This window comes from Thermus tengchongensis, from assembly GCF_021462405.1.
Classification (GTDB): Bacteria; Deinococcota; Deinococci; order Deinococcales; family Thermaceae; genus Thermus; species Thermus tengchongensis.
Genome location: NZ_JAKEDU010000002.1, coordinates 217,088 through 325,940, shown reverse-complemented (window position 1 = coordinate 325,940; position 108,853 = coordinate 217,088). Strand labels below are relative to the sequence as shown.

Sequence of the window (108,853 nt, the reverse complement as noted above, 5' to 3'; positions counted from 1 at the left end):
GTGGTGGAGCTTTGGGCAGTACGGCGCACGGGGCTCACCATCTCAGGGCAGTTTTTGGTCTGGGCGCGCAAGCATCCTTGGTGGGCAGGGCTCATGGCCGCCCTTTTAGGGGGAGCCGTGGGTTATTTGATTTACCACCTAACAACTGGCTATTAGGTGTCGTGTAGGTGTCAAAAGGCATTCCCCGGGGCTTTGGCAACCCCGGGGATTTGCCTTTCTCATCGTGGTGGAGCGGAGGGGATTCGAACCCCTGACCTCCCGCTTGCAAGGCGGGTGCTCTCCCTCTGAGCTACCGCCCCAAGCCTAGGGGAGTATAGCCCAAAAGGGGGGGTTACGCAAAGGCCCTCCTCCATCTATAATCGGAGAGGTGTGCCGGGCCAGCCCGTAGGCAGGGGAAGGTCCTGCGGGAAAGAGGACGGCGCACAGGAAACGCCAAGCCCAACCTTCCCCGAATGGGAGGAATATGCCTGTAAACATCAGCATCAAGGAACTTCTGGAGGCAGGGGTTCACTTCGGCCACGAGCGCAAGCGTTGGAACCCCAAGTTCAGCCGCTATATCTATGCGGAGCGCAACGGCATCCACATCATCGACCTGCAAAAGACCATGGTGGAGCTGGAGCGCACCTTCCGCTTCCTCGAGGACCTGGCCATGCGGGGAGGCACCATTCTCTTCGTGGGCACCAAGAAGCAGGCCCAGGACATCATCCGCATGGAAGCGGAGCGGGCGGGGATGCCCTACGTGAACCAGCGCTGGCTGGGTGGCATGCTCACCAACTTCAAGACCATTTCCCAGCGGGTGAACCGCCTGGAGGAGCTGGAGAACCTCTTCGCCTCCCCGGAGATCCAGGACCGGCCCAAGAAGGAGCAGGTGCGCTTAAAGCACGAGCTGGACCGCCTGCAGAAGTACCTTTCGGGCTTTCGCCGTCTGAAGCGCCTTCCCGACGCCGTCTTCGTGGTGGACCCCACCAAGGAGGCCATCGCCGTGCGGGAGGCCCGTAAGCTCTTCATCCCTGTGGTGGCCCTGGCAGACACCGACTCCGACCCCGAGCTGGTGGACTACATCATCCCCGGCAACGACGACGCCATCCGCTCCATCCAGCTCATCGTCTCCCGGGCCGTGGACCTCATCATCCAGGCCCGGGGCGGGGTGGTGGAGCCTTCCCCTTCCTACGCCCTGGTGGAGGAGGCCGAGAAGGCGGAAGCCCAGGTCCGGGAGGCATCCGACCTTGGCGAGGACGAGGTGGAAGCATGAGCCAAATGGAACTCATCAAGAAGCTGCGCGAGGCCACGGGGGCCGGAATGATGGACGTGAAGAAGGCCCTCGAGGACGCCGGCTGGAACGAGGAAAAGGCCGTTCAGCTCCTCAGGGAGCGGGGGGCCATAAAGGCAGCCAAGAAAGCAGAGCGAGAGGCTCGGGAAGGGGTTATCGGCCACTACATCCACCACAACCAGCGGGTGGGGGTTCTGGTGGAGCTCAACTGTGAGACCGACTTCGTGGCCCGGAACGAGATCTTCCAGAACCTGGCCCGGGACCTGGCCATGCACATCGCCATGATGAACCCCCGCTACGTCTCCGCCGAGGAGATTCCCGCGGAGGAGCTGGAGAAGGAGCGGCAGATCTACATCCAGGCCGCCCTCAACGAGGGCAAACCCGCCCAGATTGCGGAGAAGATCGCCGAGGGGCGCCTGAAGAAGTACCTGGAGGAGGTGGCCCTCCTGGAGCAGCCCTTCGTCAAGGACGACAAGGTTAAGGTGAAGGAGCTCATCCAGCAGGCCATCGCCAAAACCGGGGAAAACATCGTGGTGCGGCGGTTCTGCCGCTTCGAGCTGGGGGCGTAGGCCATGCTGTACACCCGGGGCCCTTACCCAAAGGGGCCCCGGTTTTGTTCAATCGGGTTGTGGGGCCAGATAAGCCATGAAGTACAGAAGGGTCCTCCTTAAACTCTCCGGCGAGTTTCTGACCGCAAATGGCTTCGGCATCGAACCCGAGGCCACCAAGGCCCTCGCCAAGGAGATCAAGGCCGCCTACGACACGGGAGTCCAGCTGGCCATCGTGATCGGGGCGGGGAACCTCTGGCGGGGAGCAAGGCAGGGGGTGGGTATGGACCGGGCCACCGCCGACTACATCGGCATGCTGGCCACCATCATGAACGCCCTAGCCCTGCAAGACGCCCTGGAGTCCCTGGGCATTCCCACCCGGGTCCAGACCGCCCTCACCATCACCCAGGTGGCCGAGCCCTATATCCGCAGGCGGGCCCTGCGCCACCTGGAGAAGGAACGCATCGTCATCTTCGGCGGAGGCACCGGGAACCCCTTCTTCTCCACGGACACCGCCGCCGCCCTAAGGGCCTTAGAGGTGGGGGCCGAGGTGGTCCTCATGGCCAAGAACAAGGTGGACGGGGTTTATTCCGATGACCCTCGGAAGAACCCCAACGCGGTGCGCTTTGAGGAGCTCACCTACCTCGAAGTCTTGAACCGGGGTTTACAGGTCATGGACACCACCGCCATCACCCTGTGCATGGAGGCAGGGCTTCCCATCGTGGTCTTTGACATCTTCAAACCCGGCGCTCTGGTGGGTATTATCCAGGGGGAAAAGGTGGGTACCCTGATCCACACCTGAAGGAGGTGCCATGAGCCTGAAAGAGCTTTATGCGGAAACAAGGGCACACATGCAAAAGAGCCTCGAGGCCCTGGAGCACAACCTGGCGGGCCTTCGTACCGGGCGGGCCAACCCCGCCCTTCTCCTCCACCTCAAGGTGGAGTACTACGGCACCCACGTGCCCCTCTCCCAAATCGCCACCGTAACCGCCCCCGACGCCAAAACCCTGGTGGTGCAGTCCTGGGACCAAAACGCCCTAAAGGCCATAGAGAAGGCCATCCGCGACTCGGACCTGGGCCTGAACCCCGCCAACAAGGGGGACGCCCTGTACATCAACATTCCCCCCCTCACCGAGGAACGGCGCAAGGAGCTGGTGAAAACCGCCCGCCACTACGCCGAGGAGGGGCGGATCGCCATCCGCAACATCCGGCGCGAGGCCCTGGAAAAACTCAAGAAGATCTCCAAGGAGCTCCACCTCTCGGAGGACGATACCAAGCGGGCGGAGGCCGAAATCCAGAAGATCACCGACGAGTTCATCGCCAAGGCCGACGAGCTTCTGGAGAAGAAGGAGCAGGAGATCCTAGGCTAGGAAGCCCCTTAGGACCCACCTTTCGTCTGCTGTGGACGGCTTGCCCAAATCGTATGGGCCCCTTGCCCGGGGGCCCACGGGGAGGGAGGGGTGATGGAGGGCAGGGACGACCTGCCCACCCGGGTCCTCTCCGCCCTGGTAGGGGTTCTTTTGCTCCTATGGGTGCTGTGGGGGGGACTCGTCCTAATCCTGCCCACCCTGGTCTTCGTCCTGTGGCTGGGGAGCCTGGAGCTGAGGGACATGCTGGCCAAAAGGGGCATCCGGCTGAACCTGCCCTTCCTGGTGGGCGGGGGGGTACTCCTCTTCCTTTTCTCCTTGCCCCAGCTCTACTGGCACTTCCCCCAGGTGCCCTGGCGGGAGGTGGCCCTGGGGCTTTTCCTGCTGGGAAGCTTCAGCCATGAGCTTCTGCGGGGAGCCGACCTCACCCGCTTCGCCTTCACCCTCATGGCCTTTTTGTACCTACCCTGGAGCCTGGGGTATGTCCTCCTCCTAAGGGAGATCCCGGACAGCACCCTGGGCCTTTGGACCCTTTCCCTGCCCCTGGTGGCCAGCTTCGCCACCGACATCGGCGCCTACTTCGTGGGCCGGACCCTGGGCCGGCAAAAGCTGGCCCCGGAAATCTCCCCCGGCAAGACGGTGGAGGGCTCTTTGGGAGGGATTGCGGTAAGCTTCCTGGCCCTGGCCCTCTACACCGGGCTGGTGCGGGAGGTCTTCCCCTTCGGCCTACTGGAACTTTGGCTTTTCAGCCTCCTCCTTTCCCTGGCCGCCCAGCTTGGGGACCTGGTGGAGTCCATGCTGAAGCGGTACTGTGGGGTGAAGGACTCGGGGCACTTCCTTCCCGGCCACGGCGGCCTTCTGGATAGGATCGACAGCCTTCTCTTCACCTTCCCCCTCACCTACTTTTTGGTGGTGCTCTTCACATGAAACGAGTGGTGATCCTGGGCTCCACGGGTTCCATAGGGCGGCAGGCCCTCGAGGTGTGCCGCTGGCGGGGCTACCGGGTGGTGGGGCTTGCCGCAGGGCAAAACCTGGAGGAGCTCTCCCGTCAGATCCAGGAGTGGAGGCCCCTCCTGGTGGCCGCTCACGAAAGCCTCCACGGGGAGCTAAAGGCTCGCTTCCCCGGGCTAAGGCTGGGCACCCCGGAAGAGGTGGCCTCCTTGGAGGCGGAGGTGGCCGTGGCCGCCATTCCGGGCCTGGCGGGGCTTGCTCCCACCCGGGCCGCGGTCCGGACAGGAAAGCGCATCGCCCTGGCCAACAAGGAGGCCATGGTGGCGGCGGGACCCCTCCTCTGGCAGGAGGTGGATGCCCAGGGAGCCGAGATCCTCCCCGTGGACTCTGAGCACTCGGCGCTTTTCCAGGTCCTCTTGGGGGAAAGGCGGGAGGATGTGGCCGAGCTCATCCTGACAGCAAGCGGAGGACCCTTCCTTCGGGAGCCCCAGGACCTCTCCCAGGTCACCCCGGAGATGGCCCTGAACCATCCCCGCTGGCGCATGGGCCCCAAGGTCACGATAGACTCCGCCACCCTCTTCAACAAGGGCCTCGAGGTCCTCGAGGCTAAGGAGCTTTTCCGCTTTCCCCTGGAGAAGATCAAGGTCTTGGTTCACCCCCAGGCCTATGTCCACAGCCTGGTCCGCTTCGTGGACGGTAGCCTTAAGGCCCAACTGGGCCCCACGGACATGCGCCTTCCCATCCAGTACGCCCTCACCTACCCCGAAAGGGCGGAAACCCCCCTTAAAAACCTCCCCCTCCCCGGGACCCTGGAGTTTTTGGAACCAGACCTCAACCGCTTCCCCGCCCTGGCGGTGGCCTACGAGGCGGGAAGGCGGGGCGGGGTGGCCCAGGTGGCGGTTTCCGCCGCCGACGAGGTGGCGGTGGAAGCCTTCCTTTCCGGAAAGATCCCCTTTACCGAAATCCCAAAGATCCTGGCTCGGGTCCTGGAAAACACCCCTTCCCTTCCCCTAACATGGGAGAACCTCTTCGCCGTGGACGCCTGGGCCCGGGAAGAGGCCAAGAGGTGGGCATGAGCCTGTTTTGGTTTTTGATCATCATCGGCGTGAGCATCTTCGTGCACGAGCTGGGGCACTACCTGGCGGCACGGGCCCAAGGGGTGCGGGTCAAGGCCTTCAGCCTGGGTTTCGGCCCCATCCTGTGGAAACGGCAGGCCTGGGGCACCGAGTGGCGGCTTTCCGCCATTCCCCTGGGAGGGTACGCGGACATCGAGGGCCTCCTCCCCGAGGAGCGGGGGCGGGGGTATGATGCCCTTCCCTTCTTGGGGAAGCTTTGGGTCCTTTTAGCGGGAGTGGTCATGAACGTCCTCCTGGCCTGGGGACTCCTGGCCTACCTCTTCAGCACTCAAGGGGTGCCGGAGGCCACGGGAAGGGCGGTGATCCTGGAAGTCCTCCCGGGAAGCGTGGCGGAAAGGGCGGGGCTAAGGGCGGGCGACATCCTGGTGGCCGTGGACGGCACCCCCCTCGCCCAGGCCCAGGAGATTGAACGGGTGAAGACCCCAGGGGGGCATACCCTCACCGTGCGCCGCCAGGAACAGGAGCTCACCCTCACCCTCACCTGGCAGGAGGGCATGGAGCGGCTTGGGGTGGTGTACCAGCCCGAGGTGGCCTTCCACAGGGTGAGCTTCCTGGAGGGGTTTGGCCTGGCGGTGAGCCGCTCCTTAGCCTTCGGCCCCCAGATGGCCAAGGCCTTGGTGAGCGGGCTTTTGGGCGTGCTGGCCGGGAACCCAGACAGCGGGGTGGTGGGCCCCTTGGGCATCGTGGCGGAAACAGGCCGGGCAGCCCAGGAGGGCCTTTTCCGGTTGCTGGAGCTTACCGTGGCCATCAACCTCTCCCTGGCCCTCTTCAACCTTCTGCCCATTCCTGCCCTGGACGGCGGGCGTATTCTTCTCCTCTTCCTCTCCCGTTTCCTCCGCATCCGCCCCGAGCAGGAGGCCATGGTGCACTACCTGGGCTTCGTCTTCCTCATCCTCCTGGTCATCCTGGTCACCTTCCAGGACCTAAGGAGGCTTCTCGGGGGCTAGATGGAGGCCACGGTCCTCATCCCTGCCTACAACGAGGAGGCCACCATCGCAGGGGTGGTGCGGGTGGCCAAGGAGGCAGGGTTCCCCGTGGTGGTGGCGGACGACGGCTCGGAGGATCGCACCGCCCAGGAGGCGGCCAAGGCCGGGGCCCAGGTGGTGCGCCTTCCCCAGAACCGGGGTAAGGGCGGGGCCATCGCCGAAGGGCTCAAACGGGTGAACACCCCCTTGGTCCTCCTCCTTGATGCGGATCTTCTGGGTCTTGCCCCGCACCATTTGGAGTCCCTGCTGGACCCTGTGGCAGAGGGAAAGGCGGAGATGACGGTGGGCATCTTCCAAGGGGGAAGGCTCTCCACGGATCTCGCCATGCGCCTCACCCCCTTTCTCTCCGGACAGCGGGCCCTGAAGACGGAGGATTTGCGAGGGGTGCAGGGCCTCGAGGGTGCCCGATACGACTTGGAGCTCCTCCTCACCCGCCACGCCAAAAAGGCGGGCTGGCGGGTCCTCTACCTGCCCCTTCCTGGGGTGAGCCAGGTGATGAAGGAGGAAAAGCGGGGACTTCTACCGGGATTTCTCCACCGCCTGCGCATGTACCGGGAAATCCTGCACTACTACCTCAAGGCCAAGGCTTAGGGCCCCTGCCTGGGCGTAAGGGCATGCGGGAGCCTTAAAAGCTCCACCCAGGCCTCCCCGGTGCGGTAGGCCACCACCCCGAGGCCGGGAACCAGGAAGATCTCCTTGAGATCCGTACCTCCTTTCTCCGTGGTGTAGGCCACCCGCACCCGATAAGCGTTGAAGGCCCCGGCCTTCACCCTTACCCCTTCGATTCCCTCCACCCGAGCGGAAAGGGCCACCCGCTGCCCGCGAAACTGGGCGCTTCCCCCCCAGGAAAGCCCCAGGTCCAGCCTCGAGGGGTAGAGCAGAAGAGGGGGCGAAAAGGGAAAGTACCCCTCGGGCAAGCCCACCCCTAGGAGAAAAAGCCCCTCGGCACCTCCTTTGAGCCGGTCCTCCCGGAACACGCGCCCCTCCTTCCAGTAGCGGAGGCGGTAGCCCTCGGGGGTGGGGAGAAGCTCCTGCTGGGTGCCATCGGAGTACAGGTACCGTCCCCCTCCCTGGGGAAAGACCTGGCCCAGGGCCAGGCAAAGGAAAACCGGCACCGCCCAGAGGAACCGCCAAAGCCCCCCGCCCTTAGGGCCTCCCATACCCTTACTCCGCCTCTCCCAGCTCGTGCCCCCGCCGGGTGGCCGCCTCCACCGCCTCGTAGAAGGCGGCCCTTAAGGAGCGGGCCTCGAGGGCATGGAGGCCGTGGATGGTGGTGCCCCCGGGGCTTGCCACCTCGTCCTTAAGCTGGGCGGGATGGCGGCCCTTCAGGAGTTCCCCCGTGGCCGCCAAGGCCTCCGCCGCCAGGCGCAGGGCCAGGGCCCGGGGCATACCCATCTTCACCCCCGCGTCGGCCAAGGCCTCCGCCACCACCGCCAGATAGGCGGGGGCGGAAGCGGACATGGCGGTAAAAGGATCGAAAAGGTGCTCGGGGATCTCGTACACGTCCCCCACGGTGGCGAAAAGGGCCCGGGCGAAGTCCAGGTCCCCTGCCTCCCGGGCCTCCTTTAAGGCGGTGAGGGCGGTGGAGCTTTCCCCGATTACTGCCGCCAGGTTGGGCATGGCCCGCACCACCCTCCGGGTGTCCAGCCTGCGGGAAAGCACCGCCGTGGATACCCCGGCCATGATGGAGATGTAGCCCACCCCGGGATGGGCCATCTCCGGGGCCAGATGGGGAAAATCCCGGGGCTGGACCGCGAGAAGCACCCGTTCCGCCTGGACGAGTTCCTTCAGGGACAGGGGGCGGAGGCCAAAGGCCTCGGCCAGCTCCCGGGTGCGCTCCGGGGTGCGGCCCACCACCCCCACCTCCCCGGGCCTGAGGAAACCCCGCTCCAAGGCACCCTTCAGGATGCTTTTCCCCATCTTGCCCAGGCCCACGAACACCAGCTTCATGTTCTAGAGTTTACCTTCCGCAGGCGCAAGTAATAAAACCCATCCAGGCCTCCCTCTGGGGCCACATAGACGCCCAGGCCCGACCGAAGCACGGGAAAGGGGCAGGCTATAGGCTCCGGCTCAAACTCCGAATGCCGGGCGAGAAAGGCCCGGGCCACCCCCTCCCCCTCCTCCTCCGTCAGGGTGCAGACGCTATAGACCAGCACCCCTCCCTCCTCCGTGGCCCGGGCGGCGGTTTCCAGGAGCTTGAGCTGCAACTGTGCCATGCGCCCGGGGTCTTGGGGCGCCAAACGGTAGCGGAGCTCAGGATGGCTGCGAAAGGTGCCGGTTCCGGTGCAAGGAGCATCCAGGAGGACCTTTTTGGCCTTCTCGGGAAGGGGTTCCGTCAGGTCCTGGGTGCGGTAGGTCACCCTCAGGCCCAGCTTCCTCGCTGTCTTCTCCCCCGCCTGCTGCCGTCTGGGGTTCAGGTCGTAGGAGATCACCTCCGCCCCCTTGGCCGCCAAATAGAAGGCCTTGAGCCCGGCCCCCCCGCAGAGGTCCAGCACCCTTTCCCCCGGACTGGACTCCAAAAGCATTGCGGCGAAGAGGGAGGCGGGGTTTTGCGGCTGCAACCCCAAGGCGGAAAAATCGGTCTTCGGGCCCTCCCAGATGTAGCTGTCCGGAAGGGGCCCCGGCCTCAGCCCCTCCACGGAGCGGTAGGCGGTGAGGAAGAGGGGGGCAGGCTCGTTGAAGCCCTCGGCGAAGGCCACCTGGCCGAAGAAGGCCCGCCAGGCTTCGCAGAGCCATTCGGGAAGGGAAAGGCGCACGCACTCCGGGGCCTCCCGGGGCTCGAGGCGCCGGAGTACCGCATTCACCAAACCCGCCAGGCGTGGGTGGGCGCGCTTGGCCTCCTCCACCCAGGGGCTTACCCGGGCGTGGTCCGCCTTGCCAGAAAGCCACTCCCAGGCTCCCAGGCGCAGGACCCAACGCACCTCCTTAGGGAGCTTCTCCGGACGCTCTAGAAGAGGTTCCAAAAGGAAGTCCAAAAGCCTCAGGCGGCGCAGGGTGCCGTAGACCAGGTGGGTGGCGTAGGCCCTGTCCCGCTCGGGCCAGGACAGACGGTCCAAAGCCCGGTCCAAAAGCAGTTGGGCCCTGCCGCCCCGCTCCACCTCGAGGAGGATGCGGACGGCCAAGGCCCTGGGGCTTGCGGGCCTCAAGACTCCAGGGGGTGGGCCTTGATGCTGAACTTAAGGGCGGTCCGCTCCTCGTTCTCCAGTTCCAGCTTGACGAAGGCCGGCTTGACCACCAGATCCAGGTTGTCGGGGGCGATGTACCCCCGGGCGATGGCGATGGCCTTCACCGCCTGGTTCACCGCCTGGGGCCCGATGGCCTGCACCTCCACCTCCCCCTTGGTGCGCAAGAGCGCCGCGATGGCGCCGGCCACGGAGTTGGGACGGGACTTGGAAGACACGCGCAACGTTTCCACTTTGACCTCCTGAAAGCTCTTGGGCCACCCCGCTTTGGAAGGGCATGGGCGGCTTCAGGCCCATGGTAGAGCAAAAGGGCCCCATGCGCAACTAGGAAGCCAAAACCCGCTCCTCCAAGCCCTTAAGAAGGCTCTCCACATTCTCCTGCATGAGCTTTTGCACCAGCTTCTGCAAAAGCCCCCCGAAGATGGGGATGGTAAGCTCATAGGTCAGGCTCAGGACCACCCGGGTCCCCTCCCCCTCCGGTAGGAAGACCCAGGTGCCCTCGTAGCGGTCAAAATCCCCCTCCGGGGAGTAGAAGCGGTTCCGAAGGTTTTGGTCGTCCCACTCCTCCTCCTCCAGCCAGCGCACCTTCTTGCCCATGGCCACCGCCACCCATTCGCTTCGGGTGCGCTGGCCCTCCTGGGCGAGCACCCGGAGGCTTTCCACCTCCTTGAGGTAGGGCTTCAAGCCCTCCAGGTCCTTGGCCAAGGTGTACACCTTTTCCGGTGAGGCCTTGATGAAGCGTTCCGCGCGCACCTCGGGCATGGGCTCTTTTTACCCGCTTTCCTCCTCCTTGACAAGCCGGTACGCCTCCAAGGCCACGGAAAGGGGAAACCCCCGGCCCTGAAGGAAGCGCACCGCCTTGGCCTTGTCCTGGCGGCGGGGGTAGCGGCGGAGGACGTTAAGCGCGGCCTCCAGGCTGTCCTCCTCTCCATAAGCGGCAAGGACCTCCTCCACCACCTCCTCCGGAACCCCCCGGGCTTTCAGGAGAAACCGGAGCTTATGGGGGCCATACTTCCGCCTGGTGGCCACGAAGGCCTCCGCAAAGGCCCGGTCGTCTAGATAGCCCAGCTCCTCGAGGCGGGCCAAGGCTCCTTCCACCTCTCCCTCGGGAAAGCGGCCGAGAAGCTTCTCCCGCAGGCGGGCCCGGCTCATGGCCCTTTGGGAAAGGAGCCTTAAGGCGTAGGCCAGGGCCTCAGCCTTCTCCATACCCATAGGGTACGCTAAAGCCCATGCGGGTCTTCGCCATCGCCGACCCCCACCTCTCCCGCCTGCACCCCAAGCCCATGACCATCTTCGGCCCCAACTGGCAGGGCCACCCGGAGGCCTTCTTCCGGGGCTGGCGGGAGGTGGTGGCGGAGGGGGACCTGGTGATTGTGCCCGGGGACATCTCCTGGGCCATGCGCCTGGGCGAGGCCCTGCCGGACCTCCTGGACCTGGCCGCCCTGCCCGGCAAAAAGGTGCTCCTGAAGGGGAACCACGACTACTGGTGGCCCTCCATAAGCCGGCTGAGGAGCGTGCTCCCCCCAGGGATGTATGCCCTGCAAAACGACGCCTTGGTCCTGGACGGGGTGGCGGTGGCGGGAAGTAGGGGCTGGCAGTACCCGCCCGCCACCCCAGAGGACAAACGGATCTTCGCCCGGGAGGTGGAGCGGTTCAAGCTCTCCTTGCAGGACCTTAAGGGAAAGGCTTACCGCCATCTGGTGGTGGCCTTCCATTTTCCCCCCTTCGGCCCCAGCGGGGAGGCCACCCCCCTCCTGGAGTTGGCCGCGGAAGCCAAGCCCCAGGCCATCGTCTACGGCCACCTGCACGGGGCCGACCCGGAAAAGCTGCCCAAGGAGTACCGGGGCATCCCCCTTCACCTGGTGGCCGCCGATGCCCTGGCCTTCCGGCCCAAGCTGATCCTGGAGGTAGGATAAAGGGGTGGTCACCGCCTTCGTACTCATCCGTGCCCGTGGGGACCGGATCGCCGCCCTGGGCGAGGCCATCGCCGAACTCCCCCAGGTGGCCGAGGTCTACTCGGTTACGGGCCCCTTTGACCTGCTGGCCCTTCTGCGCCTGAAGGACCTCGAGGAACTGGACGATGCCGTCACCCAGGGGATCCTGGCCCTGGAAGGGGTGGAGCGCACGGAAACCCTCCTCGCCTTCCGCGCTTACCCCAAGAAGCTCCTGGACCAGGGCTTCGCCCTGGGCGGGGAGTAGGCCTTAGGGCCTTGGTCCCCCCGCCCCTGGGCTTGCTCCTGGCCCTCCAAGGAGGGCTACTCCTCCTTGGGGCCTCGGGCATGCTCCTCTTGGGCCTTCCCTTCGGCCAGGCGAGCCCCAGGGAACTCCTTTATGCCCTGGGTCTCATCCTGGCCTTGGCCGCTTTGGAGGAAGCCTTCCGGCATCTCTTCCCCGCTTCCTTTCGGGAGGCGGAAAGCCTCCATCGGGTCTTGGGAGAAGCCCTGCGCCGGGCTGGGGTAGGACCCGCAACCCTCCTTCTCCTCGCCCTCCTTTCGGGGGTGGCGGAGGAGGTCTTCTTCCGCGGGCTTCTGCAAAGCCTCCTCACGGCCTGGCTGGGGCCCTCGGGGCTCTTCCTCCAGGCCCTGGTCTTCGCCCTCCTTCACCCCGCCCCCAGGCGGGCCTTCGCCTATCCCCTTTACACCGGGCTTGCCGGGCTCCTTTTCGGGCTCACCTACCTCCTCACGGGAAGCCTCCTCCCTGGCATCCTGGCCCACTTTCTCCACAACGCCCGGGGGTTCTATGAGATCTCAAGAAGCTAGGGAAGCTTAGCGCAAAACCCCTTCCCCAGCTAGAACCGGGGCCACATTCTCCGCCCAGAACCTGCTACAATAAAGGCAAAGCTATCAAAACCCGTCCCTAGCCGGTATGAAGGAGGGCGTCCATGAACGAACTGGAGCGCATCCGTCGCCGTCAAGACCTCGAGGCTTACCGGGCCTTAAGCTGGGAAGGCTCCTTCGCCGACTATCTAGGCCTTCTCAAGAAGGACCCCAGGCCCTTGAGGACCAGCTTCCAGAGGGTCCACGACATGATTCTCTCCTACGGGGTGGAGGAGTATACCCTCTTCAGGGAGAAGCTCCTTCACTACCGGTTCTTCGACGACCCTTTTGAGGAGGGGAAGGACGCCATCTTCGGCCTGGACAAGCCCCTCATGCGCCTGGTGGCCACCTTAAAAGCTGCCGCCCACCGCCTAGGACCCGAACGGCGGATCCTCCTCCTCCACGGCCCCGTGGGCTCGGCCAAGAGCACCATCGCCCGGCTCCTCAAGAAGGGCCTCGAGGCCTACAGCCGCACGGAGGAAGGGAAGCTTTTCACCTTCTACTGGAAAACCCCAGAGGGCCCCCTCCCCTGCCCCATGCACGAGGAACCCCTCCTCCTCCTGCCCAAGGAGATCCGAAACGAGTTCCTCGAGGAGCTTAGGCACCTCCATCCCGAGTACCCCTACCCCCTCGAGGTGGAAGGGGACCTCTGCCCGGTGTGCCGCTTCCAGATGCGGGAGGCCCTGGCCCGCCACGGGGGGGACCTGGCGGCCGTCTTGGAGGACGAGGTGGTGGTGAAGCGCCTGGTCCTCTCGGAAAAGGACCGGATCGGCATCGGCACCTTCCAGCCCAAGGACGAAAAGAACCAGGACTCCACCGAGCTCACCGGGGACATCAACTACCGCAAGGTGGCCATCTACGGCTCCGATTCCGACCCCCGGGCCTTCAACTTCGACGGGGAGCTCAACATCGCCAACCGCGGCCTGGTGGAGTTCATCGAGATCCTCAAGCTGGACGTGGCCTTCCTCTACGACCTCCTCACCGCCAGCCAGGAGCACAAGATCAAGTCCAAGAAGTTCGCCCAGACGGACATCGACGAGATCATCCTTGGGCACACCAACGAGCCGGAATACCGCAAGCTCCAGGCCAACGAGTACATGGAGGCCCTTCGCGACCGCACCATCAAGATCGACGTCCCCTACATCCTGCGGGTCTCCGACGAGGTGAAGATCTATAAGCGGGACTTCAGCAAGGTGCGGGCCAAGCACATCGCCCCCCACACCCTGGAGATGGCCGCCACCTGGGCCGTCCTCACCCGGCTGGAGCCTCCCAAGCGGGCGGGGCTCACCCTCATGCAGAAGCTCAAGCTCTACGACGGCAAGCTCCTTCCCGGCTGGACGGAGGAGGCGGTGCGGGAGCTCATGGCCGAGGCCAAGCGGGAGGGCTTGGAGGGGATCAGCCCCCGCTACATCCAGGACAAGATCTCCAACGTCCTGGTCACCTCGGAGGAGCCCTGCATCAACCCCTTCATGGTGATGAACGAGCTGGAGGAGGGCCTGAAGCACCACTCCCTCATCTCCGACGAGAAGACCCGGGAGCGCTACCGGGCCCTTCTGCAGGAGGTGAAGGCCGAGTACGCGGAGATCGTGAAGAACGAGGTGCAAAGGGCCATCGCCGCGGACGAGGAGGCCCTCAACCGCCTCTTCCACAACTACATCGACCACGTGAAGGCCTACGTCCTGGGGGAGAAGGTGAAAAACCCCTACACCGGTGCCCCCGAGCCTCCCAACGAGCGCCTCATGCGCTCCATCGAGGAGCGCATCGAGATCCCCGAGTCCCGCAAGGACGACTTCCGCCGGGAGATCATGAACTACATCGGCGCCTTAGCCTTGGAGGGAAGGCCGTTCACCTACAAGGACAACGAAAGGCTCCGCCGGGCCCTGGAGTTGAAGCTTTTTGACGACCAGAAGGACACCATCCGTCTCTCCGCCTTGGTCTCGGGAGTAGTGGACCCGGAGACCCAGGCCAAGATCGACGTGGTCAAGGCCCGCCTCATCCGCGACCACGGCTACTGCGAGCACTGCGCCAGCGGGGTTTTGGAGTTCGCCGCCTCCATCTTCGCCCGGGGTGAGCGATGAGGCCCATCGAGCGGGACCTTCTGCGCTTCAAGGAGATCGTGCGCGGGGAGGTGAAGAAAAAGGCCCGGGAGTTTTTAACCCGGGAGGAACTCTTCGGCCAGGTGGAAGGCCGCCTGGTCTCCATCCCCTTGCCCCAGCTGGAGCTCCCCAAGATCGTCTACGGGGAGCCCCGGGGGGAAGGCCTGGGCCTTGGGGGCCCGGGGACGGAAGGCCTGGGCCCCGCGGGCCACGTGCCCGTGGCCGAGCTGGAGCTGGAGGAGTTCTTGGACCTCATGGGGGAGGCCCTAAGGCTTCCCCGGCTCCGGCCCAAGGGAGAAGGGGAGGTGACGGAGGAGGCCTTCCGCTACACCACCATCGCCCGGAAAGGCCCCAGGGGCCTGCGCCACGTGCGCCGCACCCTCAAGGAAAGCCTGAAGCGGGCCCTCATCACCGGGGAGTACCGTCCAGAAGAGCCCCTTTTGGTCCCTGAGCGGGAGGACCTCCGCTACAAGGCCCCGAGGAGCAAGCCCCGTCCCCACGCCCAAGCGGTGGTCCTCTTCGCCCTGGACGTCTCCGGGAGCATGCGGGAGGAGGAGCTTAGGCTAGTGAAGACCCTCTCTTTTTGGATCACCCTCTGGATTAAGCGCCACTTCCCCCGGCTGGAAAGGCGCTACCTCCTCCACGACGCCGAGGCCTGGGAGGTGAGCGAGGAGGAGTTCTTCCGGGCCCGGGAAGGCGGGGGCACGAGGCTTTCCAGCGCCCTCCTCCTGGCGGAGGAGATCCTCAAGGCCTACCCCGAGGCCTTCTACAACCGCTACCTCTACCACTTCTCCGACGGGGAGAACTGGCAGGGGGACACCCCCTTGGCCCTCGAGGCCCTAAGGCGCCTCCTCCCCACCCTGGCCCTCTACGGGTACGCCCAGGTGCAGGGGCCTTACGGCCAGGGGCGGTTTCTGGAGGACTTGAAGGAGGCCTTGGGAAAAGAGGAGGGGCTGGCCGCCACGGAGGTGCGGGGCAGGGAGGACCTGCCCTTGGCCCTGAGGCGGCTTCTGGGAGGGTAAGGGATGCGCAAGGAGCTGAGGCAGTGGGCCGAGATCCTGCGGGAAAGGGCCTTGGCGGCAGGGCTTTCCTTCCCCCCCGTGCTCTTTGAGGAGGTGGGCCCCGAGGAGATGGCCATGCTGGCCGCCTACGGGGGCTTTCCCCGCCGCTACCCCCATTGGCGCTGGGGGAGCGAGTACCTGCGCCACCGGGAAACCTACCGCTATGGTCTCGGGCGCATCTACGAGCTGGTGGTGAACACCCACCCCGTCCGGGCCTACCTCCTCAAGAGCAACACCCTCCTCGCCCAGAAGCTGGTCATGGCCCACGTCTTTGCCCACGCCGACTTCTTCCAGAACAACCTGGCCTTTAAGCCCATCCCCAAGGACATGCACGAGGAAATGGCGCACCATGCGGCCTTTGTGGAAAAGGCCATGGAGCGGCACGGGGCGAGGAGCGTGGAGGAGTTTTTGGATTTGGCCCTCTCCCTAGAAAACCTCATCGATCCCCACGCCCCTTACATCCGGCGGCCGGAGAAGGAGGGACCGGAGGAGGCCGAACCCCCCAAGCGCCTGCGGGTGCGCCCCTACCTGGACCCCTACGTGAACCCCCCGCCCGAGCCCCCCAAGGAGGCCGAGGAGGGGGGGCGCCCCGAACCCCTCCCCCCTAGGCCCACCCGGGACATCCTGGGCTTCCTGGCCCGGTATGCCCCTTTGGCCCCCTGGCAGAAGGGCATCCTGGAGATCATCCGAGAGGAAAGCCTGTACTATGTGCCGCAAGCGGCCACCAAGATCCTCAACGAGGGCTGGGCCACCTACTGGCACACCCGCCTCCTCCTCCCCCTTCTCTCCCCGGAGGAAGCCCTGGAGTTTGCCGAACTCCAGGCCGGACTCCTTGCCCCACACGGCTTCAACCCTTACCGCCTGGGCTACCTGCTCCTCAAGGAGGTGGAGGAGCGCTGGGATAAGGGGCGGTTCGGCCCGGAGTACGAGGCCCTGCCCCTAGGGGAGCGGCTCACCTACGAGAGGCCCACCGGCCTGGGGCTCAAGCAGCTTTTCCAGGTGCGCACCGTCCACACGGACCTGAGCTTCCTGGATACCTTCCTGACCCCCGAGTTCGCCCTCCGGCAAAGGCTCCTCAACCCCGAGGACCTGCCCCGCTTCGCCGAGGCCAAGAAGGCCCTCCTCTTCCGTCTCACCAACGGGGGCTACCCCATCGTGGAACTGGTGGACGCCAACCACGGGAACCGGGGAGAACTCCTCCTGGAACACGCCTACGAGGGCGTGGAGCTGGACCTGAAAAAGACCCAGGCGGTGTTGGAGAACCTCTACCGCCTGTGGGGCCGGCCGGTGCACCTGAAGACGGTGGTAGGGGAGAAGGAAACCCTGCTTTCCGCGGGAAGCTAGCGCAAAACCCTCAGGTAACCAAGAAGAAGGGCTTCGGAAAGCTCCCCCAGGTGGCGGGCCACCAGGCGCCCCTCCCGGTCAAAGAAGAAGGTGGTGGGAAGGCCCTGGGTCTTCAGGGCCTGGGAAAGCCGGGTTTCCGGGTCCAGGAGAACCCACTCGGGGGCGAGCCTCTGCTCCTCTAGAAAATTCCGCACCACCACCGGACCCTCCCCTTGGCTGGCGAAGGCAAAGCGCACCTCCGGGTTTTCCTGGCTCAGGCGCACCATCATGGGTAGCTCCCGCCGGCAAGGAGGGCACCAGGTGGCCCAGAGGTTCAGGACCAAAGGCTTCCCCCGGAAGTCCTGCAGGTTCACCGGGGTACCCCCTAGGGTGGTGAGGGTGAGGGAGGGCAGGCGCACCTCCTCCCCTCCCCGTCTTTGCACCAGGAAGACCCCAAAGACCAAGCCCGCCGCCAAAGCGGCGAACAGGGCATACCGCCAGAGGTTCTTGGGCAATGCCATCAGCGTGTACCCTCCCGCAGCCAGGATACCCCAAAGGGGGTCAAACCCCCCTTGCCACACGTAAAGGATGGAAAGGGGATCCCGGGCGTAAACGTACGCGTTCCCCAGAACGAAGCCGATTCTGGCCCCAAGAAAACCCGCAAGGATGGCGTTGTAGGCCCACAGAGCAAGCCTTCGGTCCACCCTTCGGGCCAGGACCTCGGCCACCGCCACCATGGCCAAAAGGGCCAGGAACACCTGGAACCTGGCCCAGGGGATGGCCAATGGCCCTACCTGTACCGCATCCATCAGCGAACCAGGGGGAAGCCCTCCCTTTGGATGGCCAAGATCCCGCCCTCGAGGTTGTAGAGGTTGGTGTAGCCCTTTTTCTTCAGGTACTCCGCCGCCTGGCGGCTGCGGTTGCCGCTACGGCAGTAGAGGTAGACCGGCTTGTCCTTGGGAAGGGTATCCGCCCACTGAGCGACGTTCTCCACCGGCAGGTTAATGGCCCCGGGCACGTGCCCCTCGGCAAACTCCTGGGGGGTGCGCACGTCCACCACCACCGCCCCGGACTCCAGGGCCCGGTAGAGCTCCTCTGGGCCCACGTTCTGGTAGCTGCCCTTGGGCCCGCAGGCGGCGAGGAAGACGAGGGGCAGGAGGGCGAGAAGGGCGCGCCGGGTCATGGCTAGGCCTGGACGCCCACGGCCTTGCGGATGGCCTGGAGGAACTGGGAGAGGGGCTGAGCCCCCAAGATTCGCTCCTTGCCGTGGTTCACAATGGTGTCGGGCACCCCGTGGATGTGGTAGCGGTTGGAAAGCTCGGGGAACTCGTTGGCCTCGATCATCTCGCCCCAGATCTTGGGGGAGGCGTAGGCCATGCGGTGGGCGGTGCGCACCGCCTGGGGGCAGTAGGGGCAGGTGGGGGTGACAAAGACCTGGAGCACCACCTCCTCGGGAAGGTTGTTGAGCTCCTGGACCACGTTCTCCGGCAAACCGTGCCCGTCGCGGCCCAGCATCTCGATGTCCTCGAGGAGGCTTGCGAACTCGTAGCCCGCCGGGATACCCCGGTACCGCAGGTTAATCGCCTGCGAACCCTTTTCCCGCAGAATGAGGGTGGGTGCGGCCTCCACCTTGTACTCCTTGGCCTTCTCCTTGCCCTCGGGGGTGGCCAGGTCGTAAACCACCAGGTGAAGCTTATCGGAAAGGGCAGAAACCTCCTCCAGAAGCTGCTTGGTTTCCTTGCAGTACAGGCAGGGCTCCTTACCCGGAGCCACCAGCGTCGAGGTGTCGGTGAAAAGCACCAGCTCCACGTCCCGCACCAGGTTGGAAAGCCGCTCGCGTACGATCTCCTGCTCCTTCGGTCCCAGTAGCGCCATCGTTTCCTCCCGGATACCCCCGTAGGGGTACATCCTTTATTGAATATAGCAGATGTTTCCCGTAAAAGATAGAGCTCCGTGAACGTTGTCCCCGTTGACACCTATTACCCCCATAGGGTATTTTGGCGGTGTGGGGACAATGGTCCCATACAGGAGGTGAAGCCATGGTTTTCAGGCAGATCTACGAGGAAGGCTTGGCCCAAATGAGCTACCTCCTGGGGTGCGCCGCCACCGGGGAGGCCCTGGTGGTGGATCCCAAGCGGGACGTGGACACCTACCTGGAGCTGGCCGAGAGCTTGGGCCTGCGCATCACCGCCATCGCGGAAACCCATATCCACGCCGACTACCTCTCGGGGGCCCGGGAGCTGGCCAAGGCCACCGGGGCCACCCTGTACCTCTCGGACGAAGGGGACGAGAACTGGAAGTACAAGGGCCTGGAAGGGTTCTCCCATATCCTCCTTAAGGACGGGGACGAGTTTAGGGTGGGAAATATCCGGGTGAAGGCCGTGCACACCCCAGGTCATACCCCGGAGCACCTTTCCTTCCTGGTGGCGGATGGGGCGGTGACGGACGAACCCCTCCTCTTCCTCACGGGCGACTTCGTCTTCGTGGGGGATATCGGCCGCCCCGACCTCCTGGAGGAAGCCGCCGGCATCAAGGGCACGGCGGTGCCGGGGGCCCGGCGCATGTTCCAAAGCCTAAAGGAGAAGTTCCTCACCCTTCCCGACCACGTGCAGGTCTGGCCCGGCCACGGGGCGGGAAGCGCCTGCGGTAAGGCTCTGGGGGCCCTTCCCGCCACCACCGTGGGCTACGAGCGCCGGCACGCTTGGTGGGCGGAGTACCTGGAAAGGGACGACGAAGAAGGGTTCGTGCGGGCCCTCCTCCAGGGCCAGCCCGAGGCCCCCACCTACTTCAAGGAGATGAAGCGGCTGAACCGGGACGGGATGCCCATCCTGGGAGGCATCCCCCACCCGGGCCGCCTCACCAAGGCCCAGTTTGACCGGTACCTGCGGAAGGGGGCCATCCTGGTGGACACCCGGGACAAGTTCGCCTTCGCCGGGGGGCACATCCGGGGAGCCATCAACATCCCCGCGGGCAAGAACTTCTCCACCTGGGCCGGGTGGCTTCTGCCCTATGACCGCCCCCTCATCCTCCTGGCCCACCCCTCCGAGGTGGAGGCCCTGACCCGGGCCCTGATCCGCATCGGCCTGGATGAGGTGGTGGGGTACATCCCAGGCCTGCAGGGATATGCCGACGGGGAGCTGGAAACCGTACCCCAGATCACGGCCCGGGAGGCGTACGCCCTTTGGCAGAGGGGCGAGGCGGTGATCCTGGACGTGCGGGGCCGGGACGAGTACTTGGCCGGGCACATCCCCGGGGCCCTGAACATCCATGCCGGCCGCGTCCTCGCCCACCTGGATAAGCTCCCCAAGGAGAGGCCCCTCATCGTCCACTGCGTGGGCGGGGACCGCTCCAGCACCGCCATCAGCGCCCTCTTGGCCCACGGCTTCAGAAACGCCCTGAACCTCACCGGGGGAATTAGGACCTGGCAGGAGGCCGGCTTCCCGGTGGAGAAGGGCGAGGAGCTGGTAAACGCCTGAGCGTAGTGCGGGGGGAACTGGGGCAAAACCCCAGTTCCCCAAACACCCCAAGGAGGGAAACATGTACGAAGCCGAGGTCAAGGACCTGAGCCCAGAGGAAGCCAAGAAGCTCTACGACCAGGGCGTGGCGTTCATCGATGTGCGCGAGGTGGAGGAGTACGCCCAGGCCCGGATCCCCGGGGCAGGCCTAGTGCCCCTTTCCGAGTTCGTGGCCCGCTACGGGGAAATCCCCAAGGACCGCCCGGTGGTCCTCTACTGCCGCACGGGGAACCGCTCCTGGCAGGCGGCCGCCTGGCTCACCGCCCAGGGCTACGCCAACGTGTACAACCTCGAGGGGGGCATCGTCCGCTGGTACCGCTCCGGGCTCCCCGTGGACACCAGCCCAGTGGAAGTGGGCTACACCGCCACCCCGTACCAGGAGGTGGGCCCCCACGAGGCGGAAAAGCTTCTGCAGGAAGCCTTGGTGGTGGACGTGCGTGAGCCCTGGGAGTATGCGGAAGGGCACGTACCCGGAGCGGTGAACATCCCCCTCTCCTCCCTGCCCCATAGGCTCTCCGAACTACCCAAGGACCGACCCCTTCTTTTGGTCTGCAACTCCGGCAACCGCTCGGGAGTGGCCGCGGACTTCCTGGTGAACCAGGGCTTCCCCGGGGAGAAGGTGTACAACCTGGAGGGGGGCACTTACGCCTGGATGGCGGCGGGGTTCCCGGTGGAGCGATGAGTCTGGCCCTGCTCGGAGCCCTACTCATCGGGCTTTCCCTGGGGCTTTTGGGCTCGGGGGGGTCCATCCTCACCGTGCCCGTGCTGGTGTACCTGCTGGGGGAAGCCCCCAAGCAGGCCATCGCGGAAAGCCTTCTCATCGTGGGGGGCATCGCCCTCTTTGGGGCCCTCCCTTACGCCCTACGAGGCCTGGTGGACTGGCGGAACGTCCTCTTCTTCGGCCTGCCGGGCATGGCGGGCACCTACCTGGGGGCCTGGCTTTCCCGCTTCGTCTCCGGGGAGGTGCAGCTTTTGGCCTTTGCCTCGGTGATGCTCCTAGCGGCCTACTTCATGGCCCGGCCCGCCCCCCTCCGCCCTGAAGGCCAGGGGAAGCGCAAGGCCTGGAAGATCGTGCTGGACGGGGTTGCCGTGGGTGCCCTCACGGGCTTCGTGGGGGTGGGTGGGGGGTTTTTGATCGTACCCGCCCTGGTCCTCCTCGGGGGGCTTCCCATGCACCTGGCCATCGGGACCAGCCTCCTCATCATCGCCCTCAAGTCCTTCGCCGGCTTCTACAAGTACCTGCACCTCCTGCCAGAGCTGGGCTTGGCCGTGAACTACACGGTGGCCCTCCTCTTCGTGGGGGTGGGGACCCTGGGGAGCTTCCTGGGGGGGAGGCTTGCGGTACGCCTGCCCCAGGAGGGGTTGAAGCGGAGCTTCGCCCTTTTCCTGGTGGCCATGGGGGTCTTCATCGTGGCCCAGAACCTCGCCCAGGGGCATTAGACTGGAAAGGTGCCCTTCCGCACCTTCTTGGCCGTCCAGGCGGAGGTAAGGCCAGAGTTTTACCGCACGGAGGAGGCTTTCCGGGAGCGGGTCTTCGCCCTCCTCAGGCCCCTCGAGGGCACCCCCTCCCCCCGCCTCGCCGCCTTCCCCGAGCTCTTCGGGCTTCCCCTCCTCCTCCACCTGGAGGGGGACTTCCACCCCCGAGAGCTTCTGCGAAGCCCCCTCGCCCCCTGGCGGCGGGCCCGGCGGGCCTACGGGGTCTTCCGGGAGGTCATGGCGGAAGCCGCCAGGGCCTTCGGCACCTACCTCCTGGCGGGCACCCTCCTCTCCCCCCCTTACGAGGAGGAGCTGGCCCGGGGGCGGTTCGCCCGCACCCCCTTTTTCCAGAACCTGGCCCTCTTCTTCAACCCCCAAGGCCGCCTCCTGGCCCAGGTGCCCAAGATGGAGCTCACCCCGCCCGAAAGCTGGCTGCGGCGGGGTAGCTTCGGCCCCCACCTGGTGGCGACCCAGGCGGGGAAAGTGGGCATCCTCATCTGCCTGGACGGGTTCTTTGAGCGCCACCTGGCCCGGCTGGACGCCTTGGGGGCTGAGGTCCTCCTGCAGCCCTCCGCCAACCCCGCCGCCTGGGACCGCCCCTGGCCCTGGGACCGGAGGCGCAAGGAGGGGGAGGTCTGGCTGGCCTCCGCCCAAGAAAGGCTCAAAGGGCGGGAACACCTCCGGCTACTCCTCAACCCCATGCTGAACGGGCGCATCCTGGGCCTCGCCTTCGAGGGGCAAAGCGGGATCTACGGGCCCGGGGAGGCCCTCCTCCTGGCCCGGGCCCCCGTGGGGGACGAGGCCCTGCTCCTCACCCTACCCTAAAAGGACCCCCGCCTAAGGGTTGCCCCAGCTATGGAAGCCGAGGCGGCTTGCGCCACGATGGGGCTAAAGGCGCTCGGGGAAGAGGCGGATGGGGTAGGGCCGGATGAGGGCCTTGAAAAGCTTCTCCCAGGCCAGGTCCTTCACCTGGCCCTCGAGGCCCTCCCGCACCTCCTCCAGGGGGTAGCGGCCCGCGGGCTTCACCCCCTCCAGCAGGATGAGGTGGAAGCCGAACTCCGTGCCCACGGGGGGCGACACCTGCCCCGGCTTCAGGGAGAGGAGGGCCTTTTCAAAGGCGGGGATGTAGGTGCCCTGGGGCTCGCACCCCAGGTCGCCCCCCGCCTCCCTGGAGCCCGGGTCCTGGGAAAGGGCCTTGGCCACCTCGGCGAAGGCCTCCCCCTTCTCCAGGCGGGCCAGGGCCTCCTTGGCCGCCTCCAGGGTGGGCAGAAGGATGTGCCGGGCGCAGTAGAGGGTGGGGTGGCGGTACTCGGGGGAAAGAAGCCAAAGGGCCTTCAGGGCCGCGGGGGAGACGCTGAGCCTGGCCCGGTAGTGGGCCTCGAGGGCCTCCAGGGCCATGGCCTCAACCAGCAGGATGCGGTAGGTGGCCAGGTCCTCCACCCCCGCCTCCTTCAAGGCGGCCAGCAGGGCCTCCTCCGAGGGGAAGGCTTCCTTGAGCTGCCACACCTTGGCCTCCACCGCCTCCTCCTTGGGCCAGAAGCCTTGGGCCCGGGCCACCCGGAGGAGGGCCTTTTCCTCCGCCAGGGCCTGGAGGTAGGGGGCGCGGTACTGGGCCAAAAGCGCCCGGGTCTCCTCGGAGTCGGGCAAGCCCAGCTGGCGCAGGGCGCTCCTGGCGAAAAGGCCGAAGCGGAGGTCGAACTGGCTCTTGGTGAGGGCCTCGGGGCCCACCTGGGCCACCACCGGGTCCTCCTGGGCCAGGGCCAGGCTCAAGGCCAAGGCTAGGGCGAAAAAGATGGCGCGCATGCCCCATGCTAGCATGGAGGGCGTGAACGACCTCATCCTCCGGGCGGCCCGGGGCGAACCCACCCCCCGCCCTCCCGTCTGGTTCATGCGCCAGGCGGGCCGCTACCAGAAGGAGTACCAGGAGATAAGGAAGCGCTACACCCTCCCCGAGATCGTGCAGAACCCCGAGGTCTGCGCCCAGGTGACCCTCCTCCCCGTGCGCCAGCTGGGGGTGGACGCGGCCATCCTCTTCGCCGACATCACCACCCCCCTGTACGGCATGGGGGTGGACCTCTCCCTGGTGGAGGGCAAGGGCCCCGTCATCCACCACCCCATCCGGGACGCCAAGGGGGTGGAGGCCCTCAGGCCCCTGGTGCCGGAGGAGGCGGTGCCCTTCGTGCTGGAGGCCATCCGCCTCCTGAAGCGGGAGCTTGCGGTACCCCTCATCGGCTTCGCTGGGGCCCCCTTCACCCTGGCCAGCTACCTCATCGAAGGAGGGCCAAGCCGCCACTTCCTGGAGGTGAAGGCCTTCATGTACCGGGAGGAGGCCCTCTGGCACCAGCTTTTGGAGAAGCTCACCCTGGCCATGGCCCGCTACCTGCGGGCCCAGGCGGAGGCGGGGGCCGACCTCCTCCAGGTCTTCGACTCCTGGGTGGGGGCCCTAAGCCCAGCCGACTACCGCCGCTACGTAAAGCCCCACATGGCGAGGCTCTTCCAGGAGCTAAAGCCCTTAGGGGTGCCCGTCATCCACTTCGGCGTGGGCACCATGGGCCTCCTCAAGGACATGGCGGAGGCCGGGGGGGATGTGATCGGCCTGGACCACCACACCCCCCTCCCCTGGGCCCGGGAGGCGCTGGGGGCTACCCCGGTCCAGGGCAACCTGGACCCCGCCCTCCTCTTCGCCCCCAAGGAGGTGATCCGGCGGGAGGTGCGGCGGATCCTGGAGGAAAACGCTGGTAAGCCGGGGCACATCTTCAACCTAGGCCACGGCATCCTGCCCAAGACCCCGGTGGAGAACGTGCGGTACGTGGTAGAACTGCTGAAGGAGGAAGCGGCATGAACGTGCTTCTCATGGCCTACGGCACCCCCTACACCCCGGAGGAGATCGAGCCCTACTACACGGACATCCGCCGGGGGAAAAGGCCCCCGGAAGAGCTCCTCCGCGAGCTCACCGAGCGCTACGCCGCCATCGGCAAAAGCCCCTTGAACGAGATCACCCTGGCCCAGGCCATAAGGCTCCAGGCGCTTTTGAACCTCGAGGCCCCCGCCTACCCCAAGCGCCTCCTGGGCCCCTTCGGCCCCCGCACCCCCCAGGGCCCAGCCAGGGTCTACGTGGGCACCAAGCACTGGCACCCCTCCATTGGGGAGGCCATTGCGGCCATGCACGAGGATGGGGTGAGGCGGGCGGTGGCCATCGTGGCCGCTCCCCATTACTCCTTAAGGAGCGTGGCCGAGTACCAGGAGAAGGTGGAAGCCGCCCTAAAGGCCCTACCCGAGCCCATCGAGATGGTCTGGGTGGAAAGCTACGAGGCCCATCCCGGCCTCATCGCCGCCTACGCCCGCAGGCTGGAGGAGGCCATCTGGCGGTTGCGGGACCCCAAGCGGGCGGCCTACGTCTTCACCGCCCACTCCATCCCTGTCTCGGCGGTGGAACGAGGCGACCCCTACCCACGCCAAGTGGAGAGGACGGCGGAGCTCATCGCTAAGAAGCTCTCCCTCCCCCGCTTTAGCGTGGCCTACCAGTCGGCGGGAAGGACCCCTGAGCCCTGGCTGGGCCCCGACATCAACGAGCACCTCCGGGCCTTGAAGGAGGAAGGCCACGAGGAGGTAGTGGTCCAGGCGGTGGGCTTCCCCGCCGACCACCTGGAGGTGTTTTTCGACCTGGACCTCGAGGCCCAGGCCACCGCCCAGGAGGTGGGACTAAGGCTCATCCGAGCCCGGAGCCTCAACGCCGACTTGGACTACATCCACGTCCTGAAGGACCTGGTGGAGGCGGCGTGGCTCAGGTAGTTGTGGTGGGCGGGGGCTGGGCGGGGCTTGCCGCCGCCCTTGCCCTGAAGGACGCCGGGGTGGACTTCCTCCTCTTGGAGGGGAGCTCCAGGCTCGGGGGGAAGGTGCGCACCCACCGCCAGGAGGGCTTTTTGGTGGAGGGAGGCCCCGACGCCAGCGTGCGCTACAAGAAGGAGGTGCTGGAGCTAGGGGAGCGCTTCGGCCTCGAGCCCATCGGCACCCTTCCCGCCAAGCCCGCCGCCTACATCCTGCGCAAGGGCAAGGCCCACCCCCTTCCGGAAGGGCTTTTGCAGATCGTGCCCGGCGACCTTAAGGGCCTTGCCCGCACCCCTCTCCTCTCCCTTTCCGGCAAGCTCCGCGCCCTCTACGACCTCCTCCTGCCCCGCGGCGGCAAGGAGGACGAAAGCCTAAGGGAGTTCGTGGAAAGGCGGCTTGGCCTCGAGGTCTTCAACGCCCTGGTGGCCCCCTTGGCGGGGGGCATCTACGGGGGGGAGCCCGAGGAGCTTTCCATGCGGGCGGCCTTTCCCCAACTCCTGGAGCTGGAGCGGAAACACCGGAGCCTCCTCCTGGGGGCCATGCGGGCCCGAAGGGCCCGGGGGAGCCGCGAGGGGGGAAGCCTTTTCTTCTCCTTCCAAGAGGGCCTTTCCGCCCTCACCCGCAAGCTGGCCGAGGAGGTGCAGGAAAAGGCCCTTCTCGCCACCCCGGTCCTGGGCCTGGAGGCCCTGAAGGGCGGTTACCGCCTCCACACCCCAAGAGGCGTCCTGGAGGCCGAGGCGGTGGTTCTGGCCACCCCCGCCCCCCAGGCGGCGGCCCTCCTCAGGCCCTTCCTTCCCGAGGCCACGGCCCTCCTCAAGGGCATCCCCCACACCCCCGCGGCCACGGTGAGCCTGGCCTTCGCCGAGGAGCTCCCCGTGGCGGGGCACGGGCTCCTCATCGCCAAAGGGGAAGGGTACCGCGCCCGGGGCTTCACCTGGACCCACCAGAAGTGGCCAGGCAGGGCCCCAGAGGGCTGGTCCCTGGTGCGGGTGTACTTCTCCGGGGAGCCCGCCCGGCTTTCCGAGGCCGAGCTGGCCCGGGTGGCCCTGGAGGAGCTTCGCCGCTTCCTGGGGAAGGAAGTCCGGCCCGAGCGCACCTGGGTCTTCCGCTTCCCCGAGGGCATGCCCGCCTACCGGGTGGGGCATGTGGAGCGCATCGAGCGGCTGGAGATGGCCCTCCTCAAGGCCCCTGGGCTCTTCCTGGCGGGGAACTACCTCCAAGGGGTGGGCCTCCCCGAGGTGGTGCGCTCGGGGCAGAGGGCGGCGGAGAAGGCCCAGGGCTACCTGGCCCTCGCCCCCACCCCCTAGGCAAAGGGGTGGAGTACCCCTTAGGATGAACCAAACATGCCCCTGCCCTATCCCCTGATTGCCCTGGGTTCTATCCTTCTAGGCCTTTTGGCAGGGGGACTGGGTTACAGCGACCCCTACATCCTCCCCTGGTTCATGATCTTCACCGCCGCCACCGCCAGCATGTACGGGTTCCCTTGGGGGTTGTTGGCGGCTTTCCTTTCCACCGGGCTTCTCCTCCTCTTTCCCGGCTTTAGCCTCATGGCGTTAGCCCTCCTCCTCCTTTCCGCCTGGCTGGCCCACGGGATCGGGGAAAGCCTCCGGCGGGCTCACCGCCGGGCCAAGGCGCTGGCCCGAAGCCAAAGGCTCCTGGCCGAGGCCCTCGAGGCCCTTCCGCAAGCCCCAGACCGGGAAACCCTCCTCCGAACCCTTCCCGAACGCCTAGCGGCCTTAGGGGAAGGGGGGCACGTGGGGGTCTGGGTGCCCACCACCCAAGGCTTCCGCCTCCTGGAAAGCACCCCTCCCCTTTCCCTTAAGGAGGTGCCCGCCAGCGGGGTGATGGGCCGGGCCTTCCGGGAAGGGCGCCCCGTGTATGTGCCCGACGTGGGCCAGGAGCCCGGCTACATCCCGGCCCCGGGCCTGAAGACCCTGGCAGAGCTGGCCCTGCCCCTCGAGGAAAGGGGCGAGGTGGTGGCCGTGCTCAACCTGGAGCGGAACCGGCCCTTCCCCCCCGAGGAGGTGGAGGGGCTTTTCCGCTTCGCCCAGGCGGTGAGCCTGCAGCTCTCCCGCCTGGCCGACCTGGAGGAGCGCAGGCTCATCGCTGAACTCTCGGAACGCCTGCAAAGCGCTGCTACCCTGGAGGAGGCGGGGGCCAAGGCCTTGGCCCTTCTCCTCGGCTCCTTGGGGCTACCCTCGGGCACCCTTTGGGAGGCGCGGGGTGGGCGCATGGAAGCCTTGGCCTACCAGGGGGTGGAGGAGCCCTCCCTCCTCCAGGTGCTGAAGGAGGGCCTGCCCTACGGCGTGGGCCTGGCCTGGCAGGTGTACGAGACCCAAAGCCCGGTGTTCACCGCCCGCTATGCGGAGGAGAACCGGGTGGTGCCCGCCCTCAAGGCCCTGGGCTGGCGCACCTTCGCCGCTTTGCCCGTGCTCTCCCCAGGCGCGCCCCGGAGCCGAAGGGTGCTGGTCCTGGGGCAAAAAGAGGAGCGGCTTTGGCGCAAGGCGGAGGTGGAGCTTCTCCTCCTTTTTAGCCGCACCCTGGGCCTTGGCTTGGAGCGGCTTACGGAAAAGCACCGCCACCAGGCGGTGAACGGGCTCTTCCTTAACCTCCTGCAAAGGCCCCCTGAGGACCTCTACCAGCCCCTTTTGGAGGAGGCCATCCGTCAGGTGCCCGGGGCGGAAGCGGGAAGCCTCTTGGTGCTGGAGGAGGGCGCCTACCGCTTCAAGGCAGCGGTGGGCTATGATCTGGAAGGGCTACAAGCCATTCGCTTCACCCCCGAGGCCATGCTCCTTTGGTACGGTCACCCGCTGGAAAGGGCGCTCCTTGGAGAGCCCCGTACCATGAGCGTGGAAGAACGCCCTATCGTAGAGATCAGCCATCAGACAGCTCCGGAAGAGGTCATTGACCAAGCAGGCCGGGCCCGGGAGATCCAGGCCAACCTGTGCCTGCCCATCCCTTACAAAGGTGAGGTCCTGGCCTACCTCAACCTGGACAACCTGCACGACCCAAGGGCCTTCGGGGAAGACTCCCTGGAGGCCGCCCGCTTCTTCGCCGCCCCCCTCGCCACCTTGCTCCACGAGGCGCGCACCCGCCACCTCTTGGAGGAAGCCGCCCTCACCGACCCCCTCACGGGGCTGGCCAACCGCCGGGCCTTTGACCGCTTCTTCCAAGAGGAGCTAAAGCGGGCCGAGCGCTACGGCTACCCGCTTTCCCTGGCGGTCTTGGACCTAAAGGGCTTTAAGCAGGTGAACGACCGCCTGGGCCACGCGGTGGGCGACCTAGCCTTGATCCAGGTGGCCAAAGCCCTTGGAAGGGAACGGCGCAATGGGGACCGCCTCTTCCGCTGGGGCGGGGACGAGTTCGCCGCCCTTTTTCCCCACACCCCCAAAAACGGGGCCATTGCCGCCGCCTTCCGCTACGCCCAGGCCATCCAGGATCTCTGCTTTGAAGGGCTCTGCCTGGGGGTGAACATCGGGGTGGCCACCTACCCAGAAGATGGAACCAGCCCAGATGCCCTCCTCTCCGCCGCCGATACCCGCATGTACGAGGCCAAGGCGCGGGGACAGGTGGTGGCCGCTTGAACCCTTGCCAGAAAGGGGTATACTGGAGCGGGCCTAGCCATGAAGGGCAACTGGGGTCTAGCCCTCTCGCAAGCCCTTTTCCCCCTGCTCCGCCGGGGGCTCGAGGGGCTTGGGGATGCGCTGGAACAGGTGGCCCTGGCCCTTTCCACGCACCGCGCCTACCTCTTCCGCCTCGAGGAGCGCCACGGCGTCTGGTACGCCAGCCAGCTGGCCGAGTGGGCGGGCCCCGGCACCAGCCCCCAGATCCAGAACCCCGCCCTGCAGAACCTGCCCCTCCGGGAAGCGGGCTACGGGCGCTGGCTGGAGCGCTTCCTGAAGGACCAGGCGGTGGCGGGGCCCGTGGCCTCTTTCCCTGAGGAGGAAAAACCCCTCCTGGAGGCCCAGGAGATCCAGAGCCTTTTGGTGGTGCCCATCGGGGTGGAGGGCCAGCTTTGGGGCTTCCTGGGGGTGGACGACTGCCAGCGGGAAAGGCGCTTCAGCGGGGAGGAGGAAGCCTTTCTCCGGGCCGTGGCCGAGGCCTTAGCCCGCACCCTGGAGCTTTGGGAACGAAACCGATGGCTCCAGGGCCTGTTGGAAGCCTCCCCTCTTTATGTGGCCCGGCTGGACAAGGAAGGCCACCTCCGCTATGCCAACCCTGCCCTGCGGGCCGCTTTCCCCCAGGGGCTCAGCCTCCCCGTGGCCGAAGCCCTAGCCCAACCCGGCCGGCCCCGCCTCCACATCCTCCGGGAAAAGGAGGTGGTGGAGTGGCACCTCCTGGCCGTGCCCGGACCCGGACAGGGGGTGCTGGAGGTCCTGGCCCTGGGGCTGGACGTGACGGAAAGGGAGGAGGCCCAGGCGCGGGAAAACCGCTGGAGCGCCTTCCGCAAAAACCTCCTGAGGGTCTACGAAACCCTCATGGCCGAGGGGCTTTCCGACTCCATCTTTGGGCTCATCCTCGAGGCCGCCCTGGACACCATCCCCGCCGCCCAGGCGGGCAGCGTCACCGTGCTGATGGAAGACGGTTGCTACCACTTTGTGGCGGCCAAAGGGTACGACCTCGAGGCCCTGCGCCAGGTGCGCCTGCGCCCCGAAGAGCCCCTTTCTCTCACCGGGCACAGCGAAGCCCAGGTATTTACCCGGAAGGACCTGGAGCGCTTCAACGCCCGGCTGGACGAGAAGAGGCGGCGGGTCATGGAGGAAGCGGGGAGGGTGAAGGAGATCCAGGCCATCCTCTCGGTGCCCGTGTACCTGGCCGGGGAGCGGAAGGCCTTTTTATACTTGGACAACTTTGAGCGGGAGGACGCCTTTACCCCCTTGGACCTGGAGCTGGCCCAGGCCTTCGCCAGCCAACTGGGCCTACTCCTCCGCAGGCTGGAGCTGGAGGGGAGGCTCCAGCACCTGGCCTACCACGACCCCCTCACCGGCCTTCCCAACCGCCTCTTCTTCCTGGAAAAGCTTGCCCAAGCCCTCCGGGAAGAGGGGCGTAACCTGGCGGTCTTGTACCTGGACCTGGACGGGCTCAAGCTGGTGAACGACCTGGAAGGTCACGCCGCCGGGGACGAGGTGATCCGGGTCATGGCCGCTCGCTTCCGGGCCGCCCTCCGCCCCCGGGACCTGGTGGCCCGGCAGGGGGGAGACGAGTTCCTGGTGCTCCTCACCGGCCTCAGGGAGGCCAAGGAGGCCGTCGCCGTAGCCGAAAGGCTTTTGGAAGTGGCCCGCCTGCCTTGCCCCGTGGGAGAGCGGGTCTACCACCTCTCCACCTCGGTGGGCATCGCCTTAGGGGAGCCGGGGCTTTCCCCCGGCGAGCTCCTGCAACGGGCCGACCTGGCCCTGTACCGGGCCAAGGGGGAAGGCAAGGACCGCCTGGCCTTCTTTGAGCCCCACCTCCAGGAGGCCCTACGCCGGGAAATCCATCTCCTGGAAGCCTTGCGGGAGGACTTGGAAGGGGGCGAAGGCCTCTGGCTGGTCTACCAGCCCATCGTGGACCTGGCCACGGGCAGAAGCGTGGCCCTGGAGGCCCTGCTCCGCTGGCGCCTGGCTCCCCCTTCCGAGCTCGTCCCCCTGGCGGAAAGGCACCGGCTCATGGGCCAGCTGGGGCAGTGGGTCCTCCGCCACGCCGGCGAGGAGCAACGCCGCCACGGCCTCAGGGTGCATGTGAACGTCAGCCCCCAGGAGCTTCTGGACCCCACCTACGCCTTCCGGGTGGCGGAGGTCCTGGAGGAAACCGGCTGCCCCCCAGACCGCCTGGTCCTGGAGGTGACCGAAAGCTCCCTGATCCCCGACGAGCGGGGGCGCGACGCCACCCGGGCCCTCGAGGCCCTCCGGCACCTGGGGGTGGGGATCTACCTGGACGACTTCGGCTCGGGTTACTCCAGCCTGGAGCGGCTAGCCGAGCTTCCCGTGCAGGGGGTCAAGCTGGGCCAGGCCTTCACCCGTCGCCTCGGGGCCCCGCCCAACCCCCAGGGCCCCGCCGCCCGGCTGGTGGCCGCCGTCTTGGCCCTGGCCAAAGCCTTGGGGCTGGAGGCCATTGCGGAAGGGATAGAGGACCAGGCCACCCTGGCCTACCTGCGAAACCTGGGCTTCCCCTTGGGCCAAGGCTACCTCTGGGGCAAACCAGAACCCCTACGTCTCTGAAGCCGCATAGAGAAGCCGCATAGAATGGAAAGGAGCGTGGGCCCGAGCGCATCCTGGAAAATCGCCTTGGCTTACGCCGCCTTTTCCCTGGCCTGGATCCTGGCCAGCGATCGGCTCTTCCTCCTCCTCTTCCCCGTCGCCGAAGAGCTTACCCGCTGGCAGACGGGCAAGGGCTTGGTCTTCGTTCTCCTTTCCTCCACCCTGGTCTACCTCTTGGCACAGCGCTGGGAAGCCAGCCAAAGGCGGGCCTCCCAGGCTCTAGCCGCCTCGGAGCGGCGCTTCCGGGCCCTGGTGGAAAACAGCCGCGAGCTGATCTTCGTGCTGGACAATGCAGGACGCATCGTCTACGCCTCCCCCAACGTGGGCCAGGTGCTGGGGTACGACCCTTTGGGCTACACCCAAGCCCCCATCTTCGCCCTGGACTTCCTCCATCCTGAGGATCGCATCTACGCCGAGGCGGTGCTGGAGGATCTACGGCGCCATCCGGAAGCGGTGCGCGAGTACAGCTTCCGCCTGCTGGACGCATGGGGCCAGGTGCGACAGGTCCGGGTTTGGGGGCGGAACCTCCTCGGCGACCCGGCGGTGGAAGGCATCGTCTTGAACGTCAGGGACGAAAGCGAGCTGGAAGAGGAGCGGGCCCGGCTCCAAGGACTTTTAGAAGCCCTACCCGGTAGGGTCTTCCAAGCCCGGGTGCCCGAAGGCGCCGACCCCGCCTGGCTCCCCTTGCTTTACGCTTCCCCGCAAGGGGAGCGCCTCCTGGGGTACGCTCCCCAGGAGCTGGCTCAGGACCCAGAGGCCTTCTACGCCAAGGTGCACCCGGAGGACCGAGGAAAGGCCCAGGAGGTCTGCCGGGAAGCCGTGGCCCATCCCGGAAGGGTGTGCAGCGTCACCTACCGCTTCTGGCATGGGCAAAAAGAGTGCTGGGTCTGGCTGCGGGACACCCTGGTCTACGACCCCCACAGCCGCCTCCTCACCGGCTATGGGATGGACGTCACGGAAACCTTGGAGGCGGAAGAACGCTTCCGGCTTCTTTTCCAAGCCCATCCCCTGCCCATGTGGGTCTACGACCGGGAAACCTACCGCTTCCTGGAAGTCAACCAGGCGGCCATGGAGCAATACGGGTACACCCGGGAGGAGTTCCTCTCCATGACCCTCCTGGAGATCTGCCCGGAAAGGGAGCACTTGCGCCTCCTGGAGGACTTGGCGAGGGAAAGACCCCCCCTACAGCGCTCTGGACCCTGGACCCACCGCCTCAAGGACGGAAGGGAAATCCAGGTGGAGATCTTCTCCCACACCCTGGACTATGGGGGCCGGCCCGCCGTCTTGGCGGTGGCCCTGGACGTGACGGAGAAGCTAAAAGCCGAGGCCACCCGCAAGCTCTTGCAGGAAGCCCTCGAGGCCGCCCACGAAGCCGTGGTCCTCACCGACCGCATGGGCCGCATCGAGTGGGTGAACCCCGCCTTCACCCGGCTCACCGGCTACACGCCAGAGGAGGCCATCGGCAAGAACCCCCGCATCCTGAAGTCGGGAGTGCACGACCCAACCTTCTACAAAAGCCTCTGGGACACCATCCTCTCTGGCCAGGTCTGGGAGGGGGAGCTGGTCAACCGCCGCAAGGACGGCACCCTCTACACCGAGCGGATGACCATCACCCCGGTGCGGGAAAACGGCGAAATACGCCACTTCATCGCCATCAAGCGGGACGTGACCGAGGAAAAGGCCCGGGAAAGAGCCCTGCGCGAGTCCGAGGCCCTCTTCCGCACCCTGGCGGAAACCGCTCCCGCCCTCATCCTGATGTGGCAAGAGGAGCGCCTTACCTTCGCCAACCAAGAGGCCCTGCGCCTCACCGACTACACCCTGGAGGAGCTCCAAGCCCGTCCCATCTGGGAGTTCGTCCACCCCGCCGACCGGGAAATGGTACGGCAAAGGGGCCTGGCCCGCATGCGGGGAGAAAACCCCCCAAGCCGCTACCCCTTCCGCATCGTCACCAAGGGAGGGGAGGTGCGCTGGCTGGACTACGCCGCCGCCCGCGTGGAGGTGGGGGGCCAGCCCGCCATCCTGGGGGTGGGCCTGGACATCACCAAGGCCAAGGAGCGGGAGCTTTCCCTGGAAGCCTTCGCCCGGGTAAGCCTGGCCCTGCGCCAAAGCGAAAACGTCAAAGAGATGCTGGAACACGCCCTGGACGCCGCCCTAGCCGTCCTGGAGGCCCCAGTAGGAAGCATCCTCCTCTACGACACGGACACGGGCCGCTTGGAAGAGGCGGCCAGCCGGGGCTGGGCCAAAGACCTCCCGGTACCCCCCACCCTGGGCGAGCCCAGCCTGGTGAGCCTCGCTCTGCAGGGCCAGGTGGTGGTGAGCCAGGACCTGAAGCGCGACCCGCGGGTGCGCCCGGGTGTCAAGTCCCTCATTCCTGAAGGCTGGAGCGGGGCGGTGATCCCCCTGCTGGCGGGCAAAGAGCCCGTGGGCGCCCTCACCCTGGCCTGGCCCCACCCCCGCACCCCCACCCCCGGCGACGTGGACCGGGCGCTCCTGGTTGCTGAGGTCATCAGCAACGCGGTGCGCCGGGCAAGCCTCCGCCGGAAGCTCGCCAAGCGGGTGGAGCACTTGGAGGCCCTGCGCCTTCTGGACCAGGCCATCCTGGCCTCCTTGGACCTGGGGCCGAGCCTCGAGGTCCTCTTGGATCAGGTGATGCGCCTCCCCCTAGACGCCGCCGCCCTCTTCCTCTACGAACCCCCGGAAAGAGCGCTGGAGCTCAAGGCCCTTCGGGGCTTTCTCGCCCCCAAGAGGGCGGCTCCCCAGCGCTTCCTCCTGGGCCAGGGCCACATCGGGCAGGCGGCCCTCTCCGGCGAGCCCGTCTTCGTCCCCAACCTCGCCCAGGACCCCGGGTCCAACCCCGAGCTCACCCGGAAGGAAGGCTTCCTGGCGGAGAAGGCCTACCCCCTTTTCGCCAAGGGAAAGCTCCTTGGGGTGCTGGCCGTCTTCACCCGCAGGCCCTGGGACCTCTCCCCCGAGGACGAGGAGTTCCTGGAGGCCCTGGCGGCCCAGGGGGCCATCGCCTTGGACAACGCCCTGACCTTCCAAGAACTCCTCAAAAGCCAGCGGGAGCTGGAGGCCGCCTACGACCTCACCCTCTGGGGCTGGGCCAAGGCGGTGGAGCTCCGCGACCAGGAAACCGCCGGCCACACCGAGCGGGTCACGGAGCTCACCCTGCGCCTCGCCCGCGCCCTGGGGGTGCCCGAGGAGGACCTGGACGACATCCGGCGGGGGGCCATCCTCCACGACGTGGGCAAGCTGGCCATCCCCGACGCCATCCTCCTCAAGCCCGGCCCCCTCACCGAGGAGGAGTGGACCATCATGAAGAAGCACCCCGTCTACGCTTACGAGTGGCTTTCCGGCATCCCCTTCCTCAAAAAGGCCCTGGAGATCCCCTACGCCCACCACGAGCGCTGGGACGGCTTGGGCTACCCCAGGGGGCTAAAGGGGCAGGAGATCCCCCTTGCCGCCCGCATCTTCGCCGTGGTGGACGTGTACGACGCCCTGACCTCCGACCGCCCTTACCGGAAGGCTTGGTCCAGGGAAAAGGCCCTGGCCTACATAGAGGAGCAAGGAGGCCAGCAGTTTGACCCCGAGGTGGTGGCGGCCTTCCTGAGGTTGATGGCCGGGGAAGAGCATCGCCTGTCCTAAGGGCCGATGCGCGAAACTTACCCGGGAGAAGGCGAGGAGGCATGACCCCGGCTTTTTGGGGGCCCCGTCGTAGCCCAAGCCAAGACAGAGCACTTAGACCCAGCCCAGGAGCCGCCGGGCCTCCGGGGAGAGGCGGGCCGGAGTCCAGGGGGGGTCAAAGGTAAGCTCCACCGCCACCTCCTCTATGCCCGGGATGCGGCTTAAGGCCTGGCGCACCGCCTCCCCCATACTGTCGTGCAGGGGGCAGCCCGGGGTGGTGAGGGTCATGCGCACATAGGCCCTGGGGGGGTCCACCTTGAGCTCGTAGATGAGCCCCAGGTTAACCACGTCCAGGCCCAGCTCCGGGTCGTAGACCGTGCGCAAGAGGTTCCATGCCTGCTCCTCCAAAGGGTTCATCGCCGCATCACCTCCCAAAGGGCATACACATGGGGCAAAGCCCCTGCGAGGTAAACCCACCCCGCCCAGGGAAAGAAGGGAAGAAGAAGCGCCCCTGTGGCCAGCAAAGCCCCCGCCCCATACCCCGCTCCCTCCGGGAGCATCTCCTTGAGCAGGGGTACCTTTTCCTTCCCCGCCCTCGGGGCGTACCGGTGGGTCCAGACCAGAAAGGGCAGGATCTTGTAGAGCATCCCCGTCACCACCAGCCCCACAAAGCCCAAGGCGAACCAAAGGGCCGCCCAGACCGGGTTAAAGGGCAGGGCCACGAGGGAAAGGCCCAAGAAGAAGAGGCCAAGGAGGTAGTGCCGCACCCCGATATCCAGGGCTTTTTTCAGGCGGTTTTTGAGGATGCGCCTAGTGTCGTAGAGGGCGAGGGCGTAGGCCACAAGAAGGAGGACGTAGCCCAGCCTTTCCCCCATGGCCAAACCCAGAAGCCCCAGGTTGGCCGCCCAGAGGAAAAGCCCCAGGACCCGCTCGTCCACCCCGTGGGTGAGGGTGAACATGGAAAGGAGCTTGTACCCTACCCCCAGGATGGCAAGAAGGAAAACCCCGCCCAAGCCGGCCAGGAGGTGCCAGGCGAGCCTTTCCGGGTCGTAAAAGCCGTAGCGCTGGGAAAGAGCTTGCAAAAGGCCCAAGAGAGGGGTGAGAACCAGGTACAAGACCACCCAGGCCAAGGCGGTGGCCACCCGGTTCCAGCGCGGGGCTTGGCGAAAGGTGAGGTAGGTATGGTAGGCGAAGAAGAGGAGGGCGGCCAGGACCAAGCCCCCACCCCAGGGAACCAGGGGGGGCACCCAGGCAAAGCCCGAGGCCAGGAGGACTACCCCTAGGGCCCAGAGGGCCATCACCGGATACCCCCATTCCGGGCGAAAGAGGGGCGCCTCCAGGACCACCGGCAAAAGCTGGTGCATGGCCCCCAGCAGCACCCCCACCCCAAGGCCCAAAAGGAAAAGGTGGGCCACGGCCAAACCCCAAGGATGCCGGGGTACGGGGAGCGCCTCCGGGTGAAGGACAAGAAGAAGGCCGGCCACCAGGAAAAACCCCTCCCCCAGGAAGACGAAGCCAGCGGGGATGGCGAGGGGAATCACGCGGGTGTGGGCCGTCGCCAACATCGGCTTAATCCTGAGCCAGCCGCTCGGGATTGGCCATGACCCAAGTCAAGCCCTAGCGGCCCGGGGGCAAAAGGGTGAGAAGGTCCCCCGCGGCCAAAGGGGTGGCCAGGCCCTCCAAGTAGCGCACATCCCGGCCGTTGAGGAGGACGGCCCACCGGGGCCTAAGCCGCCAGAGGGTCTTAGGCTCCAGCCAAAGCCCCACCTCCTCCTCGGCGGGGAGGGCCTCGAGGGCCAGGTCCCTTAAAGCGGGGGTTGCGGTGAAAGTCTTGTGTAACGCCTCCCCTACGCTTCCCGCCCTTAAGGAAAGGGGTCTGGGCAAGGCGGGGTGGGCCAGGCCCAAAGCCTGGAAACGCACGGCCGCCTTCCCCTCTCTAAGGGCAAGGGCAGCGTCAAACCCTTTCCGCATCACCTCCTCCTGGGCGGAGAGGTAGACAAGCCAGGGGCGCACGTCCCGCACCATCTCCGCCACGTACCGCCCCACCTCGGCGAAGGAGAGGCCCACGTACTCGGGGGGAATGTAGGCTGCCTTGGGCCCCAAGCCCCCATGCCAAAGCCCCGCCCGGTACACCTCCCGGGCGAACTCCTTGGAGGTGTCCACGCCGATGGTGCGGGCCAACCAGGCGGAGAAGAAGGCCCGCCTTGTGTAAAGCTCCTCCTCGGGCACCCTTCCCTCCCAACCCAGGGCCCGGGCGGTGCCGGGATGGCGGCTCAGGTGGTCGTAGACCCGGGCCACGAAGGCCGCGGCCCCCTCCAGAAGCCTTTCTGCCTCCAGGCGCATGGCCCTTTTCTCCTCTTCCCCCAGCCCGCCAAAGGCAAGGAGGTCGGCAAAGACCTCCTCGGGCAAAGGCGGCAGGTCCAGCACCAAGGCCTCCTCGGACAGGCTCACCGCCTCCTTCATCCTCCCCTCCTTTCCCTTTCCTCGCGCATTTTCCTCAGCATATCCCCCGTGACCACCCGCCTCCGCATGGCCCAGGCAAAAACCAAGGCAGCCAGGAGCTGGAACCCGCCGGACACCGCAAGCCAAGGGCGCAGGCCCTCTTGGCCCAGGAAATAGAGGGGCTCGAGGACGAGCCTTAGGAGCAGGCCAGCGTTGAGAAGAACGAAGGTGAGCCCCTCGAGGCCATCCTGCCTCAAACCCCCGGGCCTGGGCATCAGCCAGTAGGCCACCCCCATGACCATCTGCAGGAAGAAGCCTACGAGCCCCGCATGCACGTGGGAGGAGCGAAAGGAACCTTGAAGGCCAGGCAGGAGGTAGAACAGAGTGCCCAGCAAAGCCGTGTAGACCAAGATACACCAAAGCCGCCCGGATGAAGAGAAAGTGCCAAAAGCCCATGGGTTCCCCCAGGAAAGCGCCCCTAGGGCCTAACCTCCTTTGCGGATCAGGATCTTCACCTGCCCTTGGCCGAGATCCTTCAGCAGGTAGGTGTGCCCCTCTGCCTGAAGGCGGGCCAAGAGGTGCACCGGCCTGCGCACGTGGTGGACCAGAAGCTTCTCCCCGGGCCTTAGGCTGGCCAAAGCCTCCAGGACCCGCATCATGGGCAGGGGGGGCTCGAGGTTCTCCTCAATGTAGACCTCCGCCTGGTAGCTTTCCCAATCCGCCTCACTTAAGGAGGCCGGGCCAGCCGCCACCTCCTGCCCCTCCCCCACCCCCTGGCGGTAAAAGTGAACGCGGTAGTGCCCCTCTCCAAGCCGCTCGCACCAGGCTAAAAAGCCCTGCTTCCCCAGGACCTTGTAAAGGGGGATGGGCTCAAAGAGCACCTCCAAAACCAGCCTCTCCCCAGGTCCCACCTCCCGGGCCGCTGCCATGATGGCCTGGAAGGGCTCCCCTCCCTGCTCCAGAATGGGCCGCACGTCCAAGTGGAAGCCAAGGGGGGCGGATAGCCAGGGAGGAGGTGGGGTGCCAAGAAGGCTTTCCGCTTCCCCCACCGGCACCTCCGGCCTGGCCTCCACCCTCAGGGCCCGGTTGAGGCGGGCCACCAGCTCCTCTGGCTCCAGCCCCCCCATCCTGGCCGCCTGGGCCACGGTGACCAGACTGGGCAGGGTCTTGCGCAACAGGGGGTTTTTTAACTTCTGGAAAGCGGGGCTGGCCTCCGCCAGGACCTGAAGGAGCTGGGGCCAGCGCCGCAAAACCTCGGCCACCTTCATCTCAGGCCGGACTACCTCTTGCCGATCCGCACCCGCCATACCTCCGGTCCCTCCTCGAGGTACGCCCAGTCCACCTGCCCCGGCCTTTCCGCCATGAACTGGTAGTAAAGGGGCTTAGGGTCGTGGTCATTGACCAGGACAAAGCTTTCCCCGGCCTTTAGGCTGTCAAACAAGGCAAAAATCCTGGGGTGCCGTTCCCGTGGGGGTAAGGTGCGCACATCCAGCTCCATGGCCCAAGCTTCCCCCGTCTTCCCCCTATCCGCCATGACCTGGGTCAAGGGAAGACCCGGGCAAGGATGCCTTGCCCGGGAGCTTTCCCTATCCCACCCTCGCTATCGCATGCCTTCCGACCTTCCAGCTTATGGAAAGCCCTCACCAGGGCTCCCACCCTAGCAGAGCCAGGGCGGGGTGACCTCAGCAGGGCTTCTCTGCCCCCTTGCGGGCGTAATAGTACCAGTTCAGGAAAAGGTTCAGGGCGTAGAAGACCATGAGGCCGTAGAAGAAGGCGGTGAAACCTCCGGTGGCCCGCTGGGTGTAGGCGGCCAGGGTGGAAAAGATAAAAGGCCCGTAGGCGGCGATGGCCGCGGTCCAGCCGATGACCCCTCCCGCCTGCCTGGGCGGGAAGATCATGGGCATTTGCTTGAAGGTGCTGGCATTCCCCACCCCGCTGAAGAAAAAGACCAGGAGCATGGCCAGGGCAAAGAAGGGGAACTGCTCCAAAGAGGTGGGCCGGGTGAAGAGGGTAACCAGAAGGGCGGAGAGGAAGATGCCGATGGCGGAAACCTGGGTGACGATGGCCCCGCCGTAGCGGTCCGAGATGGGCCCCGCCAGGATGCGGGCCAAAGAGCCCACCAGCGGCCCCAAGAAGGCGTACTTCAAGGGATCCGGGGCCCCTTCAAACTTCCCGTAGACCTCGCGGATGAGGAGGGGAAAGATGGCGGAGAACCCGGAGAAGGAGCCAAAGGTCATGATGTAAAGGCTAGTCATGATCCAGGTATGCTTGTCGCGGAAGATGTCAAACTGCTCGCGGAAGTTGGCCCGCACCGGGACGCTTCTCAGATACACCCAGGCCAGCAACGACCCCACCAGCACAAAGGGCACCCAGAGGAAGGTGGCGTTTTGCAGCCAGATGGGCTGGGACACCCCGGGCTTGGGGGTGAAGGCTTGGGGCCCCCCCAGGAGGGAGCCGAAGAGGGCAAAGCCGATGACCCAGGGGGTCACGAACTGCACCACCGAGACCCCGAAGTTGCCTATCCCCGCCTGCAAGCCCAAAGCTGTTCCCTGGAGGCGCTTGGGGAAGAAGTAGCTGGTGGAGGGCATGAAGCCGGAGAAGTTCCCCCCGCCGATCCCCGCCAAGAAGGCCAGGAGAAGAAGCACCCAATAAGGGGTTTCCGTACTCTGCACCGCAAAGCCCCAGCCCAAGAGGGGGATGAGAAGAAGCAGGGTGGAAAAGGTCACCAGGTGCCGGGTCCCCAGGATGGGGGGCAGGAAGGTCCAGATGATGCGCAAGGTACCCCCGGCCAGCCCCGGCATGGCGGTAAGCCAGAAAAGTTGCGTGGTGGAAAGCTCAAACCCCACCTTGGGCAGGCGCACCACCAGGGCGCTCACCACGAACCAGGTGATGAAGGCCAGGGTGAGGTTGAAGGTGGTGATCCAAAGGGTGCGCCAGGCCAGGCCAGGATCCCAGCGCTTGGGGTCTTCGGGGTTCCAGTCGGTGATCCAGGTGCCTTTGACTGCCCTTAGCATGGCCGGTCTCCTTTCAGCTCAAAATCGTTTCTCAGGTGCTTGGCCTCCTCCTGTAAAAGCTGCATAACGGTGAAGTGCATCCAGAGGAAGGCGATGGCCGTCAGTACAAAGAGGACGAAGAAGGTCATCTGGGGTAGACCCGTCCAGGCCTGGGCATAGGCGAAGAGGGGCGGCAGGAAAAAGCCCCCCAAGGCCCCCAGCATGCCCACCAACCCCCCCACCGCCCCCACGTCCTTAGGGAAGTAGGTGGGGATGTGTTTATAGACCGCCGCCTTACCCACACCCATCCCCACACCGATCAGGAACACCAAGGCGGTAAAGAGCCAAACGTTCATGGTGAACTGCATGACCTCCTTGGTCCCCTGTTTGGTGTAAAGGACGATGTGCCCCTCGGGCATCATGAGGATGCCGGAAGCCAGAAGGATAATGCCGAAGGTCCAGTACATGACCCTCCGGGCTCCTAGGCGGTCGGAGAAGTAGCCGCCCACGGGGCGCAAAAGGCTCGCAGGGAAGATGAAGAGCGCGGTGAGCAAAGCAGCCTCGTGCAGGGGAAGGCCGAAGACGTCCACGTAGTACTTGGGCAGCCAAGCGCTCAAGGCCACGTAGGCCCCGAAGACCACCACGTAGTAGAGGCTGAAGCGCCAAACCCTTATGTACTTAAGCGGTGTCAGCATCTCCAAGAAGGGCCTTCCCTGTCCCGGGCGCTTGTCCTTCCGGGGCGTGCCGAACCACATGAGGAATCCCATGAGCACGAGGAGCACCGCGTAAAGAAAGGGAATGAAACGCCAGCCTCCGGGGATTAAGCCCCCCAGGTATCCCGCTGCCGGAACACTGGCGATGAGGGCTGGGCCAATGAACTTGGTCACGCTGGCCCCCACGTTTCCCGCCCCAAAGACCCCCAGGGCAAAGCCCTGCTGCTCCTTGGGGAACCAAGCGGAGTTCCAGGCGATGCCTACGCTGAAGGCATTCCCCGCAAACCCCACCAGGAAGGCGTAGAGAAGAAGCTCCTGGTAGCTCCCCGCCCGGGAAACCAGGTAGGCGGGGATGGCGGTAAAGAGGAGCATGAGGGTGAAGACCAGCCGCCCCCCATAGCGGTCGGTGAGGATGCCGGCGAGAAGCCGCCAAAGGGAGCCATTCAGGATGGCCACCGCCGAGAGCCAGGAAAGCTGCACATCCGTAAGGCCAAACTCCTTGCGGACGGGTACCCCCAGCACCCCGAACATCAGCCACACGGCGAACATCAGGGTGAAGCCGAGGGTGGAGAGCCAAAGGACCCGAAGCCGTTCGGGACGCTCTTTCTCCAGTTGAAGGGGGTCGTGGACCATAGCTCACCTCGCCAACTTGCGCACCCAGATGACGATCTGCCAAGGCCTCACCACGTAGCCCAAGGGCACCGTGATGATGTGGACGAGCCGGGAGAAGGGGAATACCGCCAGGAAGACCCAGAAGTTAAAGACGTGAAGCTGGATCCAAAAAGGGAGGTCCGCGATGAGTTCCGGCCTAGGCTGCAGAGTGAGGATGGACCAGAGGTAGGGGGTCATGACCGCGGGGAACCAAAAGCTCCCGTAGCGGTAAAGGAGGGCGGTGAGGACCCCCGTGAGGGCCGAGAGGAAGACCACCACCAGCACCACATAGTCCATGGCGGTGGAAGCCGCCCGCACCCGGGCCACGGAGATCCGCCGGGCCAGGAGCACGTAGGTGCCCACCAGAGCCCAAACCCCAAAGCCGAGCCCGGTGATCTCCAGGAGGTAAAGCCTTAAAGGCACCGCATTCCAAAGGAGAAGCCCCTTGGGAAGGAGGAGGGCCAGGAGGTGGCCCAAAAGCACGATCACCAAGCCCCAGTGCATGGCCACGGAGCCGAAGAAAAGACGCTTTTGCTCCAGAAGCTGGCTGGACTGGGCGGAGACGGAAAAGGGCCGGTAGACCATGCGGTAGGCGGTGACCGCCACCGCCAGGGTGAGGGCGATGTAGGGGAAGACGCCGAAAAGAAGGGTGTTCCAATTCATCCTTCACCTCCTTGCCAGAACTCCCTGCAAGGCTTCCTGGACCCCCTCGAGGACCAGGAGATAGGGGTTCTTGGCGTCTAAGGTCTTCAAGGTCTTGTGCATCTCCTCCAGGGCCTTGGGCAGGATCTCCAGAAGCTCGGGAAGGGGGTTTTCCGAGCGGGCCAAGTAGCGGAGGACGTTGGCCAAGTGGTCGGGAAGCTCGCTCCCCGGGTCCAGGTCCATCTCCCGGAAGGCCCGCACCAAAGCGGCCAGGAGCTCTCCCCGCTGGTAGCTTTCCCCGTAGACGGCAAAGCCCACGTAGGGGGCGGTGGTAGGGGTGAGGTCCAGGGTGCGGGTGTAAAGCTCCTCCCACTCTCCCAGGGAAAGCTCCTCCACCTGGCGCAAAAAGCGCTCCAGCTTCTGCTTGGCGGGGCCCCTAGGGCACTCGATCCAGCGCCGCCAGAGCTCCTCCAAGCGCCCCGGCGTGGGGTAGTCCAGGGCCAGGGCCAGGGTTTCCAGAAGGGTGGCGTTGCCCATGGTCTCCTCCTACTCCCCCCTTAAGGGCGGCTGGATGTAGCCGAAGCCCGCCTCCCCCTTGTGGGCCAGGGGGTCCTTCCAGACCTCCGCCGCCATCTCCCGGTGGTAGGGAGGCAAGACGAAGCGCTCCTCCAGGGTGGGCAGGGTGGTGAGGCGGTAGATGGCCTCGGCCTCCTCCAGGGTGAGGCCGGCGTCCGCCAAAACCTTCAGGGCCTTCTCCGTGGGCCGGCCCTCGAGGCTCTCCTGCCGCTTCAGGATGCGCACCGCCAGCATCTTCTTGAGCACGGGGACGATGAGGGCCTCGTTGCCGGCAGCGAAGAGGTTCGCCAGGTACTTCACGGGCAGGCGGGCCTTCTCTAGGCTCTCGTAGAGCTCAAAGTCCAGGTCGGTCTCCGGCAAGTCCAGGCGCACCAGGCCCCCGTTCCCCTGGCTGGCCCTCAGGGCCTTCTCCACCGTGGAAACCACGGGGGAGAGGGGCGGGACGTAGAACATCATGGCCAGGGTGCGGTACTCGGGATGCAGGGGCAGGGCCAGGCGCCAGACCTTCACGAACTTGTAAATCGGAGAGTTCTGCGCAGCCTTGATCCAGCCATCGTCTATGCCCTCGGCCTTGGCCGCGGCGATCACCTCGGGGTCGAAGGGGTCCAGGATGACCCCCAGCTGGGACTCCACCAGCTCCTCGTCGGGCACCATGGCCGCTTCGGGGATGCGGTCGGCGTCGTAGAGGAGCACTCCCATGTAGCGGATCCGCCCCACGCAGGAGTGGGCGCAGGCGGGGGCCTGGCCCGTCTCCAAGCGGGGGAAGCAGAGGATGCACTTCTCGCTCTTGCCCGTGGCCCAGTTGTAGTAGACCTTCTTGTAGGGGCAAGCGGCCACGCACATGCGCCAGGCCTTGCACTTGTTCTCGTTGACCAGGACCACCCCGTCCTCCGCCCGCTTGTAGATAGCCCCCGAGGGGCAGGCGGCCACACAGGCCGGGTTCAGGCAGTGGTTGCAGATGCGGGGCAGGTACTGGAAGACCACCCCCTCGATCTCGGAAAGCTGGGCCTGTACCTCTGGATCCAGGGCCTGCAGGTTAGGGTCGTTTTGGGCGTAAAGGGGGCTTCCCCCAAGGTCGTCGTCCCAGTTGGGACCGGCCTCAGGGGTCATGGGCTCCCCCGTGATCATGGAGACGGGGATGGCGGTGGGCTGGTCCTCCCCTTCCGGGCTGGTGAAGAGGTCGTTGTAGCGGAAGGTATAGGGCTCGTAGTAGTCGTCCAGGGAGGGCAGGGCGGGGTTGAAGAAGAGGCGGAAAAGCCCCTGGGTGCGGGAGTGCAGGCGCAGGTCCAGATGGCCGTCCTTATACTCCCAGCCCCCCTTGAAGCGCTCCTGGTCCTCCCAGCCCGTGGGGTAGCCGGCACCGGGCCGGGTTTCCACGTTGTTCCACCACATGTACTCCGCACCCTTGCGGTCGGTCCAAAGGTTCTTGCAGGCCACGGAGCAGGTGTGGCAGCCGATGCATTTGTCCAGGTGGAAGAGCATGGACATGTGGGCTCTAACCTTCATGGCGTTCCTCCTTTACCACTCTGGGGGCCGCTCCAGCTTGCGCACGAAGACCCAGGTGTCCCGGTTCACCCCCACCGGCCCCCAGTAGTTGAAGGCGTAGGTGAACTGGGCATAGCCCCCGGACATCAAGACGGGCTTGAGGCGGGCCCGGGTGAGGGAGTTGTTCATGCCCGCCCGCTTGCCCCTAAGGGGGCTCTTGGGGATGCCCACCGTGCGCTCGGTGGCGTGGTACACGAAAACGGTTCCCCTGGGGATGCGGGCGGAAACGATGGCCCTCTGTACAAAGACCCCGTTGTCGTTGAAAAGCTCCACCCAGTCGTTGTCCTTGATGCCCAGCTCCGCCGCATCCTTGTCGTTGAGCCAGACCGGGTAGCCGCCCCGGGAGAGGGTCATCATGCGGTGGTTCTCCGAGTAGGTGGAGTGGATGGACCACTTCCCGTGGGGGGTGATGTAGTTCATGAGCTTGCCGCCTGCCTCCTGGGCGCTCTTCTCCGTTTCTTGAAGCATGTGGACCTCGGGCCTTGGCTTGTAGGTGGGGAGGTGTTCGCCCCAGGCCAGGTAGTTGGGGTGGTCCAGGTAGAAGTGTTGCCTCCCCGTGAGGGTGCGCCAGGGGATGAACCGCTCCACGTTCAGGGTGTAGGGGCTGTAGGCCCGGCCTTGGTTGATGATGGCGCTCCAAGTAGGGGTGGTGAGCTGGCGGCGGGGCTGGGCCACCAGGTCCTTGAAGGAGATGCGCACGTGGCGGCTCCCCTCGGCCAGGTCGGTGAGCTTGACGCCGGTCTTTTTCTCCTCGTCCAGAAAGGCCCGGTAGGCCAGCTCCCCGTTGGAAACGGGGTCCAGGAAAAGGATGGCCTCGGCCACCTGGCGGGCCTCCTCGAGGCTCGGCCGCTTCTCCCCCTGGAAAAGCCGGGGCTGGCGCTCGGCGAGCTCCCGGTAGAAGTCCTCCACCGGGATGGAAAGCCCGTGCATCCCCACCCCGTTCTTCTCCACAGCTGGCCCCAGGGTGACCATCTTCTCGTAGAGCTGGGTGTAGTCCCGCTCCACCACCCGGAACTTGGGCATGGTCTTGCCGGGGATGGGCTCCGCTTCCCCTCTCTTCCAGTCCCGGTCCTCAAGCTGGGCCAGTTCGTCCGGGGTGTCGTGCTGGAGGGGGATCATGACGATGTCCTTGACGGGCTTAGGTAAGTGGACCCTGGCCAGCTCCGACACCTTCTTGGCCACGGCCTTGAAGATCTCCCAGTCTGGCTTGGACTCCCAGGCCGGGGGCACGGCGGCCTGCAGGGGGTTGATGAAGGTGTGGAGGTCCGTGGTGTTGATGTCGTCCTTCTCGTACCAGGTGGCGGCGGGGAGGACGATGTCGGAGTAGAGGGCGCTGGTGTCCATGCGGAAGTTGAGGTCGACCACCAGGTCCAGCTTCCCCTCGGGGGCCGGCTTGCGGTAAACCACCTCCTGCACCTGCCCCTCTGCCCTTTCCTCCGCCACCAGGTTCGTGTGGGTGCCTAGGTAGTGCTTGAGGAAGAACTCGTGCCCCTTGGCGCTGGTGCCGATGGCGTTCCCCCGCCAGATGAACCAGACCCTGGGCCAGTTCTCGGGGGCGTCGGGGTCCTCCACGGCGAAGCGAAGCTCCCCCCGCTTCAAGGCCTCCACCACGTACCCCACGATCTCCGCCTCGGTCTTGGCCCCCTTGGCCTCCGCCTCCTTGACCACCTCGAGGGGGCTTTTGTTGAACTGGGGGAAGAAGGGGAGCCACCCCTTGCGCACCGCCCGCACCTGGTGGTCGATGGTGTGGTCGGAAAGCCCCTGGGCCGTCTTGTCGTAGGCGGAGAAGCCCCGCTCGTAGCGCCACTGGTCGGAGTGGACGTAGTGGAAGCTCGGGGTGTTCTGCTGCCTGGGGGGATAGCCCCAGTCGGTGGCGAAGGCAATGGGACCCCAGGAGGCCTGGTTGGCCAGCTTCTCCTGGCCCACGTAGTGGGCCAGGCCCCCGCCGTTCACCCCCACGCTTCCCGTGAGCATCAAAGCCACGATCCCCGCCCGGTACATGAGGTTGTTGTGGTACCAGTGGTTGATGCCCGCCCCGATGATGATGAGGTTTTTCCCCTTGGTCTTGAGGCCGTTTTCCGCCCAGGAGCGGGCGTACTTAAGGAGGGTATCCCGGTGGATCCCGGTCCACTTCTCTTGCCAAGCGGGGGTGTAAGGCCGTTCGTCCTCGTAATCCCTGGGGTAATCCCCCGGAAGACCCCGCCCCACCCCGAACTGGGCCATGAGGAGGTCAAAGACGGTGGCCACCGCCACCTTTTCCCCCTCCTTGGTCACCACGTACTTGACGGGCACGCCCCGCTTGAGCTTTTGGTCGGAGGCGAAGTCGTCAAACTCCAGGAGAAGGACCTCGTCCTCCACCCCCAAGAGGCTCAGGTGGGGGTTTAAGGGCTCGCCGGTTCTGGGGTCTTCTAGCTTCAGGTTCCACTTACCCTTCTCCTTCTGCCAGCGGAAGCCGAGGGTTCCCCCGGGCATCCTGGGGCCTTTCTCCTCATCCCAGAGGAGGAGCTTGAAGTCCCCGTTTTCCTCCTCGGCGTACTCCGAGAGGCGGTTAGCCCTGAGGTAGCGCCCGGGACGGCCATCCCGGATCTCTATCAAGAGGGGGGCGTCGGTGTACCGCTTCAGGTAGTCCAGGAAGTAGGGCACCTCCCGCTCGGCGTAGTATTCCTTGAGGAGGACGTGGTTCACCGCCATCCAGAAGGCCCCGTCCTGGCCAGGGTTAATGGGAATCCACCAGTCGGCGTACTTGGAAACCTGGGAGAAGTCGGGGCTGAAGACGGTGAGCTTGGCCCCAGCGTGGCGCACCTCGGCGATGAAGTGGGTGTCGGGGGTGCGGGTCATGTTGAGGTTGGAGCCCATGACGGCGATGAAGCGGGCGTTGTACCAGTCGGCGGACTCGTGAACGTCCGTCTGTTCTCCCCAGATCTCGGGAGAAGCGTTGGGCAGGTCGCAGTACCAGTCATAGAAGCTCAAGGGGACCCCGCCCAAAAGGGAGAGGAAGCGGCTTCCAGCGGCGTAGGAGATCTGGCTCATGGCCGGGATGGGGGAGAACCCGATCACCCGGTCCGGCCCGTAGCGCCTCACCGTGGAAACCACCGCGGCGGCGATGAGCTCCAGGACCTCGTCCCAACTCGCCCGCCGGAAGCCTCCCTTACCCCTTGCCTTCTGGTAGCGCTTGCGCTTATGGGGATCGCTCTGGATGGCCTCCCAGGCAGCCACGGGGTCGGGATGCTGCTTTTTGGCCTCCCGCCAGAGGTCCAGAAGGGCCCCCTTGGCGTAGGGGTACTTCACCCGGATGGGGCTATACAGGTACCAGCTGAAGCTGATGCCCCGCTGGCAGCCCCGGGGCTCGTAGGGGGGCAGGCCCGCCTCGAGGCTCGGGTAGTCGGTGGCCTGGAGCTCCCAGGTGACGATCCCATCCTTAACGAAAACCTCCCACGAGCAAGACCCCGTGCAGTTCACCCCGTGGGTGGTGCGCACCCGCTTGTCGTGTTGGAACCGGTTGCGGTAGAACTCCTCCCACTTCCTCTCCGCTGGGCTTTCTATTTCCTTAATCCAATCCTTCATGTTTACCTCCTAAGCTGGTCTTGGATACGCTCCGCCAGGCTCTTGGGCCTCAGCTGCCAGAGGATGGCCTGGTAAAGCAGCAGGAGCCCCAAAAGGACCAACCCCGCCACCAAGAACCGACCCAGGTACAGGGAAGCGGGCCTTGGCACCTCGTTGGCAACCTGCACCAAAAAAGCGGCCAGGGCTGACGCCTCCACCTCGGTCAGGGGCTTGCCCTTGTAGGCTTCCCGCATCACAGGGAAAGCGGGGTTTTGTAATAGGGCCGTAAGCCCTGCCTCGCCCCCTAGGCGCTTGGCGGCATCCGTGAGGTCTTTCCCCATAGACCCCCCGCCCAGGAAGCCCACCCCCGCCACCGTGTGGCAGGCTTGGCAGGGCGCCCCACCGTTTTGCAGGGCTTTTTGCCCCAGGTACAGGGCCCGGCCCAAAGCGGGATCCCCTCGGACCTGGGAAGCGGGCGCCTTGGCCTCGGCTTGCGCACCCGATAAACCCTTTAGGTACTGGGCGATGGCCCGAGCCTCGGCCTCGGACACCTGGGGCATGGGGGGCATGACCCCGCTATAGGTCACCCCGTTTACCTCCAGCAGGCCAGAAAGCCCCTCCCGCACCACCTTCACCACATGGGCCTCGTCCTGCACCTTGGGGTTCCCCGCTAAGGGAGGGATGGCCCCGGGGATGCCCTGCCCCTCTGCGCCGTGGCAGGCCGCGCAGTACTGGCCGTAAAGGGCCTGCCCGTCCTGGGCTAGCGCCAGGGAAAGGGCCAGGAGCAAGGCCAGGGGAAAGAAGCGTTTGCCCTTCATCCTCACCTCCGGTTTCCAGTGTGGGAAGGGGATCTGGCGCCCACTTTTCCTCCTCGGGACATTCGTCCTAAAAGAAGCCCCCTATCCTGGAAGGGGATGAGGCCCTTAGCCCGGCTACGGCTAGACCCCAAGGGGGTGGCCACGGTCCTCGAGGCCGACCCCTCCTTGGGTCTGGAAGGGGACAGCCTCCCTTGTGCCCTACTGGTCCAGGGGCAGGACCCCTTCGGCCGCCCCCTTTGCCCCCGGTGCCCTGTGCAACGGGAGCTCAGGCGGGGAGCCTACCGGGCCAGCACCCCCCTTCTCCTCAAAGGAAGGCGGCTGCGTTGCCAGGGCTACCGAGAAGGGGAAGGTTTTTTGGTGGAGCTTCACCCCGAACGGGCCGAGCCCCCGGATCTCCTCTTGGAGCTCTCCCGCCTTACCCAGCACCTCCTGCAAAGCCCGGAGAACTTCCCCAGGGCCCTGGAGGAGTTCCTCAAGGCCCTGCGGCTGGCCCTGGGCATGGAGGCCGCCGAGCTCTTCCTGATCGACCCCGAGGGGCACCACCTGATCTTGACGGCCTATGAGGGCCTTCATCGGGAGGCTTTCCTGGAAAGGCCCTGGTTCCAGTTGGGGGAAGGGTACCCCGGCCTCGTGGCCCTGAGGCGGGAACCCTTCTTCACCCACGCCCTCCCGGAAGACCCTCGGTATCTGCGGCAAAAGGTCAAGCAGCTGGGCTACCAGACCTACATCTGCTACCCCTTAGAGCTTCCCCAGGGGCTCATCGGGGTCCTGAACCTGGCCTCCCGCAATCCAAACCTGGACCACCAGGAGCCCCTGGAAACCCTCTCCCGCATCAGCCCCCTCTTCGCCAGCACCTTGTATACCCTTCTTACCCGGCTGGGAGAGGTGGGCTTACAGGCCCTCCACCAACATTTCTACCGGGGCGAAGTTTCCGAGGCCCGGTTGTCCTTCCTGCAGGGGATCCGGCGCCTCACCCAGGCTACCGGGGTCCGGGTGGTGGCACGGGAAGGAGAGCGGTGGGAGGTGGGCCTGGTTCCCGCTTGCGCCATGCGGGATTGCCCCGCCTGGAAGGGAAGGGTGATGGGCCACAAAAACGGGCTTCCCGAATGCCCCGAAGCTCAGGGGCGGCCCAGGACCTGCCTGCCCCTTTGGGCCCGGGGAGAAGTGGTGGCCATGGTCACCCTATTCCACGCCCGTCCCCCCAAGCCCGCCACCCGTCCCGCGGCCCCTGCCCTGTGGTTTTCCAGGCTGGCCGTTCCCTTTCTCTTCCCCTCCGCGAGCCAGGAAAAGGCCGATTCCCCGGAGCTGGAAATCTACGCCCTGGGGCAGTTCCGCCTACGGTACCGGGGAAGGGAACTCACCCCGAAGCACTTCGGCCGGAGCGGGGCCTTCCAGCTTTTCAAGTACCTTCTGGCCAACAAGGACCGGGCCCTCTACGCGGACGAGCTTTGTGAGGTCCTGTGCCCCCATCTGCCACCCGAAAAGGCCCGGCAGGAGCTCTACACCTTGGTTTACCACCTGCGCAAAACCCTCCCGGGCATCGTGGAACGGGAAGGGGAATACTACCGCTTGAAACTGCCCCAGGACCGCTTCTTGGACTTTGAGCGTTTTGAGGAGCTGATGCGCAAGGCCGACCTCGAGGAGGGGCTTTCCGCTTTCAAAACGCTTCGGCAGGCCCTGGACCTCTACAAAGGCCCCCTCTTCGGGGACGACCCCTATGGGGAGTGGGCGGAGGTGGAGCGGAACTACCTGCAGGACCGGGCCCTTGCCGGCCTCCTGCGTCTTGGGGAGTTGGCCGAAGCGTTGGGCTACGTGGAGGTGGCCAAGGAAGCCTACGCCCGGGCCCTAAAGCTGGAGCCCTACTTGGAGGACGCGCAAAGGCGCCTGGCCCTCCTCAAGGGGTAAGGGATGGACCTCAGGCAGGTTCCCCTCTTCCGAGACCTGGCCCTCGAGGACCTCAAGGCTTTGGAACACGAGGCCCGGGCCAGGCGGCTAAAGCGGGGGGAGGTGCTCTTCCTCGAGGGGGAGCCTGTGCGCTCCCTCTTCGTGGTGGAAAGGGGCCTCATCAAGGTGTACAAGCTGGACCCTGAGGGACGCAAGCAGGTGGTGCTCCACCTGGAAGGCCCAGGACGGGTCCTGGCCGAGGTGGCCCTCTTCCTGGAGCGGCCGACCTACCCCGCCAGCGCCGAGGCCCTGGAGGACAGCCAGGTCCTGGCCATTCCCAAGGAACGCTTCTTCCAGCTGGTGGAGGCCCGCCCTCCCTTGGCCCGGGCCCTCATCCGCTACCTGGCCCGTCGCCAGGGGCAGCTTCTCCACCTTCTGGACCGCCTGGTCTTCCATGAGGTGCGGGAGCGGCTTTGCGAGTTTCTCCTGGACAAGCTTGCCCAGGAGGGGCAGGGTTTTCACCTGCCCACCAACCCCGAGCTTGCCGCCCTTTTGGGCACCGTGCCCGAGGCGGTTTCCCGCAACCTGGGCCAGCTCTACCGCCAGGGCCTGATCCAGCTAAGGGGGCGGCGGGTGGAGATTCCCAACCCCCAAGCTTTGGTGGAGCTGATCAAGTGAGAGTAGTTATCGCTTTAACTTACAAAATCCGAGCGGAATACTTGACATTATCTCGGTTGCGGTTTAGCCTGGGCCCAGGAGGTTGGTTATGCTTTCCCTAGCCCAGCTTTCCCCTGGCCACCGGGCCCGCATCCTCCAGATCCCCCCGGAAAAGAAGCGGCTTCTCGCCCTGGGGTTAAGACCTGGGGCGGTGGTGGAGATCCTCCTCAAAGCTCCTTTGGGGGACCCCCTCGAGGTTCGGGCCGGGGAAGCCTACCTGCTTGTCCGCCGGGCTGAGGCCAAGGGGATATTGGTGGAAGCCCTGAGCGTTGCAGAACCCCATGAACTGCCCCCGGTGCGACCCACCCGATAACGCCGCCCTGGAGGCCCCCTCCACCCGCACGAAACGCTGGGCCCTGGTGGGTGGGCCCAACACCGGAAAATCCTCCCTCATCAACGCCCTGGCGGGAAGCCAGCTCTCGGTGGGCAACTGGCCGGGGACCACCTTGGAGCGCCTTTCCGCCCGCCTGGACCTGGGGCCGACCCAGGTGGAGCTGGTGGACCTCCCCGGCACCTATAGCCTTCTTGCCACCTCGCCCGAGGAGGCCCTGGTGGCCCGCGAGCTCCTGCAGCACCCCCCGGACCTGGTCCTCAACGTCCTGGACGCGGGCAACCTGGAAAGGAGCCTGGTCCTCACCCTGGAACTCATGGAGCTTGGGTTGCCCATGGTCCTGGTGGTCAACCTCCTGGACGAGGCGGAGGCCAAGGGCTTAAAGATTGACCTCGAGGCCCTGGAGGAAGCCCTGGGGTTGCCCGTGGCCGGCACCGTGGCCAGCCGAGGCCAGGTGGCGGCAGTCTTGCCCAAGGCGAAGGAGGCCCGCATCCCCAGCCCCAAGGTGCGCTATCCCGAGCCCCTGGAGAAGGCAGTAGACCACCTTGCTCCTTGGATTCCCAATCGGGGCCTGGCCCTTTTGGCCCTCATGGGGGAGGAAAACCTCCCCCTATCCCAAGAGGCGCTGGAGGCCGTTCAAAGGGCACGGGAAAGCTTGAAGCGCATGGGCCACGACCCCTACCTCCTGGCCCTGGAGGGGCGCTACCAGAAGGCCCGCGAGGTCTACGAGAGGGCAGTTCACCGTCAGGGGAGCCCTGCCCCCCTGACGGAACGGCTGGACCGCCTGGTCCTCCACCCCCTCTTGGGCCTGCCCCTCTTTCTCTTGGCCCTGTTCCTCACCTTCCGCTTCACCTTTGCCCTGTCCGCCCCCTGGGTGGATTTCATCGGCCGGACGCAGGAGGTTCTGGCGGGGTGGAGCGGGGCCCTTCCTCTTCCCCCTCTCCTGCGCTCCTTCCTGGCGGAAGGGCTGGTGGCCGGGGTGGGGACGGTCCTCGCCTTCACCCCTATCCTTTTCCTCCTCTACCTGGCCCTGGCCTTTTTAGAGCTTTCCGGGTTTCTAGCCCGCATGGCCTTTGTGGCCGACCGGGCCATGCAGTGGGCGGGACTGCCCGGCAAGGCCTTCATCCCTCTGGTCTTGGGGTTCGGCTGTAACGTGCCCGCCATCTACGCCACCCGGGCCCTCTCCCACCCCTTGGACCGCTTGCGGGTGGCCCTGGCCATCCCCTTCCTGGCCTGCGGGGCGAGGCTTCCCGTCTTCACCCTCTTCGCCTTCGTCTTCTTCCCCCAGCAGGCCCCCCTGGTGGTCTTCGGCCTCTACCTCCTGGGCCTCCTGGTGGGTCTTCTCACCGCCTTCCTCCTGGGGCGGGTGCTGCGGGCCGACCGGGGGGAAGGGGCCATGGAGCTCCCCCCCTACCGCTTCCCACCCCTGAGGCTCCTCCTCCGCCTCTCCTCGGCCCGCACGGGGAGCTTCGTGCAAGGGGCTGGGGGACCCATTCTGCTGGCAGTCCTTGCCATCTGGGGTCTTCTACACATCCCGCTCTTGGGGCAAAGCCCCTACGCCCTCCTCGCCCAGGGCCTCACCCCCCTCTTCCGTCCCTTGGGGGTGGAGGACTGGCGGCTGGTGGGGGCCCTCATCCCCGGGTTCGTGGCCAAGGAGGTGGTGGTGGGTACCCTGGGGGTGAGCTTCCTGGGAGGGGAAACCCTAGCCCCCATGGGCCTCTGGGAAGGGCTCCGCAACCTAGGAGAGGGCCTGGTCCAGGCAACCCAAGGCACCCTCCAAGGCCTGACCTCCCTCCTGACAGTGAACCTCTCCTTGACCCCAGAACCCACCCCCCTGCAGGCGGCCCTGAAGGAGGCCGCATCCCCCTCCGGGGCCCTGGCCTACCTGGTCTTCGTCCTCCTCTACACCCCCTGCGTGTCCACCCTAGCCGCCCTCCGGCAGGTGGTGGGCCCGCGCTGGAGTGCTTTGGCCGTGGGCTACCAGCTGAGCGTGGCCTACCTTCTGGCCCTCCTCGCCCACCGGGTGGTGCCGTGATGGAACGTGCCCTCGAGCTCCTCAAGACCCCCAAGACCCCAGCCGAGCTGGCCCGGGCCCTGGGCCTGACCCTGGCGGGAGCAGAACTCCTCCTGGCCCAGTTGGCCCAGCGGGGCTACGTTCGCCCCCTAGGCTGTGGAACCGGCTGCCGGGGTTGCACCTTCCGAGGCCTGTGCCAGGGACCAGGGGAAACCTACTGGGTCCTCCAGCCGGGCCAGACCCTCCCCCGGTCGGCCTCGGGCTAAGCTGGCTCCTCGAGGACGTGGACGTTGGCCAAGGTGTGGGCCCAAACCCGGTTCCTCTCCACGTACACCCGCCAGGGCTCGGGCACGTCCTCCTCAGGGTAGATGGCGTTCACCGGGCAGGCGGGCACACAGGCCCCACAGTCGATGCACTCGTCCGGGTGGATGTAAAGCTGTTCTCCGGCGTCGTAGATGCACTCCACGGGACAGACCTCCTGGCAGGAACGGTCCTTAACGCCGATGCAGGGCTCGCAGATCACGTGGGGCATAGCTACCTCCAAGGCCTAGCCTGCTTCCTTCCCTTTGGCCCGTCCATGACCGGGGTCAAGGGGCTTGGGGCCTTGGAACCCACGCCCCAAGCCTCCTAGGGAACAAACGCACACTTATGGGGGAGCGGGAAAGGCAAGAATAGGACATGGTAGCCTTGAGAAAACCTCTCCCCCCCTATACCCTCCACACCCCAGGAGGGCAAAGGGTGTATTTGCCGGACCTTAAGGGAAAGATTCTGGTTCTCCTACGGGACCCCGGGACGGCCCAGGTCTTGGCCCAGAGGAAAGCCGAGCTCGCTTCCCTCGAGGCTCGGGCCTTCCTCCTCGCCCAAGAAGCCCAGGAGAGCCCCTTGCCCCTCCTCGTGGACCGGGGAGGAAACCTGGTCCGCGCCATTCCGGAAAAGGGCGTGCTGGTGGCCGACCCTTTCCTGGAAGTCTACCACCTGGGGCCGGTGGAAGGCGTGGAGGAGATCCTGGACTGGGTGCGCTTCACGGGAGCCCAGTGCCCTGAGTGCGTCCTTCCGGAGGCCGAATGGCTCTAAAAGTAAAGCGGATCTACGATCCAGCCTCACCAGAGGATGGGGTGCGGGTGTTGGTGGACCGCCTCTGGCCTCGAGGGCTTAGCAAGGAAAAGGCCCAGGTGGACTGGTGGGCCAAGGAACTCGCCCCCTCCGACGAGCTCCGCCGCTTCTTCGCCCACGACCCCGAGAAATACCCGGAGTTCCTCCGCCGCTACCGGAAGGAGCTAAGTGCCCCGTCGTGGCTTGCGCCACGACGGGGGCCCCAAAGAGGCCATGAGCAAGCCGCTTTGGCTTTGGCCGGTGGGGCAACCTTTGCGTGCGGGTACTTAGAGGGCAACCCCGCCTTGGAACGCCTCAGGGCCTTAATCCAAGAGAAGACCGTGGCCCTTCTCTTCGCTGCCAGAGAAGAGCCTTACCACAACGCCAGGGCCCTGCCGGAGATCCTGGGGCAGGAGCAGGAGCCTTGAGCCTAGCCCTTCTGACCCCTTGACAGGGCCAGGGGCTGGGGTTAGTATTTAGGAGTACTAAGGAGGTAGGGTATGCGCCTGAAGCTACCGGCGTTCCTCGGCTTCACGGTCCTAAGCTTTTTGGTCTTAGCCCAGTACCAGTACGGGAGCGGCCAGGCTTCGCCACCCACCTTCCCCTATCCCGAGGGCTACCGGCTCTGGACCCACGTGAAGAGCATGGAGCTCAAACCCGGCCATCCCCTCTACGAGAGCTTCGGCGGCTTGCACCACATCTACGTGAACCAGACCGGGCTGAAGACCTACCTGGAAGGTAAGAAGGATCCCTTCCCCAAGGGCACGGTCATCGTCTTCGACCTCCTCGAGGCCAAGGAGGAAGGAAACGCCCTCCTGGAAGGCCCAAGAAAGCTTATCGGGGTAATGGTCAAGGATCCGGACCGGTATAGGGCCACGGGAGGCTGGGGGTACTACGCCTTTGGCCCCGACAAGAAACCCCTTAGCATCGACCCCACCTCTTGCCACGCCTGCCACCAGGGAGCCGCCAACACCGACTTCGTCTTCAGCGCCTTCCGGCCCTAAGATGGAGAGGTGGGCGCTTCGCAAGGCCAACGTAGAGAGGAAACGCTCCTCGCCCTTTTGGAGCGCCTGGCCCAGGTGGAGCGGGCCCTCCTCACCCGACAGGCCTACCACCTGGGCCTTACGACCCTACAAGCCCAACTTCTCATGCACCTTTCTGAGAGGCCTCAGGGAGTGGTGTCCCTGGCAGAACTCCTCTCCCTGACCCCAGCCACGGTGAGCGAGGCCCTAAGCAGCTTAGAGGGCAAAGGGCTTCTCTTCCGAACCAAGGACCCCAAGGATGGCCGGCGCTGGATTCTACAGCCCACGGAGGATGGGCTCCACCTAATCCAAGCCTTGAAAAGCTATTCTGACCCCCTGCTACAGGCCCTACAGGGCGTACCCAATCGGGAGGGCCTACTCTTAGGACTGATGGAGCTTCTGGCGGAGCTGGTGCGCCAAGGAACGGTGCCCGAGACCGGCCTTTGCCTTACCTGCCGCTATTTGCGGCGAGAAGAGGGTTTTTTCTGCTCCCTCCTCCGCCTGGCCCTAACGCCTTTGGACCTTCGCCTCGCCTGCCCGGACCACACCCCCGCCTAAGTACCCCGTCGTGGCTTGCGCCACGCCGGGGGCCCCAAAGAAGCCGTGAGCAAGCCGCTTTGGCTTTGGCCGGTGGGGCAACCTTTGTGTGCGGGTGCCTAGGCGCCCGCCCTTGGAACCTTGCCCACTTTCTCCAACCAAGCCGGGGGCACATACACGCATCGGGGCTCGCTGGCCAGATAATCCCCGGTTTCCGCCCAGGCCCTGGCCCGGCTCCCCCCACACACATAGCGGTACTCGCAGACCCTGCACTTCCCTTTGAGAAGGTCCTTGTTGCGGAGTTCCAGAAAGAGGGAGCTGTGTCGATAAATCTCCAGAAGAGGCTTCTCCCGGATGTTGCCGGCATAAACCGGCAAGAACCCCGAAGGGGCCACATCCCCGGTGGCGGACACGAAGACAAAGCCGTTCCCATCCGTAACCCCAAGCCGGGAGTGCTCCATGCCATCCTGGAAATACTCCTGGTAGAGGCTCTCTCCTGCCGCCAGGGCCCGGTCCTGGGCCCCCAGTTCCCTCCGCTTCTCTAACACCACCCGGCGAAAGTGGTGGGCTTCGGTGGTCTTTACATGGAAGGGGTAGGAAAGGGAGACCTCGTACAGCCAATGGAGCACCTCCTCGAACTCCCGGGCAGAAAGCTGCCTTAGGAGAGCCCCCCGCCCCACGGGCACCAGGAAGAAAAGGCTCCAAAGGACCACCCCCTTCCCGGCTAGCAGATCGGGCAAAGCCTGGATCTCCGGCCAGTTCTCCCGGGTCACAGTGGTGTTCACCTGGGTAGGAAGCCCCGCCTCCTTGGCCCAGTCCAGGGCCGCCAGGGTCCGGGCAAAGGTGCCCTCCTCTCCCCGAAAGGCGTCGTGGCTCTGGGGGCTAGCCCCGTCCAGGGAAAGGGCCAGCCGGGTCACCCCCGCCTCCTTGAGCTGGAAGACCTTCTCCCGGGTGAGGAGAGGGGTGGCCGCCGGGGTGAGGCCCACCTTAAGGCCCAGCTCCCGGGCCCTTTGGATGAGGAAAAGGAGGTCGGGACGGGCCAAGGGGTCCCCCCCGGTGAGGAGCAAAAGGGGCCTGGGACGGTAAGTGGCCACCTCCTCGATGAGCCTCAAGCCTTCCTCCGTGGAAAGCTCCCCGGGCAGGGGGTGGGGCATGGCGGAAGCCCGGCAGTGACGGCAGGCGAGGAGACAGGCGTTGGTCACCTCCCAGGCCACCAGATAAGGGTACTGGGCAAACTCGGGGCGCTCCATAGGGCCAAGCTAACCGGAAGACCCCCGGCTCGCCATGACCGGGATCAAGGCCAAGCGGGGAGCGCCTGAACGCTCCCCGCCCTCGACCCAGAGGGCTAGTAGATGTCGTAAGCGGTGTTGTACACGTTGAACTTTCCCGTAGGGGTGCGCACCCAGTCCCCAGTGATGCGGGCCTTCTCCTTCAGGGTGAGGGCGTCGTAGACCACGATAAAGGTGGGGGTGTCCTTGGCACCCCAAGCGGAGACCCAGATCTCGGTCCCGCCCTTGTTGAACTCGGGATGCACCATGCGGGCCTTGAGCTCCTGGGCTTTCGGCACCTCCCAGCACTTGGTAACCTCCAGCTTGCGCTTGTCTATGGCGCAGAGGCTAGCCGCCGCCTGGGGGCTTGGGCTCATGGGGAAGTCCACGATGACCCAGGGGCTGTTGGGGTGGGTCTTGATGAAGAGGGTGCCGGCGTAGGGGAGGGAGATCCGCTTGACCACCTTCCAGGCGTACTGGGGATGCCTCTCAGGATCCACCCCCACCACGGTCACCTCGGGGCTGCCGATGTTCCCCGTAGCCCAAACCGGCCCGTAAGTGGGATGCTCCCAGTTGGAACCCCGTCCCGGGTGGGGCCTGACCCCCGCCTCCACCTCAGCGGTGAACTCCCGGGTCTTGGTATCGATGACGATCAGCTTGTTCAAGGCGTTGGCCGCCACGATGAAGTAGCGCTTCAGAGCCCAGCCCCCATCGTGCAGGAAAAGGTCGGTGTCGATCATGGTGATGGGCAGGGGCCGGCCCTTCTTATGCAGATTGGAGTAGTCCACCAGCCAAGTCTGGCCCGACTCCTTGAGGTTTACGATCCACTCGGGGTTAAAGTGGCTGGCCACGATGGCCGCCACCCGGGCTTCCGTCACCAGTTCCCCGGCCCCCTTGGCGTAGGAGATGGTGGAGACCATCTTGAGGGGCTCGAGGGTCAGGCCATCCAGAACCACCATGGTGGGCGGCCAGTAGCACCCCACCACCGCGTACTTGTCCTCGTAGCCCCTAAACTTGCTGGACTCGATGGAACGGGCGTCCACGCAGGGCTTGGACTCGGCCACCACCTGGGGCGGGTTCATCCAAAGATCGATGAGGCTCGCTTTCCCATCCCGGCCGATGGCCATGAAGTAGCGGCCCGTGGCCGAGGAGCGCAGGATGTGGGTGGCGAAACCCGTGGGCACGATGGCGACCAGTTCCTTCTTGTCCCCGTCGATGATGGCCACCTGTCCGGTGTCCCGGAGCACCTGGCCGAAGAAGTTCTGCCAGTTGCGGTTATGGAGCGGTTTGGTGGGCCGCTTTTCCGGAGGAACCTGCACCTTCCAGGTCTTCTTGATCTCCTCAAAGGTGGGGACCGGAGGCGCCGGGGGCTGCTCCAAAAGGAAGCGGGCCACAAGCTCGATATCCTTTTCCTTAAGAATCCCCTGCCGTCCCCAATCGGGCATGCCCCCAGGCAGGCCGCCGAAGATCACCGCCTTCAGGTACTCCACTCCCTTTTCCGCCATCTTCTTGGGGTCAAGGGCGGGTCCCGTGGCCCCTTTGCGCAACACCCCATGGCAGCCAGCGCAGCGGTCAAAGTAGATTTTAGCTGCCTCCTCCTTTTCCACCGGATTTAGGGGTGCCGGAGCCTGGGCCAAGGCCAAAGCCCCTACCAACAGAAAGCCTAATAGGTCTAACCTCATCCTCATGGCTTTCACCTCCAGCAACTAGGATAGAGAACTCCGAGTAGTACAGATGTCCTATGGCCAAAGTCCCTACAAAACTCCGCACTGAAACAAGGAAACCGGACCCCAGATGGGGTCCGGCACGGGAAGGAAAGCCTAATGGGCGTGCTCCTTCTCGTGAAAGGTGGTCACCACCCACCACATCCCTTGGGGAATGAATAGGTAGACCATGGAGCTGAAGGCGATCAGGTACTTCCAGAAGGGGTCCAGGTAGGGTGGCAGGATCATGCCCAAAGCCCCCAGGGCCTGCAAGGCGGCGAAGAGGTAGGAGAAAGCAACAACGGCAGGCCTCCCCAGCATCCGCCCCAGGGCGTAGAACATGGCGTAGAACCCTGCGGCGGAAACCATGAGCATCCCATAGAGCATCAGGTCCCGCACCGCCTCGCTAGTCATGGGCCCCCACCTCCTTGGCCATCCTGGCCTCGCCTCTGCCGATGGTCAGCACATCCCAGAGAAGGACCAGGTAGCTGACCAGGAAGAAGACCCCAAAGACGAAGCGCCAGACCATGCCGTTTTGGAACCAGGGATGCTGCTGGGCGTCTATGTAAGCCTGCCAGGTGCTGCCTCCGATGGCCCGCTCCACCATGGTCTGGGTGAAGCCAGCCACGGTCATGGCCGCAGACATGCCAAAGATGCTCACCACCATCAGCACAAACGCCCACTTCCAGAGCTTAGAGTCAAAACGGGGAAGCTCAGGACGACGCACCTGGTGAAGGGCCATGTAGATCACCGTGAGGATGGCGGTAACGTACGCCCCAAAGAAGGCCAGGTGGCCGTGGGCCGGGGCCAACTGGGTGCCGTGGGAGTACAGGTTGATCTGGGGCAGGGTCTGCATGAACCCCCAGACCCCGGCGCCGATGAAGTTCCCGAAAGCTTGGGCGATGGCCCAGAAAAGGGCGGGCTGGTTCACGGTCTGCATGCGGTGGACTCCAGCGTCGTAGACGGCGTGGACCACCATGGCCACCAGGGGTATGGGCTCGAGGGCGCTGAAGAATCCGCCCAGACCCAACCAGTACTCCGGGGTGCCGATCCAGAAGTAGTGGTGCCCAAGGCCCAGGATCCCGGTGCCGAAGACCAAGGCCACCTCCAGGTAAAGCCAGGTCTCCACGATGCGCCGGGGCGTGCCCAAGAGGTGCATGAGGGCCATGGCCATGATGGAGCCCACCAACACCTCCCAGGTGGCCTCCACCCAAAGGTGCACCACCCACCACCAGAAGTACTGGTCCATGGAGATGTTGGGAGTGTAGTGCATGCCCGCGGTGTAGAGCCCAGCCAAGGCCACCAGGTCAAACATCAACACCGCCACCACCCCGGTGATGCGCTGGGCCTTGAGGGCCGTGGCCACCACGTTGTAGAGGAAGATGGCCATCACCGCCACGATGCCAATATCCGCCCAGCGGGGGGCTTCTATGTACTCCCGGCCCTCGGTGATGAACCACAAGGTAAAGGCGTTGCCCGGCCCGTACTGCACAAGGAGATAGACCAACACCACGATGCCCACCGCAGCGATGAGGGTAAAGAAGGCGAAGCGGGCAAGCCGGATGCCCACCACCTCCCGCCCGAGCTCCAGGGGCAGGAACCAGTACACCCCCCCCATGAAGCCCAAGAGGAGCCACACCACCATGGCGTTGATATGGAGCATCCGGTTGGTCATGAAGTTAAGCTTGCCGTGAAGAAAATTGGGATCCAGGTACTGCCAGGCCGCCAGCAAACCGAAAAGGATCTGGGCCCCAAAAAGGGCCAAGGCTACCCAGAAGTACCAGAGGGCCAGTTTCTGGGACTCGTAGAGCCTTCCTTGCGGTAAAGCCTGGGTCATGGGACACCTCCTACTGCACCCCAGCGAAGCGGTCGGGGAAGCCGTTGGTATCGATGGCCGACATCCACTTCAAAAAGGCCACCAAGGCCATGGCCTCCTCATCCGTCAGACCCAGGTTGGGCATACGGCGGACAAAGGTGGGATACCGGTCTGGGTGTTGAAGCCATTCCGCCATGGCCTCCTCCTTGGTGGCCTTACCGGTCATGCCCTTAACCATGGTTTCCCATTTGGGGTCCAACCAGGCGCGGGTGAGGTCGGGAGCGAAGTAGGCCCCGTTACCCAGAAGGGTGTGGCAGTCCATGCAGTTACGGCTTTGCAGGGTCATCTTGCCCTTGTTGACCAGGGCGTAGGCCTCGGCCTCGCTCCAGACCTTTCCGAAGAACCCCACTTCTTCCCCGACCACCGGGATGTCCCGCCGCTTCTCGTAGTCCCGCTTGAGCCCAATGGTCCTGTTGATCACGGTATAGGCTGGCACCCGGGCCGAGCCTTCCCGGATCTGGTTCAGGGAATCAATGGTCAAATAGACCAGGATCCCGGTCATGATGAGGGAACTAACCACGGCGGCGTTGCGCCAGAAGCGGGGCTCGAGCCACCCGGACCCTCGGGAAAGCCACAGGGTGAGGATTACGGTGGCGAAGAGGGCTCCTATGGTGGTTTCTATCCAGCCAATCTCCATACCTTAACCTCCTTTCACCTCCAGCTCATAAACTCGGACCTATAGGGCGCCTTTTCCATGACTCAGGTCAAGGGCAAAAGTCCCTGGGGACACCCGCCTGGCTCCGTGTCGACGCAGGGATTCCTGGGAAGCCGTCGAAGCGGGCTCGATTATTCTTGCGACACCTGTCCCAAATGGGGATAACCCTTGATGCCAGTCAAAGCCAATTCTTTAAGGGTATTTTGAGGCCTATGAAGGTGGCTTTTCTCGGCCTGGGCTTCCTCTTCGTCGGGCTGGGTTTTTTGGGGGCCTTCCTCCCCCTCCTCCCTGCCACCCCTTTCTTCCTGGTGGCGGCCTACCTCTTCTCCCGAAGCCACCCCCGCCTCGAGGCCTGGCTTCTCTCCTTACCCCAGGTGGGTCCCCTGGTGCGGAACTACCGGGCGGGCCGGGGCATCCCCCGAAAGGCTAAGCTCCTGGCCACAGGCATGGCTTTGGGGGCCGCAACCCTCAGCGCCTACGGCCTGCCCCACCCCGCGGGCCGGGCCCTGGTCCTCCTCCTCGTGGGCTACGGCCTCTACTTCCTCTGGCGGCGGGTGCGGACCTCGCATTAGGAGGAAATCCCCTGCCCGAAGGCTTACCATGGGGCCATGGCCCTGCGCAGTCTCCTAAAGCGGGAAGAGTCCTACGCCCTCCACGCCCTTTTGCTCCTGGCGGAGGAACCGGGGCTTGGCGCGGCGGAGATCGCCAGGAAGCTCAAAGCTCCCCCCGCCTTCATGGCCAAGGTCCTCTCCAAGCTGGCCAAGGCGGGCCTGGTGGAAAGCCGCATGGGCCGGGCCGGGGGGGTGTGGCTCCGGGTTCCCCCGGAGGAGATCACCCTCCTCAAGGTGATGGAAAGCCTCTCCGGCCCCGTGGCCATAGACCTTTGCGCCACCCTAAAGCGCTGCCCTACCGAGGAAAGGCGGGGATTCTGCTACCTCAAGCCCAGCCTAGTGCGCATGAACCAGGAAATCCGTAAAACCCTGGCGGGCTTTACCTTGAAGGATCTCCTGCCAGAGTCCACCAAGACCGCTTGACCCAGGTCATGGCGGTCCAGCCCCCCGGGCGCCAAGCTTAGGAGGGTATGGTGGAACTCACCTTAAAGGCCACGGTAAACGAGGTCCTACAGCGCCATCCGGAAGCAGTAAGCCTGTTAAACAAGATGGGCATCGATACCTGCTGCGGCGGGGCCGATTCCCTGGAAGAAGCCTCCCGCCAAGCAGGCAAGGATCCCGAAGAGGTATTGAAGGCCCTTTTGGCCTTACTGGGGAGGCAGGAATGAACCTGCTGGAGAAGGCCCGCTACGGTGAGGTTCGCGGGGTGGAGCTCCTCGCCGACCACCCGGAGGTGCGCCTGGTCCTCTTTAGCCTGCAACAAGGGCAGGAGGTACGGGGCCAAGGGGAGCCCAGGGTGCACCTCGTCTGCCTCGAGGGGGAGGGCATCTTGTGGGCCGGGGAACGGAGCCTCCCCGCCACCCCCGGTACCCTCATGGCCGCAGAGCCGGGGGAAGCCCATGGGGCCAAGGCCGGGGAGGGAACCTTTTTGGTGCTTGGCATCATCACCCCCAGGCCATGATCCCGGCGAGCCGGCTCGCCCTCACCGCGGCCCTCCTCTGGTTCTTGGCCGCTAGCCTGGTGGGCCTGCTCCTAGGCCTGGGCCTCCTGCCCTATATCTGGCGGCCCGCCCACGCCCACATGCAGCTTCTGGGCTTCGTAAGCCTTATGATCTACGGGGTAGCCTACCATGCCCTTCCCCGGTTCCGGGGGGTGGTCTTTCGCAGACCGGGACTGGCCCTCTTCCAAGTGCTCCTGGCCAACCTCGGACTTCTGGGAATGGTCTTGGCTTGGGGCCTGGGGCTTGGGATCCATGTATGGGGGTTCTTTGCTTTCCTCTCATAAGAACTCCTTTTGAAGCCCTCCCTCAACATCCTCCTGGCCACCAGTGGAAGAGGGTGTAGCTCCGGACAAGGGCGTGCTGGGTCTGGAGGTAAGCGCACCGCGCCTCCACCCGCTCCCAAAGCTCCTCCTCCGTCTCCACCTGCCCGTTGGCCACCACCGCATCCACCAAGGACCACACCCGCTCCACCGGCTGCAACTCGGGAGAATAGGGCGGCAAGAAGACCAGGCCTATTCCCTCGGGTACCCGCAGCCTAGGGGAGGTGTGCCACCCCGCCCGGTCTAGAACTACCAAGACCCACCTTTCCCTTCCCGCCCCTCGGACCCGGGCAAAAGCCTCCAGAACGGCCGCAAAGGATTCGGTGTCCACCGAGGGCAAGAGCCAGTGCTCGTTCTCCCCCGTGCTGGGCCGCACGAAGGTGTAGACGTAAAGCCACCGGTAGCGGGGCCTCTCCCAGACCAAAGGGGTCTTGCCCCGCAGGGCCCACACCCGGCGGCGGACGGGCTTCAGGCCCAGGCGGTGTTCATCCATAGCCCACAGCTCCAGCTGAAGCCAGGGGAAGGAGTAGCGTAGAAGGACCAAGGTCAGGAGGAGTTTTTTTTGAACTCCTCCCCCTCCTCTGGGTCCCGCTCCCGGTGTCTGGGACGGGGACGTAAGGGGGCAAAGCCCAGCCGCTTCATCCAGCTCCAGGCCCGCCTGGGGTCCACGGGGCGCCCTAGCTTCTCGGAAAGCCACTCCGCCGCGTTGCGGATGGTCCACAGGCCATCCCGGGGATGGGGAGCCGACAGGGCTTGGCGGAAGGCCTCTTGGACCTCTGGGGGAAGGAGGGGGGGCTTGCCGCGGTTGCGGTGGCGCAGGTCGGTCATGGCCTCCATGCCGCCTTGGTTGTAGCGATGGACCACGGTGCGGACCCAGCGCTGGGAGTAGCCTAGGGTTTTGGCCACCTCGGGGATGGAGTGGCCGGTGGCGAGGAGCCATAGGGCATGCCAGCGGGCACGTTCCACGGGGTCTTGGGCGTCCCGATAGAGGGCGTGGAGGTTGTCGGGGTGGGGAGGGTTCTTCAGCTCCAGCCTAGGGCGGCGTTGGTGTTTGGCCAGTTGCATGACCCCATCCTAGCGGATGGGGTCATGGGGAGTTCTTATCACTTGTGGCGGGAAGCCTCTTTGTCCTCCTCATGCTGGAGGTACTCTGGGGCTAAAGGGTCTTCGGACCACAGCTTGGAGAGCGGTATGCGCGCAACCGGTGTTCCCCTTAAGACCGTAGCCCTCCCCACGGAGCACGGGGGCTGGGGGTTTACCCTAGAACCCATCCTCCTGGGCCTACTCCTCTCGCCAGGACCCCACACCTTGGGGCTGTTCCTCCTGGGTCTTTTCGGGTTCCTGGCCCGGCACCCCTTGAAGCTGGTTTACCAGGACCTAAGGAAGGGCAAGCGCTACCCCCGCACCGCCCTAGCCTCGAGGGTGGGCGGGACCTATCTGGCCCTGGCCCTTCTGGGCTTTCTCCTCACCGCCTGGACCGCCCAAGGCCCTTTTCTCCTACCCCTTCTCCTCGCCCTCCCCCTGGGGGCCTACATGCTCTGGGCGGATGCCCTAAATCGCTCCCGGGACCTTTTTCCGGAGATGGCCGCTGCCTTGGCCATGGCCTCCTTAGCCCCAGCAGGGGTTTTGGCAGGGGGCTTGGAACCGGATATAGCTTTGGGCAGCTTTCTGGCCCTGGCCCTGAGGGACATCGCCGCCCTCTACTACGCCCGCACCCAGGTGCTCAGGGCCCGGGGAAAAAACCCCAAGCATTACCCCGCCCACCTGACCCTTTGGACCTCCTTCCTCCTTGCCCTTTTTCTTCAAGGCCAGGGGCTTCTGCCCGCTCCTACCACCCTTGCCCTTCTCCTCCTGGCCCTGTATGGAAGCCTGGCCCTCTTAAGGCCACCGGTGGAGGCCAGGATCATCGGTTGGACGCAGATGGGCTTTGGCCTTCTGGTGGTCCTGGCCACCGCCTTGGGCTACACCCTCCAGAGCCTTCCCACCGCCCTTTTGGGGGTACCGCTCCTGCACCGGTTCCTGGGATGGGCCCTGGTAGGCCTGGCCTTTCTGGTAGGGCTTTACCTCCTCCTGGGAAAGGAGGTCAACAGGCCCGTGCGCCTTCTCCTAGGCCTTTACGACCTGAATGCTCTCTTGGGCCTTCTTCACCTGGCCTTTTTCTGGAAGCCCCTCCCTCACCCCCTCCTGGCCCTCATCGGGGTGATCCTCCTTCACCTCCTCCTGAGAAAGCCCCATCCCTGGCCCGGGATTGGCTTCCTCCTCCTAGGCTTCCTCCTTCTTTGGCACTGAGGCCCATGGTGGCCGAAACCACCCTCCTCCCCCCGCCCCCTGGGAAAATGAGAGCATGAGGAAAGCTTGGGGGATTCTCCTCCTTCTTCCCTTGGCCGGGGCCCTCTACGCCCTGTGGACCCAGCCCATACCGCTTTGGGGTAGGCCAGGGAACGTATCCTGGGAACTGGCTCAGGCGCCTCCTGAACGCCTACAGGAGGTCTACACCCAGGCCCACCCCGCTGTCCTGCGCATCGATGGCCCAGAGGGAGGCCGGGGCACAGGATTCTTCTATCGGGAGGGCCTCGTCCTCACCGCCTACCACGTGGTGGCGGAGGGAGGGGCCTACACCCTCCTCCTCGCCAACCGCACCCGGGCCCAGGCCCAGGTGGTGGGCTTCCACGAACCCCTGGACCTGGCCGTCCTCCGCACCGAGGCCCAGGCCCCCGCCCTCCTGTCCCTGGAGACGGGGAGGCGGCTCCAGGTGGGCGAACCCCTGCTGCACATCGGCAACGGCCGGGGGCAGTTCATCGCCCCCCGCTTCGGCCGCGTGACCCGCCTCGAGGCCAGCCCCTCCCCCTTCCTGCCCCAGGGCCTGGTGGAGGCCAGCCTCCCCCTGGCCCCCGGGGACTCGGGGGGGCCGGTCCTGGACCGGGAGGGCCGGGTGGTGGGGGTGGCGGTGGCCATCGGCCAGACGGAGGAGGGCTTCCGCAGCTTCTTCACCCCCCTCCTGGGCCGGGACCAGGTCCTGGCGGAGATGGAAGGGGGTAAGCGAAGCTACTGGCCCTACTTAGGCCTAAGGGGCCCCCGGGCCCTGACCCCGGAGCTGGCCCGGGAGCTGGGCCTGCCCCCGGGTGGGGTGCTGGTGGGCGAGGTGGTTCCGGGCGGGGCCGCCCACCGGGCAGGGTTGAGAGGCCTGGAGGCAGGAGGGGTGCCGGATGTGATCCTCGAGGTCAACGGGGTCAAGGTGAACAGCTTCGAGGATCTCCTGCGGGAGGTGCGCCGCTACCAGGTGGGGGACCGGGTCCGCCTCACCGTGCGCCGGGGTGGGGAGGTCTTCCAGGTGGAGGCAGACCTCGCCCCCTTTCCCGGAAGGTGATCAGGCCATGAGGTCCCGGTAAGCGGGAATCCCCGGTGCACCTTCCGTTAAAAGCACCGCTCGGAGGATGGCCCGGGTCACGGCATCAGCGGCGTAGGCCCCCAGGCGCAAAAGGGCGTAAGGATCCACACCCTTCCCATCCCCCTGGGCCAGGGCAAAGACCAGGTCCCCATCCACGGGCGTATGGGCTGGGCGGATGGCCCGGGCGATGCCATCCTGGGCCATGATAGCAAGCCTCCTGGCCTGGGCCTTGCTCAAGGGGGCATCCGTGGCCACCACCGCCAGGGTGGTGTTCTGGCCCAGGAGGAAGGGGTAACGGTAATCCTCCGGGCTTCCCTGGTAGCGGGAGCGGTCCGGCAGGAGGGCCCTTTCCTCCCCCGCCAAAAGCTCCTCCCCGTAAAGCCTCCCCGTCTTGGGGTCAAAGGGGCGGCCCAGGCTGTTCACCGCCACCAGGGCCAGGACCCGGTACCCCTCTTCCAGAAGGTACCCCGCCAGGCCCACCCCACCCTTTACCCCTCCCGCCACTGCCCCGGTGCCCGCCCCCACGCTACCCTCTTCCACCTCCTCCCCGGCCGCTAGGGCTGCCCGGTACCCTGCCTCCTCCCCCGGTGGCCGGTTCACCCTTCCCCGGCCCAGGTCGTAAAGCACCGCCCCAGGCACGATGGGCACCACGCCCCCGGGGGTGAGAAAGCCCCTTTTTCTCTCCGCCAGGTAGCGCATGACCCCATCCGCCGCCCTTAGGCCGAAGGCGCTTCCCCCGGTAAGGAGAACGGCGTTCACCTTTTCCACGGTGTTTTCCGGCAAGAGCAGGTCCGTCTCCCGGGTGCCGGGGGCCGCCCCCCGTACGTCCGCCGCCCCCACCCAGCCCTCCTCTACCAGGACCACGGTGCACCCGGTGAGGGCCTCGAGGTCGGTAAAATGCCCCACCCTCAATCCCGGCCAAAGGGCCGCCTTACCCCACAAGGCTTCCGCCATAAGCCAAGTATCGGGTAGGCTAGGGAGCAGAACAAGGAGGGCATATGTGGGAGTACCTGATCCACGGCGAGGCTTCCCCTAACGTCCAAGCCTTTTTGGAGGGACTGGGAAAAGCCCTGGAAGCCCAGGGGTTCCACCACAACCCTAAGGCCGAGGCCCCCAACCTGGTGCTGAACGCCATCTCCCTGGAAAACCCACGCCCCTATCGTCGGCGGGCCCAGGCCACCTTCGTGGCCTCGGTGCTGGAGCTTCCCCGCTTCCCGGAAAACCCCCTCCAGGCTCTCTACCCCTACCTGGTCCGGGCGCTTTCCAACGTGCTCCTGGCCTACGTGCCGGGCCAGGGGGTGAAGTTCCTCACCCTGGAGCTGGGGCACTACGACGAGCCGGAAGGGGAAGGGTTCTACGAGCGGGTGGCCGCGCGCCTGAGGCCCATCGCCTGTAGCCGCCTGGTCATCAACAACGTCTTCCACAAGGACCTCGAGCCCGAACTCTGGCAGGGGGACGAGCTCACACGGAGCATGTACCGGGCGGGCAAAAAGCTCAAGGAGTGGGACCTCCTTCCTGCTCCCTTCCCCATCGAGGAGATCCTGCCCCCCGAGGACCTACGGCATGTCAAACGGCTTTACGGTATCGGGGGTCTTTCCTACGGCAACCTCTCCGTGCGCAAGGACGAACGGCGCTTCTGGATGTCGGCCAGCGGGGTGGACAAGGCGAACCTACGGGAGATCGGCCGGGACATCCTCATGGTGAAGGACTATGACCCCCAGCAAAACGCCATCCTCCTCTCCGTCCCCCCCCACGTGGAGCCTAGGCGGGTGAGCGTGGACGCCATCGAGCACTGGATGATCTACCGGGAGCACCCCGGGGTCGGGGCCATCCTGCACGTGCACGCCTGGATGGAAGGGGTTCCCGCCACCCCCTTCAACTACCCTTGCGGCACCTACGAGCTGGCCCAGGCGGTGGCGGAGAAGGTGCGCCAGGCCCCCGACCCCACCCGGGCGGTGGTGGGCCTCAAGAACCACGGCCTCACCATCACCGGGCGTAGCCTGGACGAGATCCTGGAAAGGATCGAGGGCCGGCTCATCCGCACCGTGCCCATGGCATGAAGGCCCTCCTCTACACCCCCTCCCTGCCCCGCTTCTTTGCCGCCAGGGTCCTGGGCAAGCGGTTTCCCAGGGGGCTTCTCCCCTTGCGCTTGGCGGAGGTGCCCCTGCCCGAGCGGGAGGGCTTCGTCCAGGTGCGGGTGCGCCTGAGCGGGGTCTGCGGCTCGGACCTGGCCCTCCTCTACGGGAAAAGCCCCCCATCCATCAGCCCCTTTTTCTCCTTTCCTGCGGTCCTTGGCCACGAGATCCTGGGGGAGGTGGAGGGCAGCCTGGTGGCGGTGAACCCTCTCCTCACCTGCGCCGACCGGGGGCTTCCCCCCTGCCCCGCCTGCCAGCGGGGGGAGGAGGGGCTTTGCCAGAACGTGGCCGAAGGGAGCCTGGCCCCGGGGATGCTGGGGTACAACCGCGACCTCCCCGGGGGCTGGGGGGAGTGGATTCTGGCCCGGCCCGAGCGGCTTTACCCCATCCCAGTCCACGTCCCCGAGGAACGGGCCGTGCTCGCCGAGCCCCTGGCGGTGGTGGTGCGTGGCCTTAAGAAGTTAAAGCCCTGGCCCAAGGAGGTCCTGATCCTGGGCATGGGTACCTTGGGCCTTCTGGCCCTCCAGGCCCTTAGGGCCCTGGGGTTTTCCGGAAAGGTCTACGCGGTGGCCAAGTACCCCCACCAGGCGGCCAAGGCCAAGGCCTTCGGGGCCGACGCACTCTTCTCGAACGCCAGGGAGGCCCTCCTGGAGCGGGCCCGGCGCTACCGCTACCTCCTCTTTGAGGGATACCGGGGAGGCTATGAGGCGGTGGTGGAGGCCTCGGGAAGCGGGGCGGGTTTCCGGCAGGCCCTGGCCCTGGCCCAGGAAGGGGGCAGGGTGCTCCTCCTGGGAGCCCCGGGGCTGGAGTGGGCCGACCTCTCCCCCTTCTGGTTCAAGGAGGTAGGCCTGGTGGGAAGCTACACCTATAGCCCCGAGGAATTTGCCCAAGCGGTGGGACTCCTTCCCGAGCTTTCGGGCCTCGAGGCCCTCATCGGGGGCATCTTCCCCCTCACCGACTGGCAAAAAGCCCTTTCCGCCAAGGGCAAAGCCCTATTCCGGCCAAATGTGTCCTGAGGGGGTGTATCCCCTGGCCTGAGGGGCTACACTCCAGGGAAACCCTTAGGGGGTGGGCATGGCCTGGGAAGAGGAACCCTTTTTGGCGGCAGGGGAAAGGCTTCGGGCCCTCCTGAAGGAGGTCAAGCGGGTCATCGTGGGCCAGGACCACCTCCTGGAGAGGATGCTGGTGGCCCTTCTCGCCCGGGGCCACCTCCTGATCGAGGGGGTGCCGGGGCTGGCCAAGACCCTGGCGGTGAAGACCCTGGCCCAAGCGGTGGGGGGGAGTTTCAAAAGGATCCAGTTCACCCCCGACCTGGTGCCCGCCGACCTCCTGGGAACCCGCATCTACAACCCCAAGGAGGGAGAGTTCAGGACCGAGCTCGGTCCCATCTTCGCCCACCTCCTTCTGGCGGACGAGATCAACCGGGCCCCGGCCAAGGTGCAGTCGGCCCTCCTCGAGGCCATGCAGGAGCGCCAGGTGACCCTAGGCAAGGAAACCTACCCCCTACCCAAGCCCTTCCTGGTGCTGGCCACGCAAAACCCCATCGAAAGCGAGGGCACCTATCCCCTGCCCGAGGCCCAGCTGGACCGCTTCCTCCTCAAGGTGGTGGTGGGCTACCCTGCCTTCCACGAGGAGCTCCTCATCGTGGAGCGCATGACCACAGGGGAGGAGATCCAGGTGGCCCAGGTACTTTCCCTGGAGGAGGTTTTGGAGCTTTCCCGCCTGGCCGACCGCGTCTACGTCCACCCCAAGGTGGCCGAGCACGCCGTGGCCCTGGTCCAGGCCACCCGGGATCTGGAAAGGGCGGGGCTTAAGGAGCTGAAGCCCTTCGTGGCCTATGGGGCAAGCCCCCGGGCCTCCTTGGCCTTGGTACAGGGGGCCAAGGCCCTGGCCCTGGTCCGGGGGCGGGCCCACGCCCTGCCGGAGGATGTGCGGGACCTGTACCTGGACGCCCTCCGCCACCGCGTGATCCTCTCCTACCAGGCCCTGGCGGAGGGCGTGCGGGTGGAAGACGTGCTGGAAGCCGTCCTAAAGCACCTTCCCCCACCCTTTGTGCCCCTTCACGACCCCTATGGAGACGCCCGAAGTCCTCTTGGCCCGCCTGGAGCTTAAGGTGGTACGTCCCCTGGACGGACTCCTTTTCGGGGACTACCGGGGGGTGTTCTACGGCAAGAGCCTGGAGCTTGCGGAGATCAGCCCCTATAACCCTGGGGATGAGGCCGAGCGCATCGACTGGCCCGCCACCGCCCGTACGGGGGAACTCCACGTGCGCCGCTTTCGCGAGGAACGGGAGCTCACCCTCTGGCTCCTCTTGGACGGAAGCCCCTCCATGCGCTTTGGCTCTAGGCGGCGGGAAAAGTACACCCTGGCCCTGGAGCTGGCCCTGAGCGTGGCCTATATCGCCCTCCGCCACGGGAACCGGGTGGGGGCTATCCTGCCCTCGGGCCTTTTGCCCCCTCGAGGAGGGAAGGCCCAGGCCCTCCTCCTGGCCCGGGAGGCCCTTAAGGGCGGGAAGGCGCCTTCCCTGGGGGAAGCCTTGGGGCTTCTGGAGCGGGTGGCCAGGCGCCGGAGCCTGGTCTTCGTCTTCTCGGACTTCCTGGACGCCTTTTCCGCCCCCTTATCCCGCCTGGCCGCCCGGCACGACCTGGTGGGGGTCTTGGTGGAGGACCCCTGGGAACGGGCCCTGCCCCGGGCAGGGGTGCTCTCCTTCGTGGACCCGGAAACCGGGGCCCAGGTGGAGGTGAACACCCTGGACCCAAGGGTGCGGGAAGCCTACCGCCTCCGGGCGGAGGCCCTCAGGGCGGCCAGGATGCGGGAGATCCTTAAGGCGGGTGCCGATCTCCTCCTGGCCTCCACGGAGATGGACCTGCTTCCTCTCCTCCTGGGTTTTGTGGAAAGGAGGCGCAGGTGGCCTTCAAAAGCCCCGAGGGCTTCCTCCTAGGCCTTCTCCTCCTGGGCGCAGGGGGGCTTCTCCTCTGGCTTTTGGACCGGGCCGGGCGAAGACGGCTTCTCTCCGCCTTGGACCCGGCCTTCCTCCCCGGGCCCAAGCCCCCACCCCTTCCCTTCCTCCTGGCCCCTCTCTTCCTTCTCCTGGCGGCAGGCCGCCCCGAGGCCAGCCTTCCCTGGCGGGAGAACCTCACCCAGGTCCTGCTGGTGGTGGACACCAGCCACTCCATGGCCGCGGACGATGAGGCCCCCACCCGGCTGGAGCGGGCCAAGGCCCTGGCCCAAAGCTTCCTTCGCGGCCTGGATCCCTCGGTCAAGGTGGGGCTGGTGAGCTTCGGACCCCAGGCGGTCCTGGTCCTCTCCCCTACCCGGGACCGCCAGGCCCTCCTGAAGGCCCTGCAAGGCCTCAAACCAGGGGGCGCCACTCCTATGGGCCAGGGCCTCCTCCAGGCCCGGCGGATCCTGAGGCCCAAGGAGCCAGAGAGGGATCTTCCCCAGGTGAAACCCCCCGCCGCCATCCTCCTCCTTTCCGACGGAGCGGCCAACGCAGGGGGCGATCCCCTCGAGGCGGCTAAAGAACTCTCCCAGGCAGGCCTCCCCGTCTTCGTACATCCCTTGGGCGACCCTAGGGGAGCGGTGAGCCGCATCGGGGACGGGCTTTACTTCGTGCCCACCAACCCCACAAGCCTCCTGCGCCTGGCCCAGGCCACCGGGGGCCAGGTGCTCGGCGAGGATTTCCAACCCCTCTACCGGGCTCTCCGCCCTTACCGGGTGTGGCGGACCCAGACCCTAGACCTCACCCAGGCCCTGGTGGTGGCGGGTCTTCTCACTTTTTCCTTCGGCGCTTACCTGAACCTGGCCCGGGAAGGGAGGTGGCCGTGAGCCTGCAGGCCCCCGAGGCCCTAAGCCTCCTCATCCTGCTGGCCTTCCTGCTCCTGGGCCTCTATCCAAGGCGCCCCAAGGCGCGCCTACCCCATCCTTTGGTCCCCCTGCTCCAGCAAGCGGCCCGGGAGTCCCGGGGGGTCCTTCCCTGGCTGCCCCCGGCCCTCTTTCTCCTGGGGCTTCTCCTCCTGGTCCTGGCAGCCACCCGCCCCCTTCTGCCCCTGCCCGGCCAGACGAGCCGGAACGTGGTCATCCTGGTCATGGACGTAAGCCGAAGCATGATGGCGGCCGACCTGAAGCCAAGCCGCCTCGAGGCGGCCAAGGAAGCCGCCCGGGTCTTCCTCCGCGAGGCGCCGAAGGCCTTAAGGATAGGGCTTGTGGCCTTCAGCGGCCACGCCCAGACCATCCACCCCCCCACCACTGACCGCAGGCGCCTAAGGGAGAGCCTGGATAGCCTGGAGTTCGGCCGCTCCACGGCCATCGGGGAGGGAATCCTGGAAGCCTTGCGCAACATCCGCGAGGCCGGGGGCGAAGGGGAGATTCTCCTCTTGACCGATGGCAGGAACCGAACGGGGAAAGACCCCTTGGAGGCGGCAGCCGAAGCCTCCCGCATGGGGGTGCGCATCTACGCCGTGGGGGTGGGGGTGCCGGGATGGATCCCGGGCCCCGAGGACCCGGTGAGCGCCTTCGGCTTCTTCCCGGGGGCCTTTGAGGTGGACGAGGAACTGCTGTGGTCCTTGGCGGAGTTCACCGGGGGGCGCTACTTCCTGGTGGAATCGGAAAAGGAGCTTTCGGCGCTCTACCGACAGCTGGCGCGGACGGTGCGCTTGGAAGTCCGGCGGGAAGAGGCCACCGGTTTCCTGGGCCTCCTGGGAGGGGTTCTGGCCCTTGGAGGCGTGGCCTTAAGGCGCTACCTATCCCCCGCCTAGGACCCCCCAAAAGGGTTGGGCACAGGTTCCACCGGAAAAAGCTCCTGGGGCTCCCCTCCCGGCACGGGGAGCATGCGGAAAAACTCCCCGTTCAGAAAAAGGTACACCTGGGGCTCGCAGGCCCCCTCCCCTTGAGGGGGAAACTGTATAGGCAAGGCCGCGGGCTGCGCCTCTGGCGACCAATGCATCCAAGCCGTCCCCACCCCCAGGAGCCCCCCCAGACACAGGCCCAGCAGGAAGGGTTTCATACTCCCAAGGTAGCAGGCCGGGCCCCAGGGGAAGAAAGCCAGCCCACCTTTAGGGCGTTGGGCTACACCCGACCTGCCCCAACTTCCTTAGGCTGAAGCCATGCGCGCCCTGACCCTGCTCTTCTTCTTGGGCCTCTTCAAAGCCCAAGCCCTCGCCCCGGGGGACAAAGCCCCTATCCTCGAGGCCACCGACAGCTACGGCCGCCCCGTGGACCTCCGAGGAAGCTATGTGGTCCTCTGGTTCTATCCCAAGGCGAAAAGCCCCGGCTGTACCGCCCAAGCCAAGCGCTACACGGAACTCTACCCCGAGTTCCAACGCCTGGGGGCCCGGGTTTTTGGGGTAAGCCACGACCCCGCCAGCGAACAGTACGACTTCGTGGAGAAGCTTGCCCTCAAGGGGGGGATGATCCCCGACCGGGACGGGCGCCTGGCCCGGGCCTACGGGGTGCGCAACCTCTTCGGCTTCTACAGCCGGGACACCATCCTCCTCAACCCGGAGGGGCGAATAGAGCGCATATGGCGGGGGGTGAACCCCTTCAAGGATGCGGACACCGTGCTGGCGTACCTCAGGGAGCGGCTTCGGTGAGGCCTCTTTATCCCCTGGGGTGAGCCCGGAGGGGGTAGCCGAGGCCAAAACGGCTCTCCCTCTTCCCTGAGGCCACCGACGCTTGCGCGCCCAGGCTTCTGGCAGAGCTCCCGCCACCGGCCCAAGCCCCCTCTCACGCAAGGGGCGTAAGATAGGGGACGTGTACGCCATCCTCGAGGGCCTGCGGCAGATTCTCCGCCACCCCACGGCCAGCCTCGCCACCTTTTTTACCGCCCTGGTATCCTTCGCCCTGCTCTACTTCCTGGGCCTTGTCCTTTGGAACCTGGAGCGGGTGGTGCATACCTTGGAGCGAGAGCTGGAAGTGGCGGCCTTCCTGCAAAAGGAAGCCAATGTGGAAGCGCTCCTTACCGAGATCCAGGGCTGGCCGGAAGTGGGCGAGGTGCGGCTCCAAAGCAAGGAAGAAGCCCTGGCCCAGCTGGTCCTGGACTACCCCTACCTGGCCGAGGCCAAGGACCTGGTGGAAAACCCCTTGCCCGACACCCTGCGCCTGAGGCTTAAGGATCCGGAGGCGGTGCGCAAAGTGGCGGAAAGGCTACGGAGGCTTCCGGGGGTAGAAGGGGTCGAGTATGGGGGGGAGCTTACGGAAAGGCTGGTCCAGGTGCTATCCGGAAGCCGCCTGGCCATGGGGATCCTGGTGGGGCTTCTTCTCCTCAACACCTTCTTCAGCGTCATGGGCTCCATCCGCCTATCCCTGGAAAGCCGCAAGGAAGCCCTGGGCATCATGCTCCTGGTGGGGGCCACCCGGCGGTTTATCCAGGCTCCTTTTGTGGTGGAAGGAATCCTCCTCACCCTGGGGGCAAGCCTCCTGGCGGTGGGCTTCGGTACCCTCCTCTACCGGGGCCTGGCACAGGCCCTCCAGGGGCTACTTCCCTTCCTTCCCGTGCTGGGGGCCAAGGACCTCTGGCAAACGGGCCTCATGGTCCTGGCCCTGGCGGTGGTCCTGGGAGCTGGGGGAGCCTTCATGGCCACCCAGGCCTATCTGAAGGAAGTCTAGGATGCGCCCCAGCTGGCCTCTCCTCTTCTTGCTTTTGTGCCAAGGCCTTCTGCCATGGGCCTTGGGCCAGAACGTGCCCGCCCAGGAGCGCACCGTGCGCAACCTGGAGGACCAGCTGAACCGGGCCAAGGCCCTCGAGGAGCAAAGCCAAAGGCGGATCCGGATCCTAAACCAAGAGCTTTCCCGCCTTTCCACCCGGGTGGAGAACCTGCTTAAGGAGAAGGCCCGTTTGGAAAGGGAGATCACCCGGTTGGAGAAGGAACGCGTTGCCTTGAGCCGGCAGATCGCCCAGCTGAAAGAGGAGATACACCGGACGGAAGGGCGCATCGCCCAGCTGGAAAAGGACCTGGAAAGCCTCAAGGAACGGCTCCAGGCCTTGATGCGAAGCCTCCACCGGGAAAGGGCGGGCCGCTATCTACCCCTCCTCAGGGCCCAGTCCTTCACCGACCTGGCGGTCCGGGCCCGCTGGGTGGGGTACATCTCAAAGCGGGATGCGGACCTGGTTCGCACCCTTCAGGCTACCCTGAAGGCCCTAAGGGAAGAACGGGAGCGCTTAAGCCTTCTCCTCACCGACCTCACCGCCAAGGAAAAGGCTCTCGGGGAAACCCAAAGGGCCCTCGAGGGGCAGAAGAAGGAGCTGGAGGCTACCCTCTCCAGCCTGGAACGGGAAGCCCAGGGCAAACGAGCCCTCCTGCGGGAGGCTCTGCAGGAAAGGCAACGTCTGCAAGCGGAGCTGGCCCAGCTCCAGGCCCGGGTGCTGGCGGAGAGGCAACGCCTCCTGGAGCTCAAACGCCTGGAGGAGGAGCGGAGAAGGCAGGAGGAGGAACGGCGTAGGCGGGAAGCTGAGCGCCGCCAGGCCGCGGCCCAGCCGGCACCCCGGGAGGCCAGCGTGGTGGTGCCTCCTCCCCCCTTACCCGCCACCGTGGGCCGGCTGGCCTTTCCCGTGCCTGGGGGGAGGATCCTGGTGCCCTACGGGCAGGAAGGCCCGTTCCAGGTCATCCAGGGCCCGGCCCCGGGAAGCCCCGTGCAGGCAGCCGCCGAAGGGTACGTGGCCGGAATCCTCTTCCTGCCCAACCTGGGCTACACGGTGATGCTGGTGCACACGGAAACCCTCTCCACCGTCTACACCAACCTGCAAGAACCCCTGGTGCAGGAAGGGCAAAGGGTAGAGCGGGGCCAGCTCCTCGGATACACGGGGGGAGGCCTTCTCATCCGCCCGGAGGAGCTGGAGTTCAGGGTGGCGGTACGCGTAGGCGGAGAGACCCGCTTCGTGGATCCCTCCGCCTACTACTAAGGCCCTTGAGGGCTATGCGGGCTCGATAAGCCCGTAGTTGCCGTCCTTACGGCGATAGATGACGTTGATCTCGTCGGTCTTGGCGTTGCGGAACACGAAGAAATCGTGGCCCAAAGCCTCCATCTGGAAGGCCGCTTCCTCGGGGTCCATGGGCTTCATCTCGAAGCGCTTGACCCGAACGATTTTGGGACCCTCCTCTTCCTCGGGCTTGCGCAGGGCCTCGAGGTCCTGCACCTCGGGGGGCGGAGGCCCCTGGTACGAGTGGCGCTTACCGATAAAACGGCGCTCCTTGTAGCGCTTGAGCTGGGTTTCCAGGCGGTCCACCATGCGGTCGATGGCCGCGTAAAGGTCGGGATCCTCCTCCTCCACCCTGACGAGCCCCCCGGGGAGGTCCACCTGCACCTCGGCCTTGGCCTTGCGGGCCACGTGGTTGCTGCCCGCCAGGGAGAGAACCACCTTGGCCATGAGCTCCCCGTTCTGGTAGCGGTCCAGGCGGGAAAGCTTCTTTTCCACGTAGTCCCGGATGGCGTCGGTGATCTCCAGGTTGCGACCGATGAGTTTGTAGACGTTCATGTGCCCTCCTTTCCGCCCCGGTTAGGGCTTTCCCTTACCCTTATGCTACCACCTTCCCCAGGACGTTCGTCCCGCACCACCTGCCCGGCCTTCAGGACCACCACCCGCGCCGGATAGGCCTCCAGAAGTTCCCGGCTATGGGTGGCCACCACCACCGTGGCCCCCCGCTGGTGGGCGGCCTTGAGGATATCCAGCACCTGCAGGGCGTTATCCAGGTCCAGGTTCCCCGTGGGCTCGTCTGCCAGGATCACGGGGGGGTCCAGAAGCAAGGCCCGGGCGATGGCCACCCGCTGGGCCTCCCCCACGGAAAGCTCATCGGGAAAGGCCCTCTTCTTGTGGGCCAGGCCCACCCGCCGCAAAGCGGTGGCGATGCGCTCCGGCCACTCCTTGCCCGGAACGCCTTGCACCCGCAGGACGAAGGCCAGGTTTTCCTCCACGGTCATGTCGGAAAGGAGGCGGTGGTCCTGAAAGACCATGCCGATCCGGCGGCGGTGGTAGGCCACCTGGTCCCCCCGGAGCAGCTTCAGGTTCTGCCCGCCGAAGTAGACCGCCCCGTGGGTGGGCACGAGTCGCCGGAGGATGAGGGAAAGCAGGGTGGACTTCCCCGCCCCGGAGTGGCCCACCACGTAGACGAACTCCCCCTTCTTCACCTCAAGGCTCACGTTGTAAAGCGCCTTGGTCCCCGTGCGGGGATACTCCAGGCCCACCCGGTGGAAGGCGATCATGCCCCTACTATACGGAAGGCAGGCCAGACTTTCTTCTCATGGAAAGGCGCTATAGTGGAAGCTAGGTGAGGGAAGAGATGAAAAAACGCGCATGGCTCATCGCAGGGCTTGGGGTGGTCCTGGCCCTGGTATACGCCCAGCTTCCTCGTCCCCAGGCGGAAAACCTCCTGCAAAACCCGAGCGGTCAGGCCCTCCTGGAGGTCTACCAGAGGATCCAGCAGGACTATCTGGAACCCTTGCCCCGGGAGAAGCTGAACGCCCTCCTGGAAGGGGCCATCGGGGGCATGGTTTCCGCCCTGAAAGACCCCTTCACCAGCTACTCCCCACCCCAGCGGGCAAGCCTAAGGCAGGAGGACCTCAGGGGCGAGTTCTTCGGCATCGGGGCCACCCTTTCCCCCGCCAACCCCGACGGCACGGGGGCCAAGATCGAAGGGGTAATGAAGGGCCTGCCCGCCCAGCGGGCGGGGATGCGGGCGGGGGATGTGATCCTCGAGGTGGACGGGGAGGACGTGACCGGCCTTCCCCTCCAAGAGGTGGTGGCCCGGATCCGGGGCCGTGAGGGCACCAAGGTCACCATCAAGGTGCGCCGGGAGGGCACTCCGGCTCCCCTGGTCTTCGAGCTGGTGAGAGAGAAGGTAGAAATCATCTCCGTTTCCACGGGCAAGATCGGAGACATCGGCTACATTGCCCTGGAAACCTTCGGCAACTTTAAGGTGGAGGACCAGCTGAAAAGGGCCATCGAAGACCTCAAGGCCCAGGGGATGAAGAAGCTGATCTTCGACCTTCGGGACAACGCAGGCGGGCTCCTAGATCAGGGGTGCGCAGTGGCCAGCGCCTTCCTCCGGGAAGGCCCCATCGTCTACACCCGCACCCGCAACCTCACCCGGGTCTGGTGCGAGGCCTCGGGCCGCCCCCTCTGGGACGGGCCCATGGTGGTCTTGGTGAACGGCAATTCGGCCTCGGCCAGCGAGATCGTGGCCGGGGCCCTGCAGGACTACGGCCGGGCCAAGGTGATTGGGGAAAGGACCTTCGGCAAAGGGGTAGGCCAAACCCCCTACACCTTGGCCAACGGCGGGGAGCTCACCCTGGTCACCTTCGAGTGGCTTACCCCCAAACGCCGGGCCATCAACAAGGAGGGCCTGAAGCCCGACATTGAGGTCAAGGACACCCGCTTCCCCACCCCCTTCTCCTTCCAAGGGGCCGGGGCCCCGCCAGGGGCCGAGATCTCCGTGACCCTAAACGGCAAAACCGTGAAGGTCAAGGCCGATGCCGAGGGGAAGTTCACCTACGCCGAACCCCAGCGCCAGCGGCCTCTTCCCGAGGACCGTGGGCAGGCGGTTTTGGATCTGGAGCAAGACGCCATCCTCAAGCGGGCCTTGGAGGAGCTTAACGCCACCCGTTAGTTCGGGAAGAAGGCGAAAGGGGCCGGTTTCCCCGGCCCCTTTAAACCACCCCCCTGGCTCCGGCAGGGGGGCCCCGGTAATGACCTCCTCTGCGCTCTTACTACGCCAAGGGCTATTTCACCACCGCCCCCGGTGGAATATCCCCCTCCACGGTGACCAGGGTGAGCTTATCCCCTTCCGAAGCCGCCAGGATCATTCCCTGGCTCTCCACACCCCGGAGCTTGGCAGGTTTCAGGTTGGCCACCAGCACCACCTTCTTCCCCACGAGCTCCTCGGGGCGGTACCAGCGGGCGATGCCGGAGACCACGGTGCGCTCCTCGTTCCCCAGGGAAAGCCTAAGCACCAGAAGCCTATCGGCATTGGGGTGCTTCTCCGCCGCCACCACCTCCGCCACCCTCAGCTCCACCTTGGCGAAGTCCTCGAGGCCGATCCGGGCGTTTTCCATCTCCTTCGCCTCCACCCGGTCTCCCTTCCCAGCCTGGGATGGGCCACCCCCGACCACGTCCTTGGGAAAGAGCACGGGGGTCTCCACCGGGATGGGCCGGGGCTCGGCAAGGCCCCAGCGCTCCGCCTCCTCCAGGCTCACCTCCTCCCTCAGCCCCAGGGCCCGGCGTAGCTCGGCCATCTTGTCCGGCATGGCCGGGGTAAGGAGGATGGAGGCGATCCGCAGGCCCTCCACCACCCGGTAAAGCACCGCCCTAGCCTCCCTCGGGTCCTCCTTGAATAACTCCCATGGACGCTTTTCGTTAATGTAGCGGTTCAGGGCCTTCACATAGGCCATGGTCTCCTCGAGGGCCACGTGGAAGCGGAGGTCCCGCACCAGCCCCCTTAGGCGCTCCGCAAGCCGCGTGCCCTCCACAAGCTCCTCCCCGGGCACCGGCTCGGGGATGCGACCCTCAGCGAAACGGAAGAGCATGGCCCGGGTGCGCTGGAGAAGGTTTCCCAGGTCATCGGCCAGATCCGCCTCGTACCTGGCCCTCAAGGCCTCCTCGCTCACGGGCGTATCCTGGCCATAGGGGATCTCCCGCAAAAGGTAATAGCGCACCGCATCCCGGCCGTACTTTTCCGTAAGGGCAAAGGGGTCCACCACGTTCCCCAGGGTTTTGCTCATCTTTCGGCCATCCGGCCCCAGCAGAAAGCCTCCCACGTTCAGGTGCCGGTACATGGGAATCCCCGCCGCCTTCAGCATGGTGGGCCAGAAAACGGCATGGGGCTTCAGGATATCCTTGCCAATCAGGTGCCAGGCCTGGGGCCAGAAGGTGGCGTAGCGGGGGTCCTCGGGGTAACCCAGGGCAGAAACGTAGTTGAGGAGAGCGTCAAACCACACGTAGGTCACGTGGGCCTCATCCCAGGGCAGGGGGATGCCCCAGGGCACCCGGGCCTTGGGCCGGGAGATGGAAAGATCCCCGATGGGCTCGGAGAGCATGGAGAGCACCTCGTTGCGGTACCCCTCGGGACGGATGAGGTCGGGGTGGGTCTGCAGGTAGTCGATGAGCCACTCCCGGTACTTCTCCATGCGGAAGAAGTAGTTCCCCTCACGGCGCCTCTCCACGGGCCGGCCGTGGATGGGGCAAAGGTCCCCTTGAAGCTCCTTTTCCGTGTAGAAACGCTCGCAACTTACGCAGTAAAGCCCCTCATACTCCCCGTAGTAGATGTCCCCGGCCTCGTAGACCTTCTGGAGCACCCTCTGCACCACCTGCTTGTGCCTTTCCTCCGTGGTGCGGATGAAGTCGTCGTAGGCGATGCCCAGAAGCTCCCACGCCCGCCGGAAACGTTCCGACACCCGGTCCACAAAGGCCTGGGGGTCCTCCCCCGCCCGCTCCGCGGCGCGGTACACCGTCTCCCCGTGCTCGTCGGTACCCGTGAGGAAGAAGGTTCGGTAGCCGTCTAACCGGTGCCACCGGGCCAGGAAGTCCGCCACCACCGTGGTGTAGGCGTGGCCCAAGTGGGGCTCGGCGTTCACGTAGTAGATGGGAGTGGTGATGTAGAAGACCTTTTCCACGCTCGCCTCCTAAAAAACCCGGGGCAGGGGCCCCGGGCGGGGAAGCCCCCCTGCCCTACCCCCGGGGCATGCCCTTCATGCCCTCCATCTTAACACCTAAAGGAAGGTCGCCCCCCCCTCGGCGCTTACCCACGCCCTCTTGGAGCCCGGGCCTTCTGGGGCGCTTAGGGAAGGAGCTCCTCCACCCCCAAAGGCCCCGCCACCAAAGCCCGGGTGGCCAGGCCCACGAAGAGCCCGGTCTCCACCACCCCGGGGATCTCTAAGAGAGCCCGATGGAGCCCAAGGGGGTCGCCGATGGGCCCGAAGCGCACGTCGGCGATGAGGTGGCCGGAGTCAGTAAAGTAAAACTCATCCCCGTCCATGCGGAGCTCGGCCTCCCCCCCAAGGGCGGCGATGGCCCTTAAGGTAGCCCGGTGGCCAAAGGGCACGATCTCCACCGGCACCACCCCCCGGCCCAAGACCGGCACCTTCTTGGTGTGGTCAGCGATGACGATGAACTCCTTGGCGGTGCTCTCCACGATCTTCTCCCGCAAAAGCGCCCCGCCCAGGCCTTTGATGAGGGAAAGGTCCGGGGCAATCTCATCGGCCCCGTCGATGGCCAGGTCCACCCCCTCTGGAGGTAGCTCCACCACGCGGATCCCCTCCCTCAAAGCCAGGTCCTTGGTGGCCTCCGAGGTGGGAACCCCCACAACCCCTTTGAGTTCCCCTTCCCTAAGCCGCCGGGCCAGCTCCAAGACGGCATACCGGGCCGTGGACCCTGTACCCAAGCCCACCACCATGCCGTCCTGCACAAAGGCCACCGCGGCGTGGGCTGCCTCCTTCTTGTAGCTTTCCAAAGGCCTTTCCATCACGACCCCCTTAGGGCCCTGAGGGCCTCGGCCACCTCCTCGGCGTGGCCCTCGGGCGACACCTTCCGCCACACCTTGGCGATGCGCCCTTCGGGGTCGATGAGGAAGGTTTGGCGCAGGACGCCCTCGTACTCCTTCCCGTAGAGGTTCTTCTTGCCCCAGGCCCCGTAGGCCAGGATGGCCTGGCGCTCGGGGTCAGCCAGGAGAGGAAAGTTCAGGCCGTACTTCTCGGCAAACCGCTTGTGGCTTTCCACGTCGTCCGCGGAAACCCCGAGGACCACGGCCCCCAGCTCCTGAAGGTCCCCCATGCGGTCGCGGAAGCCACAGGCCTCCTTGGTGCAACCCGGGGTGTCGTCCTTGGGATAAAAGTAGAGAACCACCCACTTCCCCCGGTAATCGTAAAGCCGGTGAATCCGCCCCTCTTGGTCCGGCAAGGCGAAGTCGGGCGCAATAGTTCCGGGCTCCATGAGGGCATCTTACCCCAACCCCTCAGGTTACGAATAAGGAGGCGCTAAAGTTTGTAGCCGAAGCGGCGGAGAAGGTCCTTGCGCCAGGCCACCTCGGCCTCGTCCTCCACCCCCAGGGGCTTAAAGCCATCCATGACCCCCAGGATGGCCCGCTGCTCCCCTTCCTCCGCCACCACCACCTTGAGGGGATTGGCGGTGGCGGCAAAAATCCTGACCACCTCGGGACAGGCCTTCACCGCGTGCAGGACGTTGATGGGGTAAAAGCCCTCCCCCAGGACGATGAGGAAGCTGTGCCCTGCAGCCAGGTTCAGGAGGTTCCTCACCGCCAGCTGGGTGAGCTCGGGGTCGGTGCCGGAGTGGCGGATGAGGCGCTTGCCGCTGGCCTCGGAGAAAGCCAGACCGAACTTGATGCCCGGCACGGCGGTCACCAAAGCCTCGTGCAGGTCCTCCACCGTCTTGATGAAGTGGGCCTGGCCCAGGATGACGTTCAGGTTTTCCGGCTTCTCAATGGGGATCAGTTTGAGTTCCATGCCCCCATTTTATCCGTGGCCCAAGACCCAACCCCAGGGGGTCCGAAAGGTGTAGCATGGGTCCCATGGACGTCCTGGAGAAGGCCGTGGGGGGGAAGAGGCTTACCGAAACTGAGGTGCTTTCCCTTTTTGACCTCCCTCTACCCGAGCTGGCCGCAGCGGCCCACGAGGTCCGCTTGCAGAAGACTGACCCCGAGGTGGTCACGTTCTTGATAGACCGCAACATCAACTACACCAACGTCTGCACCGTGGCCTGCGCCTTCTGTGCCTTCTATCGCACCCGGCGGCAAAAGGACGCTTATACCCTCACCTACGAGGAGATCGCCAAGAAGGTGGAGGAGCTTTACCAGGTGGGGGGAAGGCGCATCCTGATGCAGGGGGGGGTAAACCCCGACCTGCCCCTGGAGTGGTACCTGGACCTCCTGCGCTACCTCAAGAACCGCTTTCCCGACCTGCGCATCGACGCCTTCAGCCCCGAGGAAATCCTGGGGCTGGAACGGCTTACCGGGCTTAAGGCTGAGGAGATCCTGGAAAAGCTGATGGAAGCTGGCCTGGACGGGATGCCCGGGGCCGGGGCAGAGATCCTGGTGGACGAGGTACGTCATAAGGCTGCCCCTGCCCGCATTCAGACCGCCGACTGGTATCGCATCGTGGACGCCGCCCAGGCCCTGGGGCTTTACACCCTGGCCAGCATGGTGATCGGCTTCGGGGAAGGCCCAAGGGAGCGCACCCTTCACCTCCTGGGCCTCCGCGCCCAACAGGACCGGGCTCTGGAGCGCTACGGAAACGGCTTCGCCGCCTTTGCCCTCTGGACCCTGCAGGTGGAGCACACCCGCCTTAAGGGCAAGGCCCCGGGGGCCACGGCCCATGAGTACCTGAAAACCCTGGCCATCGCCCGGCTTGCTCTGGACAACTTCGCCCACTTCCAGGCCTCCTGGCCCACCTTGGGGTTCAAGGTGGCCCAAGCGGCGCTTTACTACGGGGCCGACGACTTCGGGAGCACCATGCTGGAGGAGAACGTGGTCTCGGCGGCAGGGGGGCACGGGCGTACCCATGCCACGGTGCGGGAGATCGTGCGCCATATCGTGGACGCAGGCTTCAAGCCGGCGGAGCGGGATCCCCTTTACCGCATCCTGCGGTATCCGGACCCCAAGGCCATCCTGGGAGAGGAGGCCGGGCTTCCCTTGGCCTAAGCGGGTTCCTTCTGCAAAAGCCCTTGGCGGATCTCCTCGAGGAGAGGGGCCAGGGGCCGACCCTCTTCAAGGGCTCGCACCAAGGCGCTTCCCACCACCACCCCGTCGGCCACCGCCGCCTGGGCCGCGGTCTCCCGTCCCGAAACCCCGAAGCCCACGGCCACGGGCAAAGGGGTTTTGGCCCGGATGCGCCGCACCAGGTCCCGCACCTCCTCGGGCAGGCGCTCCCGCTCCCCCGTCACCCCGGTCACGGACACCGCGTAGATGAAGCCCGTGGCGTAGCGGACCACGGTTTCTATCCGCCCTTCCGTGGAGGTGGGGGCCAGGAGGAAGACCGTTTCCAGACCGATCTCCTGGGCCAGGCGCACCAGGGCCGGGTCCTCGTCCGGGGGCAGGTCGGGAAGGATGAGGCCCGTGGCCCCTGCTTGCTTGAAAAGGCTGAAGAACCGCTCCGGCCCCCAGGCCAGCACCGGGTTCAGGTAGGTCATGAGGAAGAGGGGCTTAGGGGTGAGGGCGCGCACCTCCCGCACCAGCTCCAGGACTCCCTGCACGCTCATGCCCTTCTTGAGGGCCACCTCGCTGGCCCGCTGGATCACCGGGCCGTCCCCCAGGGGGTCGGAGTAGGGCAGGCCGATCTCCAAAAGATCGGCGTAGGGCAGCACCTCCTTCACCGCCTGCAAGAACCCTTCCCGGCTGGGGAAGCCTGCGGTGAGGTAAGGGATGAGGGCGGCGCGCCCTTCGGCCTTGGCCCGGAAGAAGGCTTCGCGGGTGGTCACAGCTCCCCTCCCAGAAGGCGCATGGCCTCGGTCACGTCCTTGTCCCCCCGGCCTGAGAGGTTGATGACCACGACCTGGTCCTTGTCCATCTCCGGGACCACCTTGGCGGCGTGGGCGATGGCGTGGGCAGACTCCAAGGCGGGGATGATCCCCTCGAGGCGCGCCAGGAGCTTGAAGCCCTCCAGCGCCTCCTCATCGGTGACCGCCGCATACTCGGCGATGCCCTGGTCGGCGTAGTAGCTGTGCTCCGGCCCCACCCCGGGGTAGTCTAGGCCAGCGGAGACGGAGTGGGCCGGGGTGATCTGGCCGTCGTGGTCGTAGAGGAGGTACATGTAGCTCCCGTGCAAGACCCCCCGCTTTCCCGCCCCGATGCTGGCGGCGTGCCTGCCGGTGGAAAGCCCCTCCCCCGCCGCCTCCACCCCGATGAGCCTTGGGCGCTCCCCTTCCGGCAGGTAGGCAAAGGGGGCGAAGAGGCCGATGGCGTTGGACCCACCCCCCACGGCGGCGATGAGGGCGTCGGGGTAGCGGCCGAAAAGCTCCAGGCTCTGGGCCTTCACCTCCTCGCCGATCACGCTCTGGAACTCCCGCACCATCATGGGGTAGGGGTGGGGGCCCACCACCGAGCCCAGGATGTAGAAGGTGGTGCGCACATTCGTAAGCCAGTCCCGGATGGCCTCGTTGGTGGCGTCCTTCAGGGTGCGGCTCCCCGCGGCCACGGGCCGTACCTCGGCCCCCAGGAGCTTCATGCGGAAGACGTTCAGGGCCTGCCGCCTCACATCCTCCTCCCCCATGTAAACCACGCATTCCAGGCCAAAGAGAGCGGCCACCGTGGCCACGGAAACCCCGTGCTGCCCAGCCCCGGTTTCGGCGATCACCCGCCTTTTGCCCATACGCCGGGCCAAAAGGGCCTGGCCCAGGGTGTTGTTGATCTTGTGGGCCCCGGTGTGCAGGAGGTCCTCCCGCTTCAGGTACACCTGGGCCCCACCCCAGTACTCGGAAAGCCTCTTGGCGTGGTAAAGGGGAGTGGGCCGGCCAGCAAAGGTCTTGAGGTAGTATTCAAGCTCCGCCAAGAATGCCGGGTCCTTCTTGGCCTCCCGGTAGGCGGCCTCCACCTCCTCCAAGGCCGGGATCAAGGTTTCGGGAACGTACCTACCTCCGTAAGGACCGAAGCGTCCTCGAGGGTCGGGCAGGGGAAAGTCTGGCAACCTCAACATACTTGCTCCGAAAATGGGCGCCCTAGCGCCGCAAAGCCCATCCATCCTACACGCCGCAAGCCCTTAGAGCCAAGGTCAAGAGGGCCTGTAGCGCCCATGCCGCCACTTGTAGGCAAAGGGGGTGCGGACCCGCATGAGCTTAGGGTAGACCCCTTTGGGCCAAAGGGCAAGTAGACTCAAAGGCATGGGTCATGCGGAAGCGTACCTTGAGATTGCGGTTTTGGACAAGGGGTTCGTGCGCTTGGTGGAGGTGATGGGAAGCGATGCCTCCATCGTCCAGGCGGCCAGGGTTTCCTATGGCCCCGGCACCAAGACGGTGCGGGAGGATGCCGCCCTCATCGACTACCTCATGCGCCACCGCCACACCAGCCCCTTTGAGATGGTGGAGTTCAAGTTCCACGTGAAGGCTCCCATCTTCGTGGTGCGCCAGTGGTTCCGCCACCGCACCGCCAGCGTGAACGAGATCTCCGGTCGCTACTCCGTCCTCAAGGAGGAGTTTTACGAGCCACAAGCGTGGCGGAAACAAGCCCGGCGGAACAAGCAAGGCTCCGAGGGGGAGCTTTCCGATGAGGAAGCCTCCCTTCTCCTCAAAGGGGTGGAGCGGGAAGCCTACCAGGCCTACCAAACCCTTCTGGAAAAGGGGATCGCCCGGGAAATGGCCCGCATGGTCCTGCCCCTAAACCTCTACACCGAGTTCTACTGGAAGCAGGACCTCCACAACCTTTTCCACTTCCTGGCCCTGCGCCTGGACCCCCATGCCCAGTGGGAGATAAGGCAGTACGCCAAGGCCATCGCCGAGATCGTCAAGGCCCATGTGCCCTTGGCCTGGCAAAGCTTTGAGGAGCATGTATTAAAGGGAGCCCATCTTTCCCGTACGGAGCTTAAGGCCCTCCAAGGGCTTCTCACCCCGGAGCTGTACGAAAAGGCCCTGAAAGAGCTTGGTTTGTCGGGCTCCAGGCTCCAGGAGGCCCTGGAAAAGATCTTTACCCCAGGCCTTCCAGACTGACCCCACCCGGCCACCCGTCCTAGGAGGCCAGGGTTTCCAGACGCTTCCCCGTGCGCTCCTCTATGAGCCTGTACAGCTCCTCCTCCGTCAGGGTGGGCACCCCCAAAGCCTTGGCCTTCTCCAGCTTGCTCCCCGGGGCCTCCCCCACCACCAGGTAGCCCGTCTTGCGGCTCACGGAGTCCGTCACCTTGGCCCCAAGGCGCCTCAAGAGGGCCTTCACCTCCTCCCGGGGCCGGGAAAGCTCCCCGGTGATGACGAAGGTAAGGCCCTTTAAAACCTCCTCCCCCCGTTCCTTGGCCTCCATCTCCACCCCCGCTTCTTTTAAGCGGTGCACCAGGTCGCGGAAAGCCGGGTCGCGGAGGGTTTCCAGGATGCCCTTAGCGGTAAGCTCCCCCACCTCCTCCACCTCCAGAAGCTCTTCCAAAGAGGCTTGCAAAAGCCGCTCCATGGTGCCGAAGCGGGCCGCCAGGTTGCGGGCCAGCACCTCCCCCACCCCCGGCAATCCCAGGGCATAGAGAAGCCGCTCCAGGCCCCGGCTCTTGCTCTCCTCAATCTGGCGCAGAAGGTTCCCCGCGCTCTTCTTCCCCATGCGCTCGAGGCCCACCAAGTCCTCCTCCTTAAGCCGGTAAAGGTCGGCCACATCCTTCACCAAGCCCTTTTCCAGGAGCTTTTCGATGAGCTTCTCCCCCAGGCCCCCGATGTCCATGGCCTTGCGGGAGGCGTAGTGGCGGATGGCCTCAAAGCGCTTGGCCGGGCACAAGGGGTTGGGGCAGCGGTGGACCTTGCCCTCCTTAATCAAGCGATGGCCGCACTCCGGGCAGTTCTCCGGCCAAAGGATGGGCTTCTCCTCGCCGGTGCGCCGCTCCTTGAGCACCCTCAGAACCTCGGGGATCACCCCCCCCGCCTTGTGCACCAGGACCCAGTCCCCAATGCGCACGTCCAGCTCCTCGATGTAGCTTTCGTTGTGCAGGGTGACCCGGCTGACCTCGCTCCCCTCAATGAAGACGGGTTCCAGAATACCCACCGGGGTCACCCGGCCCGTGCGCCCCACCTGGAAGACCACCTGCACCAGGCGGGTCTCCTTCTCCTCCGCGGGGAACTTGTAGGCGATGGCGAAGCGGGGCGCCCGGGCGGTGTAGCCCAGTTCCCGCCAGAGGCTGAGGTCGTCCAGCTTGACCACCACCCCGTCCGCCTCAAAGGGCAGGTTCCGCCGCTCCTTAAGCCATTCCCGGTAGACCGCCTCCACCCCCTCCACCCCCACCGCCCGGGTGAAACCGTGTTCCACGGGGAAGCCCTTCTCCTTTAGCCAAAGGAGGAGCTCGTGCTGGGTCCTAAGGTTAGCCTCCTCCAGGCCCAGGCCCAAGGCGTAGAAGGTAGCCCTGAGGCCCCTCTTGGCGGCAATCCGGGGGTCTTTCTGGCGCAAGGAGCCAGCGGCGGCGTTCCTGGGGTTTTTGAAGATCTTCTCTCCCTTCTCCTCCAGCTCCTCGTTAAGGCGGAGGAAGGCCTCTATGGGCATGTACACCTCCCCCCGGACCTCGAGGCGCTCCGGTACCCCCTTAAGCCTTCGGGGAATGGTGGGGATGGTGAGCAGGTTCTGGGTGACCTCCTCCCCCGTCTCCCCATCTCCCCGGGTGGCCCCCCATACCAGAACCCCCTCCTCGTAGTACAGGTTCACGGAAAGCCCGTCCACCTTGTGCTCCACCACGTAGGCGAAGGGCCCTTTCCTGCCCAGAGCCCGCTCGAGGCGCTCCTCAAAGGCCCGCACCTCCTCCAGGGTGAAGGCGTTGTCCAGGGAGTACATGCGGGTGGGGTGGCGGATGGGGCGGAAGGTGGCCTCAAGATAGCCTAACGGCTGAGCCCCCACCTGCTCCGTGGGGGAATCCGGGCTTTTGAGCTCGGGAAAGCGTTCCTCCAGCTCCTTAAGCTCCCGCAAAAGCCGGTCGTATTCGGCATCGGAAATCTCCGGAGCATCCAGGACGTAGTAACGGTAGTTGTGGTAGCGGATGAGGTCCCGGAGCTCGTTGATCCGTTTGCGAGCCTCCTCCAGGGTCATGCCTTGAGTTTACCGAACCGGGTATAATGCCCTACGGCGAAATGCCATAGGAGGTGGCAGATGAAACGTATTGTGGCCCTTTTGGCGGTATTGGCCCTAGGTTTGAGCCTGGCCCAGGTGCGCGTGGGGATCGCCTTTGATGCGGGCGGCAAGTTTGACCGCTCCTTCAACCAGTCCGCTTGGGAAGGAGCCCAGAAGGCAGTCAAGGACTTCGGGGTTAAGCTCTTCGACTTCGAGCCCGCCGACCCCTCCCAAGTGGGCCAGGGCATCCGCACCTTCGCCGAGGAGGGCTTTGACCTGGTGATCGGGGTGGGCTTCGCCAACGAACCCGCCATCACCGCCACCGCCAAGGAGTTCCCCAAGGTGAACTTTGCGGTAATCGACGCCGTCCCCGGGGAAGGCAAGCTCGCCAACGCCGTGGGCCTGGTCTTCCGGGAGCACGAGGGGAGCTTCCTGGTGGGCTACATCGCCGGGAAGATGAGCCGCACCGGGGTGGTGGGCTTCATCGGCGGCATGGACATCCCCCTCATCCACAAGTTTGAGGCCGGCTTCCGGGCCGGGGCCGAGTACGCCTTCAAGGAGGACAAGATCCAGGGCAAGGTGCTGGTGGGGTACGTGGGCAACACCCCCGCCGCCTGGAACGACCCCGCCAAGGCCAAGGAAATCGCCGCCAGCCAGGTGCGCCAGGGAGCCGACATCATCTACGCCGCCGCGGGCGGCTCGGGCCTCGGGCTCATCGACTACGTGAAGCAGGCCAAGTGCCTCAAGGAGGGCGGCAGCGTGCGCTTCGTGCGCAAGGCCGACCCCTACGCTAAGGTGCCCAAGTACGCCGACTACACCAAGACCTGCGGCACCGACGGCACCAAGGCCACGCCCCTCTTCTTCATCGGGGTGGACGCCAACCAGAACTACCTGGGGGACACTGACAACAACCCCAACACCCTGAACCATGGCCTCACCTCCATGATGAAGCGGGTGGACGTGGCCACCTATGAGGTCATCAAGAGCGTGGTGCAGAAGGCCTTCAAGGGTGGGGTGCGGGAGTTCGGCCTAGTCAACAACGGGGTGGGCTACGCCCTGGATGAGTACAACAAGGCCCTGATCCCCGCTGCGGTGGTGAGCAAGCTGGAGGTTTTGAAGCAACAGATCATCAAGGGCCAGCTCAAGGTGCCTGAAAAGCGCTAAAAGAAGGGCTCTCTAGGCCGGGGGGTCCCCGGCCTTTTTGTATACTCCGGGCGTGGAGGCTAGCCGAACCCTCGCAAAGGCCCTGGTGCTCAAGGACATCACCAAGCGCTTCCCCCTGGTCCTGGCCAACGACCGCATCTCCTTGGACCTGAACTGGGGCGAGGTCCTGGCCCTGGTGGGGGAAAATGGGGCGGGGAAGTCCACCCTGATGAAGATCGTCTACGGCCTGCAGCCGCCGGACAAAGGGGAGATGTGGGTGGACGGAAAACCCTACCGGCCCAAGAGCCCCCTGGACGCCATCGCCCACGGCATCGGCATGGTCCACCAGCACTTCATGCTGGTGGAGCCCTTCACCGTGCTGGAGAACCTAGTTTTGGGCCTCGAGCCGGGAAGCCCTCTATACCTCAATCTGGACGAGGCCAGGAAGCGGGCCACCGCTCTCATGGAGGAGCTGGGCTTCCAGGTCCCCCTGGACGAGCGCGTTGAGAACCTCCCCGTGGGCCTGCAGCAGCGGGTGGAGATCCTAAAGGCCCTGTACCGCGAGGCCAAAATCCTCATCCTGGACGAACCCACCGCCGTTTTAACCCCTCAGGAGGCGGAGGAGCTTTTCCGTTTCCTGAGGGCCTACGTGGCCAAGGGCAACGCCGCCATCTTCATCAGCCACAAGCTGAAGGAGGTGCTTTCCGTATCCGACCGGGTCACGGTGATCCGGGACGGCAAGGTGGTGGGCACGGTAAAGACCGGGGAGACCTCCCTGGAGGAGCTGGCCCGGATGATGGTGGGAAGGGAGGTGGTCCTGAGGGTGGAAAAGGGCCCTGCTCGGCCAGGCGAGGTGGTGCTGGAGGTGGAGGGCCTCGAGGCTCCCCCCAGGCTAAGGGGGGTGAGCTTCTTTGTGCGGGCTGGGGAGATCGTGGGCATCGCCGGGGTGGAAGGGAACGGCCAGACCGAGCTGGTGGAGGCCCTGGCGGGCCTGCGCAAGTACCGGGGCACGGTGCGCTACTTAGGCCACCCTCTTCCCCACCTGGCCCTCAAGGTACGGGAAGCGGGCGTGAGCCATATCCCCGAGGACCGGCTTGCCAGGGGGCTGGTCCTGGACTTCTCCGTGCGGGAAAACGCCATCCTGGGGGACCAGCACCGCCCCCCCTTCCGCGGCTTCCTGGGCTTCCTGGACGGGAAGGCCATGGAGCAACACGCCCGGACCCTGGTGGAAACCTTTGACGTCCGCCCTCGCTCCACGGACCTCTCTGCCCGGCGCTTCTCCGGGGGAAACCAGCAGAAGATCGTGGTGGGCAGGGAGCTTTTGCGGGGTCCCCGCCTCCTCATCGCTGCCCAGCCCACCCGGGGCGTGGACGTAGGGGCCATCGAGTTCATCCACCAGCGCCTGGTGGAGGCCCGGGACCAGGGCCTGGCGGTGCTTCTGGTTTCCGCCGACCTTTCCGAGGTGATCAGCCTCTCGGACCGCATCCTGGTCATGTACGAGGGGCGCATTGTGGGAGAACTCACCCCGGAAGAAGCCAAGGAAGAGCGCCTGGGCCTTCTGATGGCGGGCGTGACCGCCTAAGTACCCGCACGAAAGGTTACCCCACCGGCCAAAGCCAAAGTGGCGTGCTCATGGCCTCTTTGGGGCCCCCGTCGTGGCGCAAGCCACGACGGGGTACTTAGTCGCCCTGGAACTCCCCGGCCACCCCACCCAGGACCACCACCTCCCCGCTCCTTAGGGCGTAGCGCACCCGTTCCCCTCGCACCACACCCCTTTCGTCCCGGCTCTCCACCTTTCCATACAGGAAGGCGTACCCTTCCTTTTCCCTGAGAAGCGCCCGCTCGGCCTTGGTGGTGCGCCCGCCCTGGCTAAGCTCCACCCCCCCGAGAAGCCAGAGCCGATCCTCGTCCAGAAGGTAGCGCAGGGAGCCCGCCTTGCCCGAAAGGGGTTTTTCCCCTTCACGGCGCACTTCCAGAGGACCTTCCAATAAGGCCTCCCCAGTGTCGTTTTGGTAGCGGAGCCTCTGCCCCTCCACCCGCACCTGCCCCTGGGCCACCGCCACCTTTCCGGGGGCCGGCCTCAGCTCCAGCCGACCCTCCTCCTCCAGGTACCGGGCCTCCCCCCCGGAGAGGAAGAGCTCCTCCACTCCACCCCGCTCCACCACCGCCAGGGGCCCCCTGGCCTCCACCTCCTCCCCCAGGCGCACCTCCACCCCCTTGGGGTCAAAGAGGACGAGCCGGAGGTAGCGCTCCCCCTTCCCTTCCCCAGCCCTTCGCAAACGCATCAGGTAGGGAAGCCCATCCCGTTCCCAATCCGGGTTATAGGCCACCTCCACCCTCTCCCCCACCTTTAGCCCCTCCTCGAGGGCGCTGCCCGCATCCCGGAAGAAAAACCGGCCCTCCACTTGGACCCTTTCGGCGGAGAGGGCCTGAAGTTCCCCCACCAGGAGGTCCCCATAGTCGGCGTAAAACAGGCTTCCCTCCTCCCCGCTCACCCAGGCCACCACCCTCTTGTCCTTCCGGACTAGCTCCACCTCGGGGCGGTACACCTCCTGGGCCAGAGCCAAGGCCACGAGGAAGAGGAGGAACCACCTGAAGGACAAGTCCTACCTCTCCGAGAACTTACGGAACTCCTCCACCGGGAGGCGGAAGGCCTTACCGTAGACCCGCACCTGGTGGCGGTTCACGTTGTGCTGGAGGGTATTCCCGGAAAGCCTAAATCCTTCCTTCTTGTTCTCGCTTACCGCCGGCCTGCCCAAAACGATGGCCTCCCCCGTGGTGTCGTCGTAGTAGAGGCTATCCCCTATGGTCACGAGATCCCCATCCTGTAGCCGCACCCCCCCGGTGGCGATGAGCTTTTTGGGTCCGGTGAGGCTCCGCACCTCCTTGGCCCGGATCACCAGGTCCCCGTCCTTGCGCTTGCGGGTGAGGACCACCTCCTTGGGATCGGTAAACACCGCTAGGCCCTTTTCCTCCTCGTAGTAGACCAAAGCCGCCCGCCCCTCCTGGTTCCCGCTTCGGAGAAGGGCATTTTCGCTGCTGGAGGTGTCCGTGTCCACCTGGAAGGCCATGCGGCTGGCCTCCACCTCCACCGGATCCTCCCCCGGCTTGGGCTCTTGGCGCATGCGGGCCGGGCCCAGAAGCTCCCCCTCCCCGGTCCGCTCCCGGTACACGAGGATGGGCCCTCGGGCCTCCACCCGGCCCCGGCGCACCACCACCCCGCCCTCAAAGCGGGCCTCCCGCTCCCCTTCTGCCTCCTGCATGGTCTTGCCCTTGGGAGCGGTGAGGATAGCCTTGGGGGCGCGGATCTCCAGGTCCTTCACCCGGCCCCTGACCTCCCCCTCAAAGGTCCAGGGGCCGTAGCGCAGATCCCCCGAAAGCCGACCCCCTTCCACCTGGATTACCCGGACGCTGGAAGCGGCCAAGGCCACACCCAAAAGGGACAACCAAACCCACCTTCTCATGAGCTACCTCCTTCCACGGTACAAGGACCAAAGGTGCCACCTGCGGGAAACTCAAACCGCGGGTTTTCCGCTTCTATGCGCTCCATGCCGAAATCCGAGCGAAAGCCCTGGGCCTCTCCCCTAAGGTTAGGGGCCTCGATCCGCACCCAGGGGGCGAAAAAGCCCTCCTTCTGCCGGATGAGGACCTCCCCCTCGCCCTGGGCGGAGAGCTGGAGGCGGAAGCATCCCTTCAGGATCTCCACCCGGGCGAAAGGAGCCCGAAGGTTGTCCCCTGGCTCCACCGTCACCTCGGGGGCGAAAAGACGCAGGTCCAGCCGGTCCTCCACATAGCGTTCCCCCTCAAGCCCCCCCTGGATGCGGAAAACCCCCCCCTCCTCCACCATCTCCTGGGCGGTGAACCGCCACTCCACCCCCTCCTCCTCGGGGAAAAGGTAGAACTCCACCCCTTTAAGGCGCACGCTTTCCGTGGTCAAGGGCCTTGGCGGGGGCCGGAGGAACCAAAAAACCATACCGAAGACGACAACAAGGAGAAGGAGGAGCCGCACCACCCTCCCACCTTACCCAAGGCCCCTTGAGAAAGATGACAAGACCCGCAAGCCCTTTCAGCCCAACACATCCCGCGCACTTCCCCGCACCCGCAGGTTCACCCAGGTTTTGCGCAGGCGCAGGAGGAGCTTCAAGGGACGGTAGAAGGGGGAAAGGGGCAGGGTGTAGGCGGGAAAGTGGACGCGCCTACCCCCAAACCCCTCCTTAAACCGCCATATCCCCTCCGCGTGGCTGCCCTCCGGGGTCCTGGGCACGCCCCAGAGGTCGTAGATGCGGTAGCCGCGGCCAAGGGCGTGGCGGATGGCCGCCAGGTGCATGCCCATGGGCGCCTTGGCCTCGGGGTGGGCACGGCTGCTTCCCCCATAGAGGTAGTCCACCTTACCGGCGAAGGCCACGAAAAGCCCCGCCGCCAAGGCCTCCCCCTCCTTACGGGCCAAGGCGATGAAGGCCTCCCCATAGGGCTGGTTCATCTCCCTGAGCACCGCCTGGTAGTACTCTTTGGCGTGCTGCAGGAGCTTGGCCCGGCGGTTGGTCTCCTCGAAGAGGCGGAAGAACTCGGAAAAGGCCTCCTCCCCCTCCACTCCAAGTTCCGTGCGCTTGAGGGCCAGGCGGGCATTGCGGCGGTGCATCTCCTTCATCCCCTTGAGGAGGGCTTCTTCCCCTTGGGTGAGGTCCAGCCATAGGGAATAGGCGGGCTGGATGGACTCCTCGAGGAGGAGGCCGGGGAAGGTGGGGGAAGGTTCCTCCGCCGGCAACCCCACCTCGGGCTCGAGGACCAGGTGGGTGCCCCGGACCCCCTGGGCCAGGGCCCGGGCCACCTGGGGCAGGTCCTCGAGGCGGGCCAGGGCAGGTCCCCTAGGGGCATAGGCCAGGCGCAGACCCCCAGGCAGGGGGCGCAGCAGCACCTGGGCCGCCCCCAGAAGCCCTTCCTTTCCGTAAACCGCCAGCCGCCTGGGCACCCAGCCGGAAAGCCGCTTCACCTCCCCCCAGCCCCAGGACTGCAAGGCGCTAGTGATGGGGAGGCTGGAAACCATCCGGTTCCAGGCCTCAGGATCGGTGATCTCTAAAAGTTCGGCCACCCCCTAAGCGTACAGGGCCTGGGCCAGCTCTTCCAGAAGGCCATTCCCCTCCAGGGGTAGCCGCTTCTCCTCCAGATAGGCCTCCAAGTGGGAAGCCAAGCGGGGGTCCTGCACCCGGGCTGCCCGCTCCCTTAAGGGCACCAAAGGCCAGCCGAAGGCCAGGTGGCCGAGGAGGTCATAAAGGTCGTATTCGCCGGGGAGGATGCGCCGCAAAAGGGCCTCAGTCCAACCTTTGGCCAAAAGGTTTTGCAGAAGGGCACGGCGGCTCGCCGTCTTTCGCCAAAGGAGCTTGAAGCGGGCCTCCTCGGGCAAGGCGTGCCGCAAGCGGCTACCCACCTCCTCGAGGCTATTCACCCGTTCCCCACCGGGCAGCACATACCCTTCCCAGGCAAGAAGGTTCTCCACCACCTCCTTGAGCCGGCGTCCGGAAACGGGCTTCTCCAGGAAGAGATCCGCCCCCAAGGCCCGGCTGGGTCCCTCCAGCTCCTTGCCACCCCCGGTGAACATGATCACCGGCACCTTGGCCAGGCGCCGCACCGCCCGGATCCGCCCCAAAAGGGTGAGGCCATCCATGTCCGGCATCATGATGTCCAAGAGGATCAGGTCCGGGGTTTCCTTGCGCAGGTGTTCCAGGGCCGCCTTGGCGGAATCCGCCAGCACCACCTGGTGGCCAGCCCCGGAAAGGAGGAGCTCCAACAGGTGCCGGATGCGGGGGTCATCGTCCACCACGAGCAGCCGCGCCACAAGGGCCATGCTAAGGGAGGCGCCTTTCCCCTGTCTAGGGGAAGCAGTAGGATGAAGGGCATGAGGATCGCCTTCCAGGGGACGGAAGGAGCCTACAGCGAGGAGGCCCTGCTTAGGAACTTTCCCGGCTCCACCCCCATAGGCTTTCCCACCTTCCACCAGGTCTTCGAGGCGGTGGAGGCAGGGGAAGCGCAGCTCGGGGTGGTGCCGGTGGAGAACACCACCGCAGGCAGCATCAACCAGACCTACGACCTGCTTCTCGAAAGCGACCTCCACGTGGTGGGGGAGATCATCCACCGGGTGGAGCACTGCCTCCTCGCTCCCGAGGGCACCGAGCTCAAAGACCTCAAAGCGGTCAAAAGCCACCCCCAGGCCCTGGCCCAGTGCGACGGCTTCCTGGCCCGCATGCGCCTTACGCCCATCCCCGTTTTTGACACGGCAGGGGCAGCCCGGTCCCTTTCGGAGAACCCCGAGCCCGGGGTGGGGGCCATCGCCAGCCGCCGGGCCGCGGAGCTTTACGGCCTAAAGGTGCTGGCGGAAAACATTGAGGATTACCCCCACAACTACACCCGGTTCTTCGTCATAGGGCGGGAGGAGGCCCCTAAAGGGGAAGGCCCCCACAAGACCAGCATCGTCTTCGCCGTGCGCCACCGGCCCGGGGGGCTTTTGGAGGCCCTTACGGTCTTTGCTGAAGCTGGGGTGAACCTCACCAAGCTGGAGTCGCGCCCCAGGCGGGATAAGCCCTTCAGCTACCTCTTCTACCTGGACCTCGAGGGCCACCTGGAAGACCCCGGCCCCGCCCAAGCCCTTCTGGGCCTCTTGCGGCGGGCCGCCTTCTTGAAGGTGCTGGGCTCCTACCCCGCCTACCGCAACGGAACCTAAACCTGCGCAGGGCGATTGCCTCGCCAACAAGGGCCGAAGCCCTTTGCTCAGGCTCTCTCTGGGGTCCCCGTCGTGGCGCAAGCCACGACGGGGTACTTAGCCAGGGCGTACGTCCACCACCCGCTCCCCGGCGGCCCGAAGCCGGTCAGGGACACCCTCCACATCCTCCCCCACCACCCTCAGGACCAGGCGCTGGTACCCGTTTAGGTGGGCAGCGGTGGCGATGGACACGATGTTGGCCGGGGGAACCGCCCGGGCCATCTGGGCCAGGGCCCCGGGTACATCGGGGATGTCCACGGTGATGCGCAGGCCCCCCATCCTCAGCCCCAATACCTCAATAAAGGCCCTCAGGACATCCGTCACGGTGATGATGCCCACCAGCTTCTCCCCCTCCATCACCGGAAGGCCTCCGATCTTTTTCTCCTCCATCAAAAGGGCTGCCTTCTCCAGGGGTGCGTCGGCCTCCACGGTGATCACGGGCTTGGCCATCACCTCCTGCACCGTGAGCTTGGAGAGGAGGTAGTTCATCTCCCAGACCGATAGGGTGGTGGCCTTGGAGGGCATGGCGTCCTTGAGGTCCTTGTCGGTGACCAGGCCGATGAGCTTCCCGTCCTTCACCACCGGCAAGCGCCGGAAACCTTTGTTCTTCAAAAGATTGATGGCTTCCAGCACCGGGGTATCCGGGGCCACGGTGAGGGGGTCCTTGGTCATCCAGTCCCTGACCAGCATGGCTTCACCTCCGGTTTCCAGTCTACCCTGGGGCAAGAAGAAAAATGTCCCCGCCAAAACTTTGGCGGGGACAAGGAAGTCCCTCTAGCGCAGGTTGGCCCCTATAACCGTGCGGCCAAACCGGCCTCCGCCAAAGGCGTAAAAGTACTCCCCGTCCAGAAAGATCCCCGTGCGGGCATCCAGGAGGAACTCCACCCCCAAGGAGAGGTGCAACCCCACTTCGCTCCCAGCGGCGAAGTACCCCCCAAGCCCACCCCCGAAGTAGGGCCTGATCCCCCGCAGGTCCCGGTCCAGCTGGCCCAGGTCGGGTTTGAACAAAACCTCGCCCGCCGCCAGGAAACTGGGTCCGCCAGGGAAGAGATCCGCAAACCCGCGGAAGACCAGGTTGCGCTCCAGGGGCGCCTCGAGGCCCAATCCCAGCCCCGCCGGGGGCAAGGATAGGCGGAAGGACACCGCCCGCTGGGCAAAAGCTCCCGTGCCTAAGGCCAACAACGCCAACGCCCAAAGCACTTTGCGCATAATCCACCTCCGCCATGCATGGTACCCCAACCCGGGGCAAAGCGATAGAGAGACTTCTCTCACGCACCCTTCACCCTAAGGCCTTAGGCTTTCTCCTATGAAGCGCTTTCCCCTAGCAGCCCTCCTCCTGGCCCTGGGCGCCCTCCTTACCCCCATGCTGGCCCAGAACCGGAACGTGGCCGCCCGGGTGGGCTTTGTGGACGCCGATGCCCTGGTGCAGGCCCACCCCGACTACAAAAAGGTCCAGGACCTCCAGGCCCAGGCCCGCAAGGAGCTGGCTCCCCTGGAGGAAAAGCTCAAGCCCCTGGACCAAAAGATCCGTTCGGGCCAGGCCACGGCCAAGGAGCGCCAGGACTACGAGGCCCTCCTCAAGACCTACCAGGATACCCTGAAGAAATGGCAGGACCGGCAGAATCCGGTGCTCAAGCCCATCCTGGAGGAGGTGGACCAGGCCATCGCCAAGGTGGCCAAGGCCCAGGGCTTCGCCGTGGTCATGAGCCGCCAGGTGGCCGCCCAGTCGGGGCTGGTGGTCTACGCCGATGAGGACACGGACCTGACCGAGGCCGTGAAGAGGGAGTTGCGACGCTAGCCTGAGCCCTGGACCCCGAGGGGAAGCCCCCCGGGGTCTTTCCTTTAGCCCGCCCGCCCGAAGGTTATAATCCTTCCGATGGCGAAGCGGAAGCCGGCCAGGCCCAGCCGAAACCGCGACCTCGAGGCCCTGGGTACCGTGGCCTTGGGGGCGGCGGTCTTCTTTTCCGCTCCCCTTCTGCCCTTGCCCACAGGGGTCTTCGGGTCCTTCCTCCGGGAGACCTTCTACCAGGCCCTGGGTCTACCCGCCTACCTCCTTCCGCCAAGCCTTTTCCTCCTAGGGACCTTCCTCTTCCGGAACAAGCCCCTAAAGCCCCTTCTTCGCCACCTTCTTTTCCTTTACCTCCTGGCCTTTGCCCTCCTTCCCCTCCTGGGGCAACCCCTTTCGGGCCAGATGGGCGAGGAAGCGCACTCCTTCCTGGAAGCCAAGGCAGGGGCCTTGGGCCTCCTCCTTCCCCTCCTGCTGGCCTCCGTGGTCCTGGACCTCTGGCGCCGCAAGCCGCCTCTCCACCTCCTCTTCACCGGCCTCCGCCTAGGGGTGGAAGGGGTGCGGTGGACCCGCCACCGCCTGAAAACCCTTGTCCTCAGGCGAAGAATGGCTGCCCTGGCCCGCATCTATCCCGACCACACCGCCCTAAAGGCCCTGGCGCAGAACCTCTCCCCCGCAGAACTCCCGGGGGTGGAAAAGGCTTTAAGGGAGTTCCTGAAGGAACGGGCCGCCGAGCTGAAGCGGCAGATGGAAGAGGACCAAAGGCCCCTGGAACCCCGGCTCCAATCCCTTCTCCAAGGCCTGAAAGCCCCCGTGCCCGGAGAAGGTCCCTTGCGGGATGCCCTGGAGGAACGGCGGGCAGCCCTTCACCTCGAGGCCCAAGCCCTCCTGGCCCGCCTGAAGGCCCTCCACGCCATCCCCACCCCCCGGGCCACCGTGGGGGGACTGGTGCAGGGGCTAAGGCTCAGGGAGGAGCGCAAGGCCCGCTGGGAGAAGCTGGCTGGCCTGGTCCAGGACCTGGAGAACCGCCACGAGGCGCTTTCCTCCTGGCTTTCCTTCCTCTCCCGCCACCCCGAGGCCCAGGCCGAAGGGCTTAGGGCCCTGCTGACGGGGAATCCCCCGCCCATGGTTTCTCCCCCACCCGCTGTCCCTGAACCGGAACCCTTTGACCTGGACCTGGTCTTCCCCGAACCTTCCCCAGCCCAGATCCAGCCGGACCTCCCTTCACCGCCCCGCTCCCGTCCCCAGAGCACGGCCCTGGCCCTCCCCACCCCGGACCTCCTGGACCCCCCGGAGCCCAAGGGAACCGCCCGGGGCTTGGAAGAGGAGGTGGAACGGCTGAAGCGCACCATCGGCGACACCCTCCGCCACTTCGGGGTGCAGGCGGAGGTGGTGGGCCATGCCCGCGGGCCCTCGGTGATCCGCTACGAGCTTCTGCCTGCCCCCGGGGAGAAGATCAGCCGCATCCAGAGCCTGCAGAACGACCTGGCCCGGGCCCTGGCGGTGGGGGCGGTGCGCATCGAGGCCCCCATCCCTGGGAAAAACACCGTGGGCCTGGAGGTGCCCAACCCCAAAAGGGAGCTGGTGCGCTTTTCCGAGGCCGTCCTCTCCCCTGCCTTCCAAAACGCCAAGGCCCTTCTACCCCTGGTCCTGGGCAAGAGCATCGAGGGGGAGATCTGGGTGAGGGATCTCGCCAAGATGCCCCACCTCCTCATCGCCGGCTCCACGGGAAGCGGCAAGAGCGTGGCCATCAACGTCCTCATCGCCAGCCTCCTCTTCAAGCACCTCCCCACCTCCTTGCGCCTCCTCCTCATCGACCCCAAGATGGTGGAGCTCACCCCCTACGAGGGCATCCCCCACCTGGTGCGCCCCGTGGTGACGAGCCCCGAGGAGGCGGCAGGGGTCCTGCAGGGGGCGGTGGCCCACATGGAGCGGCGCTACCGGCTCCTAAGCGGCGTAGGGGCCAGGAACCTGGAGCAGTACAACGCCAAGATGGAACGGGAGGGCGGGGAAACCCTTCCCTACCTGATCATCGTGGTGGACGAGCTGGCCGACCTGATGATGACCGCCCCCAAGGAGGTGGAATCCGCCATTTTGCGCCTGGCCCAGATGAGCAGGGCCACGGGCATGCACCTCATCCTCGCCACCCAGCGGCCCAGCGTGGACATCCTCACCTCCCTCATCAAGGTGAACATCCCCGCCCGCTTGGCCTTTGCCGTGTCCAGCGGCTTCGATTCCCGCACCATCCTGGACACCCAGGGGGCGGAAAAGCTCATCGGCCAGGGGGACGCCCTCTTCTACCAGCCCGGGCTCACCAAGCCCGTGCGCCTGCAGGTACCCTACCTATCCGAGGAGGAAGTAGGGCGCCTCGCCGGCTTCCTCAGGGGCCAGAGTTACGAGGACCGCTTCGCCGAGGCCTACGGCCAGGACTTTGAGCCCCCCAAGGGGCCGGAGGGCACGGGCCCCGGCGAGGTGGACTTCTCGGATCCCCTTCTCAGGAAGGCGGCGGAGATCGTGGTGGAGGAGGGCTACGGCTCCGTAAGCCGTCTGCAACGCCGCCTTTCCATCGGCCACGCCCGGGCCGGAAAGCTGATGGACGCCCTCGAGGCCATGGGCATCGTGGGACCCTCCAAGGGCTCCAAGCCGCGGGAGGTCCTCATCACCAAGGACCAGCTCAAGGACTTCTTCGGCTAGGGCTGTGCTATGATGGCCCTTTGTGGAAACGGTGCCGGGCGGGCGCTGGGTGGCGGAGATCTACGGCTGCGATCTGGACGTGCTGGAGAACCCCAGGATGGTGGAGGCGGCCCTCCTGGACGCGGTGATGCGCCTGGGGGCACCCAGGGGTTCGGCCCAGTCGGTGGTGTACAAGTTTCATCCCCAGGGGCTCTCGGCGGCGGTGGTGAGCCCGGTGGCCGCGGTGATGATCCACACCTGGCCTGAGGACAACGCCTCCGCCACCTTGGACCTCTACTTCTATCGGGATGGAGTGGACCCTGAGGAGGTCCTGAAGGGGCTCTCCCGGGCCTTCGGGGCCAAGGAGGAATCGGCCTTCCGCTACTGGAGGGGAACGGAACACGCCATCAAGCGCCGGGCCTTCGGCGGCCAGCAAGGAGGTTGAGGCTATGGACTACGGCATGTACTTTTTTGAGCACATCACCCCTTACGAAACCATGGTGCGGCGCATGGAAAGGGTAATCGCCGCCGGCCGCACCCAGTACCAGGACTACTTTCTCTTTGAAACCCAGGGCTTCGGCAAGGTGCTGGTCCTGGATAAGGACGTACAAAGCACGGAAAGAGACGAGTACGTTTACCACGAAACCCTGGTCCACCCGGCCATGCTCTCCCACCCCGAGCCCAGGACCGTGCTCATCGTGGGAGGCGGAGAAGGAGCCACCTTGCGGGAGGTGCTTAAGCACCCCACCGTGGAACGGGCGATCATGGTGGACATCGACGGGGAGCTGGTGGAGGTGGCCAAGCGCCACATGCCCGAATGGCACCAGGGAGCCTTCGAGGATCCCCGAACGGTCCTGATCATCGACGACGCCCGGGCTTACCTGGAGCGCACCCAGGACACGTACGATGTCATCATCATCGACCTCACGGACCCCGTGGGGGAGGACAATCCCGCAAGGCTTCTCTACACGGTGGAGTTTTACCGCCTGGTGAAGGCCCACCTGAACCCGGGCGGGATCATGGGCATGCAGGCGGGCATGATCATGCTCACCCACCACCGCGTGCATCCGGTGGTCCACCGCACGGTGCGGGAGGCTTTCCGCTACGTGCGGAGCTACAAGAACCACATCCCCGGCTTCTTCCTGAACTTTGGCTTCCTCCTGGCCTCGGATGCCTTTGACCCCGCGGCCTTCTCCGAAGGGGTCATCGAGGCCCGCATCCGGGAGCGGAACCTCGCCCTGCGCCACCTCTCCGCCCCCTACCTGGAGGCCATGTTCGTCCTGCCCAAGGACATCCAGGAGGCAGTGGAAACGGAAACCATGGTCTCCACCGATGCGAACCCCTTCTACCTCACCCCGGAGGGCGAGGCCCGTCAGTCCCCCTACCGGGGCTAAGGGGGCCTCTCTCAGGGTCTCTCACCGGGAGGATGGTAGAGTAAAGCCATGCAACGCACTATAGTTCTCGTAGGGGTGGCTCTGGCCCTTCTCGGCCTGGGCTGGATCCTTTGGGGTCCCAAGGGGAAAGCCGGGCTAGACCCCGCCCAAGGTGCCCGCTTTGCCCTGGGCGCCCCCAACGCCCCCGTGGTGGTGGTGGACTTTTCCAACTACCTCTGCCCCCACTGCCAGAACCACGCTTTAAACGTCCTCCCCCGACTGAAAGCCGAGTACATCGACACCGGTAAGGTGCGCTACCTCTTCCGCGACTTCCCCTTCCCCGGCCAGGCCCACGTGATCCGGGCCAGCGAGGCCGCCGCCTGTGCCGCCGACCAAGGGCGTTACTACGAGTACCACGAGGTTCTCTTCCGGGCCGCCTCCAGCTGGGGGAACCTCCAGGGGAGCGTGCTCGACCGCTACTTGGTGGACCTGGCGGGGCAGATGGGGCTGGACGAGAACGCCTTTAGCCAGTGCCTTTCCTCCAATAAGCACCGCGAGGGGGTCCTGGCCGACCAGAAGCTGGCCACGGACCTGGGCCTCACCGGTACCCCCACCTTCTTCATCGGTGGGGAAAAGCACACCGGTTTTCTGAGCTACGAGGAGTGGAAAAACCTCCTGGATAAAGCCTTGGCCGAGCAAAAGTGAAGGGGTAGGTGTAGAAACACGGCAGGGTAAAGCTCGCCGTGTTTTGGGTTCTTTGCTACCCTGGAACCCATGGAAGCCCTTTGGGTGGCCGCCGCCTTCGCCCTGGGTCTACTGGCCAGCCGCCTGGGGCTTCCCCCCTTGGTGGGCTATTTGGGGGCAGGCTTTGCCCTTCATGGACTGGGTCTGAGAGAAACCGAATTCCTGCACCATGCGGCGGAGATCGGCGTTCTCCTGCTGCTTTTCACTGTGGGATTAAAGCTCCGCTTCCAGGACCTCTTGGAGCCTCGAGTCCTGGTGGCAGGTGGGCTCCACTTCCTGTTCTTCGCCCTCCTGGCCCTTTTCCTCCTGGGAAACCTTCCCCTGGCCCTAGCCCTGGCCTTTTCCAGCACCGTGCTGGTGGTGAAGGTCCTCGAGGACAAGAAGGAACTCACCACCTACCACGGCCGCCTCAGCGTGGGCATCCTGGTCCTGCAGGACCTGGTGGCGGTGGGCCTCATCACCCTGTATGGCGAGAACCAAATAAGCCCCTGGGTAGGGCTGGTTCTCCTCCTGCCCCTTCTCAGGTTTGCCGTGGCCTGGCTTCTGGAAAAAAGCGGTCACGACGAGCTACTCGTGCTCTTCGGCCTGGGCCTTGCCCTGCTGGGAGGTGAGGGCTTCCGCCAGGTGGGCCTGTCCCCGGAACTGGGAGCCTTAATCATGGGAATCCTCCTCTCGGGCCACGAAAAGGGAGGGGAGATGGCCAAGGGGCTTTGGAGCCTAAAGGAAGCCTTTCTAGTGGCCTTTTTCCTAGACATAGGGCTCAGGGAGGGGATAAGGGGTGCGGAGGCTGGGCTGGTCCTGGCCTTCCTCCTTCTCGCCCTGATCAAACCCCCTCTTTTCTTCGGCCTCTTTCTCCTCCTTGGGCTCCGGGCCCGCACCGCCTTTGTGAGCAGCATGTACCTGGGGAACTACTCGGAGTTTGCCCTCATCGTGGGGGTCGTGCTGGAACGGGCAGGGCTTCTCCCTCATAGCCTTTCCACCCTAGCCCTTCTGGTGGCCCTTTCCATGGCGATTTCCGCACCCTTAGCCCGGTACAGCCATAGCCTTTACAAGCTCCTCGAGGCCCGCCTCCTTCCCCTGGAGCGCAAAATGCTCCACCCCGACCAGGAACCCGAGCGCCTGGAAGGGGCCACGGTGCTCATCGTGGGCATGGGGCGCACCGGGGGTGCCGTCTACCGCATCCTGGAGGCCAGGGGGGAACGCCCCGTGGGCCTGGACGCCGACCCCGAGAAGGTGGCCCGCCATCAGAACAAGGGGCGGAGGGTCCTCTACGGGGATGCGGAGGACCCCGAGCTCTGGGAACGTCTGGACCTTACAGGGCTTAAGGCAGTGGTCCTGGCCCTGCCGGACCTCGAGGCCAAGGTCCTCGCCGCCCGCTGGCTGAAGGAGCGGGGCTTTAAGGGGATCCTGGCCGCCACCAGCTTCCACCTGGAAGAAGACCCCGTTCTGGAGGCCGCTGGCGTCACCCTCCTCTTCCACCCCTTCCGCGAGGCCGGGGAACGCCTGGCGGAGAAGGTGCTGGAAAGGCTGGCTATAATGGGTGAGGTGAGCCATGGCCGGTCATAGCAAGTGGGCACAGATCAAGCGCAAAAAAGCCGCCAACGACCTCAAACGCGGCAAGATCATCTCCAAGCACCTACGGGCCATCCAGGCGGCAGCGCGAGCGGGAGGAAGCCCCTACCCGGAGGCCAACGTCCAGCTTCGCAACGCCATTGAAGCCGCCCGCGCCGACGATGTCCCCATGGAAAACATCGAGCGCCTCCTGCAAAAGCTGCAAGGCGGCGGGGACGGGGCCGAGCAGTACGAGGAGATCGTCTACGAGGGATACGCCCCAGGGGGTGTGGCCCTTTTGGTCTACGCCCTCACCGACAACCGCAACCGGACCGCCGGAGAGGTGCGCCACGTGTTCAACAAATACGGGGGCTCCCTGGGGGCCAGTGGCAGCGTGGCCTGGCAGTTTGAGCGCAAAGGGGTGATCGTCTCTGCGAACTCCGAGGCGGCGCAAGAGGCAGCCATTGAACTAGGGGCCTTGGACCTCGAGGAGGAAGGGGAAAGCCTCACCATCTACACCGACCCCGCCGAGGCCTACCGCATGGCCGAGGAGCTAAAGGCGCGGGGCATCCCCGTGGAGGCGGTGGAGGTGGTGCAGCATCCCCAGAACACCGTGGCCCTGCCTCCTGAGGAGGCCGCCAAGGTCATGCGCCTGGTGGAGGCCCTGGAGGACCTGGACGACGTGCAACACGTCTACACCAACCTGGACCCCGCTAGCCTGCAGGTGGAAGCTTAGCTCCACAAGCCTTCCGGCCCAGGGCTAGCCCTGGGCCGGTTTTCCTACTGCTTTTTGCGCTTCCTCTCCTCGCGCATTAGCCGCCGGCGCTCGGCGCGGGAAAGCCCGGGCTGGGGCGGCGGGGTGGCAGGCCGCTTCCTCTCCACCCCGAAGGGCGGGGTCTCGGCCTGGGCCTGGGGAACGGGCACGTAGGGCGCCTCCCGCACCGGGCGGACTGGCTCCGCCTCCACCTTGAGGCGGAAGAGGAACTTGGCCACCTCCCCCTTGATGAAGCCCACCATGTCGTTGAAGAGGCGGGTGGCCTCGATCTTGTACTCCTGGAAGGGGTCCTTCTGCCCATAGCCCCGCAGGAAGATGCCTTGGCGGAGCACGTCCAGGTTGTGCAGGTGCTCCTTCCAGGCGGAGTCCACCACGTTGAGGATTACAAAGCGCTCCACCGCCCGCATCAAAGGAGGGGAAAGTTCCTGCTCCCGGGCCTCGTAGGCCTCCAGCGCCGCCGCCACCAAGCGCTCCACCCCCTCCTCGGGCTTCAGCCGCCTCAGCTCCTCAAAGGGGAAGTCGGCCAGCTGGGGCGCGGTGTCCAGAAGGGCGGCCTTGAGGCCCTCGAGGTCCCAATCCTCCGGGTGCACCTGGGGGTTCAGGAAGTTCTCCGCCATCCCTGCCACGGTCTCCTCCACCATGCCCAGGGCGGCCTCCCGCACCTCCTCGTCCTTCCCCAGGAGGATCAGACGGCGCTGGGCGTAGATGACCTCCCGCTGGCGGGCCATGACGTCGTCAAACTGGAGAAGTTGCTTGCGGATGGCGAAGTTGCGGTCCTCCACCCGCTTCTGCGCCCTCTCGATGGAGCGGGTCACCATGGGATGTTCGATGGGCTCAGAGTCGTCAAACCCCATGCGGTCCAGCATGGCGATGACCCGGTCCGAGGCGAAAAGCCGCATGAGATCGTCGTCAAAGCTCACGTAGAAGCGGCTTCCCCCCGGGTCCCCCTGGCGCCCAGCCCGGCCCCGAAGCTGGTTGTCGATGCGGCGGGACTCGTGCCGCTCGGTGCCCAGGATGAAAAGCCCTCCCAGTTGCCGCACCCGTTCCTCGTCCGCCTTGCACTCTTCCCGGATCTGGCGGATCTTTTCCTGGAGCTCTTCCCTTATGCCTAGCTCCTGGGCCAGGGCCCGGGCCTCCTCCTCCTGGCCTGCCACCATCTTCTTGATGAAGAGCTCCACCTTCCACTCGTACCGGTCAAAACCCTCCTTCTCCAATAGGGCTGCCGCCAGGTACTCGGGGTTCCCCCCCAGCTTGATGTCCGTGCCCCGGCCCGCCATGTTGGTGGCGATGGTGACGGTCTTGCTCCGGCCCGCCTGGGCCACGATCTCCGCCTCCTTGGCGTGGTGCTTGGCGTTGAGCACCTGGTGGGGGATACCCTGGCGCAGGATGCCCAGGGTGTGCACCGCCCGCTTCAGGCCTTCCCACGCAGCCCGCAAGTTGCCCTTGGGGGGG

At 65.6% G+C, this 108,853-nt stretch carries 111 protein-coding genes, 1 tRNA gene and 1 pseudogene (2 of these 113 cut by a window edge); 63 read left to right on the top strand and 50 right to left on the bottom strand.

Features of this window, described 5'->3' with window-relative positions; genetic code table 11:
* Positions 1-156, top strand: the 3' portion of a protein-coding gene (locus L1087_RS04020) for a hypothetical protein (protein ID WP_234557731.1). 123 nt of this gene lie to the left of the window's left edge; the window shows 156 of its 279 coding nt (coding positions 124-279); its start codon lies off the left edge, out of view; the stop codon is at positions 154-156.
* Positions 157-224: 68 nt separating this feature from the next.
* Here L1087_RS04020 and L1087_RS04015 read toward each other — a convergent pair.
* Positions 225-299 (bottom strand) — tRNA-Ala (locus tag L1087_RS04015).
* A 164-nt stretch (positions 300-463) separates the two neighbouring features.
* Here L1087_RS04015 and rpsB point away from each other — a divergent pair.
* The 8 genes from rpsB (at position 464) to L1087_RS03975 (ending at position 6,849) form a co-directional block, all read left to right on the top strand.
* Positions 464-1,252, top strand: coding sequence for a 30S ribosomal protein S2 (gene rpsB, locus L1087_RS04010; protein ID WP_038042035.1), 789 nt, complete (start codon positions 464-466; stop codon positions 1,250-1,252).
* Positions 1,249-1,839, top strand: coding sequence for a translation elongation factor Ts (gene tsf / locus L1087_RS04005; RefSeq protein ID WP_234557730.1), 591 nt, complete (start codon positions 1,249-1,251; stop codon positions 1,837-1,839). The genes rpsB and tsf overlap by 4 nt, the downstream gene beginning before the upstream one ends.
* 76 nt (positions 1,840-1,915) lie before the next feature.
* The gene (gene pyrH, locus L1087_RS04000) at positions 1,916-2,620 is read left to right on the top strand and encodes a UMP kinase (RefSeq protein ID WP_135260810.1); all 705 of its coding nucleotides are present in this window, start codon (positions 1,916-1,918) and stop codon (positions 2,618-2,620) included.
* Positions 2,621-2,630: 10 nt separating this feature from the next.
* The gene (frr, locus tag L1087_RS03995) at positions 2,631-3,188 is read left to right on the top strand and encodes a ribosome recycling factor (RefSeq protein ID WP_038042031.1); all 558 of its coding nucleotides are present in this window, start codon (positions 2,631-2,633) and stop codon (positions 3,186-3,188) included.
* 93 nt (positions 3,189-3,281) lie between these two features.
* Positions 3,282-4,112 carry a phosphatidate cytidylyltransferase gene (locus L1087_RS03990; protein ID WP_234557729.1) on the top strand — a complete coding sequence of 277 codons (831 nt, stop codon included), beginning with the start codon at positions 3,282-3,284 and terminating at the stop codon, positions 4,110-4,112.
* Positions 4,109-5,212, top strand: a complete 1,104-nt coding sequence (dxr, locus tag L1087_RS03985) for a 1-deoxy-D-xylulose-5-phosphate reductoisomerase (RefSeq protein ID WP_234557728.1) — start codon at positions 4,109-4,111, stop codon at positions 5,210-5,212. Before L1087_RS03990 ends, dxr begins: the two co-directional genes overlap by 4 nt.
* Positions 5,209-6,219, top strand: coding sequence for a M50 family metallopeptidase (locus tag L1087_RS03980; RefSeq protein ID WP_234557727.1), 1,011 nt, complete (start codon positions 5,209-5,211; stop codon positions 6,217-6,219). The genes dxr and L1087_RS03980 overlap by 4 nt, the downstream gene beginning before the upstream one ends.
* Positions 6,220-6,849 carry a glycosyltransferase family 2 protein gene (locus tag L1087_RS03975; protein WP_135260807.1) on the top strand — a complete coding sequence of 210 codons (630 nt, stop codon included), beginning with the start codon at positions 6,220-6,222 and terminating at the stop codon, positions 6,847-6,849.
* Here the strand turns inward: L1087_RS03975 and L1087_RS03970 are convergent.
* The 6 genes from L1087_RS03970 to L1087_RS03945 all read right to left on the bottom strand — a co-directional run bounded on the left by L1087_RS03970 (position 6,846) and on the right by L1087_RS03945 (position 10,652).
* Positions 6,846-7,418 (bottom strand): hypothetical protein, encoded by a 573-nt coding sequence (locus tag L1087_RS03970; protein ID WP_234557726.1) that lies wholly within the window; start codon positions 7,416-7,418, stop codon positions 6,846-6,848. The two genes, L1087_RS03975 and L1087_RS03970, sit on opposite strands and share 4 nt — an antisense overlap.
* Positions 7,419-7,422: 4 nt before the next feature.
* Positions 7,423-8,208 (bottom strand): pyrroline-5-carboxylate reductase, encoded by a 786-nt coding sequence (gene proC / locus L1087_RS03965; protein WP_234557725.1) that lies wholly within the window; start codon positions 8,206-8,208, stop codon positions 7,423-7,425.
* Positions 8,205-9,404 (bottom strand): RsmB/NOP family class I SAM-dependent RNA methyltransferase, encoded by a 1,200-nt coding sequence (locus tag L1087_RS03960; RefSeq protein WP_234557723.1) that lies wholly within the window; start codon positions 9,402-9,404, stop codon positions 8,205-8,207. The genes proC and L1087_RS03960 overlap by 4 nt, the downstream gene beginning before the upstream one ends.
* Positions 9,401-9,673, bottom strand: a complete 273-nt coding sequence (locus L1087_RS03955; RefSeq protein ID WP_003044778.1) for a stage V sporulation protein S — start codon at positions 9,671-9,673, stop codon at positions 9,401-9,403. The genes L1087_RS03960 and L1087_RS03955 overlap by 4 nt, the downstream gene beginning before the upstream one ends.
* Before the next feature lie 91 nt (positions 9,674-9,764).
* Positions 9,765-10,202: a type II toxin-antitoxin system RatA family toxin gene (locus tag L1087_RS03950; RefSeq protein ID WP_234557722.1), complete on the bottom strand. Its 438-nt coding sequence runs from the start codon at positions 10,200-10,202 to the stop codon at positions 9,765-9,767.
* 9 nt (positions 10,203-10,211) lie between these two features.
* Positions 10,212-10,652, bottom strand: coding sequence for a regulatory protein RecX (locus L1087_RS03945; protein ID WP_038042012.1), 441 nt, complete (start codon positions 10,650-10,652; stop codon positions 10,212-10,214).
* Positions 10,653-10,669: 17 nt separating this feature from the next.
* Here L1087_RS03945 and L1087_RS03940 point away from each other — a divergent pair, with 17 nt between their 5' ends.
* The 6 genes from L1087_RS03940 (at position 10,670) to L1087_RS03915 (ending at position 16,757) form a co-directional block, all read left to right on the top strand.
* Entirely contained in the window at positions 10,670-11,356 is a 687-nt protein-coding gene (locus L1087_RS03940; protein WP_234557721.1) for a metallophosphoesterase, read from the top strand.
* Between the two features lie 4 nt (positions 11,357-11,360).
* On the top strand, positions 11,361-11,639 hold the full coding sequence (locus L1087_RS03935) for an Lrp/AsnC family transcriptional regulator (protein WP_135343412.1): 279 nt from the start codon (positions 11,361-11,363) through the stop codon (positions 11,637-11,639).
* Between the two features lie 11 nt (positions 11,640-11,650).
* Positions 11,651-12,199, top strand: a complete 549-nt coding sequence (locus L1087_RS03930; protein WP_234557720.1) for a CPBP family intramembrane glutamic endopeptidase — start codon at positions 11,651-11,653, stop codon at positions 12,197-12,199.
* A gap of 122 nt (positions 12,200-12,321) precedes the next feature.
* Positions 12,322-14,334 carry a PrkA family serine protein kinase gene (locus tag L1087_RS03925; RefSeq protein ID WP_234557719.1) on the top strand — a complete coding sequence of 671 codons (2,013 nt, stop codon included), beginning with the start codon at positions 12,322-12,324 and terminating at the stop codon, positions 14,332-14,334.
* Positions 14,331-15,374: a DUF444 family protein gene (locus tag L1087_RS03920; protein ID WP_234557718.1), complete on the top strand. Its 1,044-nt coding sequence runs from the start codon at positions 14,331-14,333 to the stop codon at positions 15,372-15,374. Before L1087_RS03925 ends, L1087_RS03920 begins: the two co-directional genes overlap by 4 nt.
* 3 nt (positions 15,375-15,377) lie before the next feature.
* The gene (locus L1087_RS03915) at positions 15,378-16,757 is read left to right on the top strand and encodes a SpoVR family protein (protein ID WP_234557717.1); all 1,380 of its coding nucleotides are present in this window, start codon (positions 15,378-15,380) and stop codon (positions 16,755-16,757) included.
* Here the strand turns inward: L1087_RS03915 and L1087_RS03910 are convergent.
* From L1087_RS03910 to pdo, 3 genes are read right to left on the bottom strand one after another with little or no spacing between them, the layout of a single operon-like run.
* A complete protein-coding gene (locus L1087_RS03910; protein ID WP_234557716.1) occupies positions 16,754-17,545 on the bottom strand; it encodes a TlpA disulfide reductase family protein in 792 nt (263 codons plus the stop codon). The genes L1087_RS03915 and L1087_RS03910 overlap by 4 nt on opposite strands.
* Positions 17,545-17,919 carry a rhodanese-like domain-containing protein gene (locus L1087_RS03905; protein ID WP_234557715.1) on the bottom strand — a complete coding sequence of 125 codons (375 nt, stop codon included), beginning with the start codon at positions 17,917-17,919 and terminating at the stop codon, positions 17,545-17,547. Before L1087_RS03905 ends, L1087_RS03910 begins: the two co-directional genes overlap by 1 nt.
* Positions 17,920-17,921: 2 nt before the next feature.
* Positions 17,922-18,611 (bottom strand): protein disulfide oxidoreductase, encoded by a 690-nt coding sequence (pdo, locus tag L1087_RS03900; RefSeq protein ID WP_234557714.1) that lies wholly within the window; start codon positions 18,609-18,611, stop codon positions 17,922-17,924.
* A gap of 164 nt (positions 18,612-18,775) precedes the next feature.
* Between pdo and L1087_RS03895 the strand changes: the two genes are divergently transcribed.
* From L1087_RS03895 to L1087_RS03880, 4 genes are all read left to right on the top strand, one after another.
* Positions 18,776-20,212, top strand: a complete 1,437-nt coding sequence (locus L1087_RS03895; protein WP_234557713.1) for an MBL fold metallo-hydrolase — start codon at positions 18,776-18,778, stop codon at positions 20,210-20,212.
* Positions 20,213-20,273: 61 nt separating this feature from the next.
* Complete coding sequence (locus L1087_RS03890; protein WP_135343404.1) at positions 20,274-20,933, top strand: rhodanese-like domain-containing protein; 660 nt, start codon at positions 20,274-20,276, stop codon at positions 20,931-20,933.
* A complete protein-coding gene (locus L1087_RS03885; RefSeq protein ID WP_038041994.1) occupies positions 20,930-21,691 on the top strand; it encodes a sulfite exporter TauE/SafE family protein in 762 nt (253 codons plus the stop codon). The genes L1087_RS03890 and L1087_RS03885 overlap by 4 nt, the downstream gene beginning before the upstream one ends.
* 9 nt (positions 21,692-21,700) lie before the next feature.
* Positions 21,701-22,552 (top strand): nitrilase-related carbon-nitrogen hydrolase, encoded by an 852-nt coding sequence (locus L1087_RS03880; protein ID WP_234557711.1) that lies wholly within the window; start codon positions 21,701-21,703, stop codon positions 22,550-22,552.
* Positions 22,553-22,615: 63 nt separating this feature from the next.
* Here the strand turns inward: L1087_RS03880 and L1087_RS03875 are convergent, their stop codons facing one another.
* On the bottom strand, positions 22,616-23,530 hold the full coding sequence (locus tag L1087_RS03875) for a peptidylprolyl isomerase (protein ID WP_234557710.1): 915 nt from the start codon (positions 23,528-23,530) through the stop codon (positions 22,616-22,618).
* 13 nt (positions 23,531-23,543) lie between these two features.
* Here L1087_RS03875 and hemE point away from each other — a divergent pair, with 13 nt between their 5' ends.
* From hemE to L1087_RS03845, 6 genes are read left to right on the top strand one after another with little or no spacing between them, the layout of a single operon-like run.
* Positions 23,544-24,569, top strand: coding sequence for a uroporphyrinogen decarboxylase (gene hemE / locus L1087_RS03870; protein WP_234557833.1), 1,026 nt, complete (start codon positions 23,544-23,546; stop codon positions 24,567-24,569).
* Positions 24,566-25,519, top strand: a complete 954-nt coding sequence (gene hemH, locus L1087_RS03865) for a ferrochelatase (protein WP_234557709.1) — start codon at positions 24,566-24,568, stop codon at positions 25,517-25,519. Before hemE ends, hemH begins: the two co-directional genes overlap by 4 nt.
* Complete coding sequence (gene hemG, locus L1087_RS03860) at positions 25,507-26,862, top strand: protoporphyrinogen oxidase (RefSeq protein ID WP_234557708.1); 1,356 nt, start codon at positions 25,507-25,509, stop codon at positions 26,860-26,862. Before hemH ends, hemG begins: the two co-directional genes overlap by 13 nt.
* Positions 26,863-26,898: 36 nt before the next feature.
* On the top strand, positions 26,899-29,139 hold the full coding sequence (locus L1087_RS03855; RefSeq protein WP_234557707.1) for a diguanylate cyclase domain-containing protein: 2,241 nt from the start codon (positions 26,899-26,901) through the stop codon (positions 29,137-29,139).
* Positions 29,140-29,178: 39 nt separating this feature from the next.
* A complete protein-coding gene (locus L1087_RS03850; protein WP_234557706.1) occupies positions 29,179-31,752 on the top strand; it encodes a bifunctional diguanylate cyclase/phosphodiesterase in 2,574 nt (857 codons plus the stop codon).
* A 24-nt stretch (positions 31,753-31,776) separates the two neighbouring features.
* The gene (locus L1087_RS03845; protein ID WP_234557705.1) at positions 31,777-35,436 is read left to right on the top strand and encodes a PAS domain S-box protein; all 3,660 of its coding nucleotides are present in this window, start codon (positions 31,777-31,779) and stop codon (positions 35,434-35,436) included.
* Between the two features lie 93 nt (positions 35,437-35,529).
* On the opposite strand, the gene L1087_RS03840 is transcribed toward L1087_RS03845, so the two are convergent.
* From L1087_RS03840 to L1087_RS03780, 13 genes and pseudogenes are all read right to left on the bottom strand, one after another.
* Positions 35,530-35,832, bottom strand: coding sequence for a metal-sulfur cluster assembly factor (locus tag L1087_RS03840; RefSeq protein WP_038041984.1), 303 nt, complete (start codon positions 35,830-35,832; stop codon positions 35,530-35,532).
* The gene (locus L1087_RS03835) at positions 35,829-36,980 is read right to left on the bottom strand and encodes a hypothetical protein (RefSeq protein ID WP_234557704.1); all 1,152 of its coding nucleotides are present in this window, start codon (positions 36,978-36,980) and stop codon (positions 35,829-35,831) included. Before L1087_RS03835 ends, L1087_RS03840 begins: the two co-directional genes overlap by 4 nt.
* A gap of 52 nt (positions 36,981-37,032) precedes the next feature.
* Positions 37,033-37,878, bottom strand: a complete 846-nt coding sequence (locus tag L1087_RS03830; protein WP_234557703.1) for a protoglobin domain-containing protein — start codon at positions 37,876-37,878, stop codon at positions 37,033-37,035.
* A pseudogene (locus L1087_RS03825) lies at positions 37,875-38,313 on the bottom strand (hypothetical protein). Before L1087_RS03825 ends, L1087_RS03830 begins: the two are co-directional and overlap by 4 nt.
* Before the next feature lie 29 nt (positions 38,314-38,342).
* Complete coding sequence (locus L1087_RS03820; RefSeq protein WP_234557702.1) at positions 38,343-39,164, bottom strand: DUF2249 domain-containing protein; 822 nt, start codon at positions 39,162-39,164, stop codon at positions 38,343-38,345.
* Positions 39,137-39,355 (bottom strand): DUF2249 domain-containing protein, encoded by a 219-nt coding sequence (locus L1087_RS03815; RefSeq protein ID WP_135257883.1) that lies wholly within the window; start codon positions 39,353-39,355, stop codon positions 39,137-39,139. The genes L1087_RS03820 and L1087_RS03815 overlap by 28 nt, the downstream gene beginning before the upstream one ends.
* Before the next feature lie 184 nt (positions 39,356-39,539).
* Positions 39,540-40,871: an MFS transporter gene (locus L1087_RS03810; protein WP_234557699.1), complete on the bottom strand. Its 1,332-nt coding sequence runs from the start codon at positions 40,869-40,871 to the stop codon at positions 39,540-39,542.
* A complete protein-coding gene (locus L1087_RS03805) occupies positions 40,865-42,196 on the bottom strand; it encodes an MFS transporter (protein WP_234557698.1) in 1,332 nt (443 codons plus the stop codon). The genes L1087_RS03810 and L1087_RS03805 overlap by 7 nt, the downstream gene beginning before the upstream one ends.
* Positions 42,197-42,199: 3 nt before the next feature.
* Complete coding sequence (gene narI, locus L1087_RS03800) at positions 42,200-42,877, bottom strand: respiratory nitrate reductase subunit gamma (RefSeq protein ID WP_234557697.1); 678 nt, start codon at positions 42,875-42,877, stop codon at positions 42,200-42,202.
* 3 nt (positions 42,878-42,880) lie between these two features.
* Positions 42,881-43,393, bottom strand: a complete 513-nt coding sequence (locus L1087_RS03795; RefSeq protein WP_234555127.1) for a nitrate reductase molybdenum cofactor assembly chaperone — start codon at positions 43,391-43,393, stop codon at positions 42,881-42,883.
* Positions 43,394-43,402: 9 nt separating this feature from the next.
* Positions 43,403-44,938, bottom strand: coding sequence for a nitrate reductase subunit beta (gene narH, locus L1087_RS03790; RefSeq protein ID WP_234557696.1), 1,536 nt, complete (start codon positions 44,936-44,938; stop codon positions 43,403-43,405).
* Between the two features lie 12 nt (positions 44,939-44,950).
* Entirely contained in the window at positions 44,951-48,541 is a 3,591-nt protein-coding gene (locus tag L1087_RS03785) for a nitrate reductase subunit alpha (protein WP_234557695.1), read from the bottom strand.
* Between the two features lie 2 nt (positions 48,542-48,543).
* Positions 48,544-49,338, bottom strand: a complete 795-nt coding sequence (locus L1087_RS03780) for a c-type cytochrome (protein ID WP_234557694.1) — start codon at positions 49,336-49,338, stop codon at positions 48,544-48,546.
* Between the two features lie 96 nt (positions 49,339-49,434).
* Here L1087_RS03780 and L1087_RS03775 point away from each other — a divergent pair, with 96 nt between their 5' ends.
* The 5 genes from L1087_RS03775 to L1087_RS03750 all read left to right on the top strand — a co-directional run bounded on the left by L1087_RS03775 (position 49,435) and on the right by L1087_RS03750 (position 54,550).
* Positions 49,435-51,243 (top strand): GAF domain-containing protein, encoded by a 1,809-nt coding sequence (locus L1087_RS03775; RefSeq protein ID WP_234557693.1) that lies wholly within the window; start codon positions 49,435-49,437, stop codon positions 51,241-51,243.
* Between the two features lie 3 nt (positions 51,244-51,246).
* Complete coding sequence (locus L1087_RS03770; RefSeq protein ID WP_234555122.1) at positions 51,247-51,900, top strand: Crp/Fnr family transcriptional regulator; 654 nt, start codon at positions 51,247-51,249, stop codon at positions 51,898-51,900.
* An 88-nt stretch (positions 51,901-51,988) separates the two neighbouring features.
* A complete protein-coding gene (locus L1087_RS13160) occupies positions 51,989-52,252 on the top strand; it encodes a FeoA family protein (protein ID WP_135343628.1) in 264 nt (87 codons plus the stop codon).
* A complete protein-coding gene (feoB, locus tag L1087_RS03755; protein ID WP_267964670.1) occupies positions 52,221-54,305 on the top strand; it encodes a ferrous iron transport protein B in 2,085 nt (694 codons plus the stop codon). The genes L1087_RS13160 and feoB overlap by 32 nt, the downstream gene beginning before the upstream one ends.
* Positions 54,305-54,550 carry a hypothetical protein gene (locus L1087_RS03750; RefSeq protein WP_234555120.1) on the top strand — a complete coding sequence of 82 codons (246 nt, stop codon included), beginning with the start codon at positions 54,305-54,307 and terminating at the stop codon, positions 54,548-54,550. Before feoB ends, L1087_RS03750 begins: the two co-directional genes overlap by 1 nt.
* Here L1087_RS03750 and L1087_RS03745 read toward each other — a convergent pair.
* Positions 54,547-54,816, bottom strand: coding sequence for an indolepyruvate ferredoxin oxidoreductase subunit alpha (locus tag L1087_RS03745; RefSeq protein ID WP_234557692.1), 270 nt, complete (start codon positions 54,814-54,816; stop codon positions 54,547-54,549). The genes L1087_RS03750 and L1087_RS03745 overlap by 4 nt on opposite strands.
* A gap of 206 nt (positions 54,817-55,022) precedes the next feature.
* Here L1087_RS03745 and L1087_RS03740 point away from each other — a divergent pair, with 206 nt between their 5' ends.
* The 4 genes from L1087_RS03740 to L1087_RS03725 all read left to right on the top strand — a co-directional run bounded on the left by L1087_RS03740 (position 55,023) and on the right by L1087_RS03725 (position 56,956).
* On the top strand, positions 55,023-55,358 hold the full coding sequence (locus L1087_RS03740) for a hypothetical protein (protein WP_234557691.1): 336 nt from the start codon (positions 55,023-55,025) through the stop codon (positions 55,356-55,358).
* Positions 55,349-55,804 (top strand): DUF488 domain-containing protein, encoded by a 456-nt coding sequence (locus tag L1087_RS03735; RefSeq protein WP_234557690.1) that lies wholly within the window; start codon positions 55,349-55,351, stop codon positions 55,802-55,804. The genes L1087_RS03740 and L1087_RS03735 overlap by 10 nt, the downstream gene beginning before the upstream one ends.
* Positions 55,805-55,876: 72 nt before the next feature.
* Positions 55,877-56,380, top strand: coding sequence for a cytochrome P460 family protein (locus L1087_RS03730; RefSeq protein WP_234557689.1), 504 nt, complete (start codon positions 55,877-55,879; stop codon positions 56,378-56,380).
* A gap of 9 nt (positions 56,381-56,389) precedes the next feature.
* Positions 56,390-56,956, top strand: coding sequence for a MarR family winged helix-turn-helix transcriptional regulator (locus L1087_RS03725; RefSeq protein WP_234555112.1), 567 nt, complete (start codon positions 56,390-56,392; stop codon positions 56,954-56,956).
* A gap of 98 nt (positions 56,957-57,054) precedes the next feature.
* Here the strand turns inward: L1087_RS03725 and L1087_RS03720 are convergent, their stop codons facing one another.
* The 5 genes from L1087_RS03720 to L1087_RS03700 form a co-directional block, all read right to left on the bottom strand.
* Complete coding sequence (locus L1087_RS03720) at positions 57,055-58,137, bottom strand: TIGR04053 family radical SAM/SPASM domain-containing protein (RefSeq protein WP_386083432.1); 1,083 nt, start codon at positions 58,135-58,137, stop codon at positions 57,055-57,057.
* A 143-nt stretch (positions 58,138-58,280) separates the two neighbouring features.
* Positions 58,281-59,885, bottom strand: a complete 1,605-nt coding sequence (locus tag L1087_RS03715; protein ID WP_234557687.1) for a nitrite reductase — start codon at positions 59,883-59,885, stop codon at positions 58,281-58,283.
* Positions 59,886-60,023: 138 nt separating this feature from the next.
* On the bottom strand, positions 60,024-60,320 hold the full coding sequence (locus L1087_RS03710) for a hypothetical protein (RefSeq protein WP_038041943.1): 297 nt from the start codon (positions 60,318-60,320) through the stop codon (positions 60,024-60,026).
* Positions 60,313-61,743 (bottom strand): cbb3-type cytochrome c oxidase subunit I, encoded by a 1,431-nt coding sequence (locus L1087_RS03705; RefSeq protein WP_234557685.1) that lies wholly within the window; start codon positions 61,741-61,743, stop codon positions 60,313-60,315. Before L1087_RS03705 ends, L1087_RS03710 begins: the two co-directional genes overlap by 8 nt.
* Before the next feature lie 10 nt (positions 61,744-61,753).
* A complete protein-coding gene (locus L1087_RS03700; RefSeq protein ID WP_038041938.1) occupies positions 61,754-62,419 on the bottom strand; it encodes a c-type cytochrome in 666 nt (221 codons plus the stop codon).
* A gap of 230 nt (positions 62,420-62,649) precedes the next feature.
* On the opposite strand from L1087_RS03700, the gene L1087_RS03695 reads away from it, so the two are divergent.
* The 5 genes from L1087_RS03695 to L1087_RS03675 are packed head-to-tail and all read left to right on the top strand — an operon-like array spanning position 62,650 to position 64,332.
* On the top strand, positions 62,650-63,009 hold the full coding sequence (locus tag L1087_RS03695; RefSeq protein ID WP_038041937.1) for a YbaN family protein: 360 nt from the start codon (positions 62,650-62,652) through the stop codon (positions 63,007-63,009).
* 36 nt (positions 63,010-63,045) lie between these two features.
* On the top strand, positions 63,046-63,471 hold the full coding sequence (locus tag L1087_RS03690) for an RrF2 family transcriptional regulator (protein WP_038041935.1): 426 nt from the start codon (positions 63,046-63,048) through the stop codon (positions 63,469-63,471).
* A gap of 47 nt (positions 63,472-63,518) precedes the next feature.
* Positions 63,519-63,716: a DUF542 domain-containing protein gene (locus L1087_RS03685; RefSeq protein WP_185747551.1), complete on the top strand. Its 198-nt coding sequence runs from the start codon at positions 63,519-63,521 to the stop codon at positions 63,714-63,716.
* Positions 63,713-64,009, top strand: coding sequence for a cupin domain-containing protein (locus tag L1087_RS03680; RefSeq protein WP_038041932.1), 297 nt, complete (start codon positions 63,713-63,715; stop codon positions 64,007-64,009). The genes L1087_RS03685 and L1087_RS03680 overlap by 4 nt, the downstream gene beginning before the upstream one ends.
* Entirely contained in the window at positions 64,006-64,332 is a 327-nt protein-coding gene (locus tag L1087_RS03675) for a hypothetical protein (protein ID WP_234557683.1), read from the top strand. Before L1087_RS03680 ends, L1087_RS03675 begins: the two co-directional genes overlap by 4 nt.
* Positions 64,333-64,354: 22 nt before the next feature.
* On the opposite strand, the gene L1087_RS03670 is transcribed toward L1087_RS03675, so the two are convergent.
* Entirely contained in the window at positions 64,355-64,861 is a 507-nt protein-coding gene (locus L1087_RS03670; RefSeq protein WP_234557682.1) for an IS630 family transposase, read from the bottom strand.
* Positions 64,862-64,914: 53 nt separating this feature from the next.
* Positions 64,915-65,433: a winged helix-turn-helix domain-containing protein gene (locus L1087_RS03665; RefSeq protein ID WP_234557681.1), complete on the bottom strand. Its 519-nt coding sequence runs from the start codon at positions 65,431-65,433 to the stop codon at positions 64,915-64,917.
* Between the two features lie 126 nt (positions 65,434-65,559).
* Here L1087_RS03665 and L1087_RS03660 point away from each other — a divergent pair, with 126 nt between their 5' ends.
* Positions 65,560-66,657 (top strand): YwiC-like family protein, encoded by a 1,098-nt coding sequence (locus L1087_RS03660; protein WP_234557680.1) that lies wholly within the window; start codon positions 65,560-65,562, stop codon positions 66,655-66,657.
* Positions 66,658-66,712: 55 nt separating this feature from the next.
* Complete coding sequence (locus L1087_RS03655; protein WP_135259687.1) at positions 66,713-67,735, top strand: S1C family serine protease; 1,023 nt, start codon at positions 66,713-66,715, stop codon at positions 67,733-67,735.
* Here L1087_RS03655 and L1087_RS03650 read toward each other — a convergent pair whose 3' ends face one another.
* On the bottom strand, positions 67,736-68,710 hold the full coding sequence (locus tag L1087_RS03650) for a P1 family peptidase (RefSeq protein ID WP_038041924.1): 975 nt from the start codon (positions 68,708-68,710) through the stop codon (positions 67,736-67,738). It abuts the gene before it with no gap.
* A gap of 44 nt (positions 68,711-68,754) precedes the next feature.
* On the opposite strand from L1087_RS03650, the gene L1087_RS03645 reads away from it, so the two are divergent.
* The 9 genes from L1087_RS03645 (at position 68,755) to L1087_RS03605 (ending at position 77,791) form a co-directional block, all read left to right on the top strand.
* Positions 68,755-69,816 (top strand): class II aldolase/adducin family protein, encoded by a 1,062-nt coding sequence (locus tag L1087_RS03645; RefSeq protein ID WP_234557679.1) that lies wholly within the window; start codon positions 68,755-68,757, stop codon positions 69,814-69,816.
* Positions 69,813-70,907: a zinc-dependent alcohol dehydrogenase gene (locus tag L1087_RS03640; RefSeq protein ID WP_234557678.1), complete on the top strand. Its 1,095-nt coding sequence runs from the start codon at positions 69,813-69,815 to the stop codon at positions 70,905-70,907. The genes L1087_RS03645 and L1087_RS03640 overlap by 4 nt, the downstream gene beginning before the upstream one ends.
* A 58-nt stretch (positions 70,908-70,965) precedes the next feature.
* A complete protein-coding gene (locus L1087_RS03635) occupies positions 70,966-72,003 on the top strand; it encodes an AAA family ATPase (protein WP_135259691.1) in 1,038 nt (345 codons plus the stop codon).
* Positions 71,963-72,832: a DUF58 domain-containing protein gene (locus L1087_RS03630; RefSeq protein ID WP_234557677.1), complete on the top strand. Its 870-nt coding sequence runs from the start codon at positions 71,963-71,965 to the stop codon at positions 72,830-72,832. Before L1087_RS03635 ends, L1087_RS03630 begins: the two co-directional genes overlap by 41 nt.
* Entirely contained in the window at positions 72,799-73,719 is a 921-nt protein-coding gene (locus tag L1087_RS03625; RefSeq protein WP_326490697.1) for a vWA domain-containing protein, read from the top strand. The genes L1087_RS03630 and L1087_RS03625 overlap by 34 nt, the downstream gene beginning before the upstream one ends.
* Positions 73,716-74,648, top strand: coding sequence for a vWA domain-containing protein (locus tag L1087_RS03620; protein WP_234557676.1), 933 nt, complete (start codon positions 73,716-73,718; stop codon positions 74,646-74,648). The genes L1087_RS03625 and L1087_RS03620 overlap by 4 nt, the downstream gene beginning before the upstream one ends.
* A 348-nt stretch (positions 74,649-74,996) precedes the next feature.
* Complete coding sequence (locus L1087_RS03615) at positions 74,997-75,482, top strand: peroxiredoxin (RefSeq protein ID WP_234557674.1); 486 nt, start codon at positions 74,997-74,999, stop codon at positions 75,480-75,482.
* Between the two features lie 160 nt (positions 75,483-75,642).
* Entirely contained in the window at positions 75,643-76,497 is an 855-nt protein-coding gene (locus L1087_RS03610; RefSeq protein ID WP_234557672.1) for a cell division protein FtsX, read from the top strand.
* A 1-nt stretch (position 76,498) separates the two neighbouring features.
* The gene (locus tag L1087_RS03605; RefSeq protein WP_135259697.1) at positions 76,499-77,791 is read left to right on the top strand and encodes a murein hydrolase activator EnvC family protein; all 1,293 of its coding nucleotides are present in this window, start codon (positions 76,499-76,501) and stop codon (positions 77,789-77,791) included.
* Between the two features lie 12 nt (positions 77,792-77,803).
* On the opposite strand, the gene hpf is transcribed toward L1087_RS03605, so the two are convergent.
* Both hpf and ftsE read right to left on the bottom strand, forming a co-directional pair.
* Complete coding sequence (gene hpf / locus L1087_RS03600; protein ID WP_038041909.1) at positions 77,804-78,364, bottom strand: ribosome hibernation-promoting factor, HPF/YfiA family; 561 nt, start codon at positions 78,362-78,364, stop codon at positions 77,804-77,806.
* Entirely contained in the window at positions 78,361-79,089 is a 729-nt protein-coding gene (gene ftsE, locus L1087_RS03595; RefSeq protein ID WP_038041907.1) for a cell division ATP-binding protein FtsE, read from the bottom strand. The genes hpf and ftsE overlap by 4 nt, the downstream gene beginning before the upstream one ends.
* 77 nt (positions 79,090-79,166) lie before the next feature.
* On the opposite strand from ftsE, the gene L1087_RS03590 reads away from it, so the two are divergent.
* Entirely contained in the window at positions 79,167-80,492 is a 1,326-nt protein-coding gene (locus L1087_RS03590) for a S41 family peptidase (protein ID WP_234557671.1), read from the top strand.
* A gap of 112 nt (positions 80,493-80,604) precedes the next feature.
* Here the strand turns inward: L1087_RS03590 and metG are convergent, their stop codons facing one another.
* The 4 genes from metG to L1087_RS03570 all read right to left on the bottom strand — a co-directional run bounded on the left by metG (position 80,605) and on the right by L1087_RS03570 (position 84,339).
* Positions 80,605-82,494: a methionine--tRNA ligase gene (metG, locus tag L1087_RS03585; RefSeq protein ID WP_234557670.1), complete on the bottom strand. Its 1,890-nt coding sequence runs from the start codon at positions 82,492-82,494 to the stop codon at positions 80,605-80,607.
* A 164-nt stretch (positions 82,495-82,658) separates the two neighbouring features.
* On the bottom strand, positions 82,659-83,342 hold the full coding sequence (gene rpiA / locus L1087_RS03580; RefSeq protein WP_038041902.1) for a ribose-5-phosphate isomerase RpiA: 684 nt from the start codon (positions 83,340-83,342) through the stop codon (positions 82,659-82,661).
* Positions 83,342-83,809, bottom strand: coding sequence for a thioredoxin-dependent thiol peroxidase (bcp, locus tag L1087_RS03575; protein WP_234557669.1), 468 nt, complete (start codon positions 83,807-83,809; stop codon positions 83,342-83,344). Before bcp ends, rpiA begins: the two co-directional genes overlap by 1 nt.
* A 44-nt stretch (positions 83,810-83,853) precedes the next feature.
* Positions 83,854-84,339, bottom strand: coding sequence for an adenosine diphosphatase (locus L1087_RS03570; RefSeq protein WP_234557668.1), 486 nt, complete (start codon positions 84,337-84,339; stop codon positions 83,854-83,856).
* 56 nt (positions 84,340-84,395) lie between these two features.
* On the opposite strand from L1087_RS03570, the gene mqnC reads away from it, so the two are divergent.
* Positions 84,396-85,532 (top strand): cyclic dehypoxanthinyl futalosine synthase, encoded by a 1,137-nt coding sequence (mqnC, locus tag L1087_RS03565; protein ID WP_234557667.1) that lies wholly within the window; start codon positions 84,396-84,398, stop codon positions 85,530-85,532.
* Here mqnC and trpA read toward each other — a convergent pair.
* Positions 85,529-86,308, bottom strand: coding sequence for a tryptophan synthase subunit alpha (gene trpA / locus L1087_RS03560; RefSeq protein ID WP_234557666.1), 780 nt, complete (start codon positions 86,306-86,308; stop codon positions 85,529-85,531). The two genes, mqnC and trpA, sit on opposite strands and share 4 nt — an antisense overlap.
* Positions 86,305-87,522: a tryptophan synthase subunit beta gene (gene trpB, locus L1087_RS03555; protein WP_234557665.1), complete on the bottom strand. Its 1,218-nt coding sequence runs from the start codon at positions 87,520-87,522 to the stop codon at positions 86,305-86,307. The genes trpA and trpB overlap by 4 nt, the downstream gene beginning before the upstream one ends.
* A gap of 184 nt (positions 87,523-87,706) precedes the next feature.
* Here trpB and thyX point away from each other — a divergent pair, with 184 nt between their 5' ends.
* Positions 87,707-88,528, top strand: a complete 822-nt coding sequence (gene thyX / locus L1087_RS03550; protein ID WP_135259708.1) for an FAD-dependent thymidylate synthase — start codon at positions 87,707-87,709, stop codon at positions 88,526-88,528.
* Between the two features lie 19 nt (positions 88,529-88,547).
* Here thyX and ligA read toward each other — a convergent pair whose 3' ends face one another.
* On the bottom strand, positions 88,548-90,581 hold the full coding sequence (gene ligA, locus L1087_RS03545; protein ID WP_234557664.1) for an NAD-dependent DNA ligase LigA: 2,034 nt from the start codon (positions 90,579-90,581) through the stop codon (positions 88,548-88,550).
* Between the two features lie 60 nt (positions 90,582-90,641).
* Here ligA and L1087_RS03540 point away from each other — a divergent pair, with 60 nt between their 5' ends.
* Both L1087_RS03540 and L1087_RS03535 read left to right on the top strand, forming a co-directional pair.
* Complete coding sequence (locus L1087_RS03540; protein ID WP_234557662.1) at positions 90,642-91,766, top strand: BMP family lipoprotein; 1,125 nt, start codon at positions 90,642-90,644, stop codon at positions 91,764-91,766.
* Positions 91,767-91,818: 52 nt separating this feature from the next.
* On the top strand, positions 91,819-93,327 hold the full coding sequence (locus L1087_RS03535) for an ABC transporter ATP-binding protein (RefSeq protein ID WP_234557660.1): 1,509 nt from the start codon (positions 91,819-91,821) through the stop codon (positions 93,325-93,327).
* A 97-nt stretch (positions 93,328-93,424) separates the two neighbouring features.
* Here the strand turns inward: L1087_RS03535 and L1087_RS03530 are convergent, their stop codons facing one another.
* The 5 genes from L1087_RS03530 to L1087_RS03510 are packed head-to-tail and all read right to left on the bottom strand — an operon-like array spanning position 93,425 to position 97,587.
* The gene (locus tag L1087_RS03530; RefSeq protein WP_234557658.1) at positions 93,425-94,348 is read right to left on the bottom strand and encodes a hypothetical protein; all 924 of its coding nucleotides are present in this window, start codon (positions 94,346-94,348) and stop codon (positions 93,425-93,427) included.
* 3 nt (positions 94,349-94,351) lie between these two features.
* Complete coding sequence (locus L1087_RS03525) at positions 94,352-95,209, bottom strand: LptA/OstA family protein (protein WP_234557656.1); 858 nt, start codon at positions 95,207-95,209, stop codon at positions 94,352-94,354.
* Positions 95,206-95,757 carry a hypothetical protein gene (locus L1087_RS03520; RefSeq protein WP_386083303.1) on the bottom strand — a complete coding sequence of 184 codons (552 nt, stop codon included), beginning with the start codon at positions 95,755-95,757 and terminating at the stop codon, positions 95,206-95,208. Before L1087_RS03520 ends, L1087_RS03525 begins: the two co-directional genes overlap by 4 nt.
* 54 nt (positions 95,758-95,811) lie before the next feature.
* Entirely contained in the window at positions 95,812-96,834 is a 1,023-nt protein-coding gene (locus L1087_RS03515) for a lipid II:glycine glycyltransferase FemX (protein ID WP_038041878.1), read from the bottom strand.
* Between the two features lie 3 nt (positions 96,835-96,837).
* Complete coding sequence (locus L1087_RS03510; RefSeq protein WP_038041877.1) at positions 96,838-97,587, bottom strand: response regulator; 750 nt, start codon at positions 97,585-97,587, stop codon at positions 96,838-96,840.
* Positions 97,588-97,638: 51 nt separating this feature from the next.
* Between L1087_RS03510 and pheA the strand changes: the two genes are divergently transcribed.
* A complete protein-coding gene (gene pheA, locus L1087_RS03505; protein ID WP_167816989.1) occupies positions 97,639-98,460 on the top strand; it encodes a prephenate dehydratase in 822 nt (273 codons plus the stop codon).
* 96 nt (positions 98,461-98,556) lie between these two features.
* Here pheA and L1087_RS03500 read toward each other — a convergent pair whose 3' ends face one another.
* Together L1087_RS03500 and L1087_RS03495 are read right to left on the bottom strand one after the other, a co-directional pair.
* Positions 98,557-99,189 (bottom strand): CBS and ACT domain-containing protein, encoded by a 633-nt coding sequence (locus tag L1087_RS03500; RefSeq protein WP_038041876.1) that lies wholly within the window; start codon positions 99,187-99,189, stop codon positions 98,557-98,559.
* An 84-nt stretch (positions 99,190-99,273) separates the two neighbouring features.
* Positions 99,274-99,708, bottom strand: a complete 435-nt coding sequence (locus L1087_RS03495) for a hypothetical protein (protein WP_135343599.1) — start codon at positions 99,706-99,708, stop codon at positions 99,274-99,276.
* Between the two features lie 97 nt (positions 99,709-99,805).
* Here L1087_RS03495 and L1087_RS03490 point away from each other — a divergent pair, with 97 nt between their 5' ends.
* The 7 genes from L1087_RS03490 (at position 99,806) to L1087_RS03460 (ending at position 107,362) form a co-directional block, all read left to right on the top strand.
* Positions 99,806-100,297 (top strand): OmpH family outer membrane protein, encoded by a 492-nt coding sequence (locus L1087_RS03490; RefSeq protein WP_038041874.1) that lies wholly within the window; start codon positions 99,806-99,808, stop codon positions 100,295-100,297.
* A 78-nt stretch (positions 100,298-100,375) separates the two neighbouring features.
* Complete coding sequence (locus tag L1087_RS03485; RefSeq protein ID WP_234557654.1) at positions 100,376-102,979, top strand: FtsK/SpoIIIE family DNA translocase; 2,604 nt, start codon at positions 100,376-100,378, stop codon at positions 102,977-102,979.
* Positions 102,980-103,001: 22 nt separating this feature from the next.
* Entirely contained in the window at positions 103,002-103,403 is a 402-nt protein-coding gene (gene speD / locus L1087_RS03480) for an S-adenosylmethionine decarboxylase (RefSeq protein WP_038041872.1), read from the top strand.
* Positions 103,404-103,407: 4 nt separating this feature from the next.
* A complete protein-coding gene (speE, locus tag L1087_RS03475; protein WP_234557651.1) occupies positions 103,408-104,352 on the top strand; it encodes a polyamine aminopropyltransferase in 945 nt (314 codons plus the stop codon).
* A 48-nt stretch (positions 104,353-104,400) separates the two neighbouring features.
* On the top strand, positions 104,401-105,036 hold the full coding sequence (locus L1087_RS03470; protein ID WP_234557649.1) for a DsbA family protein: 636 nt from the start codon (positions 104,401-104,403) through the stop codon (positions 105,034-105,036).
* A gap of 69 nt (positions 105,037-105,105) precedes the next feature.
* Positions 105,106-106,641, top strand: a complete 1,536-nt coding sequence (locus L1087_RS03465; RefSeq protein WP_234557648.1) for a cation:proton antiporter family protein — start codon at positions 105,106-105,108, stop codon at positions 106,639-106,641.
* On the top strand, positions 106,628-107,362 hold the full coding sequence (locus L1087_RS03460) for a YebC/PmpR family DNA-binding transcriptional regulator (RefSeq protein ID WP_234554172.1): 735 nt from the start codon (positions 106,628-106,630) through the stop codon (positions 107,360-107,362). The genes L1087_RS03465 and L1087_RS03460 overlap by 14 nt, the downstream gene beginning before the upstream one ends.
* A gap of 44 nt (positions 107,363-107,406) precedes the next feature.
* On the opposite strand, the gene secA is transcribed toward L1087_RS03460, so the two are convergent.
* Positions 107,407-108,853: the 3' portion of a preprotein translocase subunit SecA gene (gene secA / locus L1087_RS03455; protein ID WP_234557646.1), read on the bottom strand. It continues 1,550 nt past the right edge of the window; the window shows 1,447 of its 2,997 coding nt (coding positions 1,551-2,997); the start codon falls outside the window, past its right edge; it ends in the stop codon at positions 107,407-107,409.

Coding starts and splice junctions, on each gene's coding strand:
- rpsB (WP_038042035.1), top strand. CDS start 464: ATGCCTGTAAACATCAGCATCAAGGAACTTCTGGAGGCAGGGGTTCAC.
- tsf (WP_234557730.1), top strand. CDS start 1,249: ATGAGCCAAATGGAACTCATCAAGAAGCTGCGCGAGGCCACGGGGGCC.
- pyrH (WP_135260810.1), top strand. CDS start 1,916: ATGAAGTACAGAAGGGTCCTCCTTAAACTCTCCGGCGAGTTTCTGACC.
- frr (WP_038042031.1), top strand. CDS start 2,631: ATGAGCCTGAAAGAGCTTTATGCGGAAACAAGGGCACACATGCAAAAG.
- L1087_RS03990 (WP_234557729.1), top strand. CDS start 3,282: ATGGAGGGCAGGGACGACCTGCCCACCCGGGTCCTCTCCGCCCTGGTA.
- dxr (WP_234557728.1), top strand. CDS start 4,109: ATGAAACGAGTGGTGATCCTGGGCTCCACGGGTTCCATAGGGCGGCAG.
- L1087_RS03980 (WP_234557727.1), top strand. CDS start 5,209: ATGAGCCTGTTTTGGTTTTTGATCATCATCGGCGTGAGCATCTTCGTG.
- L1087_RS03975 (WP_135260807.1), top strand. CDS start 6,220: ATGGAGGCCACGGTCCTCATCCCTGCCTACAACGAGGAGGCCACCATC.
- L1087_RS03970 (WP_234557726.1), bottom strand. CDS start 7,418: ATGGGAGGCCCTAAGGGCGGGGGGCTTTGGCGGTTCCTCTGGGCGGTG.
- proC (WP_234557725.1), bottom strand. CDS start 8,208: ATGAAGCTGGTGTTCGTGGGCCTGGGCAAGATGGGGAAAAGCATCCTG.
- L1087_RS03950 (WP_234557722.1), bottom strand. CDS start 10,202: ATGCCCGAGGTGCGCGCGGAACGCTTCATCAAGGCCTCACCGGAAAAG.
- L1087_RS03945 (WP_038042012.1), bottom strand. CDS start 10,652: ATGGGTATGGAGAAGGCTGAGGCCCTGGCCTACGCCTTAAGGCTCCTT.
- L1087_RS03940 (WP_234557721.1), top strand. CDS start 10,670: ATGCGGGTCTTCGCCATCGCCGACCCCCACCTCTCCCGCCTGCACCCC.
- L1087_RS03925 (WP_234557719.1), top strand. CDS start 12,322: ATGAACGAACTGGAGCGCATCCGTCGCCGTCAAGACCTCGAGGCTTAC.
- L1087_RS03920 (WP_234557718.1), top strand. CDS start 14,331: ATGAGGCCCATCGAGCGGGACCTTCTGCGCTTCAAGGAGATCGTGCGC.
- L1087_RS03915 (WP_234557717.1), top strand. CDS start 15,378: ATGCGCAAGGAGCTGAGGCAGTGGGCCGAGATCCTGCGGGAAAGGGCC.
- L1087_RS03910 (WP_234557716.1), bottom strand. CDS start 17,545: ATGGATGCGGTACAGGTAGGGCCATTGGCCATCCCCTGGGCCAGGTTC.
- L1087_RS03905 (WP_234557715.1), bottom strand. CDS start 17,919: ATGACCCGGCGCGCCCTTCTCGCCCTCCTGCCCCTCGTCTTCCTCGCC.
- pdo (WP_234557714.1), bottom strand. CDS start 18,611: ATGGCGCTACTGGGACCGAAGGAGCAGGAGATCGTACGCGAGCGGCTT.
- L1087_RS03895 (WP_234557713.1), top strand. CDS start 18,776: ATGGTTTTCAGGCAGATCTACGAGGAAGGCTTGGCCCAAATGAGCTAC.
- L1087_RS03890 (WP_135343404.1), top strand. CDS start 20,274: ATGTACGAAGCCGAGGTCAAGGACCTGAGCCCAGAGGAAGCCAAGAAG.
- L1087_RS03885 (WP_038041994.1), top strand. CDS start 20,930: ATGAGTCTGGCCCTGCTCGGAGCCCTACTCATCGGGCTTTCCCTGGGG.
- L1087_RS03875 (WP_234557710.1), bottom strand. CDS start 23,530: ATGCGCGCCATCTTTTTCGCCCTAGCCTTGGCCTTGAGCCTGGCCCTG.
- hemE (WP_234557833.1), top strand. CDS start 23,544: ATGGAGGGCGTGAACGACCTCATCCTCCGGGCGGCCCGGGGCGAACCC.
- hemH (WP_234557709.1), top strand. CDS start 24,566: ATGAACGTGCTTCTCATGGCCTACGGCACCCCCTACACCCCGGAGGAG.
- L1087_RS03855 (WP_234557707.1), top strand. CDS start 26,899: ATGCCCCTGCCCTATCCCCTGATTGCCCTGGGTTCTATCCTTCTAGGC.
- L1087_RS03850 (WP_234557706.1), top strand. CDS start 29,179: ATGAAGGGCAACTGGGGTCTAGCCCTCTCGCAAGCCCTTTTCCCCCTG.
- L1087_RS03845 (WP_234557705.1), top strand. CDS start 31,777: ATGGAAAGGAGCGTGGGCCCGAGCGCATCCTGGAAAATCGCCTTGGCT.
- L1087_RS03840 (WP_038041984.1), bottom strand. CDS start 35,832: ATGAACCCTTTGGAGGAGCAGGCATGGAACCTCTTGCGCACGGTCTAC.
- L1087_RS03835 (WP_234557704.1), bottom strand. CDS start 36,980: ATGTTGGCGACGGCCCACACCCGCGTGATTCCCCTCGCCATCCCCGCT.
- L1087_RS03830 (WP_234557703.1), bottom strand. CDS start 37,878: ATGAAGGAGGCGGTGAGCCTGTCCGAGGAGGCCTTGGTGCTGGACCTG.
- L1087_RS03820 (WP_234557702.1), bottom strand. CDS start 39,164: ATGGCGGGTGCGGATCGGCAAGAGGTAGTCCGGCCTGAGATGAAGGTG.
- L1087_RS03815 (WP_135257883.1), bottom strand. CDS start 39,355: ATGGAGCTGGATGTGCGCACCTTACCCCCACGGGAACGGCACCCCAGG.
- L1087_RS03810 (WP_234557699.1), bottom strand. CDS start 40,871: ATGCTAAGGGCAGTCAAAGGCACCTGGATCACCGACTGGAACCCCGAA.
- L1087_RS03805 (WP_234557698.1), bottom strand. CDS start 42,196: ATGGTCCACGACCCCCTTCAACTGGAGAAAGAGCGTCCCGAACGGCTT.
- narI (WP_234557697.1), bottom strand. CDS start 42,877: ATGAATTGGAACACCCTTCTTTTCGGCGTCTTCCCCTACATCGCCCTC.
- L1087_RS03795 (WP_234555127.1), bottom strand. CDS start 43,393: ATGGGCAACGCCACCCTTCTGGAAACCCTGGCCCTGGCCCTGGACTAC.
- narH (WP_234557696.1), bottom strand. CDS start 44,938: ATGAAGGTTAGAGCCCACATGTCCATGCTCTTCCACCTGGACAAATGC.
- L1087_RS03785 (WP_234557695.1), bottom strand. CDS start 48,541: ATGAAGGATTGGATTAAGGAAATAGAAAGCCCAGCGGAGAGGAAGTGG.
- L1087_RS03780 (WP_234557694.1), bottom strand. CDS start 49,338: ATGAAGGGCAAACGCTTCTTTCCCCTGGCCTTGCTCCTGGCCCTTTCC.
- L1087_RS03775 (WP_234557693.1), top strand. CDS start 49,435: ATGAGGCCCTTAGCCCGGCTACGGCTAGACCCCAAGGGGGTGGCCACG.
- L1087_RS03770 (WP_234555122.1), top strand. CDS start 51,247: ATGGACCTCAGGCAGGTTCCCCTCTTCCGAGACCTGGCCCTCGAGGAC.
- L1087_RS13160 (WP_135343628.1), top strand. CDS start 51,989: ATGCTTTCCCTAGCCCAGCTTTCCCCTGGCCACCGGGCCCGCATCCTC.
- feoB (WP_267964670.1), top strand. CDS start 52,221: ATGAACTGCCCCCGGTGCGACCCACCCGATAACGCCGCCCTGGAGGCC.
- L1087_RS03750 (WP_234555120.1), top strand. CDS start 54,305: ATGGAACGTGCCCTCGAGCTCCTCAAGACCCCCAAGACCCCAGCCGAG.
- L1087_RS03745 (WP_234557692.1), bottom strand. CDS start 54,816: ATGCCCCACGTGATCTGCGAGCCCTGCATCGGCGTTAAGGACCGTTCC.
- L1087_RS03735 (WP_234557690.1), top strand. CDS start 55,349: ATGGCTCTAAAAGTAAAGCGGATCTACGATCCAGCCTCACCAGAGGAT.
- L1087_RS03730 (WP_234557689.1), top strand. CDS start 55,877: ATGCGCCTGAAGCTACCGGCGTTCCTCGGCTTCACGGTCCTAAGCTTT.
- L1087_RS03715 (WP_234557687.1), bottom strand. CDS start 59,885: ATGAGGTTAGACCTATTAGGCTTTCTGTTGGTAGGGGCTTTGGCCTTG.
- L1087_RS03710 (WP_038041943.1), bottom strand. CDS start 60,320: ATGACTAGCGAGGCGGTGCGGGACCTGATGCTCTATGGGATGCTCATG.
- L1087_RS03705 (WP_234557685.1), bottom strand. CDS start 61,743: ATGACCCAGGCTTTACCGCAAGGAAGGCTCTACGAGTCCCAGAAACTG.
- L1087_RS03700 (WP_038041938.1), bottom strand. CDS start 62,419: ATGGAGATTGGCTGGATAGAAACCACCATAGGAGCCCTCTTCGCCACC.
- L1087_RS03695 (WP_038041937.1), top strand. CDS start 62,650: ATGAAGGTGGCTTTTCTCGGCCTGGGCTTCCTCTTCGTCGGGCTGGGT.
- L1087_RS03690 (WP_038041935.1), top strand. CDS start 63,046: ATGGCCCTGCGCAGTCTCCTAAAGCGGGAAGAGTCCTACGCCCTCCAC.
- L1087_RS03685 (WP_185747551.1), top strand. CDS start 63,519: ATGGTGGAACTCACCTTAAAGGCCACGGTAAACGAGGTCCTACAGCGC.
- L1087_RS03680 (WP_038041932.1), top strand. CDS start 63,713: ATGAACCTGCTGGAGAAGGCCCGCTACGGTGAGGTTCGCGGGGTGGAG.
- L1087_RS03675 (WP_234557683.1), top strand. CDS start 64,006: ATGATCCCGGCGAGCCGGCTCGCCCTCACCGCGGCCCTCCTCTGGTTC.
- L1087_RS03670 (WP_234557682.1), bottom strand. CDS start 64,861: ATGGATGAACACCGCCTGGGCCTGAAGCCCGTCCGCCGCCGGGTGTGG.
- L1087_RS03665 (WP_234557681.1), bottom strand. CDS start 65,433: ATGCAACTGGCCAAACACCAACGCCGCCCTAGGCTGGAGCTGAAGAAC.
- L1087_RS03660 (WP_234557680.1), top strand. CDS start 65,560: ATGCGCGCAACCGGTGTTCCCCTTAAGACCGTAGCCCTCCCCACGGAG.
- L1087_RS03655 (WP_135259687.1), top strand. CDS start 66,713: ATGAGGAAAGCTTGGGGGATTCTCCTCCTTCTTCCCTTGGCCGGGGCC.
- L1087_RS03650 (WP_038041924.1), bottom strand. CDS start 68,710: ATGGCGGAAGCCTTGTGGGGTAAGGCGGCCCTTTGGCCGGGATTGAGG.
- L1087_RS03645 (WP_234557679.1), top strand. CDS start 68,755: ATGTGGGAGTACCTGATCCACGGCGAGGCTTCCCCTAACGTCCAAGCC.
- L1087_RS03640 (WP_234557678.1), top strand. CDS start 69,813: ATGAAGGCCCTCCTCTACACCCCCTCCCTGCCCCGCTTCTTTGCCGCC.
- L1087_RS03635 (WP_135259691.1), top strand. CDS start 70,966: ATGGCCTGGGAAGAGGAACCCTTTTTGGCGGCAGGGGAAAGGCTTCGG.
- L1087_RS03630 (WP_234557677.1), top strand. CDS start 71,963: ATGGAGACGCCCGAAGTCCTCTTGGCCCGCCTGGAGCTTAAGGTGGTA.
- L1087_RS03615 (WP_234557674.1), top strand. CDS start 74,997: ATGCGCGCCCTGACCCTGCTCTTCTTCTTGGGCCTCTTCAAAGCCCAA.
- L1087_RS03605 (WP_135259697.1), top strand. CDS start 76,499: ATGCGCCCCAGCTGGCCTCTCCTCTTCTTGCTTTTGTGCCAAGGCCTT.
- hpf (WP_038041909.1), bottom strand. CDS start 78,364: ATGAACGTCTACAAACTCATCGGTCGCAACCTGGAGATCACCGACGCC.
- ftsE (WP_038041907.1), bottom strand. CDS start 79,089: ATGATCGCCTTCCACCGGGTGGGCCTGGAGTATCCCCGCACGGGGACC.
- L1087_RS03590 (WP_234557671.1), top strand. CDS start 79,167: ATGAAAAAACGCGCATGGCTCATCGCAGGGCTTGGGGTGGTCCTGGCC.
- rpiA (WP_038041902.1), bottom strand. CDS start 83,342: ATGGAAAGGCCTTTGGAAAGCTACAAGAAGGAGGCAGCCCACGCCGCG.
- bcp (WP_234557669.1), bottom strand. CDS start 83,809: ATGGAGCCCGGAACTATTGCGCCCGACTTCGCCTTGCCGGACCAAGAG.
- L1087_RS03570 (WP_234557668.1), bottom strand. CDS start 84,339: ATGGAACTCAAACTGATCCCCATTGAGAAGCCGGAAAACCTGAACGTC.
- mqnC (WP_234557667.1), top strand. CDS start 84,396: ATGGGTCCCATGGACGTCCTGGAGAAGGCCGTGGGGGGGAAGAGGCTT.
- trpB (WP_234557665.1), bottom strand. CDS start 87,522: ATGTTGAGGTTGCCAGACTTTCCCCTGCCCGACCCTCGAGGACGCTTC.
- thyX (WP_135259708.1), top strand. CDS start 87,707: ATGGGTCATGCGGAAGCGTACCTTGAGATTGCGGTTTTGGACAAGGGG.
- ligA (WP_234557664.1), bottom strand. CDS start 90,581: ATGACCCTGGAGGAGGCTCGCAAACGGATCAACGAGCTCCGGGACCTC.
- L1087_RS03540 (WP_234557662.1), top strand. CDS start 90,642: ATGAAACGTATTGTGGCCCTTTTGGCGGTATTGGCCCTAGGTTTGAGC.
- L1087_RS03525 (WP_234557656.1), bottom strand. CDS start 95,209: ATGAGAAGGTGGGTTTGGTTGTCCCTTTTGGGTGTGGCCTTGGCCGCT.
- L1087_RS03510 (WP_038041877.1), bottom strand. CDS start 97,587: ATGGCCCTTGTGGCGCGGCTGCTCGTGGTGGACGATGACCCCCGCATC.
- pheA (WP_167816989.1), top strand. CDS start 97,639: ATGAGGATCGCCTTCCAGGGGACGGAAGGAGCCTACAGCGAGGAGGCC.
- L1087_RS03500 (WP_038041876.1), bottom strand. CDS start 99,189: ATGCTGGTCAGGGACTGGATGACCAAGGACCCCCTCACCGTGGCCCCG.
- L1087_RS03495 (WP_135343599.1), bottom strand. CDS start 99,708: ATGCGCAAAGTGCTTTGGGCGTTGGCGTTGTTGGCCTTAGGCACGGGA.
- L1087_RS03490 (WP_038041874.1), top strand. CDS start 99,806: ATGAAGCGCTTTCCCCTAGCAGCCCTCCTCCTGGCCCTGGGCGCCCTC.
- L1087_RS03485 (WP_234557654.1), top strand. CDS start 100,376: ATGGCGAAGCGGAAGCCGGCCAGGCCCAGCCGAAACCGCGACCTCGAG.
- speE (WP_234557651.1), top strand. CDS start 103,408: ATGGACTACGGCATGTACTTTTTTGAGCACATCACCCCTTACGAAACC.
- L1087_RS03470 (WP_234557649.1), top strand. CDS start 104,401: ATGCAACGCACTATAGTTCTCGTAGGGGTGGCTCTGGCCCTTCTCGGC.
- L1087_RS03465 (WP_234557648.1), top strand. CDS start 105,106: ATGGAAGCCCTTTGGGTGGCCGCCGCCTTCGCCCTGGGTCTACTGGCC.
- L1087_RS03460 (WP_234554172.1), top strand. CDS start 106,628: ATGGCCGGTCATAGCAAGTGGGCACAGATCAAGCGCAAAAAAGCCGCC.